General features: G+C 62.1%; 102 protein-coding genes and 2 pseudogenes (1 of these 104 cut by a window edge). 58 read left to right on the forward strand and 46 right to left on the reverse strand.

Annotated elements, in window-relative coordinates; genetic code table 11:
• Positions 1-438: 438 nt before the first annotated feature.
• Positions 439-1,239, reverse strand: coding sequence for an IclR family transcriptional regulator (locus CO655_RS14810; RefSeq protein ID WP_097604111.1), 801 nt, complete (start codon positions 1,237-1,239; stop codon positions 439-441).
• Positions 1,232-1,627: an acyl-CoA thioesterase gene (locus CO655_RS14815; RefSeq protein ID WP_245423820.1), complete on the reverse strand. Its 396-nt coding sequence runs from the start codon at positions 1,625-1,627 to the stop codon at positions 1,232-1,234. The genes CO655_RS14810 and CO655_RS14815 overlap by 8 nt, the downstream gene beginning before the upstream one ends.
• Positions 1,628-1,727: 100 nt before the next feature.
• Between CO655_RS14815 and CO655_RS34330 the strand changes: the two are divergent.
• The 7 genes and pseudogenes from CO655_RS34330 to CO655_RS14845 form a co-directional block, all read left to right on the forward strand.
• Positions 1,728-2,684 (forward strand): annotated as a pseudogene (locus tag CO655_RS34330) (FAD-dependent monooxygenase); the annotation flags it as partial.
• A 147-nt stretch (positions 2,685-2,831) separates the two neighbouring features.
• Positions 2,832-4,481 (forward strand): benzoate-CoA ligase family protein, encoded by a 1,650-nt coding sequence (locus tag CO655_RS34335; RefSeq protein WP_245423834.1) that lies wholly within the window; start codon positions 2,832-2,834, stop codon positions 4,479-4,481.
• A gap of 26 nt (positions 4,482-4,507) precedes the next feature.
• On the forward strand, positions 4,508-5,233 hold the full coding sequence (locus CO655_RS14825) for an alpha/beta hydrolase (protein ID WP_010027696.1): 726 nt from the start codon (positions 4,508-4,510) through the stop codon (positions 5,231-5,233).
• 78 nt (positions 5,234-5,311) lie between these two features.
• Complete coding sequence (locus CO655_RS14830; RefSeq protein ID WP_097604114.1) at positions 5,312-6,007, forward strand: fumarylacetoacetate hydrolase family protein; 696 nt, start codon at positions 5,312-5,314, stop codon at positions 6,005-6,007.
• Between the two features lie 2 nt (positions 6,008-6,009).
• Positions 6,010-6,657 carry a maleylacetoacetate isomerase gene (gene maiA, locus CO655_RS14835; RefSeq protein ID WP_097665270.1) on the forward strand — a complete coding sequence of 216 codons (648 nt, stop codon included), beginning with the start codon at positions 6,010-6,012 and terminating at the stop codon, positions 6,655-6,657.
• An 83-nt stretch (positions 6,658-6,740) separates the two neighbouring features.
• Entirely contained in the window at positions 6,741-7,784 is a 1,044-nt protein-coding gene (locus CO655_RS14840) for a cupin domain-containing protein (protein WP_245423822.1), read from the forward strand.
• The gene (locus CO655_RS14845) at positions 7,781-8,566 is read left to right on the forward strand and encodes a maleylpyruvate isomerase N-terminal domain-containing protein (RefSeq protein ID WP_097665274.1); all 786 of its coding nucleotides are present in this window, start codon (positions 7,781-7,783) and stop codon (positions 8,564-8,566) included. The genes CO655_RS14840 and CO655_RS14845 overlap by 4 nt, the downstream gene beginning before the upstream one ends.
• Positions 8,567-8,938: 372 nt before the next feature.
• On the opposite strand, the gene CO655_RS14860 is transcribed toward CO655_RS14845, so the two are convergent.
• Together CO655_RS14860 and CO655_RS14865 are read right to left on the reverse strand one after the other, a co-directional pair.
• Positions 8,939-9,376 carry a MarR family transcriptional regulator gene (locus CO655_RS14860; RefSeq protein WP_097582091.1) on the reverse strand — a complete coding sequence of 146 codons (438 nt, stop codon included), beginning with the start codon at positions 9,374-9,376 and terminating at the stop codon, positions 8,939-8,941.
• A 132-nt stretch (positions 9,377-9,508) separates the two neighbouring features.
• A complete protein-coding gene (locus CO655_RS14865) occupies positions 9,509-10,807 on the reverse strand; it encodes an aromatic acid/H+ symport family MFS transporter (RefSeq protein WP_097604118.1) in 1,299 nt (432 codons plus the stop codon).
• Between the two features lie 325 nt (positions 10,808-11,132).
• On the opposite strand from CO655_RS14865, the gene CO655_RS14870 reads away from it, so the two are divergent.
• The 8 genes from CO655_RS14870 (at position 11,133) to CO655_RS14905 (ending at position 18,280) form a co-directional block, all read left to right on the forward strand.
• Complete coding sequence (locus CO655_RS14870; protein WP_097604119.1) at positions 11,133-11,636, forward strand: flavin reductase family protein; 504 nt, start codon at positions 11,133-11,135, stop codon at positions 11,634-11,636.
• A gap of 72 nt (positions 11,637-11,708) precedes the next feature.
• A complete protein-coding gene (locus CO655_RS14875) occupies positions 11,709-12,887 on the forward strand; it encodes a flavin-dependent monooxygenase (RefSeq protein WP_097665378.1) in 1,179 nt (392 codons plus the stop codon).
• A gap of 21 nt (positions 12,888-12,908) precedes the next feature.
• Positions 12,909-13,883 carry a gamma-resorcylate decarboxylase gene (gene tsdA, locus CO655_RS14880; protein ID WP_097665276.1) on the forward strand — a complete coding sequence of 325 codons (975 nt, stop codon included), beginning with the start codon at positions 12,909-12,911 and terminating at the stop codon, positions 13,881-13,883.
• An 11-nt stretch (positions 13,884-13,894) separates the two neighbouring features.
• The gene (locus CO655_RS14885; RefSeq protein WP_010029440.1) at positions 13,895-14,779 is read left to right on the forward strand and encodes an intradiol ring-cleavage dioxygenase; all 885 of its coding nucleotides are present in this window, start codon (positions 13,895-13,897) and stop codon (positions 14,777-14,779) included.
• A gap of 1 nt (position 14,780) precedes the next feature.
• The gene (locus tag CO655_RS14890; protein ID WP_097665279.1) at positions 14,781-15,836 is read left to right on the forward strand and encodes a maleylacetate reductase; all 1,056 of its coding nucleotides are present in this window, start codon (positions 14,781-14,783) and stop codon (positions 15,834-15,836) included.
• A 382-nt stretch (positions 15,837-16,218) separates the two neighbouring features.
• Positions 16,219-17,220, forward strand: coding sequence for an NADH-quinone oxidoreductase subunit NuoH (nuoH, locus tag CO655_RS14895; RefSeq protein ID WP_097604123.1), 1,002 nt, complete (start codon positions 16,219-16,221; stop codon positions 17,218-17,220).
• A gap of 10 nt (positions 17,221-17,230) precedes the next feature.
• A complete protein-coding gene (locus tag CO655_RS14900) occupies positions 17,231-17,794 on the forward strand; it encodes an NADH-quinone oxidoreductase subunit I (protein ID WP_097665281.1) in 564 nt (187 codons plus the stop codon).
• Positions 17,795-17,839: 45 nt separating this feature from the next.
• Complete coding sequence (locus CO655_RS14905; RefSeq protein ID WP_097665283.1) at positions 17,840-18,280, forward strand: CBS domain-containing protein; 441 nt, start codon at positions 17,840-17,842, stop codon at positions 18,278-18,280.
• Positions 18,281-18,455: 175 nt separating this feature from the next.
• On the opposite strand, the gene nuoG is transcribed toward CO655_RS14905, so the two are convergent.
• The 20 genes from nuoG to CO655_RS15005 all read right to left on the reverse strand — a co-directional run bounded on the left by nuoG (position 18,456) and on the right by CO655_RS15005 (position 39,169).
• Entirely contained in the window at positions 18,456-21,035 is a 2,580-nt protein-coding gene (nuoG, locus tag CO655_RS14910; protein ID WP_097665286.1) for an NADH-quinone oxidoreductase subunit NuoG, read from the reverse strand.
• 32 nt (positions 21,036-21,067) lie between these two features.
• Positions 21,068-22,333, reverse strand: coding sequence for an NADH-quinone oxidoreductase subunit NuoF (nuoF, locus tag CO655_RS14915; RefSeq protein WP_097665288.1), 1,266 nt, complete (start codon positions 22,331-22,333; stop codon positions 21,068-21,070).
• A 4-nt stretch (positions 22,334-22,337) separates the two neighbouring features.
• Complete coding sequence (gene nuoE, locus CO655_RS14920) at positions 22,338-22,850, reverse strand: NADH-quinone oxidoreductase subunit NuoE (RefSeq protein ID WP_097665290.1); 513 nt, start codon at positions 22,848-22,850, stop codon at positions 22,338-22,340.
• A 17-nt stretch (positions 22,851-22,867) separates the two neighbouring features.
• Positions 22,868-24,082 (reverse strand): NADH dehydrogenase (quinone) subunit D, encoded by a 1,215-nt coding sequence (gene nuoD, locus CO655_RS14925; protein ID WP_097665291.1) that lies wholly within the window; start codon positions 24,080-24,082, stop codon positions 22,868-22,870.
• Between the two features lie 29 nt (positions 24,083-24,111).
• The gene (locus tag CO655_RS14930) at positions 24,112-24,648 is read right to left on the reverse strand and encodes an NADH-quinone oxidoreductase subunit C (RefSeq protein ID WP_097665293.1); all 537 of its coding nucleotides are present in this window, start codon (positions 24,646-24,648) and stop codon (positions 24,112-24,114) included.
• Complete coding sequence (locus CO655_RS14935) at positions 24,645-25,148, reverse strand: NADH-quinone oxidoreductase subunit B (RefSeq protein ID WP_003582024.1); 504 nt, start codon at positions 25,146-25,148, stop codon at positions 24,645-24,647. Before CO655_RS14935 ends, CO655_RS14930 begins: the two co-directional genes overlap by 4 nt.
• A complete protein-coding gene (locus CO655_RS14940; RefSeq protein WP_097665379.1) occupies positions 25,136-25,501 on the reverse strand; it encodes an NADH-quinone oxidoreductase subunit A in 366 nt (121 codons plus the stop codon). The genes CO655_RS14935 and CO655_RS14940 overlap by 13 nt, the downstream gene beginning before the upstream one ends.
• Positions 25,502-25,606: 105 nt before the next feature.
• On the reverse strand, positions 25,607-27,046 hold the full coding sequence (locus CO655_RS14945; RefSeq protein WP_097665295.1) for an NADH-quinone oxidoreductase subunit N: 1,440 nt from the start codon (positions 27,044-27,046) through the stop codon (positions 25,607-25,609).
• Positions 27,043-28,518 (reverse strand): NADH-quinone oxidoreductase subunit M, encoded by a 1,476-nt coding sequence (locus tag CO655_RS14950; protein ID WP_097665297.1) that lies wholly within the window; start codon positions 28,516-28,518, stop codon positions 27,043-27,045. The genes CO655_RS14945 and CO655_RS14950 overlap by 4 nt, the downstream gene beginning before the upstream one ends.
• Positions 28,519-28,526: 8 nt before the next feature.
• Positions 28,527-30,287 carry a Na(+)/H(+) antiporter subunit D gene (locus tag CO655_RS14955; RefSeq protein ID WP_097665299.1) on the reverse strand — a complete coding sequence of 587 codons (1,761 nt, stop codon included), beginning with the start codon at positions 30,285-30,287 and terminating at the stop codon, positions 28,527-28,529.
• On the reverse strand, positions 30,280-30,534 hold the full coding sequence (locus tag CO655_RS14960; RefSeq protein WP_097604133.1) for a hypothetical protein: 255 nt from the start codon (positions 30,532-30,534) through the stop codon (positions 30,280-30,282). Before CO655_RS14960 ends, CO655_RS14955 begins: the two co-directional genes overlap by 8 nt.
• Complete coding sequence (locus CO655_RS14965) at positions 30,531-31,994, reverse strand: monovalent cation/H+ antiporter subunit D family protein (protein ID WP_097665301.1); 1,464 nt, start codon at positions 31,992-31,994, stop codon at positions 30,531-30,533. Before CO655_RS14965 ends, CO655_RS14960 begins: the two co-directional genes overlap by 4 nt.
• Positions 31,995-31,998: 4 nt before the next feature.
• Positions 31,999-32,301, reverse strand: coding sequence for an NADH-quinone oxidoreductase subunit NuoK (gene nuoK, locus CO655_RS14970; RefSeq protein WP_010029941.1), 303 nt, complete (start codon positions 32,299-32,301; stop codon positions 31,999-32,001).
• Positions 32,301-32,801, reverse strand: coding sequence for an NADH-quinone oxidoreductase subunit J (locus CO655_RS14975; protein WP_097665303.1), 501 nt, complete (start codon positions 32,799-32,801; stop codon positions 32,301-32,303). The genes nuoK and CO655_RS14975 overlap by 1 nt, the downstream gene beginning before the upstream one ends.
• A gap of 300 nt (positions 32,802-33,101) precedes the next feature.
• Positions 33,102-34,181 (reverse strand): sn-glycerol-3-phosphate ABC transporter ATP-binding protein UgpC, encoded by a 1,080-nt coding sequence (gene ugpC, locus CO655_RS14980; protein ID WP_097604135.1) that lies wholly within the window; start codon positions 34,179-34,181, stop codon positions 33,102-33,104.
• Entirely contained in the window at positions 34,178-35,107 is a 930-nt protein-coding gene (locus CO655_RS14985; protein WP_097665305.1) for a PfkB family carbohydrate kinase, read from the reverse strand. The genes ugpC and CO655_RS14985 overlap by 4 nt, the downstream gene beginning before the upstream one ends.
• Positions 35,108-36,130: an SIS domain-containing protein gene (locus tag CO655_RS14990; protein WP_097665307.1), complete on the reverse strand. Its 1,023-nt coding sequence runs from the start codon at positions 36,128-36,130 to the stop codon at positions 35,108-35,110.
• Positions 36,127-36,972, reverse strand: a complete 846-nt coding sequence (locus tag CO655_RS14995) for a carbohydrate ABC transporter permease (protein WP_097665310.1) — start codon at positions 36,970-36,972, stop codon at positions 36,127-36,129. The genes CO655_RS14990 and CO655_RS14995 overlap by 4 nt, the downstream gene beginning before the upstream one ends.
• Positions 36,972-37,856 (reverse strand): sugar ABC transporter permease, encoded by an 885-nt coding sequence (locus CO655_RS15000; RefSeq protein WP_097604139.1) that lies wholly within the window; start codon positions 37,854-37,856, stop codon positions 36,972-36,974. Before CO655_RS15000 ends, CO655_RS14995 begins: the two co-directional genes overlap by 1 nt.
• A 74-nt stretch (positions 37,857-37,930) precedes the next feature.
• Positions 37,931-39,169, reverse strand: a complete 1,239-nt coding sequence (locus tag CO655_RS15005; protein WP_097665311.1) for an extracellular solute-binding protein — start codon at positions 39,167-39,169, stop codon at positions 37,931-37,933.
• 228 nt (positions 39,170-39,397) lie between these two features.
• On the opposite strand from CO655_RS15005, the gene CO655_RS15010 reads away from it, so the two are divergent.
• The 5 genes from CO655_RS15010 (at position 39,398) to CO655_RS15030 (ending at position 45,382) form a co-directional block, all read left to right on the forward strand.
• A complete protein-coding gene (locus CO655_RS15010) occupies positions 39,398-40,603 on the forward strand; it encodes an ROK family transcriptional regulator (protein ID WP_097604141.1) in 1,206 nt (401 codons plus the stop codon).
• A gap of 363 nt (positions 40,604-40,966) precedes the next feature.
• Positions 40,967-42,322 carry an extracellular solute-binding protein gene (locus tag CO655_RS15015; RefSeq protein ID WP_097604142.1) on the forward strand — a complete coding sequence of 452 codons (1,356 nt, stop codon included), beginning with the start codon at positions 40,967-40,969 and terminating at the stop codon, positions 42,320-42,322.
• Positions 42,323-42,450: 128 nt separating this feature from the next.
• On the forward strand, positions 42,451-43,335 hold the full coding sequence (locus tag CO655_RS15020; protein ID WP_077994876.1) for a sugar ABC transporter permease: 885 nt from the start codon (positions 42,451-42,453) through the stop codon (positions 43,333-43,335).
• Between the two features lie 10 nt (positions 43,336-43,345).
• Positions 43,346-44,260 (forward strand): ABC transporter permease subunit, encoded by a 915-nt coding sequence (locus CO655_RS15025; RefSeq protein WP_010032994.1) that lies wholly within the window; start codon positions 43,346-43,348, stop codon positions 44,258-44,260.
• 12 nt (positions 44,261-44,272) lie between these two features.
• Positions 44,273-45,382, forward strand: a complete 1,110-nt coding sequence (locus CO655_RS15030) for a sn-glycerol-3-phosphate import ATP-binding protein UgpC (RefSeq protein ID WP_097665313.1) — start codon at positions 44,273-44,275, stop codon at positions 45,380-45,382.
• 21 nt (positions 45,383-45,403) lie between these two features.
• Here the strand turns inward: CO655_RS15030 and CO655_RS15035 are convergent, their stop codons facing one another.
• Positions 45,404-45,877 carry a cupin domain-containing protein gene (locus tag CO655_RS15035; RefSeq protein ID WP_009994847.1) on the reverse strand — a complete coding sequence of 158 codons (474 nt, stop codon included), beginning with the start codon at positions 45,875-45,877 and terminating at the stop codon, positions 45,404-45,406.
• Between the two features lie 92 nt (positions 45,878-45,969).
• On the opposite strand from CO655_RS15035, the gene CO655_RS15040 reads away from it, so the two are divergent.
• Positions 45,970-46,506, forward strand: coding sequence for a hypothetical protein (locus CO655_RS15040; protein ID WP_097665314.1), 537 nt, complete (start codon positions 45,970-45,972; stop codon positions 46,504-46,506).
• A 98-nt stretch (positions 46,507-46,604) separates the two neighbouring features.
• Here CO655_RS15040 and CO655_RS15045 read toward each other — a convergent pair whose 3' ends face one another.
• Entirely contained in the window at positions 46,605-47,375 is a 771-nt protein-coding gene (locus CO655_RS15045) for a TIM barrel protein (RefSeq protein ID WP_097665315.1), read from the reverse strand.
• A 129-nt stretch (positions 47,376-47,504) separates the two neighbouring features.
• Here CO655_RS15045 and CO655_RS15050 point away from each other — a divergent pair, with 129 nt between their 5' ends.
• Complete coding sequence (locus CO655_RS15050) at positions 47,505-48,293, forward strand: SDR family oxidoreductase (protein WP_097665316.1); 789 nt, start codon at positions 47,505-47,507, stop codon at positions 48,291-48,293.
• A gap of 298 nt (positions 48,294-48,591) precedes the next feature.
• Positions 48,592-49,056 carry an Rrf2 family transcriptional regulator gene (locus CO655_RS15055; protein ID WP_097665317.1) on the forward strand — a complete coding sequence of 155 codons (465 nt, stop codon included), beginning with the start codon at positions 48,592-48,594 and terminating at the stop codon, positions 49,054-49,056.
• Between the two features lie 54 nt (positions 49,057-49,110).
• Here the strand turns inward: CO655_RS15055 and CO655_RS15060 are convergent, their stop codons facing one another.
• On the reverse strand, positions 49,111-50,229 hold the full coding sequence (locus CO655_RS15060) for a monooxygenase (protein WP_097665318.1): 1,119 nt from the start codon (positions 50,227-50,229) through the stop codon (positions 49,111-49,113).
• 165 nt (positions 50,230-50,394) lie between these two features.
• On the opposite strand from CO655_RS15060, the gene CO655_RS15065 reads away from it, so the two are divergent.
• Positions 50,395-51,171: a metallophosphoesterase gene (locus CO655_RS15065; RefSeq protein WP_176539256.1), complete on the forward strand. Its 777-nt coding sequence runs from the start codon at positions 50,395-50,397 to the stop codon at positions 51,169-51,171.
• Positions 51,172-51,192: 21 nt separating this feature from the next.
• Here the strand turns inward: CO655_RS15065 and CO655_RS15070 are convergent, their stop codons facing one another.
• From CO655_RS15070 to CO655_RS15080, 3 genes are all read right to left on the reverse strand, one after another.
• Positions 51,193-54,381, reverse strand: a complete 3,189-nt coding sequence (locus tag CO655_RS15070; RefSeq protein ID WP_097665319.1) for a multidrug efflux RND transporter permease subunit — start codon at positions 54,379-54,381, stop codon at positions 51,193-51,195.
• Positions 54,378-55,553: an efflux RND transporter periplasmic adaptor subunit gene (locus CO655_RS15075; RefSeq protein WP_010030311.1), complete on the reverse strand. Its 1,176-nt coding sequence runs from the start codon at positions 55,551-55,553 to the stop codon at positions 54,378-54,380. The genes CO655_RS15070 and CO655_RS15075 overlap by 4 nt, the downstream gene beginning before the upstream one ends.
• 263 nt (positions 55,554-55,816) lie before the next feature.
• Positions 55,817-57,361 carry a cation:proton antiporter gene (locus CO655_RS15080; protein ID WP_097665320.1) on the reverse strand — a complete coding sequence of 515 codons (1,545 nt, stop codon included), beginning with the start codon at positions 57,359-57,361 and terminating at the stop codon, positions 55,817-55,819.
• Positions 57,362-57,575: 214 nt separating this feature from the next.
• Between CO655_RS15080 and CO655_RS15085 the strand changes: the two genes are divergently transcribed.
• The 3 genes from CO655_RS15085 to CO655_RS15095 are packed head-to-tail and all read left to right on the forward strand — an operon-like array spanning position 57,576 to position 60,787.
• Positions 57,576-58,040 carry a MarR family transcriptional regulator gene (locus CO655_RS15085; RefSeq protein WP_010029563.1) on the forward strand — a complete coding sequence of 155 codons (465 nt, stop codon included), beginning with the start codon at positions 57,576-57,578 and terminating at the stop codon, positions 58,038-58,040.
• Positions 58,033-59,253, forward strand: coding sequence for an HlyD family secretion protein (locus CO655_RS15090; protein WP_097604151.1), 1,221 nt, complete (start codon positions 58,033-58,035; stop codon positions 59,251-59,253). Before CO655_RS15085 ends, CO655_RS15090 begins: the two co-directional genes overlap by 8 nt.
• On the forward strand, positions 59,246-60,787 hold the full coding sequence (locus tag CO655_RS15095) for a DHA2 family efflux MFS transporter permease subunit (RefSeq protein WP_097665321.1): 1,542 nt from the start codon (positions 59,246-59,248) through the stop codon (positions 60,785-60,787). The genes CO655_RS15090 and CO655_RS15095 overlap by 8 nt, the downstream gene beginning before the upstream one ends.
• Here the strand turns inward: CO655_RS15095 and CO655_RS15100 are convergent, their stop codons facing one another.
• The 3 genes from CO655_RS15100 to CO655_RS15110 form a co-directional block, all read right to left on the reverse strand.
• Positions 60,788-61,387 (reverse strand): DNA-3-methyladenine glycosylase, encoded by a 600-nt coding sequence (locus CO655_RS15100; protein ID WP_176539260.1) that lies wholly within the window; start codon positions 61,385-61,387, stop codon positions 60,788-60,790. It abuts the gene before it with no gap.
• 67 nt (positions 61,388-61,454) lie between these two features.
• Positions 61,455-61,769 (reverse strand): hypothetical protein, encoded by a 315-nt coding sequence (locus CO655_RS15105; RefSeq protein WP_097665323.1) that lies wholly within the window; start codon positions 61,767-61,769, stop codon positions 61,455-61,457.
• Positions 61,770-61,812: 43 nt separating this feature from the next.
• Positions 61,813-62,721 carry a LysR family transcriptional regulator gene (locus tag CO655_RS15110; protein WP_097665325.1) on the reverse strand — a complete coding sequence of 303 codons (909 nt, stop codon included), beginning with the start codon at positions 62,719-62,721 and terminating at the stop codon, positions 61,813-61,815.
• 118 nt (positions 62,722-62,839) lie between these two features.
• On the opposite strand from CO655_RS15110, the gene CO655_RS15115 reads away from it, so the two are divergent.
• Entirely contained in the window at positions 62,840-63,583 is a 744-nt protein-coding gene (locus tag CO655_RS15115; RefSeq protein WP_097665326.1) for an SDR family oxidoreductase, read from the forward strand.
• Positions 63,584-63,814: 231 nt separating this feature from the next.
• Here the strand turns inward: CO655_RS15115 and CO655_RS15120 are convergent, their stop codons facing one another.
• Entirely contained in the window at positions 63,815-64,726 is a 912-nt protein-coding gene (locus tag CO655_RS15120) for a LysR family transcriptional regulator (RefSeq protein ID WP_097665327.1), read from the reverse strand.
• A gap of 164 nt (positions 64,727-64,890) precedes the next feature.
• Between CO655_RS15120 and CO655_RS15125 the strand changes: the two genes are divergently transcribed.
• The 6 genes from CO655_RS15125 to CO655_RS15150 all read left to right on the forward strand — a co-directional run bounded on the left by CO655_RS15125 (position 64,891) and on the right by CO655_RS15150 (position 75,409).
• A complete protein-coding gene (locus CO655_RS15125; protein ID WP_097604158.1) occupies positions 64,891-65,706 on the forward strand; it encodes an alpha/beta hydrolase fold domain-containing protein in 816 nt (271 codons plus the stop codon).
• Between the two features lie 46 nt (positions 65,707-65,752).
• A complete protein-coding gene (locus CO655_RS15130) occupies positions 65,753-66,943 on the forward strand; it encodes an efflux RND transporter periplasmic adaptor subunit (RefSeq protein ID WP_097604159.1) in 1,191 nt (396 codons plus the stop codon).
• A gap of 138 nt (positions 66,944-67,081) precedes the next feature.
• Positions 67,082-70,282, forward strand: coding sequence for a multidrug efflux RND transporter permease subunit (locus CO655_RS15135; RefSeq protein ID WP_097665328.1), 3,201 nt, complete (start codon positions 67,082-67,084; stop codon positions 70,280-70,282).
• Between the two features lie 285 nt (positions 70,283-70,567).
• Positions 70,568-72,352: an IlvD/Edd family dehydratase gene (locus tag CO655_RS15140; RefSeq protein WP_097665329.1), complete on the forward strand. Its 1,785-nt coding sequence runs from the start codon at positions 70,568-70,570 to the stop codon at positions 72,350-72,352.
• Positions 72,353-72,483: 131 nt separating this feature from the next.
• Entirely contained in the window at positions 72,484-74,301 is a 1,818-nt protein-coding gene (locus CO655_RS15145) for a GGDEF domain-containing phosphodiesterase (RefSeq protein ID WP_097665383.1), read from the forward strand.
• A 259-nt stretch (positions 74,302-74,560) separates the two neighbouring features.
• Positions 74,561-75,409, forward strand: a complete 849-nt coding sequence (locus CO655_RS15150; protein ID WP_097665330.1) for a GNAT family N-acetyltransferase — start codon at positions 74,561-74,563, stop codon at positions 75,407-75,409.
• On the opposite strand, the gene CO655_RS15155 is transcribed toward CO655_RS15150, so the two are convergent.
• Complete coding sequence (locus CO655_RS15155; protein WP_097665331.1) at positions 75,406-76,323, reverse strand: DMT family transporter; 918 nt, start codon at positions 76,321-76,323, stop codon at positions 75,406-75,408. The genes CO655_RS15150 and CO655_RS15155 overlap by 4 nt on opposite strands.
• Positions 76,324-76,516: 193 nt before the next feature.
• Between CO655_RS15155 and CO655_RS15160 the strand changes: the two genes are divergently transcribed.
• Both CO655_RS15160 and CO655_RS15165 read left to right on the forward strand, forming a co-directional pair.
• A complete protein-coding gene (locus tag CO655_RS15160) occupies positions 76,517-77,815 on the forward strand; it encodes an adenylosuccinate synthase (RefSeq protein ID WP_097604164.1) in 1,299 nt (432 codons plus the stop codon).
• 61 nt (positions 77,816-77,876) lie between these two features.
• Positions 77,877-80,381, forward strand: coding sequence for a hypothetical protein (locus tag CO655_RS15165; RefSeq protein ID WP_097665332.1), 2,505 nt, complete (start codon positions 77,877-77,879; stop codon positions 80,379-80,381).
• A 347-nt stretch (positions 80,382-80,728) separates the two neighbouring features.
• Here CO655_RS15165 and rpoH read toward each other — a convergent pair whose 3' ends face one another.
• Both rpoH and CO655_RS15175 read right to left on the reverse strand, forming a co-directional pair.
• The gene (gene rpoH / locus CO655_RS15170) at positions 80,729-81,637 is read right to left on the reverse strand and encodes an RNA polymerase sigma factor RpoH (protein WP_012484996.1); all 909 of its coding nucleotides are present in this window, start codon (positions 81,635-81,637) and stop codon (positions 80,729-80,731) included.
• A gap of 189 nt (positions 81,638-81,826) precedes the next feature.
• Positions 81,827-82,852: an RluA family pseudouridine synthase gene (locus tag CO655_RS15175; RefSeq protein WP_097665333.1), complete on the reverse strand. Its 1,026-nt coding sequence runs from the start codon at positions 82,850-82,852 to the stop codon at positions 81,827-81,829.
• Between the two features lie 41 nt (positions 82,853-82,893).
• On the opposite strand from CO655_RS15175, the gene CO655_RS15180 reads away from it, so the two are divergent.
• Together CO655_RS15180 and CO655_RS15185 are read left to right on the forward strand one after the other, a co-directional pair.
• A complete protein-coding gene (locus CO655_RS15180) occupies positions 82,894-83,277 on the forward strand; it encodes a hypothetical protein (protein ID WP_097665334.1) in 384 nt (127 codons plus the stop codon).
• Positions 83,278-83,284: 7 nt separating this feature from the next.
• Entirely contained in the window at positions 83,285-84,109 is an 825-nt protein-coding gene (locus tag CO655_RS15185) for an RNA methyltransferase (protein WP_097665335.1), read from the forward strand.
• A 107-nt stretch (positions 84,110-84,216) separates the two neighbouring features.
• Here CO655_RS15185 and CO655_RS15190 read toward each other — a convergent pair whose 3' ends face one another.
• Entirely contained in the window at positions 84,217-85,377 is a 1,161-nt protein-coding gene (locus CO655_RS15190) for a hypothetical protein (RefSeq protein WP_097665336.1), read from the reverse strand.
• A 217-nt stretch (positions 85,378-85,594) separates the two neighbouring features.
• Positions 85,595-86,185: an EipA family protein gene (locus CO655_RS15195; RefSeq protein WP_064684799.1), complete on the reverse strand. Its 591-nt coding sequence runs from the start codon at positions 86,183-86,185 to the stop codon at positions 85,595-85,597.
• 194 nt (positions 86,186-86,379) lie between these two features.
• Here CO655_RS15195 and CO655_RS15200 point away from each other — a divergent pair, with 194 nt between their 5' ends.
• Both CO655_RS15200 and CO655_RS15205 read left to right on the forward strand, forming a co-directional pair.
• Complete coding sequence (locus CO655_RS15200; protein ID WP_097665384.1) at positions 86,380-87,027, forward strand: histidine phosphotransferase family protein; 648 nt, start codon at positions 86,380-86,382, stop codon at positions 87,025-87,027.
• A gap of 120 nt (positions 87,028-87,147) precedes the next feature.
• Positions 87,148-87,510, forward strand: a complete 363-nt coding sequence (locus tag CO655_RS15205) for a response regulator (RefSeq protein ID WP_004675721.1) — start codon at positions 87,148-87,150, stop codon at positions 87,508-87,510.
• A gap of 227 nt (positions 87,511-87,737) precedes the next feature.
• Here CO655_RS15205 and ctrA read toward each other — a convergent pair whose 3' ends face one another.
• Positions 87,738-88,439: a cell cycle two-component system response regulator CtrA gene (ctrA, locus tag CO655_RS15210; RefSeq protein WP_007533606.1), complete on the reverse strand. Its 702-nt coding sequence runs from the start codon at positions 88,437-88,439 to the stop codon at positions 87,738-87,740.
• Positions 88,440-88,875: 436 nt separating this feature from the next.
• On the opposite strand from ctrA, the gene CO655_RS15215 reads away from it, so the two are divergent.
• Positions 88,876-89,226, forward strand: coding sequence for a hypothetical protein (locus tag CO655_RS15215; RefSeq protein WP_009991379.1), 351 nt, complete (start codon positions 88,876-88,878; stop codon positions 89,224-89,226).
• Between the two features lie 259 nt (positions 89,227-89,485).
• Here the strand turns inward: CO655_RS15215 and CO655_RS15225 are convergent, their stop codons facing one another.
• Complete coding sequence (locus tag CO655_RS15225) at positions 89,486-89,764, reverse strand: GNAT family N-acetyltransferase (protein WP_010031140.1); 279 nt, start codon at positions 89,762-89,764, stop codon at positions 89,486-89,488.
• A gap of 138 nt (positions 89,765-89,902) precedes the next feature.
• Here CO655_RS15225 and CO655_RS15230 point away from each other — a divergent pair, with 138 nt between their 5' ends.
• Positions 89,903-90,370 carry a paraquat-inducible protein A gene (locus CO655_RS15230; protein WP_038690878.1) on the forward strand — a complete coding sequence of 156 codons (468 nt, stop codon included), beginning with the start codon at positions 89,903-89,905 and terminating at the stop codon, positions 90,368-90,370.
• Positions 90,371-90,394: 24 nt separating this feature from the next.
• Here CO655_RS15230 and CO655_RS15235 read toward each other — a convergent pair whose 3' ends face one another.
• The 3 genes from CO655_RS15235 to cysQ all read right to left on the reverse strand — a co-directional run bounded on the left by CO655_RS15235 (position 90,395) and on the right by cysQ (position 93,568).
• The gene (locus CO655_RS15235) at positions 90,395-90,670 is read right to left on the reverse strand and encodes a DUF1153 domain-containing protein (protein WP_007533628.1); all 276 of its coding nucleotides are present in this window, start codon (positions 90,668-90,670) and stop codon (positions 90,395-90,397) included.
• Between the two features lie 791 nt (positions 90,671-91,461).
• A complete protein-coding gene (locus CO655_RS15245) occupies positions 91,462-92,187 on the reverse strand; it encodes a sugar transferase (protein ID WP_097604169.1) in 726 nt (241 codons plus the stop codon).
• Positions 92,188-92,770: 583 nt separating this feature from the next.
• Positions 92,771-93,568 carry a 3'(2'),5'-bisphosphate nucleotidase CysQ gene (gene cysQ, locus CO655_RS15250; protein ID WP_097604170.1) on the reverse strand — a complete coding sequence of 266 codons (798 nt, stop codon included), beginning with the start codon at positions 93,566-93,568 and terminating at the stop codon, positions 92,771-92,773.
• A 534-nt stretch (positions 93,569-94,102) separates the two neighbouring features.
• Between cysQ and CO655_RS15260 the strand changes: the two genes are divergently transcribed.
• The 6 genes from CO655_RS15260 (at position 94,103) to CO655_RS15285 (ending at position 99,633) form a co-directional block, all read left to right on the forward strand.
• Positions 94,103-95,005, forward strand: coding sequence for a branched-chain amino acid ABC transporter permease (locus tag CO655_RS15260; protein ID WP_010051810.1), 903 nt, complete (start codon positions 94,103-94,105; stop codon positions 95,003-95,005).
• A gap of 4 nt (positions 95,006-95,009) precedes the next feature.
• On the forward strand, positions 95,010-96,401 hold the full coding sequence (gene livM, locus CO655_RS15265) for a high-affinity branched-chain amino acid ABC transporter permease LivM (protein WP_097581978.1): 1,392 nt from the start codon (positions 95,010-95,012) through the stop codon (positions 96,399-96,401).
• Positions 96,401-97,276 carry an ABC transporter ATP-binding protein gene (locus CO655_RS15270; RefSeq protein ID WP_010031239.1) on the forward strand — a complete coding sequence of 292 codons (876 nt, stop codon included), beginning with the start codon at positions 96,401-96,403 and terminating at the stop codon, positions 97,274-97,276. Before livM ends, CO655_RS15270 begins: the two co-directional genes overlap by 1 nt.
• Positions 97,276-98,019, forward strand: a complete 744-nt coding sequence (locus tag CO655_RS15275) for an ABC transporter ATP-binding protein (protein ID WP_010031240.1) — start codon at positions 97,276-97,278, stop codon at positions 98,017-98,019. The genes CO655_RS15270 and CO655_RS15275 overlap by 1 nt, the downstream gene beginning before the upstream one ends.
• Before the next feature lie 18 nt (positions 98,020-98,037).
• The gene (locus CO655_RS15280; protein ID WP_010031241.1) at positions 98,038-98,391 is read left to right on the forward strand and encodes a DUF6867 family protein; all 354 of its coding nucleotides are present in this window, start codon (positions 98,038-98,040) and stop codon (positions 98,389-98,391) included.
• 120 nt (positions 98,392-98,511) lie between these two features.
• Positions 98,512-99,633 carry a branched-chain amino acid ABC transporter substrate-binding protein gene (locus CO655_RS15285; RefSeq protein WP_097581972.1) on the forward strand — a complete coding sequence of 374 codons (1,122 nt, stop codon included), beginning with the start codon at positions 98,512-98,514 and terminating at the stop codon, positions 99,631-99,633.
• A gap of 174 nt (positions 99,634-99,807) precedes the next feature.
• Here CO655_RS15285 and CO655_RS15290 read toward each other — a convergent pair whose 3' ends face one another.
• Complete coding sequence (locus tag CO655_RS15290) at positions 99,808-100,725, reverse strand: response regulator transcription factor (RefSeq protein ID WP_010031318.1); 918 nt, start codon at positions 100,723-100,725, stop codon at positions 99,808-99,810.
• The gene (locus CO655_RS15295; protein ID WP_097604171.1) at positions 100,718-104,101 is read right to left on the reverse strand and encodes an ATP-binding protein; all 3,384 of its coding nucleotides are present in this window, start codon (positions 104,099-104,101) and stop codon (positions 100,718-100,720) included. Before CO655_RS15295 ends, CO655_RS15290 begins: the two co-directional genes overlap by 8 nt.
• Before the next feature lie 177 nt (positions 104,102-104,278).
• Here CO655_RS15295 and CO655_RS15300 point away from each other — a divergent pair, with 177 nt between their 5' ends.
• The 10 genes and pseudogenes from CO655_RS15300 to CO655_RS15345 all read left to right on the forward strand — a co-directional run.
• Positions 104,279-106,183, forward strand: a complete 1,905-nt coding sequence (locus CO655_RS15300) for a phosphatase PAP2 family protein (RefSeq protein ID WP_097604172.1) — start codon at positions 104,279-104,281, stop codon at positions 106,181-106,183.
• A gap of 189 nt (positions 106,184-106,372) precedes the next feature.
• Positions 106,373-107,665, forward strand: coding sequence for an urea ABC transporter substrate-binding protein (gene urtA, locus CO655_RS15305; RefSeq protein ID WP_097604173.1), 1,293 nt, complete (start codon positions 106,373-106,375; stop codon positions 107,663-107,665).
• Positions 107,666-107,778: 113 nt separating this feature from the next.
• The gene (gene urtB, locus CO655_RS15310; RefSeq protein ID WP_097665338.1) at positions 107,779-109,401 is read left to right on the forward strand and encodes an urea ABC transporter permease subunit UrtB; all 1,623 of its coding nucleotides are present in this window, start codon (positions 107,779-107,781) and stop codon (positions 109,399-109,401) included.
• Positions 109,398-110,462 (forward strand): annotated as a pseudogene (gene urtC, locus CO655_RS15315) (urea ABC transporter permease subunit UrtC); the annotation flags it as partial. The gene urtB and the pseudogene urtC, both read left to right, overlap by 4 nt.
• Positions 110,463-110,578: 116 nt before the next feature.
• Positions 110,579-111,334, forward strand: a complete 756-nt coding sequence (urtD, locus tag CO655_RS15320) for an urea ABC transporter ATP-binding protein UrtD (RefSeq protein WP_097605046.1) — start codon at positions 110,579-110,581, stop codon at positions 111,332-111,334.
• 76 nt (positions 111,335-111,410) lie between these two features.
• Complete coding sequence (locus tag CO655_RS15325; protein WP_097604176.1) at positions 111,411-111,929, forward strand: hypothetical protein; 519 nt, start codon at positions 111,411-111,413, stop codon at positions 111,927-111,929.
• Between the two features lie 18 nt (positions 111,930-111,947).
• Positions 111,948-112,643: an urea ABC transporter ATP-binding subunit UrtE gene (gene urtE / locus CO655_RS15330; RefSeq protein WP_064841423.1), complete on the forward strand. Its 696-nt coding sequence runs from the start codon at positions 111,948-111,950 to the stop codon at positions 112,641-112,643.
• A gap of 149 nt (positions 112,644-112,792) precedes the next feature.
• Entirely contained in the window at positions 112,793-113,614 is an 822-nt protein-coding gene (locus CO655_RS15335; RefSeq protein ID WP_097604177.1) for an urease accessory protein UreD, read from the forward strand.
• 28 nt (positions 113,615-113,642) lie between these two features.
• A complete protein-coding gene (locus CO655_RS15340; protein ID WP_003561955.1) occupies positions 113,643-113,945 on the forward strand; it encodes an urease subunit gamma in 303 nt (100 codons plus the stop codon).
• A 9-nt stretch (positions 113,946-113,954) separates the two neighbouring features.
• A protein-coding gene (locus CO655_RS15345) for a DUF1272 domain-containing protein (protein ID WP_010027472.1) crosses the window boundary here: on the forward strand, positions 113,955-114,085 show its 5' portion. It continues 121 nt past the right edge of the window; 131 of the gene's 252 nt are visible here — the first part of the coding sequence; it begins with the start codon at positions 113,955-113,957; the stop codon falls past the right edge of the window.

Consider the following 114,085-nt stretch of genomic DNA (forward strand, 5'->3'; position numbering starts at 1 on the left):
CCGATCAGCAAAAACAGCTCACCGTACGCTCACTTTTGTTTGGTAACGGGTCGAGGAGTTAACGCCTCTTCAGGGGCCTGCAAGGAGGCAAAGCCGACCAAGCGGGACAGAAAACTTCAAATCCTGCCCCCCGCAACCAAACTCTTCAATACACAATACTCAAAAAGCCCGCCTCAAGCGGGCTTTTGTCGTTTTAGCGCGACAGAACAGACAGGCGATGAACTCCTGCGCGTCCTGATCGATTTCCAAACACGGCTATCCCGGCCGGTTATGCCGCCTCTGATTGACGCCTTCGATCTGGCCCCCGCCAGGGTATTTGGAGACTGCGATATAGCCAAGCAGTCGTTCTGTCGGCAGACCGCTTTCGACGATGTGTGCCGGCGCCAGGGGCCTGGATCACGCCGCCGCGGCCCCGGAAGGCGTATTTGGGGCGGCGCGTTAGCCGGTGATGATCGGCGAAAAGGATAGCTTCTCGCAGAATCCTATGAGCTTCCGCACAGCATCGGAACCCGGCTCCGTCACTGCGGGGTCTGTGCCTATGAGGGTGATTACGCATTGGGCTCTACCCTGCCAATCGAGGATGGGTGCGGCAATCGCAACCAGGCCGGGAATGAAGCGCCCTTCCACTGATGAGAATCCACGCATTCGGAACGTCTCGGTCATTCTCTCGATGTCTTGCTCCGTTCGCAATTGGCTGTCCACGGTGGATGATGCCTTGCGTGCGGCGCGTAGTTCCGCTTCGCGGATCGCCTGAAGCGGCGCCGGCGGAGCCCAGGTGAGAAAGGCCCGCCCGGTCGCGGAGTTAAGAAGCGGCAGGATGGTGCCGAGGCCCATCGACGTGACCGTGGGCGTGGCGGCGCGCTCCCAGCGGACGACGGTCGCACCATGCGTGCCCCAGACCGACAGAAGCACGGTCAGGCCGGATTCGAGGCAGAGCTCCGGAAGAGCGTCGGACGCACGATTGACGAAGTCATGCCGGGCGAGCGCCGCAAGACCGAGCGCGATCGCGCCTTCACCGAGATCGTATTTGCCGGACTTGCCAGCCTGAACGACCAGGCCCGCGTTTAGGAATGACGTCAGATAGCGGTGCACCTTGCTCGGTGGCATGCCGCAGTCGCGCGCCAGTTCCGACAGCGACATCGGACGCAGATAGCCGCCCATCGCGCTCAAGAGCTTCAACGCCGCGTCCAGCGACTGGATGCCGCCGGACTGGCGATCGCTTTCGTCGTCCTTATCCATCTTCACCCAGTAATTGGCGCAGTACCTCTATTTCGCTGGCGACAATAGCATCGCCCGCCGGCTTGAACAGGCCCCGGAGCTCGCCGCCCACAGCCGCGACCTCGCCTGCTACCGTGATCTCATAACCGAGCCGCAGGGTTTTGCGGCCCCACTCCTCGATCGACAGCGCGATGCGAAGCCGGTCGCCGTCGCGCATAGGCCTGCGGAACTGTGCCTTTGCTTCCAGGAGGCCGATGCCGACCGCGCCGAGGGTTTGGCAGATCTTTCCATGGCCCCCAAAATTACGCAACCAGTCGTGGAAGGCGCGGTCAAACCAAGCGTAGGTCCGGGGGTAGAAAACGATCCCCGCCGGATCGCAGTCACCAAAACTCACCAGATATTCAAGCACATGTGCGCTTCTCATTTTTCCACCATATGAAACTAGTTGCGCAATGTGGAAAAATATCTATCATCAGGATCGGGAACTGTCGAGTGGCTTGGGAGGAAACATGTCGCAACTGTCCAGCGTGGAGATACTTGGGGGAGGCCCTGCGGGGCTCTACACCGCAATCCTCTTGCGGCGTGCCATGCCGCATCTGCGCCTGCGCGTGACGGAACAGAATCCTAAAGGTGCGACCTTCGGTTTCGGTGTAGTCTTTTCCGATCAGGCGCTGGATTTCCTGAAGGCGGATGATCCGGAAACGCACGATCTCATCACGCCCGCCATGGAGCGCTGGCGCAACATGACCTTGAACCTTCCCGGTGGGCAGGCCGTCCTCGATGGCGTCGGTTTCTCGGCCATCGGGCGGCTGGAACTGATCGAGGTCCTGCGCAAGCGCGCAGAAGCCCTCGGTGTCGAAATCCGTTTTTCACATCTGATCGAATCGCTGGACGAAGTGCAGGCCGACCTGATCATCGGCGCCGACGGGCTGAACTCGTTCGTGCGGCGGTCCAACCAGGCGGACTTTGCGCCGACGATCGAGCATTTCAGCAATCATTTTGCCTGGTTCGGCACGGAACGGCCTTTCGACACCCTGACCCAGACTTTCGTGAAAATGCAGAGGGGCGCGTTCAATGCGCATCACTACCGCTATCAGCCCGATCGCAGTACTTTCATCGTCGAATGCGACGACGCCACATTCCAGGCCTATGGCTTTGCGGCCATGGACGAGGCCGAGAGCGCGCGGGCCTGCGAGTCGATCTTCGCCGATCTTCTTGATGGCGCGCCGCTGATCACCAATAAGTCCACGTGGCGGCAGTTTCCTCGTCTCTGGTGCGAAAACTGGGTAGTCGGCCGTCACGTGCTTCTCGGGGATGCCGCTCATACCGCCCACTTCTCCATCGGCTCCGGCACGCGGCTTGCCATGGAGGATGCCATCGCGCTTGTCCGGGCACTCTCGTCTCACGACGATGTCGAACAGGCATTGGCTGCCTATCAGGCGGAGCGCCAGCCGATCGCCAGGAAGATCGTCGATGCCGCCAACACGTCCGCCACATGGTATGAGAATTTTGCCGCCAAGATGGATCTGTCGCCGGTCGATTTCGGGCTCGACTATCTGATGCGCTCGGGCCGTGTCGATATGGACAGGCTGCGCCGGATGGCTCCCGGCTTCATGGCAAGATACGATGCGGAGAAGGGCGGCGGCAATATCGTCGATCCCGTCGGCCACGACAATGCGGGTGCTACGGAGGTCGGCTTCAGGCGGGAGGACCATCCGAATTGTTCTTCAATCCTCTGGGACAATCTCTTCTGCAGTCCGGATAAGCTTGCGCTGATCGGCCCGGCGGGATCGCTGACCTATGCCCAGTTGGTGACCGAAGCGGCACGCTGGGGGAATGCCTTCATCGCCGCTGGGCTTAAGCGTGGCGACCGGATTCCGTTCTTCCTCGACGACACGCCTGTCTATCCGGCTGCCTTCTTCGGAGCAGTCCGAGCCGGCTTCGTGCCGGTCCTGCTCAACACCCAGACCACGGCCGATGTGCTGAATTTCTTCCTTCAGGACACGGGCGCGAAGATCGCGCTATGCGAAGCAGCGCTTGCGAGGCGCTTTGAAGGCGAGGCGCTACACGGGACGACGCTCGAGCGGGTGGTGATCGTCAATGGCGCGGCGGATGGTGAAGGGCGCATCGCTGCGGCGGACTTTCTTGCTGGGCAGCCCGACACGCTCGATTGCGCCGATACCGGGCCAGAGGACATGGCCTTCTGGATGTATTCCTCGGGCTCGACGGGGCGGCCCAAGGGGATCGTCCACCTCCACCATGACATGGCCTATACGCAGGCCTCCTTTGGCAAGCATGCGCTCAAGCTGACCGAGGATGACATTTGCTTCTCCGTCCCGAAGATTTTCTTTGCCTATGGCTTCGGCAACGCCCTCACATTCCCGTTTTCGATCGGCGCGACGACGCTTCTGATGCCGGGCCAGCCGAGGCCCGACGCGGTGCTGGACATGATCGAAAAATACCGGCCGACGGTGCTCTTCGGATTGCCGACGCTTTATACGGCGCTGGCGCGGACGGAAAATGTCGGGACGCGCGATCTGAGTTCGCTCCGGCAATCGATGTCGGCGGCGGAAATCCTGTCGCAGGATATTTACGACGCCTGGAAAAGTCTGACCGGCCATGGTCCGACCGAGGGACTGGGGTCGACCGAACTGCTTCACATCTACCTCTCGAACAGCCTTTCGGATCACCGCATCGGTTCGGCCGGCGCGCGGGTGCCGGGTTACGAAATCCGGCTCGAGACGCCGGATGGCAGGGTGCCGGAGCCCGGAGAGGAAGGCGTCATGTTCGTGCGAGGCGATTCTTCCGCTCCGTCTTACTGGAATCGGTCCGACAAGACGAAGGAAACGATGCGGGGCGACTGGATCTATACCGGCGACCGCTTCATCGAGGTGGACGGTTACTATTATTTCCAGGGCCGCGCCGACGAGCTTATCAAGGTTTCGGGCCAATGGGTCTGGCCGCTTGAGGTTGAACGCTGTCTCAACGAGCATCCCGATGTCCATGAATGCGCGGTCATGGCCCATCAACTCGAAGACCGCCGAATGACGCTGCGGGCCGTGATCCGGCTGAGGGAGGGGCGCGCCGCGACTGAAGCGCAGTCGGATGCGTTGCGCGCCTATGTGAAGACGCGGCTGCAGCCCTACAAATATCCGCGCATCGTGAATTATGTCGCCGACCTGCCGAAGACCGGAACGGGGAAGATCGATCGCCAGGCACTGGCCGCGATGCCGGTGCGGCAAGATGCTGCAATCGGACTTTGAAGCGCATGACCAGAGGAGGGGAAACCATGGGAACTTATGTACTTGTCCATGGCGCATGTCATGATGGCAGCCATTTTGAAGCTTGCGCCGCGCCCATTCGCGCAGCCGGGCATACCGTCCACTGCCCGACGCTGAAGGGCAACCGGCCGGGAGACGACCGCAAGGCCGTGACACTGGACGATGCGATCGACTCCCTCGTGGCGTTCTTCGAGGAAAACGACATTCAGGACGCGGTTCTGGTCGGCCACAGCTGGGGCGGCATGGCCATCACCGGGGCAGCCGACCGGTTGGGTCCGGGACGTGTGCGTCGTCTCGTCTATTTCAGCGCCTTCGTGCCCAACAATGGCGAAAGCCTGATCGATATGTGCCCGCCGCATTATCAGGCGCTGTTTCCGCAGCTTGCCGGCGAGACCGGCGAAGTTTTGTTTCCCTATCCGATCCTGCGTGAATCCTTCATCAACGACGGAACGGAGGAGCAGGCGCGGTCGCTGTTCAACAGCCTCAACGCCCAGCCCTTCAACACGATGAACGACAGGATCAGGCTCTCGAAGAACCCGGCGGAGTTCATGATCGGCAAGTCCTTCCTGCACTGCACGGAAGATACGTCGCTGCCGCAGTCGCTACCCTTCCATCCGCGTCTTTCGGAAAAGCTCGGGCTCTACCGTCTGATCAGCATGCCCGGCAGTCATTCGACGCATGTAACGGCGCCCGTGCTGCTGGGCGAGAAGATCATGGAAGCCGGGCGGGATTGAAGCCGCAAACTGAGGCGAAAGCCCAAACGCTCCGCGGATCACCGCGGAGCCAGAACTGCAACCAACAAGGAAAGATAGATGACCCTGGTCCTACCCGCTCCTGCCACCCCCACCGTCGCCGTCGCCGGATCGGATGCCAGATTTCCGGTACGCAGGATATTCTGCGTCGGCCGCAATTATGCGGCGCATGCGCGCGAAATGGGCAAGGACCCTGACCGGGAGCCGCCGTTCTTCTTCAGCAAGCCGGCGGATGCCGTGGTCGATTCCGGTGAAACCGTGGCCTATCCGCCCCAGACCGAGAATTTCCACTACGAGGCCGAGCTGGTCGTGGCGATCGGCAAGGGTGGATGCTCCATAGCGGAGGCGGACGCGCTCGATCACATCTGGGGCTATGCTGTGGGCAATGATCTGACGCGGCGCGACCTACAATTGGCCGCGCGTGACGTGGGCCGGCCCTGGGATTTCGGCAAGGCGTTCGACCGCTCCGCCATTATCGGCCCGGTGCATGCGGTATCGGAGACGGGGCATCCCGCGAAGGGGTCGATCCGGCTTGCGGTCAATGGCGTGGTCAAGCAGGATGCGGATCTGGCCGAACTGATATGGTCGGTTCCGGAAGTCATTTCCTATCTCTCGCATTCGATCGCGCTTGCGCCCGGCGATCTCATCATGACGGGAACGCCGGCCGGGGTCGGTCCGCTGGTGCCGGGTGATGTTTGCACCGTGAGCATCAAGGGTCTGGGCGAGATTTCCACCACGATCGGGCCGAGGGACTGAAAATGGTCCTCAAGCTCCACAATTTCTTCCGCTCCTCGACATCGACGCGGCTTCGCGCAGCGCTCAATCTCAAGGGGTTGGCCTATGATTATGTCCCCTATGTCCTGCGCCGTGGCGATACGCGAAAGGCCGAATATCTGGCGATGAACCCTCAGGGTCTCGTGCCTGTTCTGGAGCGGGAAGACGGAAGCTTTCTGACGCAATCGCTCGCCATCATCGAATGGCTGGAGGAGACGCATCCCACCCCCGCGTTGCTCCCCACCGATCCGGATGGGCGGGCACGGGTGCGTGCGCTTGCCTATATGATCGCCTGCGAAATCCACCCGCTGAACAATCTGCGCGTGCTCGGCTATCTCGCCGACCGCTTCGGCGCCAGCGAGGATGGCCAGAAGGAATGGTTCACCCATTGGGTGGCGACGACGTTCGACGCGCTTGAGACGATGCTGGCTTGCGATCCGCGCACCGGCGCCTTCTGCCACGGCGACGTGCCGGGCCTCGCCGACATCTGCCTATATGCGCAGGTCTGGAACAATCAGCGCTTCGGGATCGCTACGTCGGCCTGGCCGACCATTCAACGGATTTTCGCGCGCCTCGACACAATAGCGGCGTTCAGCAACGCCGCGCCGCCCCGGCAACCCGATGCGGCCTGAGACCGTGAAACGGAGGATATGCCATGCATGATGAGATCCACGCCAAGCCGGCCAATGCGATGCAGCCTGATGATACGCCGGAATTGCGCGCGCTGTACGAGGGCTTCGAGGCGATGCATCTGATGCCGCTCTGGACACAACTCGGCGATCTCATGCCGCGTCATCCGAAGCCCAAGGCTGTCCCGCATGTGTGGAAATGGGCCGATCTGCTGCCGCTGGCCCAGACATCGGGGGACCTGGTGCCCGTGGGCCGTGGCGGCGAACGGCGGGCCATCGGCCTTGCCAATCCGGGCCTTGGTGGACATGCTTATGTCAGCCCCACGCTCTGGGCCGCGATCCAGTATCTCGGCCCGCGTGAGACGGCGCCTGAGCATCGCCATGCGCAAAACGCCTTCCGCTTCGTGGTCGAAGGCGAAGGCGTGTGGACGGTGGTGAACGGCGATCCCGTACGCATGAGCCGGGGCGACCTGCTGCTGACGCCCGGCTGGCATTTTCACGGCCATCACAACGATACCGACAAACCGATGGCCTGGATCGACGGGCTCGATATTCCGTTTGCGCAACAGAACGATGTCGGCTTCTTCGAATTCGGTTCCGACCGGGTGACGGACTATGCGACGCCGCGCTTCTCGCGGGGAGAGCGGCTCTGGTGCCATCCGGGCCTTCGCCCGCTGTCGGGCCTGCGGGATACGGTAGCTTCGCCGATTGGCGCCTATCGCTGGGAACATACGGACCGCGCGCTGACAGAGCAGCTGCTTCTTGAGGAGGAAGGCCAGCCCGCGACCGTTGAGCAAGGTCATGCTGCCATCCGCTACGTCAACCCCACAACCGGAGGCGATGTCATGTCGACCATCCGCTGCGAATTCCACCGCTTGCGCGCAGGCACCGACACGCCGCCGCGCCGCGAGGTGGGCTCGACCGTGTTCCAGGTCTTCGACGGTAAGGGCGCGGCCGTGATTGGCGGAGTTACGCATAAGTTGGATATCGGAGATATTTTCGTGATCCCGTCCTGGATTCCCTGGTCGCTTCAAGCCGAAACGCAATTCGACCTGTTCCGCTTTTCCGATGCGCCGATCATGGAGCGACTCAATTTCATGCGTAGCCATGTCGAAATGGCCGAAACATGAGCCAGACGCTGGAGGAGGCCCGGATCGCATTGCGCGAAAGGCAGGGCAGGGGGGCGCGCCATGACGCAGTGCTCGCGCCCTCGCAAGCGCTGGACTGGGCTCGACTCGGCACGGCCTATTTCGCCCGCTTGCTCAACGATCTCTCCGATCGCGCTCTTGATGAACCTAGCGCCGTGGAAGGGTTCAGCCGGCGGCGGCTTGTCGCTTATGCCGGTTACCATGCGCGTCTGCTGAGCGAATTCGTGGCTTGGGGAAGGGCCGGCGAGGCCGGACCTTTTCCGCGCAATCTCGACGTTGCCGCCGACGATCTCGAATTCGGCATTACCCAGCCCTCGCGGGCATTGCGTTATCTCTTCGACCATTCTGCGGTTCATCTCAATGTCGAATGGCGCGGTTTGAGCAATGAAGGCTGGGGCCGCTCGGTGGCCGACACCACAGGACGAAAGACCCAATTGCGCGATACGCCACTGACGCGGGCTCGCAAGCTTTGGCTTCTTGCCATCGATCTGAATTCTGGCGGCCGGTTTGCGGATATGCCGGCGGATTTCGTCGATTTCCTGATCCTCGACCAGGCCTCGCGACGGCTTCCGACCGGGAGGTTCGCGCTGGTCGCGACCGATCGGGTCGCCCCACTGATCATGAGCCAGGCGCCAGCAATGATCGTCAGAGGGACTGCCCGCGACCTCGTGGGTTGGCTCAGCGGAAAGGGCGTAGGCAACCTAAGCGCCGAAGGTGGTGCCCTGCCTGCCCTCGCGCCGCTTCCCGCCATCGGACCGGCCTAGAGCCTTTCCTGGCTAGGAAGCATTCTGCCGGAGCAGGTTTTCGTCAGGGCAGAGGCGATTGGCGATGGGCATACCCGTTGGTACGTCCGAGCCGATCGCCTCTGATCCTGGCGAAAAGATGCCCGGCCCACCGGCCGCACCGCTTCGCCGTGGCGAAGCGATCAGTGCGTCCGGCGTTTTTCAGTCTTGCAGATTTGCCTGGCAAATCTGCGGGAGGGTTGGCTGAACCGGGCCGTCTGATCGACCGGCCGGCTTGGCCGTAGAACTGGGCTACGACACGCGCCGGCCGGTCGACCATCCGACTCCGTTTGAGCCAACAGAATGCTTCAATCTAACCAGGAAAGGCTCTAGGAGAGTTTCCACCTCGGCACATCAGCGTGCTTCGAGCTTGTCCAGGTTGGTATGGATGATCTTCAGCGCCGATTTCAGCCAGGCCACTTCAGCCTCGCTGAATGTCTCGACGCCGACCGCCTCGAACTCTGCTGCGAGCGGCATCAACTTCTGCACGAGCGCATCGCCCGAGGGCGTAAGCATGATCGAAACCGTGCGCCCGTCGTCGGGCCGGGTGCGCGACACCAATCCTTTCTTCTTCATCACTGTGACCAGACGCGACAGGGTGGAGATTTCGACCGTAACCATGGGGCTCAGATCTGTCAGCCTTTGCGGGCCCTCCTGCTTCAGGATGGCCAGGACGCGGTACATGGGCAAGGTAACGTCAAAATCGTGCAGCCGTTCCAAAAAAAGCTCGCCCATGCGCACGCCGACGCGATTTAGAAGATAGGGAAGTGATCCGGTAAATCGATAGGACATTTTCGCTCGCAATTATTGCATCTGCACTGAATAGCCGTAGCCGAGGGCATGTGCAATCAAATGTCGCGTTCGTCCGGGCAAATGAAAGCCGGCCTCATCGAGGCCGGCTATGATGGCGGGTATTCCTGCCGGTCAGTGCGCGATGACACTTCCCTTCTCGGTCGTCACATGCAGGAAGGTGAGGGCCGTCAAAACGCAGCCAACCACTGCCGTTATCGAGAAGATGTAGAAGTTCCACTCCGGCGCGAGCCCTCGCTGCAGCACGGCGCCACCGATCAGTGGCCCGGCGATACCACCCAGCCGGCCGACCGCGAGCGAAAAGCCGAGGCCCGTTCCGCGGATCTGGACAGGATAGAAGCGGCCGACCAGAACATTCGAGAGGATTTGGGTTCCGATCGTACCGGCGCCGGCGAGAGCGACAAGTGCGTACATGAGAACGCCCTGCTTCAGCGTAAGCATGTAGATCGTTGCGGCGCCGATCGCGAACAATATGGCGACAGTCATCTTCACATGGCCCCTATCGGCAATCCGGCCGGCAATGACGATACCGATGGCGGCGCCGACATTGAGCATGATCGCAAACAGCAGCGCCGAACTGATGTCGTAACCCATCTTGTTCATGATGGTTGGCAGCCAGTTCACCATGCCGAAGGTCAGCAGCAGGGAGCAGAAATGAATCCCCCAGGCGTTCAGCGTCAGCGCAAGCCGCCCTTCCGCAAATAGCGCCAGGATACCCTGCTTTCCAGAGGTGGTCGGCTGGTGCAGAACCCGTTCCAGGCCGAAAGTATCGCAGATTGCGTCAGCCTCGGCACGGCGGCCTTTGGCGGCGAGCCAGTCGGGCGACTCGGGCAGTGACTTGATCAGGAACGGCAGTGCCAGCAAAGGCGCGCCGCCGATGATCATTAGGGGACGCCAGCCGTAATGCTGCAGGATCAGCATGCCAAGAATACCCGAGAGAATGCCGCCCAGCAGATAGCCCATAAAGGACAGCGAGTTGGCCAGCGCCTTTCGTTTGGTGGGCGAGAATTCGAGAATGAGTGCGGTCACCGTCGGCAGAAGCGCGCCAAGCCCGAGCCCGCTCAGGAAGCGCGTGCCTGCGAAGACCGGGAAGTTCGGAGCAAGCCCGCTTGCGATCATCATGACGGAAAAGCTGGCGAGGCTACCGAGAACGACTCTCTTCCGGCCAATGCGATCGGCGAGAGTGCCGGCAATTGCAGCACCGAGCAGCATGCCGAACAGGGTCAAGGCGGCGGCGCGGCCGACGAGAGACGGATCCAGGGCCCACTCCACCTGCTTGAGCAGCGCCGGTGCAATGACACCGAAGACCACTAAGTCATAGCCGTCGAACATTATCATGAAGCCGCACATGGCAATGACACTTGCCGTACTTTTGGTTTGCGCCACCATGGCGCTCATTTCCTGCGAAGACATGGCTCCTCCTCCGTGATCTCGCTTTGAAAAAAGGCTGAAGCCCAAAAAATCAAAGACTCCCCTTCGGCATCGGGTTTGTGAACGGCGCGCAAGGCACGCTTGTCCGACAGTCCTCTCCTGCCCGATGCCTACAACAATAAAAGATTGCAAATGCAAATATTGCAAGAGAAAATCTTGCGCCGATTAAAATTATCCTCGGCGGGGGCCTCAAATGGGTCGACCGGTGGTCGGATTGCGGTCTCGTCCATTACGGCTAAGAAAATATTTGCATTGACAATAATTGCAAACGCAAATATTTGGTAAAAATCGGAATGGGAGAGAGATCATGCAGATTTTATCCGATGGAATGGTCGGCGCAAATTTTCGTGCCGCGATGCGAAAATTTCCAGCGACAGTCACCGTGATCACGGCGGTAAAGGACGGTATCGACCATGGCATGACAGTCACGGCAGTCACTTCCGTTTCCATGGATCCGCCGTCGCTGGTGATCTGCCTCAACAACAGGACCCTCCTGCACGAAATGCTGCTGTGTCAGCCGGATTTCGCGGTGAATGTGCTCAGTCACGCTCAGCGGCCGCTGTCTGAGGCATTCGCCGGCAAAGTCGAGCCGCATGCGCGCTTCGGACTGGCGAACTGGCGGCGGCACGAGGCCGGCATGCAGCTTCTCGACGATGCGAACGCCAATGTCGTCTGCCGCCGCATGGCTGCCGTGCCTTATGGCACCCACACGCTTTTCATTGGTCAGGTCGTTCACGCGACCGTGGCCCCCAGCACCATACCGCTGATCTACGAGGACGCCCGCTACTGCGTTTCGCAGCCGGCAGCCTGATCGCGGAAGACGAAGGAGGAGATCATGAAACTCGAATTCATCGAAAGCGGCGGGGAAAACCTGGCCCGCATCATGCGCGGCGGTTCCCTGAAGGACCGGGTCCTGCCGCTTCTGCCGACATTCAGGGACCGGGCATTGGCGACCGAAAGGGCGCGCCGGGTGCCGGCGGAAAATATCGCTGCGCTACGCGAGGCCGGCTATTTCGATGCGGTCAAGCCGGCCGCCTATGGTGGCGTGCCGAAGCCCTTTTCAGAGCTTGTCGACGCCAATATCGAACTTGCCTCGGCCTGCGCCTCGACTGGGTGGGTCGCGGGCCTTCTGTCGGCACATCAATGGCTGCTCGCCATGTTTCCCAAGGGCGCGCAGGATGATGTCTGGGGCGAAAACCCGGATGCGCTTCTCTGCGGTTCCTATGCGCCGACCTCCATGGCTGAGGCCACCGAAGACGGTTATCGGCTGAACGGCCGCTGGGCTTTTGCCAGCGGCTGCGAGAATGCCGACTGGTCGCTCTGCGCCGCCATCCTCCCCGCCGAGGGCGAGCGGAAGCCGGTTCCCGCCTTCCTGCTCGTGCCCGCGACGCAATATGAAATCGAGGACACCTGGGATGTGGCGGGGCTGGCGGGAACGGGGTCCAAGACCCTGATCCTCAGCAATGTTACCGTGCCGAAATATCGCGTACTCACATTCCCGGATGCCACAAGCGGTCGCACGCCGGGCGCCAGCTTCTATGCCCAAAGCGGTCTTTTCAACATGCCGCTTCTGACAGGCATTCCGTCCTGCCTCGCCTCCGCCGCCGTCGGCGCGGCGAAGGGCGCACTGGAGAGCTATGTCGCGTCCACCGGCACCCGAGTCACTCGCGGGGCGGTCGCCGGCGGTAACAGCCGCATGGCGGAATTTGCGACGATACAGCTGCGGGTGGCAGAAGCTGCGGCCAGCGTCGATGCGGCACGCGAGATCCTGCTGCGTGACGTGGCGCGGGCCGAGGAACTGGCAGGTTCAGGCAGCGAATTCATGATCGAGGACAGATTGCTGAGCCGCCGCGGCCAATCCTTTGCCGTCAACCTGGCGCTGCGAGCCGTGGAGGCGCTTAACGCGTCCACCGGCGGACTTGGCCTCAACATGGACAATCCGGTGCAACGGGCCTGGCGGGATGCCAATGCCGTCGGCCGCCATATCAGCATGAACTGGGATGCCGTCGGCACAATGGTCGGCCAGCATATGCTCGGCCTCGAGCCGAAGGGCCAATACTGAAACAAGAACAGGGAGAGAGACATGCAAGGCAAAATCGCGCTCGAGGAACATTTCGCCATTCCGGAAACGCTAATGGATTCGGCCGGGTTCGTACCGGGCGATTACTGGACCGAGCTTCAGTCCCGATTGCTCGACATTCAGGACAAGCGGCTGAAACTGATGGATGCGCATGGGATCGAAACCATGATCCTGTCGCTCAACGCGCCGGCCGTTCAGGCCATCGCCGAGACGGGACGCGCCATCGATATCGCCCGCCGCGCCAATGATGCGCTAGCCGAAGAATGTGCCGAGCGTCCCGACCGCTTTCGTGCCTTTGCTGCCCTGCCGCTGCAGGACCCCGAGGCGGCCGCCCGGGAACTGGAGCGCTGCGTCAAGGAGCTGGGCTTCGTCGGCGCGCTGGTCAACGGCTTCAGCCAGCGCGCGGATACCGATGCGCTTCTCTATTACGACCTGCCGCAATATCGCGGTTTCTGGGCGACGGTCGCCGCCCTCAACGTGCCGTTCTACCTGCATCCGCGCAATCCCCTGCCGCAGGACAGCCGGATCTATGAGGGCCACCCCTGGCTGATGGGCCCGACCTGGGCCTTTGCCCAGGAAACGGCGGTCCATGCATTGCGCCTGATGGGATCGGGCCTGTTCGACGAGCATCCCAATCTCAGGATCATCCTCGGCCATATGGGCGAAGGCCTTCCCTACATGATGTGGCGCATCGACCACCGCAATGCCTGGGTCAAGGTGCCGCCGAAATATCCGGCCAAGCGCCGCATCGCCGACTATTTCAACGAGAATTTCTACATCACGACATCGGGGAATTTTCGTACCCAGACGCTCATCGATGCAATGCTGGAAATCGGCGCCGACCGGATCCTCTTCTCGACCGACTGGCCCTTCGAGAACATCGATCACGCCGCCGATTGGTTCGATACCACGACGATTTCGGAGGCCGATCGGGCGAAAATCGGCCGGACCAATGCCAAGCTACTCTTCGGGATATGAGGGAGGGCAAGATGGTCGCGAACTATCCGCTTTTCACCGAGGAAAACTCGGTCGAGGCCGTCAATACGCGCATGGGCGGGGATATCGATCCCCGCCTGCGTGAGATCATGTCGACGATCGTGCGTCATCTTCATGCCGCGGTGAAGGAGATCGAGCCGACGCATGAGGAATGGCTGGCGGCGATCGAGTTCCTCACCAAGACCGGTCAGATGTGCGATGAGTGGCGGCAGGAGTTCATCCTGCTCTCGGATGTGCTCGGTGTGTCCATGCTGGTCGATGCGATCAACCATCGACGTCCCTCGGGCGCGACGGAGAACACCATTCTCGGTCCGTTCTACGTGCCGGAGGCACCGCGTTATGCGCGGGGGACGAACATCTGTCTCGACGGCAAAGGTGAGCCGCTCGTGGTCGGCGGCTTTGTCAGGGACACCGATGGAAATCCGATCGAAGGCGCGTTGATCGACGTCTGGCAGACCAACGACGACGGCTTCTACGACGTCCAGCAGAAAGGCACGCAGCCGGATTGGAATCTGCGCGGCGTCTTCACTACGGACGGGGAGGGCGGCTATCGGTTTCGTTCCGTCAAACCGCGCTATTATCCGATCCCAGACGACGGGCCGGTGGGTAAGCTGCTGGGGCGCCTCGGCCGGCATCCGAACCGCGCGGCGCATATCCATTTCATCGTCAGCGCCGAGGGTTACGATCCCGTTGTCACCCACATCTTCCCCCCGGATTGCCAATATCTGGATCAGGATGCAGTGTTCGGGGTGAAGGAGAGTCTCATCGCCGATTTCCGGACACGGCAGGAGGACGGCGTGGGTGAGGACGAGGGCCTTAATGCGCCCTATTGGCAGGTCGACTGGGACTTCGTGCTGACAAAAAGGGCTGAGACCTGAGATGAAGGACTTCGTCTACAACGGATTGGCAACGCGCGTGATTTTCGGCACCGACACGCTCAAACAGCTTGCCGATGAGATGAAGCGGCTCGGCATGTCCCGGCCGCTGGTCCTTTCCACGCCTCATCAGAACAGCGAGGCGGAAAGGGTAGCGGACCTGATCGGGACACAGGCCGTGATCTTTTCGGGCGCGGTCATGCATACGCCTGTCGAGGTTACGCAGGAGGCAATGAAGCTTGTCGAGAAAACCGGTGCCGATGGTCTGATCGCAATCGGCGGCGGCTCGACAACCGGCCTTTCGAAGGCAATCGCGCTTCGTACGGATCTGCCGCAGCTCATCGTGCCGACGACTTATGCGGGGTCGGAAATGACGCCCATTCTCGGGCAGACCGAAGATGGCCGCAAAGTCACGCTCCGTGACATGCGCGTTCTGCCGGAAACGGTTATCTACGACGTCTCGCTCACACTGGAACTTCCGGTGCATTTATCAGCGGTCAGCGGCCTCAACGCGATTGCACATGCGGTCGAGGCACTCTACGCCCGCGACCGCAACCCGGTGACCAATCTGATGGCAGAGGACGGGATCCGCGCGCTGGCGCGGGCGCTGCCGCAGATTGTCCGTGATAGCCTGAACGTTGAGGCCCGCTCAGATGCTCTCTACGGTGCATGGCTCTGCGGCATCTGCCTGGGTTGCGTCGGAATGGCGCTTCATCACAAGGTTTGCCACACGCTGGGCGGCATGTTCGACCTGCCGCATGCCGAAACCCACAGCGTGATCCTGCCTTACGCGATGCGTTACAACATGCAAGCTGCACCCGAAGCGGCCGCAAAAGTGGCGCGGGCGCTGAGTGTGGAGAATGCCGCAACCGGACTCCGGAACCTCACCCGGGAGATCGGTGCGCCGCTGTCTCTTGCTGCAATCGGCATGCCGGGCGAGCGTATAGGCGAAGCGGCCGCCCAGGCGGTGTCCAATCCCTATTGGAATCCGGCGCCTGTCACCGAACCGGCCATTCGCGCGCTGTTGACGGATGCATTCGACGGCGGTTGGCGCGACTGAACTGTTTCGATCTGCGCGCCACAGTGCGGGCTTTTTTGATTCCAAGCACATCAGAGAAAATCGCCGGCACGAAGACTTCATCTTCTCGACGAAGGCCAGATCGATGTCCGCAATGGCCAGCGTCAGATGGTTCACAAACAACCACCGTTTTGTCCTGAAGGAGCGCAATACAGAGACGTGCGCATCGAACCAGGCGTCTCGAACGTCCTGAACTCGGACACATCATCGCCAGCGACGACATAACTGTAATACTGTAATGGCGTTGTAAGAGCTGCGTCAGCGTTATACTATGTAGCCTGACAAAGTGCACAAGTGCTCAGCGTATAGCCGGAGCCAAAGTCCGGTTGCGCGTTTCAACCCGATGAATAAGTAGCCGCGGATCATGGAACTTATCGTCGCCCTTGGCCTGATCGTTTTCAAGGTCGCGTTTCTGATTGCGATCTTGCTGCTGCTGCCGTTGCCGCTGACCTGGCTGGAACGCAAGATCGCAGGGCACATGCAGCAGCGGATGGGGCCGATGCGCGTGGGGTGGCACGGGCTCCTGCAGCCGGTGGCGGACGGGATCAAGCTCTTAACCAAAGAGGACCACATCCCGGCCGAGGCCGATCGCTTCCTGTTCAAACTGGCGCCAATACTGGCGCTCGCCCCTCCCTTTGTGGTGTTCGTCGCGATCCCCTTCGGCGAAAGCATCTCGGTCCTCGGCGCCGAGATCACGCTCTACGTCTCCAACATGAATGTGGCATTACTCTTCGTCTTTGCGGTGATCGGGATCGAGGTCTATGGCGTCATCTTCGGTGGCTGGGCCGCTAACAGCAAATACGCGGTCCTCGGCAGCCTCAGGACCTGCGCGCAGATGATCAGCTACGAGATTCCGATGGGGTTCGCGGTGATCGGGGTGGTCATGTTGGCGCAATCCATGAGCCTGCTCGACATCGTGCGGGCCCAAACCGATGTCTGGAACATCGTCTACCAACCGGTCGGCTTTTTCGTGTTCTTCGTCGCCGGATTGGCCGAAGCGCAGCGTATTCCTTTCGATCTTTCGGAAGCGGAAGGCGATCTGGGCGCCGGCTTCCATACAGAATACAGCGGTATCCGCTTTGCGTTTTTCATGGTCAGCGAATATGCCATCGTGTTGCTGGTGTCGGTCCTAGTGGTGATCCTGTTTTTCGGCGGCTGGAACGGTATCCTAATCCCCTTGCCACCACTGCTCTGGTTTGTGCTCAAGGTCGCATTCTTCGTCTATGTGTTTATCTGGTTCCGCTTCACTTTCCCCCGCTACCGCTACGACCAGCTGATGGCGATCGGATGGAAAGTCTTGCTTCCTCTGTCGATGGCGAACATAATTATATCCGGTGTACTTTTAGGGGCCACGGCGGCTCCGTAGCGAGGCGGCGATGTCGCGCGCGCAGGACAAAGTTGGAACATGGATTGGTTGGGCGTTCTTCGCCGATCTGGCGAATGCGTTGGTTCTGACCTTCGGCTACCTGTTCTCCAGAACCGTAACCATGCAATATCCTGACAAGGAAAAATGGCTCCCGTACTCACGCTATCGCGGGCATCACTTCCTGACGCGTGATGAAGCGGGCGAGATCAAGTGCGTGGCCTGCGAACTCTGCGCGCGGATCTGTCCCTGTGACTGTATTGAAGTCGTCCCCTACGAGGACGAGAAGGGCAACCGGCACCCGGCGAAATTCGAGATCGACACGGCTCGCTGCCTGTTCTGCGGGCTGTGCGAGGACGCCTGCCCAGCGGATGCAATCGCGCTTGGCCAGCAGTACGAATTTTCGAGTTTTTCCTCGCGTGACCTGGTGATCGGGCGCGACGACCTGCTCGCCAAGCCGGGCAAGGCGGCAACCGGCGGCGGCGTGGTTACCGCACGCCTGAATAAGAAGGACGTGCTCGTCGAGACGAAAGAGATGCAGGGCTACAACTGGTGGCGGAATATCCGGCGAACGTGAACGCGCGCCATCCGTCAAGCCGGAGCGCGCAGACAGGAGGCTCAGATGCTTGTCGGCGAAATCATGAAGAACAAGGGTGTCGGTGTCATCGCGGTCGCTCCCGATCAGACGATGGTGGAAGTCTTGAGGTTGTTTCGCGACAACAATATCGGCTTCGTTGTCGTCAGCCAATCGAACGACGAATACCTGGGTTCGCTATCGGAGCGGGATTGCTGCAATGCGGTGGCGGAATACGGGGCCGAGGCGGCGACGATGCGGGTCGCGGATGTCATGAACCGCAATGTGGCGACCTGTTCGACACGGGATTTGCTCCCCGTCGTGATGGGGATCATGACCCAGCGGCGTACGCGTCATGTGCTGGTCATGGATGGAGGCGACGTTGTCGGCGTGGTCAGTATCGGTGACGTGGTTAAACATAGGCTCGACGAAGCGCAGCGCACAGAGCAGGATCTGCAGGATTACATCTGCGGGACCAGGTATCACTGACGTCGCCGGCTTGATGTGAGGAAGCTAAAGCGCGTCGCATCAAATTTGATCCATGCGACGCGCTTTAGCCCTTTGTTTTTATGCATGTCGTTATCCCGGAGCCGCTGCACACTTCCGAGCGACACGCATTGGGCAGGGCAGCTTGCGGGCGGCGCGGCGCCCCGACCCCAAATCTTCAGACCCCACGCCAGATCCGGCTCGTGCGGTCGCCCTCAAGAGTGGCATGCACCTTCTGGACCTCCACCGGGCATGGGTATTCACCCCGCCGCATCAAGCCGTTGAGACGCAAGGCTCGATAGTTTTCCGGAACGAAGACGAGGCCCTTGGGAAACCGCCCGTCGACCTTGAGCTGCGCCGTCAGTTCGCCCTGGGCGGAACGCACAATGACCTGATCGCCATCCGAAAGGCCAAGCTGTGCGGTATCCTGCGCGCTCATCGCGACATAGGGATCATTGGCGACCGTGTTCAGGATGTCCGACCGTTCGGAAAGATATCCGTTGTGGAACAGGCAGTCGCCGGTGATCAGCATGAGCCGGTCGGCTGCTGGCGGGACGGGCGGCGGGGCAAAGAACCTGGCCACACGTGCCGTCGGCGCCGCCTTGGTGAATGCGCCGTCGGCGCCAAGTCCATCCTGCGTCAATCCCTGGTAGGCGGGAACAAGCCGTGCGATCTCGTCGAAAATTTCGCCTTGCGTCGACGGCCGCAGTGCCTGGTTGCGAAGCGCCGCGACGAAGTCGAAGATCGCTAGATTGCTCCGCGCCTCGAAGGCGGGTTCGCGGAATTTGCGGACCTTCTGGGTCCGGCCCTCGTTGTTGGTGAACGTGCCGGTTTCCTCGCCGTAACCTGCCGCGGGCAGGACGACCTCGGCAAGGCCCGCCGTATCCGTGAGGAAGGCGTCCTGCACGATCAGGAGATCGGCGGCGCCAAGCGCCCGCGTCACGAAATCCCTGTCGGGATAGGCAATCAGGGGGTCGGTTGCGACGATGTAGAGAGCGCCCATCCGCCCGCCGACGCAGAGTTCCAGAATGGCGTCGAGATCCGCGCCGGGTTCAGACGGGATTTCGGCGCCCCAGTTCCGCGCAAGAGTTGTGCGCGCTACCTCGTCGGTTACCGCCTCCAGCCCCGGCAGCGCCGCCGGCAGAACTCCCATGTCCCAGGCGCCCAACTGGTTGGCACGGTCGAAGAGGAACTGCATCGCCAGGCCCTTGCCGAGCAGGCGCAGAACGTGCAGCAGGTTATTGATCTGCTGCAGCGTCGCGCTCGCTTCGGGGGATCTCAGGAGGTCGACGCTGACAAGCACGGTGACGCTGCGGCCTTCCTTGAGCGCCGCGGCCAGACGATCCGGCCCGTCAATGCCGGTTTCCGCCGCTGGTTTGCCGATTGTTGCGCCGATGCCCGCAAGAACGTTGCCCGGCAAGGCCTCACCAACTGCCGCCACGAGACCGGCCACCACGGCCGCAAGGCTCGCCGCTTCTCCGCCCGGCGGCACGCGAACCACCACCCTGGCATCGGCATCCAGACGGGATGGCCGCGCCGAGAGCATGAGCAATCCGGTCTGCCGCCGCCGCACGCCATCCCGCAGCAGGTATTCGGTGACCGGGTTCTCCTCGGTGACGTTGCCGCCGACGACGAGCACGCAGTCGTTGCCGATCACTTCGTCCAGCGGTGCGCGGCTGTTGAAGGCTGCCATTAGCGGGCCGAGCGTATCGAAGGGCGTGGACCAGCGTGACGAGCAATCAATGCTGTTGGTGTGGAATGCCGCCCGCATCAGCTTCTGAAACTGATAGAGTATCTCGTTGGGTAGGCGAGGCGAGGCCAGCCCGCCGGCAGCCTTGCCCTCGACGGCCGACAGCCGCTGGCGCAGATAGTCCCCCGCTTCGTCCCAGGAAACCGGAACCAGGGCGCCATCACGACGGATCATCGGTCGCTTGATCCGGTCCCGGCTCGCGACGAAATCGAGGCCGAAGCGTCCCCGTACGCAGAGCACTTCGCGGTTAAGCCCCTCGTCCCACTTCGAGCGCACCCGCATGAACTCGCCCTTGCGCGTGCCCACCGTCAACTGACAACCGGTGCCACAATGCGGGCAGACGGTGTCGGTCTCGACCAGATCCCAGGGCCGCGCCTTGTAGCGATAGGGGAAGCTCATCAGCGCGCCGACCGGGCAGACCTCGATGCAATTGCCGCACTGGTCACAGCTTGCGAGACTGCCTTCGAAGCCGGTGACGGCGGTATCCATGCCTTTTTCGACGGTACCCAGAGCGACCGCGCCGACGACCTCCTCACACATCCGGACACAGCGCTGGCACTGGATGCAGCGGTTGACGTTCATGATGATGACCGGGCTGAGGCGGATGTCCTCGGAATGGAATACACGTTTGGGATCGTGAAACTCGCTTTTGCGAGGCCCGTAGGCCATCACCATGTTCTGAAGCTCGCATTCGCCGCCCTTGTCGCAGATCGGACAGTCGAGGGGGTGGTTGGCGAGCAGCATATCGAGCATGGAAGCGCGCGTTTCCTCGATCAGAGCTGTGTTCGCCCGCACCACCATACCTTCGGTGACGGCGGTGGCGCAGGACGGCTGCAGCCGCCGCTGCCCCTCGATCTCCACCAGGCACATGCGGCAGGAGGCCAGCGGCGGCAGACGCTTCAGATAGCAGAAGGTTGGGATATCGATGCCCAAACGCCGGGCGGCCTGCAGCACCGTCGAGCCAGCCTCAACGTCCAGCGTTTGCCCATCGATCGTAATGCTAACCATACTTCCTCGCAGTCCTGTCGCGGTGCAGGCCTTCAGTGAAAGGGGCACCTGTGCTCCTCGATATGGGCGACGAACTCAGCGCGAAAATGCGCGAGTGCCGCCCGCAACCCCATCGCCGCCCCGTCACCCAAAGCACAAAACGTATTGCCGAAAATGCCCTTGCAGAGCATCTCCAGCTGCTCCAGATCGCCGGCAGCACCTTCGCCGGCCTCGATCCGGCGCAGGACCTTCACGACCCAGTTCAATCCTTCCCGGCATGGCGTGCACTTGCCGCAGGACTCATGATGGAAGAATTCGATGATCCGGGTCGCGACCTTGACCATGCAGGTCGAGTCGTCGATCACGATAACGCCAGCCGAACCGAGCATCGAGCCGGCGGCAGCCAGCGAGTCGAAATCCATCCCGACCTCCAGCCCGTGCTCCGGTATAACAGGCGCTGAGACCCCGCCCGGGATTACCGCCTTGATTTTGCGTCCCGGCAGCACGCCGCCGGCGTGGTTCTCGACCAGTTCGCGCAGCGGTATGCCCATCGGCAACTCATAGAGGCCGGGTTTGCGCACCTGCCCACTGAGGCAGTAGAGCTTCGGGCCGGGGCTCTTGTCCGGGCCGATGCCCCGAAACCAGTCCGGCCCCCGCATAACGATATGCGGCACGCAAGCGAGCGTCTCGACATTGTTGATCACTGTCGGGCTGGCGTAGAGCCCAGCCACGGCCGGAAATGGCGGCTTCAATCGCGGCTGCGCCCGTTTGCCCTCGAGCGACTCGAGCATCGCAGTCTCTTCGCCGCAGATATAGGCGCCGGCGCCGCAGTGGATGTGTACGGCGAAATTGAAATCCGAGCCCAGAATGCGTTTTCCGAGATAACCCTTTGCTTGGGCCTCGGCGATCGCCTGCTCCAGACGACGGATCGCCGTCACATATTCTCCGCGAATGTAGACATAGGCGGTTTCGGCCCCAATCGCGTATGCACTTACCGCCAACCCCTCGATCAGTTGATGCGGGTCGCGCTCCATGATGATCCGGTCCTTGAACGTGCCCGGCTCGCCCTCATCGGCGTTGCAGCACAGATATGTCGGCTTGCCGGTCCGCTTCGGCACGAAACCCCATTTCATGCCCGTTGGGAATCCGGCACCGCCGCGACCGCGCAGGTTAGACCGTTTGACGAGGTCGATAACCTCGTCAGGCGTGTTTTCGCGCAGCACCTTGGCCAGAGCCTGGTAGCCTCCGCCGGCCTCGAAGGTGGAGAGCAGATGGCCATCCCGAACATCGACATGCTTGAGGAGGATCGGTTCGAACATGACGCTATTCTCCCGGCGGTGCTGCCGAGGCGAGATCGGCACCAGTCGCTTGCCCCGCCTCCGTTCGCAACCTGTCGAGAAGCGCGTCGATTCGCGCGATATCGAGGTCGCCGTGATAGTCGTCGCCGACCTGCATCACTGGAGCCATCTCGCAGGCGCCGAGGCATTCGACGGTCGAAAGCGTGAACAGCCGGTCTGGGGTGGTTTCGCCCGTCTTGATCCCGAGGACCTCCTCCAGATGCCTCAGCAGGTCCTCGGATCTGCACAGCATGCAGGAGACGTTGTCGCAAAGCTGCAGATGGAACATGCCCACCGGTTCGGTATGGAAGAGCGTGTAGAAGGTCGCCAGCTCGTAGATCCAGATCCGCTCGACTCCGAGAATGTTGGCGACCTCCTCCAGCACCGGACCCGGCAGATGGCCATGCTCCGTCTGCGCGATCCGAAGCGCGGGCATGATCGCCGAGCGCTGGTCGGGATACCGCGCCGCCGCCTCTTCGATCTTTTCGCGCATGGTCATCACGTCCAAATCCTCTGCTACTTGTCCACCTCCGCCATCACGGGGTCGAGGCTGCCGAGCACGGCGATCATGTCCGCCAGATAGCGGGCGTTGGTGACCCCGAAGAGGGCCTGAAGATTGACGAACGAGGGTGCCCGCACCTTCATGCGGAACGGTTTTGGCGACCCGTCACTGATGATGTAAAAGCCAAGTTCGCCCTTTGGCGCCTCGATCGCCGAATAGACCTCGCCCTTCGGCACCTTGAAGCCGTAGGCCGACAGGTCGAAATGCTGGATCAGCGCCTCCATCGAGCAGTGCACCCGATCCTTGTCCATCGGGAAGGCGATTGTCGGCATATCGATCTGGAACGGCCCCTCAGGCATCTGGTCGATGCATTGTTCGATGATTCTCATGCTTTCGCGCATCTCGTCGACGCGGCATCGCCAGCGTGCATAGCAATCGCCCTCGTCACGGGTGATGACGTTGAAATCGAGCCGGTCGTAGATCTCGTAGGGCTCATCGCGCCGGATGTCCCAGTCGACACCGGAAGCACGCAGGTTCGGGCCGCTGAGGCCGAGATCGACGGCATCCTCGGCGGAGATCACGCCGATCCCCTTCGTGCGATTGAGAAACACCCGGTTATCTTCGAGCAGTCGCTCATAGTCGCGGATTCGGTTCGGAAAGATGTCGCAAAACTCCCGGATCTTGGGGAAGAATCCGTCAGGCAGGTCTTCGCGCACTCCGCCGACCCGGCAGAAGGAGGTGTGCATGCGCGCACCACTGATCATTTCCAGGAGGTCCATGATCATTTCACGCTCGCGCATGACGTAAAGCAGCGCGGTCATGGCGCCGAGATCCATCGGCAAAGCGCCCGTGATCAGGAGGTGACCGGAGATCCGTGCCAGCTCGGCCATCATCACGCGGATATATTGCGCCCGGATCGGTGCTTCTATGCCGAGGAGTTTCTCCACCGCCAGCGCGAAGGCGAGGTTGTTCGAGGGCGGACAGAGATAGTCGAGCCGGTCCGTCAGCGGGAATATCTGGGTATAGGTGAAGCTCTCCGCCAGTTTTTCGGTGCCGCGATGGAGGTAGCCGATATGCGGATCGACGCGCTCGACGAACTCGCCGTCCAGTTCGAGGACGAGCCGAAGAACCCCATGGGTGCTGGGGTGCTGCGGACCGAGGTTGAGAAGCACTTCCCTGGTCTTGAGCGCTTCGCCCTCAGGCCTGCTGAGCTCGGTGATTTCAGTCATCTCAACGTTCCGGCGTAGAACGGCCTCCCTTACGGAATGTCCCTGGTGGCAAGGTCGGGCTGCGTTGGCGGCGGACCTTCGGCACCGAAGGGGTTCAACTTGTCCTTATAGCCCCTGAGGGGGAAATCCTTGCGCTGGGGAAAGCCCTCGAAGCCTTCCCACATATAGATCCGGCGCAGATCGGGATGTCCGGCGAACCGGATGCCATACATGTCCCAGGCCTCACGCTCATGCCAGTTGGCGGTGCGCCAGACTCCCGTGACCGAAGGCACTTCAGGAGGATCGCCAAGGCGGCACTTGATGCGGACCCGCCATCTGTTGGGCAGGGAGTAGAGATGGTAGACCGCCTCGAACCGCGGCGTTTCGGGATAATGATCGACCCCGCAAACGTCCGAGAGGAAATTGAATTGCAGCGCCGGATGCTCTTTCAGGAACCGGCAGAACTCGACGATCCTCTCGGGCGGAACGGCAAAGGCGTCGATACCGTGCGCAGTGCCGAGGTCCTCGATTGTTTCTCCGAAGCGCTCCATGATCGGAGCGCGATTGAGGGACGGCTCCGCACTCATGACGCTATAACCCGATCCAGAGGTGTGCCGGCGAGCGCCCGCGACCTCTTGATCTTTTCTTGAAGCAGGAGGAAGCCGTGCATCAGCGCCTCAGGCCGGGGCGGACAGCCAGGCACATGCACATCGACGGGCACGAAGGTTTCCGATCCCTGCACCACGGCATAGGTGTTGTAGACCCCGCCCGAAATAGCGCAGGTGCCCATGGCGATTACCCAGCGTGGCTCCGGCATCTGGTCATAGAGCCGCCGCACGACGGGCGCGAATTTCCGGGTCACGGTGCCGGCGATGATCATGACGTCGGATTGTCTCGGCGAAGGGCGGAAGACCACGCCGAACCGGTCGAGATCGTAGCGGGCGCAACCGGCGGAGATCATCTCGATGGCGCAGCAGGCAATGCCGAAGGTCTCCGGCCACAGCGCCGATCTCCGGCTCCAACTGATGATGCTGTCGGCCGTGGTGAACAGCACGCTGTCGCGGATCGCGTTGTTTACGCCTCCCATTCCAGCGCTCCTTTCAGCCAGGCGTAGGCGAAGCCCACGAGAAGCAGCAATATGAAGACGAACATCTCGATATAGCCGACCAGGCCGATCTCTTTCAGGACGACGGCCCAGGGGAAGAGAAACATCGCTTCGACATCGAAAACGACCAGCAGGATCGCGAGGATAAAGAACGGCACCCTGAAGCGGCCCGCCGCCGCCTCGCCCGCTGCGTCCATGCCGCATTCATAGGGCATGTTCTTGGCGGGATAAGGATTGGATGGGCGCAGCAGCGAGGAGACGAACAACGTCACCCCCGTCACCAGAACGACTCCGGCGACCATGAAAAGAACCGGCAAAAATTCCATTGCAGTCATATCACTGCACCGGTCGCCCATCGACCACGCCGCGGCGCGACTTGGGCAATCCTTCCTCTGCCTTCAAGTTTATTCCGTCGGTGTGATCATTGCAAATCCAATCGCTCACCCGCCAAAGACCGAATCTTGGGCAAGCTTTAGAAACCACGACGGAAATAGGCCGATGCCGATGGTGCCGGCAGCGGTGACGGCGAGTGTCGCGCCCACCAGAGGCGTCAGCGCCGGGGCGAACGCCCTCTTCGGCTCGCGCATGTAGATCACCATCACGATGCGGATGTAGAAATAGGCGGCGACGGCGCTGAGCAGTACTGCGATAACCGCCAGCATGACGAAACCACGCTCGACGAGGGCGACCAGCACGTAAAACTTGGCGAAGAACCCGGCCGTCGGCGGAATGCCGGCCAGCGAGAAGAGATAGAGCAGCATCAAAAGCGCCAGCCCCGGATGTGACTTGGCGAAACCCGCATAGTCGTCGATGACCTCGCCCGAGAAATCGCCGTTCCGCATCATGATGACGATGCCGAAAATGCCGAGATTCATGAACGCGTAGATCAGCAGATAGAGCATCACGCTGGCGATCCCATCGGCGCCGCCAGCGGCCACGCCGAAAATGGCGAAGCCGGCATGGGCGATGCTGGAATAGGCCAGGAGGCGCTTGAAATTATCCTGGACCAGCGCCACGAAGCTGCCGAGCGCCATCGTCACCACCGCAATGACGGCGACGATGATCCAGACGTCCGAGGCTGCGACCAGAGGGTTGAGGAACACCCGCAGGATGACCGCGAACCCTGCCGCCTTGGGGCCGACCGACATGAAGGCGGTGATCGTCGTCGGCGCGCCTTCGTAAACATCCGGAACCCACATATGGAACGGCACCGCGCCGACCTTGAAGACCAGCCCCGCGACGATGAAGACTACCGCTAGCAGCAATCCGGGATCGAGCGGATCTCCGGTCACCGCTGCAGCCATGGCGTCCAGTTGCGTCGTGCCGGTCAGCCCGTAGACCAGCGAAACGCCGTAAAGGAAAATCCCGGTCGAGACCGCGCCAAGGATCACATATTTCAGCGCCGCTTCGTTCGACCGCCGCTCTTGCCGCAGGAAACCGGTCAGCACATAGGTACAGAGCACCATCAGTTCGAGGCCCACATAGATCGACATGAGATCGGTGGCCGAAGCCATGATCATCATTCCCGAAAGCGCAAAGAGCAGCAGGACATAGTATTCGCTGCTGCCGATCCCTTCGATATCGGCATATTTTCGCGAGAGGAGGAATGTCAGAACGGTGGCTAAATAGAACACGAACTTAAAGAAGACCGCGAAGCGGTCGGCGACGAACATGCCCGTGTAGGCCGGCCGCACCTCGCCCGCCAGCATGAGTGTCGCCAAGGCGGCAATCAGCACGATGGCAACAGAAGCCCAGACAAGGAAATGTTCCTGTCTCTTTTGCACAAACTGTCCCAGGATCAGCAGGATGCAGGCCCCCGTGATCACCACGATCTCGGGCAGGCTCGCAAGGGCCGACTGGAGAAGCGCAGCGGCGGTCATTGGCCGCTCTCCCCACCGTGCACCTGCGCCAGCAGATGTTTCGCCGAGGCATCGATGATGTTGAGAAAAGGTTTTGGATAGAGCCCGACCCAGAGTACGAAGATGGTCAGCGGCAGGATTGCAGCGATCTCGCGGCCGTTTACGTCACGTATCTTGAACCGGGCGCTGAGGCTCGCCGGGCCAAGCGCGACTTTCCCATACATGCCAAGCAGATAGGCCGCGCCCAGCAATGCGCCCAGAACGGCGGCCGCGCCGACGGCCAGGTTGGCCGCAAATCCGCCAGACAGCACGAGCAACTCGCCCACGAACGAATTCGTTCCCGGCAGCGCCATCGACGACAGGATGAACAAGGCAAGAAACGCGGTGTAGACGGGTGCTGTCTTCATCAGCCCGCCATAATCGGCGATGCTGCGGGTGTGGGTCCGCTCGTAGATCAGGCCGACGAACAGGAACAACGCGCCCGTCGTCACGCCATGATTGAACATTTGCAGGATGCCGCCCTCGAGCCCGCGGAGGTTCAGCGCGAAAATCCCCATCGTCACGAAGCCCATGTGGCTGATGCTGGAATAGGCCACCAGCTTCTTGAGGTCGTCCTGTGCCAGCGCGAGCAACCCGCCATAGACGATCGCAAGTGCCGAAAGCGAAAGCATCAGGGTTGAATAATACACCGACGCCTCCGGCAGCATCGGCAGCGAGAATCGCAGGAAGCCGTAGGCGCCCATCTTCAGCAGCACGCCGGCGAGGATGATGCTGCCCGCTGTCGGCGCCTGCACATGGGCGTCCGGCAGCCAGGTGTGGACCGGGACCATCGGCACCTTGACCGCGAAGGCGACCAGGAAAGCGAAGAACAGCCACGACTGGACCCGGAACGGCAAATCCTGTGCTGTCAGAGCGAGAATATTGAAGGTCTCACCACCGTTGAAATAGAGCACGATGACGCCGACGAGGAACAGGACGCTGCCTGCCAGCGTGTAAAGGAAGAACTTGAAAGCCGCATAGACCCGGCCGTCGCCGCCCCAGACGCCGATGATCAGGTACATCGGGATCAGCATCGCCTCCCAGAAGACGTAAAACAAGAACAGGTCGAGTGCGCAGAAAACCCCGAGCATCAGCGCCTCCATGGCCAGCAGACTGACCATGAATTCCTTCACCTTGCGGTCGATCGCGACCCACGAGGCGAGCACGCAGGTCGAGCCCAGCAGCGCGGTCAGGAAAACGAAGAGCGCACTGATTCCGTCGACGCCAAGCGTATAGGTGATCCCGAGCGCAGGAACCCACGGGCGCGTCTCGGTGAACTGCATCGCGTGGGTCGTGGTGTCAAAACCGACCAACATGGCGATGCAGAGAGCGAGGTCGAGGACGGTGACTGCCAGCGCCATCCACCGCACCGCAGCGTCGCTGCGCAGAAACATCAGAACCGCTGCCCCGGCGGCGGGTGTGAATACGATGAGGCTGAGCAGCGGTAACCCCATGGGACCCCCTACCGCCACGCCACGGCGAAGATGGCGGTGGCCGCGATCACACCGACGATCATCGCCAGCACGTAATGGGTCACGACGCCGGTCTGGAGTTGCCGGAGCCGCCCGCCGCCGCGCAGGATCGAGCGGGCAACGCCGTTCACGACAGCGTCCACCCCGGTCAGATCGATCCGCAATCCCGCCCGTGCCGCCCCATACAACAGGGGCAGCGCCGCGGTTTCGGACACATCGCTCACCGCCTTCTCGTATCGCGCCAGCGGTCGTTCGGCGAGCCACATGAAGACCCGCGCGCCCTTGCGATAGAACCAGTCGGTGTCGATGCTGATGGTCTTTTCTGGGTCGAGCGCCCGCAGGAACAGCACGAACCCGAAGGCAGTGAACATCAGCACGCCGAGGCTCTCCGTGACATGGAGGCCAGTGTAAGGTTCGAAGTCGACCGGATAGGGCAGAAGCGCATAAAGCGGCTGCGGGAACACTCCGATCGCAATGCAAAGCACCGCCGCCATTCCCATGGCGACCAGCATGTTGCGCGGCGGCTCCCGCGCCTCCAGTTTCCGGTCGGTGCCGAAAAACATGTAATACGGCAGCTTCAAGCCCGTGTGCAGGAAGGTCCCCGACGATGCCATTGTCAGCGCCAGCACCACCAACGCCCGATGATCCTGTCCGGCAGCGGCGATCACCATCGATTTGGTGACGAAGCCCGAGAAGAAGGGAAATGCCGAGATCGCGAAGGCGCCGACCATGTAGAGCGCCACGGTCAGTGGCATGGTCTTGTAGAGCCCGCCAAGCTCGGTGAGCTTGCGACGGCCGGTGACGTAGATCACCGCCCCGGCACCCATAAACAGAAGCGCCTTGTAGAGGATATGCGCGAAGGCATGGCTGGTGGCGCCGTTGACAGCCATCTCGGTCCCGATACCGACGCCCGCCACCATATAACCCACCTGGCTGACGATGTGATAGGCCAACAGGCGTCGGCAGTCGTTCTCCAGTACTGCATAGATGACGCCGTAAAGCGCCATCGCGATGCCGAGCCAAACGAGAAGCTCGGTTCCCGGAAACGCGCGCGCCAGCACATAAACGGCGGTCTTGGTGGTGAAGGCGCTCATGAATACCGCCCCGGTGACGGTTGCCTCAGGGTAAGCGTCGGTCAGCCAGGCGTTGAGCGGCGGCACGGCGGCGTTCAGAAGGAACCCGGCAAGGATCAGGTAGGCGCCGGCGCCCATCCCCCCCTCGATCGGGCCTAGGAGTAGCGAGCCTGTTGAAAGCCCGTAGAGAATGATGCCGCCTAGCAGGACGACGCCGCCGGTGATATGGACCATGAGATACCGGAACCCGGCGCTGATCGCTTGCCGGCCGCCCTGTGCGAAGACGAGATAGGCAGAGGCAAACGCCATGCCTTCCCAGAACAGGTACAGCGTCAGGTAGTCGCCGGCGAATACCACGCCGAGCGCGCTCCCGACGTAGACGAACGCAGCGACGTGCTGGCCGGGGCGAGGCAAGTGCAGCGCGTAGACCGTTCCGATCAGAGCCATGATGGTGAACACCGTGGCAAAGACCCTGCTCAGCTTGTCGACCTTCGCGATCTGGATTTGCTGCCCGACGAACGACGCGGCGCCGTAGTTGTCCGGCTGCATCGTAACCACGGCGAGGATCGCCAACACCGGGATCAGCAGCAGATAAGCCTTGCGGATCGATCCTCCGAGGAATGGGATCGGCAGAGCGCCGAGAATGAAGAGCAGGGCCGGATGGATGAAGTCAGTCATAGTAATCCTCGCGCCGCATCAGCCCAGCCCGATGGCCGAGAAACTTGGAAACGAAGATGAGCAGCACGCAGGAGCCGAAGCCGTAGACGGCCGACCAGCCCGGCAGGCGGTCCCACAGGTATTCGGCGTGTTCGCGGGGAACTAGAAAGTCGGCGATGACGATAAGAACGAGCGCCAGATAGAACAGCCGGCGCCGCTGCTGCGCATATTCTTCGGCACCAAAGAAATCGACCACGCGCTTGATCATCTGACCACTCCGTCCGCCAAGGTGAGGAAATAGCCGGGGAAGATGCCCATCAGCACCGACAGGATGGCGGTCGCGACCAGCGGGATCGTGACCATCGGAATTTCCCGAACCGTCGCGGGGCTCTCCTGTGCCTCCGTCCCGAAAAAGGCGAGATAGCTGATTGGCAGGAAATAGGCGGCGTTCAGGACCGAACTTATGAGGAGCACGATCAGGAATGGGATCTCCCCCGCCTCCACCGAACCCCGTGCCAGATACCACTTGCTGACGAAGCCCGCGGTCAGCGGCACGCCGATCATGCCGAGCGAGCCGACGAAGAACGCCCCCATCGTCCAGGGCAGCCTGCGGCCGATCCCAGCCATATCGCTGATGTTGCGCTTGCCAGATGCGCAATAGATTGAACCTGCGCAGAAAAAGAGCGTGATCTTGGAGAACGCATGCGCTGCGATGTGAACGATCCCGCCGACCATCGCAACCGGCGACAACAGAACCGCGCCCAGCACGATGTAGGAGAGTTGGCTGACGGTCGAATAGGCGAGCCTCGCCTTCAGGTCGTCCCGCGTGAGGGCGTAGACCGACGCTATGAGGATCGTGAACGAAACCAGATAGGCCGTGGCGATGCCGAGGCCCAGCTTCCCCACCAGCTCGACGCCGAAGACATGGAAGACCACTCGCAGCACGCAGAACACGCCCATCTTGACCACGGCCACCGCATGCAGGAGCGCGCTGACCGGTGTCGGAGCCACCATCGCGGCAGGCAGCCAGGCGTGCATCGGCATCACCGCGGCCTTGGCGAAGCCAAAGAGATAGCAGAAATAAACGACCGTCAGCAGCAGCGCGGAGGCATCAGCTCCCGCCAGCAGCCCGCCCGTCACAAAGTCGAGCGACCCCGCAATGTGGTAGGTCAGCGCCAGCGCGGCGAGCAGCACGCTTTTCGACGCGCCCATCAGATAGACGAGGTACTTGCGGCTGCCCGTCCATCCTTGCTCGTCCTCGTGGTGGTAGACGAGGGGATAGGTAACGAGACTGAGCACCTCGTAGAAGATCACCAGCGTAAACAGATTGGCGGCGAAGGCACCCCCGGCCGCGGCCGCCAGACTGCTGGCGAAGCAGGCGAAGAACCGGGTCTGCGCGTGCTCGTTCAAGTGCCGCATGTAGCCGATGGAATAGATCGCAGCCATGATCCACAGCAGCGACGAGACGGTGGCAAACACCATGCCGAGCGCATCGACCCGGAAAGCGAAGTCAATCCCCGGCAGGATCTCGAACAGGCGCAAATCGATCGTCCCGCCCGCCAGCACGGTGGGCGCCATCGAGGCGACAATCGCGAACATGGCGATCGCGGCCACCGGCGAGACGACATCGCGGAGTTTCTCGCGGTTGTTCAGAAGGAGAATCGCAACGGCCGCCAGACCTGCGACGGCAACGGCAAGCAGCGGCCGGATCGATATCACCGGGTCCAAACCGCTATCCTTTCATCATGGTCACGTCGTCGACCTTGAGGGTGGACTTGTTCCTCACGAGGGCGACCAGGATACCGAGGGCGACGGCAACCTCCGCCGCGGTGATTGCGATGACGAAGATCGCGAAGATCTGCCCGCGGAAATCGTCGTAGTAATGCCCGAAAGCGATGAAGTTGATGTTGACCGAGTTGAGCAAAAGCTCCAGCGACATGAGCACCACGAGAATATTGCGCCTGATCAGTACGCCCGCTGCTCCGATCACGAACAGGACCACTCCAAGCACAATATACCACCAGAGCGGAACCATCACTCCTGCTCCTTTCGCGCCAGCACAATGGCGCCGATCAGGGCCGCCAAAAGGATCACGGAGGCGATTTCAAACGGCAGGAGATAGTCGGCGAAAAGTGTCGTGCTGAGCTGCCTGATCTGATCGCCGCCGCGCATGGCGACAGGTTCGATGACCGAAAAGCGGTTACTCCAGAGCACCAGCACAAGCATCTCGACCCCAAGCAGGGCGACCAGCACCAGAGCCGACAGGTTGCCGCCCGGCAAGAACCGCTGCAACACCGCTTCGCGCACATCGATCATCATGATCACGAACAGGAACAGGACCATGATCGCGCCGACATAGACAAAGATCTGGATGACCGCGAGGAACGGCGCCTCGAGCAAGACGAAGATGGCCGAGATATTGAGGAAACACGCCATCAACGCCAATGCGCTGTGAACCGGATTCCGCGCCAGGACCACCGTCAGGGCGGTGATCACGGACACCGCAGCGAACAGAAGAAAGAACCCCTGATCCATCGACGCCGACCCTCCGACGCGAACTGTCACTCGGCGCGAGATAGCCGGCTCTGAGATCGCGCCGCAACTTCAGATGCGTTCGCAAATTGTGCCTTAGTATCGGATTTTTCACAAGGTTATTGTCGAGCCTGTCGGTACCGAGTTTGGTTACGGTGTAGTGAGAAACTACTTCCAATAACACCGGTTACTCGCCCGAAATTACAAGTCTCCGTGGTTTCACGCCCCCGCAACCAAGAAATAGTCCGCAGTGCGGGTCTCTGGCACAAAGACTTCATTTTCTCGAGGAAGGACGCATCGTCCTTATCCCTCGCGAAAACAGCTGAGACCGGTTTGCGGATCGAAGAGATGCATCGCCTCCTCGTCGAAGAAGAGGGTGAGCGTTTCGTTGTCCCGGATCGGCGTGCGCGGCGGCAAACAGGCCATCAGCCGCTGATTTCCGGCAAGGGCGGTGACGACGAGTTCCGGGCCGGTCAGCTCGGCGACCTCCAGGCTTGCCTCGAGCGACGGGCCGGGGCCGTCCGTGCGAAGGGCCTCGGGGCGGATGCCGAGGATGAGTTCGCGGCCATTGACGGCGGCTTCGGCGAAGCGGGTCGGCAGGGGCAGGCTGGCATCGGAACCTGCAATCGCTAGCCGGCCATCGCGCACTGTCGCTTTCAGCAGGTTCATCGGCGGCGCGCCGACGAAGGTGGCGACATAGAGCGTTGCCGGATGATTGTAGATTTCCTCAGGTGTGCCCAGCTGCTCGATGCGGCCGTCGCGCATGACGGCGATGCGGCTTGCCAGCGTCATCGCCTCGATCTGGTCATGGGTGACATAGACCACCGTGGTCTTCAGCATCTGATGCAGCCGCTTGATCTCGGTGCGCATCTCCATGCGCAGCTTGGCGTCGAGATTGGAGAGCGGTTCGTCGAACAGGAAGACCTCGGGCTTGCGCACCAGCGCGCGGCCGATCGCCACGCGCTGGCGCTGACCGCCGGAGAGCTGGCTCGGTTTGCGGTCGAGGAGGTTTTCGATCTGCAGGAGCTTGGCGGCATCGCGCACGGCCTTGTCGCGCTCGGGCGCCGGGACCTTCCGCATTTCCAAGCCGAAGCCGATGTTCCGGTGCACCGTCAGATTGGGATAGAGCGCGTAGGATTGAAAGACCATGGCGATGTCGCGGTCTTTCGGGTGCACGCCAAGCACCGAACGCCTGCCGATCCTGACGTCGCCGCTCGTCGCCTCGGCAAGGCCGGCAATGATGTTGAGCAGGGTGGACTTGCCGCAGCCGGAGGAGCCGAGCAGCACGAGGAACTCGCCGCTCTCCAGCGAAATGTCGATGCCTTTCAGCGTCTCCACCTCGCCATAGGTCTTGCGGATGTTTTCGATGTCGAGCGCGCTCATGACACGGCCTCCTGAGGAGACGATGGCTCACCATAGCTGCGGGGAAGGGTGGAAATGGCGCGCGAGGCGACTTGTGTCCCAGCCGCCAGGCAAGAAGCCAGCGGCTTGCTATCCGCCAATGCTGCCAGGAAGCCGGCGTTGAAGACATCGCCGGCGCCGATCGTATCGACGACCTTGACGACGGGTGCAGGCACCGACGCCGGCAGGCCGTCCGGCCCGATGGCGATGGCGCCGTCCGGGCCGCGCTTGACGACGACGATAGCGCCCCCCGGCATATGCGCCCTGATCTCACGGGCGGCTTCGATAGGATCGGCGATGCCGGCAAGCGTCGTCGTCTCGACCTCGTTCAGCAGCGCAATGCCGCTGCGCGAAAGCCAGGCGCGGGCGGCGGCGCAATTTTCTTGCGTCCAGCCGTCCAGCGGCCAGCCGGTATCGAGTGCGACGATGATGTCGTGGCTGTCGGCCCAGTCGAAGAAAGCGTCATATTCGCTCGCCAGGTCGTCGGTCAGAAAGCCGCCGCAGAGAAGCGCGTAACCGCCGCGCAGTCTTTCGCCGTCGATGACGGCGAAGACGTCGGCGAGGCTGAAGCGCGGCAGGTGGCCGGTCGTCGTGAAGAAAGTACGCTCGCCGTCCGGATGGGTGATGCCGACGGAAAGCGTGGTCTTCTCGGGGCGCACCGGCCACTTCTCGGAACGCCGGCCGAAGGCTTCCGCCAGCCAGCGGCCGAACTGGTCGCTGCCGATATTGGCGGCGATCTCGAATTCGATGCCGAGCGCCTGCCAGGCGAGCGCGGTGTTGCCTGCCGATCCACCGACCCTCAGCTCGTCATGATCGACGATGATTTCCGTGCCGGCCTTCGGCCAGGGGGCGGCCGGTCCGAGGATGAGATCGACATTGACGTTGCCGATGACTGCAAGCGGCCGCATTCATTCACTCCGGGTAATCTTGGTGGAACGGACCGGCGTTCCGGCATTGTCCACGCGGGTTTCGGCAAAGGCGATCATTAGCCGTTGGGCAACCGGCAGCATGGCGAAGATCGCGGCAAGGCCCGTCGCCGGTGCAAAACGGATCGTCGCCGCCCCGGTGACGGGGGCTTCGCTCGAGGCGTCGAACAGGATGACAGGCGCGCCGGTCTCGACGGCGGACACCGCCATGGCGGTGACGAGGCCGGCCGTCTCGTCGAGGCCGCGGAACAGCACGACGCCGATCTCCGGCCCCAGCATCTCCATCGGGCCATGGCGCAGCTGGCCGCCTTCGAGCGAGAAGCAGGGGCGGCGCGAAAGCTCCGTCAGCCCGAGGGCTAATGCCTCGGCGACACCTTGCAGGCGGCGGCCCGAGGTAACGACGGTCACGACGTTTTCCAGGGCGGAGAGTGCCGCTGAGATGTCATGGTCTTCGGGCGCCTTGAGGACGGCAAGTGCGGCCGCGGGATCCTCGCCGAGGGCAGCCAAGATCGCGAGATGCAGGGCGAAGGTCACTGTCAGGCTGCGGGTTGCGGCAAAGGCAAGCTCTGTGCCGCCGCTGCCGACCAGCGGCGGGGCGGTTTTGGCAAGGAAAGAGCTGCCTTCAAGTGTCAGGCCGAAGGTTTCCTCCGTGCCGCCGGTCTCGTCGAACCAGCGCAGGACTTCGGCGCTTTCGCCGGATTGTGAGGTGACGAAGATTGTCCTGCCGGCGATCGGCAGCGGCTGGCCGAGCTGTTCGGAGAGCGGCAAAGCGACGGCATCGACGCCGAGCGCACGGTAGAGCGGCTCGACGGCGCGGTTGACCGCATGCGAGCCGCCCATGCCGATCAAAAGCAGCCTGCCGGTTTTCTCAAGCGAGGCGGCGGCTCTTGCCGCCATCGGTGCAGCGGCTTCATAAGAGACGAGCGCATCGGCGTGCTGGCGCGCCATTTCGCGGTCGATCGCCGCAAGTCCGGCGGGCCGGTTTCTTTCTGTTGTCATGTTCATCCCTTGACGCCGCCGCTGGTGAGCCCTGAAATCAGGGCGCGTTGCATGACGAGACCGATCAGCACCGGGGGCAGGGCGGCGAGCACGCCTGCCGTGGCGATCAGTCCGTAATCGGAAACGCGCCCGCCCGCGAGATCGGCAATGGCGACGGTCAGCGTCTTGGCGCGCTGGTCCGAGGTGAAGAGCAGCGCATAGAAGAATTCATCCCAGGCCAGCAGGAATGCGAAGAGGCTCGATGTCGCGACTACGGGGGCTGCGAGCGGCAGCGTGATGATCCTCAGCGTCTGGAACAGGCCGGCACCGTCGATCATCGCGGCGGATTCGATCTCGCGCGGGATGGAATCGAAGCCCGATTTCATCAGCCAGGTGGTGAAGGGCGCCAGGATGGTGAGATAAACGAGGGCGAGGCCGAAGACGTTGTTCAGCATGCCGAGATGGGAGAGACCCATATAGAGCGGTACGGCGAGCGCCACCGGCGGCAGCATGTAGGTGGCGATCACCATCGATAGCGACCAGCCGACCGAAGGCGTGCGCGACACCGCCCAGCCGGCCGGAATGGCGAGCGCGATTGCGGCGATGGTCGCCATGCCGGCCACCTCGATGCTGTTGCGCAGCGACGCGGTGAAGGCGGCGCCGGCGCTGTTTTCCAGTGTCGACAGGAGGAGCTGGTATCGCGAGAAATCCGCCGCCTGCGGCCACCAGCGCAGCGGCTTTGCCGCAAGATCGGCGGCCGGCGAGATGCTCATGATGAAGAGCCAGAGGATCGGCGCCAGGATGACGGCGGCAAGCAGCAGCGCTGAGAGATGAATGAAAGCGGAAAAGAGGGGGCTTTGACGTTCCATCAGGCGGCACTCCCGGCGGTCTTGCGCACAAGGGCGGCGTAGCCGACGGCGAGCAGCGTCACCAGCAGCGTGACGATCAAGGCCAGCGACGCGCCCGAACCTGCCCGCTGGAAGGAGAAGGCTTCCTGGTAGACGAGGATCGACAGCGTGCGGGTGCTGTTGGCCGGGCCGCCGCGGGTCATGACCCAGATGATGTCGAAAACCTTGAAAGCTTCGATCGTGCGCAGCACCAGCGCCACCATCAGTGGGCCGGCGAGATAGGGCAGGATGACGAAGCGGAAGCGGGCGAAGGGGCCGGCGCCGTCAACGAGGGAGGCGGCGGTGATATCGCGCGGCACGGCTTGGAGTGCGGCAAGCGCGATCAGCGCCACCAGCGGAAAATTCTTCCAGCAGTCGGCGACGATGAGGGAGGCGAGCGCCGTGCCGGGCTCGCCGAGCCAGGAGCGATAGGCATCGAGCAGGCCGAGCTGCGTCAGCGCGGCGTTGAGCGCACCGTATTCCGGATTGTAGATCAGCCGCCAGAGTGTGGCGTTGACCACGGTCGGCAGCGCCCAGGGCAGGATCATCAGGGCGCGCAGTGCGGTGCGGCCGCGGAACTGCTGGTTCAGTAGCAGCGCGGCAAGCACGCCGATCACCATTTCGGCGGCGACCGAGACGATCGCAAACCAGGCTGTCGTGACGAGCGTGCGCTGGAAACTCGAGCCGGAGAGCATCTTCACGTAATTGTCGATGCCGACGAAATTGCCGCCGGTGCCGACGAGCTTGGCATCGGTGAAGGAGAGGCCGACGGTATCGATGAGCGGCCAGCCGATGACTGAGATCATGACCACGAGAAGCGGCAGCATCAAAAGCCACGCCCGGGTTGTCAGCCATGTGCCCGACATCGAGGCGACCCTTCTTCATTCACAGGTTTGGGAGGCCGGGCGACGGCAGGCGCCGCCCGGGGTTCATGCCGGGCTCAGAGGCCGCTGTTTTCGGCGGCCGACTTCAGCGCGTCCTCAGGCGTGGATTGGCCGAGCAGCGATTCCTGGATCGCCTGCTGCAGCGCCGTCGAAAGCTCCTGATATTTCGGCGTCGTCGGGCGCGGATACATGGCGGCAAGACCGATTTTTGCAGCGGAAATCAGCTCTTCCTGGCCCTTGGTGACACCAGCATCCTCATAGGAGGAGGCCCAGATCGGCAGGCTGAGCTTGGCGTAGGCGTTCTGTGTGGCCTGCGAGGTCATGAAGGTGATGTATTTCCAGGCCTCGTCGGGATGCTCGCTGGCCGAGGTGATGCCGAGGCCCATCGAGCCGTTGACGGCCGAAGCCTCGCTCTTGCCGGCGACGCCCGGCGCCGGCACGACGCCGACCTTGCCCGCGACCTTGCTGTCCTTCGGATCGTTGGCCATGTTGTACATGTAGGTCCAGTTGAGCGCGAAGGCGGCATCGCCGTTCTGGAAGACCTTGCGGACGTCCTCTTCCAGGAACTCCTTGGAGTTCGGATTGGTCAGGCCTGACGTATAGCTGGCCACCATATATTTCAGGGCATCAAGGCCGCCACCGCTCTGGAAGGCAGGTTTGCCGTCCTTCAGAAAATCGCCGCCATAGGCGCTGACCAGCGTGGTGTAGTCGCAGATTGCCGCTTCGGCCTGCGACCAGCTCCAGGCGATCGGGGTGGCAAGCAGGCCCTTGTCCTTGATCGCCTTTGCCTGCTCGGCCAGCTCGTCCCAGGTCTTCGGCGGCGCCTTGATGCCGGCCTTCTCCAGGATTTCCTTGTTGTAGAACAGATATTTGGTGTCGAGGATCCAGGGCATGCCGTAATATTTGCCGTCATACTGCACGGTGGTCCAGGCGCCCGGCAGCACGCCCTTCTTCATCTCGTCGGTGATGCGGGAGGAGACGTCGACCAGCACCTTGTTGGTGGCGTATTCGGCCGGCCAGATGACGTCGAAAAGGACGACGTCGTAACCGCCACCGGAACCTTGCGCCAGCACGGTCTTGTCGTGCAACCCCTCATAGGGAACGAATTCGAGATTGACCTTGATGTCGGGGTTCGCCTTGGCGAAAGCGTCGGTCATGGCGCGCACATCGGCCTCGCTGTAAGCGGCCTGCGCCATGAACAGCGCGTTCAGCGTCGTCTCGGCGAAAGCATGCGGGGCAAGGGATGCGCCGATCAAGGCCGCACCCAAAAGCGTCTTGTTCAAGGATTTCAGCATTGCAGCCTCCAGTTTTTGACATTTACGCATGGCCGAGGGCGGTTTTTCCGCCATCGGTTTCGAGAAGGCACGCGTGACATAAAACCGTGCCGGTCCGTTATCTCGGAGCGTCGTTGGAGGCCCTGGGCGGGCTCCTGCGTTCCCTGGAACTCTACGGTCCCTTATTAAGTCAAATGTCTTGACTTATTACTTCGCCAACATTCTACTGGAGTCAAGAGGCAATTGCACATGAATGACGTCAGGCCGATCCGGGCCAAGAGCGGCACCAATCACGAAGGCACCAGCGCGCATAACAGGCGTGTGATGATCGATGCCTTGAGGATCAACGGTGCGCTCTCGCGCGCCGATCTGGCGCGGGCGACGCGGCTGACCAAGCAGACAGTGTCCAATATCATCGAGGAGCTGGAGCGCGACGGTCTCGTCAGTTCGCAGGAGGCGGTGCGGAAGGGCAGGGGCCAGCCCTCGACGCCTTATCGGCTTGTTCCCGAGGGCGCCTTCGCGATCGGCCTGCAGATCGACCGGCATGTGACGCGGGCGGTTGCCGTCGATCTCGTCGGCAATGTTCTCGTGCGCGATGAGGCCGGCCTCCCGGCCGGAGGCCCGTCGGAAGGGACGAAGGTCATCCTCGATCTCGTTGCCGGCGTGCGTGCAGAACTTGCCGGGATCGTCCAGCAATCGGAAAAGCGGCTGGTCGGCCTCGGCGCCGCCATGCCCGGACCCTTCGGCGTCGCCGGCAGCGGCGACGATCCCTGGATGATGGAGGCCTGGCAGAAGTTTCCGCTGCTGGAAACGCTGACCGCCGGCACCGGGCTCGATGTCGGCCTGCAGAACGATGCGGCGGCGGCCGCGACTGCCGAGCGTATGGTGGGGGCCGCCCATGGTCTCGACCATGCCGTTTGCCTGTTCGTCGGCTACGGCATCGGCGCCGGCCTCATTCTGAACGGCGAACTCTATCGCGGCGCCAACGGCAATGCCGGCGAGATCGGCATGGCGCTGCTCTTTGCCGACGGCAAATCAACGCCGCTCGAACATCGCGCTTCGCTCGCCTCGCTCTACCAGCACCTGTCGATCGATCCCGCCGATCCCGATCTGCATGCGCACATCAACGACCTCGCCTCGAGGGGCGATCCAGGCATCGATACCTGGATCGAAGCGGCGGCGGCGGACCTGCGCTGGAGCATCCATCTCGTCGAAACGGTCTTCGATCCGCAGACGGTGATCCTCTGCGGCAGCGCCCCCGAAGCGCTGGTGAACCGGTTGATTGCCGCCATCGGCCCGCTGCTGCCCTCGATCGCCGAACGGCGCGGCCGGACGCTGCCGCGCCTGCAGCCCGGCATGGCCGATCCATGGTCAGTGGCGCTCGGTGCTGCCGCCGGACCGATCAGCCGCGCATTCGACCCCCATTTTGCAGCAATTTTGAAGGATTCCCTCTAATTTAGGGGCTGAAACCGGGCGTTGCACAGCAGTGCAACGGCAAAACGAGGACGTTTTTTGCAAGTTTCGATATGACGGAGCAATGAATAGGTGAGCTATTCCAAAATATTAGTAAATATTAAATACTCTTTGAAATTGTACTCTCCTGAATATAGATGCGTGCATCTGTAAATATATTTGCAGACCGCTCGGCGCTGATCTAAATATTTCCTCTAGGAGTTGTGAACAACAACCGTGTGACGATTTTGTGACGACTGGATTTCGGTCATTTCATGTCATGTAATATTCATTGGCCGCGGCAATTTGAACCAGCTAATAGGGCGTGCGCTGAAAGTGCGCGTCCCTTTTACGTTCGAGGTTCTCATGCAAGCCAAGCTTCTCGGCGCCGTTGGCGCCCTTCTCGCTACAGCGTTTCTTGCTGGCCCCGCTGCCGCCGCCGAAAAGACCAAGATTGACTTCTGGTTCGGTAATTCCGGTGACATCGCAAAGCGTGTCCAGGAACAGTGCGATCGCTTCAACCAGTCGCAGGCCGACTACGAAGTCGTCTGCACCAGCCAGGGCAGCTACGACGCTTCCCTGCAGAACACCATCGCCGCCTTCCGCGCCGGCAAGCAGCCGACCATCGCCCAGGTTTCCGACGCCGGCACGCTCGACATCATGCTTTCCGGCGCCTACTACCCGGCAAACAAGCTGATGGCCGACATGGGCTACACCGTCGACTGGAACGATTATTTCTCGGGTATATCAGGCTACTACGCCACGTCGAAGGGCGAGATGTATTCCTTCCCCTTCAACTCCTCGACCGCTTTGCTCTACTGGAACAAGGACGCCTTCGCCAAGATCGGCAAGGACCACGCTCCGGCGACCTGGAAGGAAGCCGGTGAGGACTTCAAGGCTCTGAAGGACGCCGGCTATGCATGCCCGCTCGCCTTCGACATCTCCAGCAACGAAGTCTGGCAGTACATCGAGCAGTTCGAAGCCGTCAACGGCGAGCCGATCGCCACGAAGAAGAACGGTTTCGAAGGCCTCGACGCCGAGCTGGTCTTCAACAAGAACCCGCTTCTCGTCAGCTACATCAAGGACCTCAAGTCCTGGTACGACAACAAGCTCGCCGTCATCAAGAACAAGGCCGTCGGCCAGACCTTCGTCGAAGCCTTCGCAGCCGGCGATTGCCAGGTCATCCTGACCTCGGTCGGCGACCACGGCAATGTCGGCCGCACCGCCAAGCAGGGCATGAACTGGGGCGTTGCCATGCTCCCGACCTATGGTGACGCAACCCGTCACAGCTCCTATGTCGGCGGCGCTTCGCTCTGGGTTCTGAAGGGTCATTCGGACGCCGAGTACAAGGCTGCCGCTGCCTTCTTCAATTTCATCGCGAAGCCGGAAGAAGCTCTGACCTGGTCGACCGTTACCGGCTACATCCCGGTTCGCAACTCCGGCTTCGAATATCTGAAGAAGCAGGGCTTCTACGACAAGGCGCCTTACTCCGGCCGTGAACTCGCCATTCAGAGCCTGACCGCTTCCCCGGCTGGCGACGCAGCCGCCAAGGGCATCCGTCTCGGCGGCCTGCTACAGGTCCGCACCGAGATCGCCAACGGCCTACAGGCGATCTTCGTCAACAATGCCGACGTCCAGGCCTCGCTCGACTCTGCTGCCGAACGCGGCAACCAGCTCCTGCGCCGCTTCCAGCAGACCTACAAGAACGTTCAGCTCCCCTGATCGCCTGATTGAGCCGCACCCGGCCCGCCTTGCGCGTGCCGGGTGCGTCTTTGTAAGTTCTCCCAACCAGTCGCGGATGCGCGCTGCCGCCCGCGCCTGAAGTCAAACCAGGGCGAAAACGACCACCCATGGAAAAGCGCGTCACTTTCTCCTCGACGACGATCGGCCTCCTCTTCGCATTCCCGATGCTGTTGCTGATCTTCGTCTTCTTCTACTGGCCAAGCGCGCAGGCGCTTTATTGGGCTTTCACGCTCGAACAGCCATGGGGCGGCGGCAATGCCTGGGTCGGCTTCGACAATTTCAAACTGCTGCTCAGCGATCCGATCTATTGGGAATCGATCACCCGCAGTATGGTTTTCGGCTTCAGCTCGACGATTATTGCCATGGGGCTGGCGCTCATCCTGGCGCTTTTGACGGATCGTGAACTGCGCGGCCACAAGATCTACCGGTCGGTTTTCATCTGGCCCTACGCGATCGCCGCGCCCGCTCTCGGGCTGGCCTTCCGCTTCATCCTGGCGCCGGAGGCCGGCCTTCTCTCGGTCATCAACCATGTCTGGCCCGGCCTCTGGAATCCCGCGCTCGACGGCAAGGACGCGATGATCGCCGTCATCGTCGCCTTCTCCTGGAAATATATCGGCTATAACTTCATCTTCTTCCTCTCGGCTCTGCAGGGCATTCCACGCTCGCTGATCGAAGCGGCGGCCATGGATGGGTCCGGGCCGCTGCGCCGCATGTGGGACCTCCAGCTGCCGCTGCTGACGCCGACATTGTTCTTCCTGCTCGTCATCAACATCACCGAGAGCTTCCAGGATTCCTTCGGCATCGTCGACGTCATGACGCAGGGCGGCCCGGCCCGAGCGACGGAGCTCATGGTCTACAAGATCTATTTCGACGGCTTCCGGGGCCTCGATTATTCGGGCGCTGCGGCGCAATCGATCATCCTGATGCTGCTCGTCGTCATGCTCACCATCTTCCAGTTCCGCTTCATCGAGCGGCGCGTGCACTACAAGTGAGGTCGCGGACATGATCGAACGCACGCCGATATTCAACTTCATCTGCTACACGCTTCTGGCGCTCGGCATGGTGATCGCGCTTCTGCCTTTCGTCATCGTCATCATCGCATCGACGCTCGATCTGGAGACGGTCAATCGCGTGCCGCTGCCGCTGACGCCGGGTTCGCATTTCTGGGAAAACGCCCGGGAGGCCTGGGTGCGCGCCGATCTCGGCACCAAACTGCTGCACAGCATCATCTTCGCGACGTCGGTCGCTGCCGGCAAGGTCATCCTTTCCGCCATGGCAGGCTTCTCGATCGTCTATTTCCGCTTTCGCGGCCGCTATGTGATTTTCTGGATCATCTTCATCACGCTGATGCTGCCGCTCGAAGTCCGCATCGTTCCGACCTATTCGATTGCGGCCAACGCACTGCAGCCTTTCCAGACGATCCTCGATGTCACCGGCATCAGCTGGCTCGTGGCCCAGATCACCGGTATCCAGATCAAGCTCGAATGGGGTCTGCTGAATTCCTATCCCGGCCTGGTTCTGCCGTTGGTCGCAACCGCGACCGGCACCTTCCTTTATCGGCAATTCTACCTGACGGTTCCGGACGAACTTGCCGAGGCCTCGAAGATGGACGGATCGGGTCCGGTCCGGTTCTTCTGGGACATTCTGGTGCCGCTGTCGCGGCCAAACATGATCGCACTGTTCACGATCATGTTCGTCTGGGCCTGGAACCAATATCTCTGGCCGCTGCTGATCACCACCGATCCGAATTTCGGCATTGCGGTGACGCAGCTCAAGACGCTGATCCCGTCCGAATTCGGTCTGCCCGATTGGAACGTCGCCATGGCGGGTACTCTGATCATCATGTCGCCGCCGCTGGTGCTCGTCATCCTGATGCAGCGCTGGTTCGTGCGCGGCCTTATCTCCACCGAGAAGTGAAGGAACAGTCCTGTGGCACCGATCTCAATCCGTGATGTGAAGAAGAGTTACGGCAAACATCCCGTGGTTCACGGCGTCGATCTGGAGATTAAATCCGGTGAATTCGTTGTCATCCTCGGCCCGTCCGGCTGCGGCAAGTCCACGCTCTTACGCATGATCGCCGGCCTCGAGGAAATCAGCGGCGGTGAAATCGCCATTGACGGTCGCGTCGTCAACCAGCTGGAGCCGCGCGAGCGCGGCTGCGCGATGGTGTTCCAGAACTATGCGCTCTATCCGCATATGACCGTTGCCGAGAATATCGGTTATGCCTTGAAGGTGGCGGGTGTGGCGAAGACGGAGCGTCAGCGACGCATTACCGAGGTCGCCAAGGCGCTCAGCCTCGAACCTTTCCTCGACCGCCGCCCGGCCGCTCTTTCCGGCGGCCAGCGCCAGCGCGTCGCCATGGGCCGCGCGATGATCCGCGAGCCGAAAGTGTTCCTCTTCGATGAGCCGCTGTCGAACCTCGACGCCAAGCTGCGCATCGCCATGCGCGCCGAAATCCGCCGGCTGCACCGCCGCCTCGGCGCCACCTCGATCTTCGTTACGCATGACCAGACGGAGGCGATGACGCTGGCCGACCGGCTGGTGGTGATGAACGGCGGCAGGGTCGAGCAGGTCGGCACGCCGGAAGAGGTCTATCATCATCCGGTCTCGCGCTTCGTCGCCGGTTTCGTCGGCACGCCGGCGATGAACCTGCTCGAAGGCACGATCAACGACGAGGGCGTCTTCATCTACGATCAGAGCCGCAAGATCGCGCTGCCGCGCGAACGCGCCGCGAGCCTGAAGGGCAAGCGGGTCGTGCTCGGCATGCGCGCCGAGGCCGCCCGGCTGGTGGCGCCGGATGCGCCCGGCGCCTTGATCGCGACGGCCGATTTCATCGAAGAGCTCGGCGCGAGCCGCGTCGTTCATGCCGATTTCGACGGGCTGCCTTTTGCCGTGGCGCTGACGGACGCCGTGAGCGTGAAATCGGGCGATCCGATCGGCATCGCGATCGACCACAACGCGATCCACCTCTATGCCGCCGACACCGGCCGGATCATCGAGAACCCTGCCATGAGCAGCGCCGGCGCCGTCCCCGCCTGACGAATTGATCGCCGGTCGGCGTCAGCGATGGATCGGATCGATCCAGGGGACGTCTTCCGGCTTCTCGACCGGCTCGATATCGAGATTGACGACGACGGGCTCCTGGCCTGAGCGGACGAGCACGCATTCCAGCGTCTCGTCGCGGCTGGCGTTGATCTCCTGATGCGGCACGTAGGGCGGGACATAGATGAAATCGCCGGGGCCGGCCTCGGCGGTAAATTCCAGATGCTCGCCCCAGCGCATGCGGGCCTTGCCCTTGACGACATAGATAATGCTTTCGAGATCGCCGTGATGATGGGCGCCGGTCTTGGCATTGGCATGGATCGTCACCGTGCCGGCCCAGATCTTCTCGGCGCCGGCGCGCGCATTGTTGATCGCCGTGGCGCGGTTCATGCCCGGCGTCTGCGCCGTGTTGGGATCGAGCGAATTGCCGGGAATGACCTTGACGCCATGTTCCCGCCAGTCGATGTGAGAATGCTCGTGGTCGCCGCTCATGCCTTGCCTCCGCCTTCGATATAGCCAATCTAGGTGGGCGCGGCGCGGCGGCCAAGCGGATTATCTTCTTGCATCAGGAAAGGGTTCACCCGATGAGCCACCTCCCGCAGATCGATTACGACACCGCTTCGCAAGAGGTTCGCGCGGCGCATGACGAGGAAATCAGGCTGCGCGCGCGCATGACCAACATGAAGCGGACGCTCCTCCATTCGCCTGTCGCCCATCGCATCTATGCCGAGTGGTTCACGCTGCGGGCCGAACTCGATCCTGTGGTCAGCGACCGGGAGATCTGGATCTTCTCGCATGCGATCTCGAAAGCGGCGAAATCGAAGATCGCCATCACCTTCTTTCGCCGGGCGCTGATAAACAAGGGTTCCGACCCCGATGCACTGGCGCTTTCCGAAGCGGAGGCCCTGCTCGATGCCTTCGGCAGGGCGATCGTCGCCGATTCCAACGCCGTTCCGGCCGAGCTCTGGGCGAGGTTGAAAAAGCGTTACGAGACCAAGGCGCTGGTCGATCTCGTCGCCTTTGCCGGTATCATGCTGGCGACCGCCGTGTTCAACAATGTCGTCGAGGTCGAGTTCGATCCTGAACTTGAAGCCTTCGCAGAGGGCGCCGGCCCGGCCTGAAGCGCGTCGCAATCTTTCGGATCGCTCCTCTCGCTTTAGGTCTTTGTCTTACGCATGTCGTTGCCGCAAAACCGCTGCACACTTTTGCGCGACATGCTTTAGCCGCCGAGCGAGGCGATCGCGGCTTTGACTGCGTCCGCGCCGGATCGGGTCGGCCGGTATTCCAGGCCGACGGCGCCATCATACCCATTGGCGAAGATCCAGTTGAGGCGGTGGGCGAGGTCGATGCCGCCGGAGCCCGGTTCGTTGCGGCCGGGATGATCGGCGACATGAACGTGAAAGACGCGGTCGAGACGGCCCTGCAGCACCTCATCGGTGCGTTCGTCCATCACGGCGGAATGGTAGATGTCGTAGACGATGCCGATCTCGGGGCGGGCGACGTCATCGACGATATCGAGCCCTTCGCGGGTCGAAGCGAGGAAATAGCCGATATGGTCGATGCGGGTGTTGAGCGGCTCGACGCCGAGGCGCACGCCGCTGCCGGCGAGAACATCGGCGCCGGCTCTCAGCGTTTCGGTCAGGGCCTGGCGCTGTTCTTCGCGGCTCAAATCCGGGAGATCGTCGCCGGCCTGGGCGATCAGCACCGGCGCGCCGAGACGCCTCGCGACGGCAGCGGATTCGGCAAGGCCCTCGAGCCAAGCCTGCCGGTTGGCGGCGTCGGTCAGGGCGATCATCGGTTCGGCGACGAGGCTGGTCACGGCAAGGCCGGTTTCCTTTAGCGCCGCCTCGATCGCATCCAGGTCCTTGTCGGTCCAGCGCCAGAATTCGATCGCCGTCAGGCCGCCGGCATGGGCGCGGCGGATGCGGTCGGGAAAAAAGTCGCCCTCTTCGGCAAACAGCCACTCTATGCAGGCCGAATAACGTCGCATGAAAACTCCTCCCCTGTGCGGGACGCAGGCTGCGCCAGATCGGAGCCTGCCGCAAGGCTTGACGCCCGGATTCATTGGCGGAACACTCGCTAGATCGAGCCGGGATCGCCGGCGCTGCTGGAGGAAGATATGGATCTGGGATTGAAGGGAAAGACCGCGGTGATAACGGGCGCGTCGGTCGGCATCGGGCTGGCGGTCGCCGAGGGGCTGGCGGCAGAGGGCACCGATCTCGTGCTGGCGGCGCGCGGCGGCGAGCGGCTGGAGGCGGAGGCCGCCCGGATTGCCGAGAAGCATGGCGTCAACGCCACCGCCGTTGTCGCCGACGTCGCGACGGCAGCGGGAACGGAGGCGATCATTGCGGCCGCCGCAGAGAAGGGGGGCGCCGACATCCTCATCAACAATGCCGGCACCGGATCGAACGAGACGGTAATGGAGGCGCCGGACGAGAAGTGGCAGGCCTATTGGGACCTGCATGTCATGGCCGCCGTGCGGCTAGCGCGCGGGATCGCGCCGCAGATGAAGAGGCGCGGCGGCGGCGTCATCCTGCACAATGCCTCGATCTGCGCCGTTCAGCCGCTCTGGTACGAGCCGATCTACAATGTCAGCAAATCGGCGCTGATGATGTTTTCCAAGACGCTCTCGACCGAGCTCATCCAGGACAATATCCGCGTCAACTGCATCAATGCCGGCCTGATCCTGACGCCGGACTGGATCAAGACCGCCAAGCAGCTGACGGCCGAAACCGGCGGCAACTGGGAAGGCTATCTGCAGAGCGTCGCCAATGAGCACGCTTCTTCCAAACGTTTCGGCACGCCGGAAGAGCTCGCAAACATGTTCGTCTTCCTGAGTTCGGAACGGGCGAGCTACTGCATCGGATCGACCTATTTCGTCGATGGCGGCATGCTGAAGACGATCTGACGGCAAAGCGCGGGCGGCAGGCAGTGAGTGGCGCCAGCCACTAAAGCGCGTCGCATCAAATTTGACTCATGCGACGCGCTTTAGCTCTTTGTTTTGATGCATGTCGTTGTCCCGGAACCGCTGCACACTTCCGGGCGACATGCATTGGTACGTCGGATGACGCTTTGCTGCCCTGCAGCCCGCAAGTGTTGCCGAGATAAGCTATAAATAATAGCTATTTTATTGTATCTTCACGCTTTCGACGCTATTTGCCTGCTATTGGCGGGATAAATATTGCGTTTTCGACAGGACAAAGACAATGCTGACGAAAAAGGGAAAATACGGCCTGAAGGCGTTGGTCGACCTGGCGCGGCTGCCGCCTGGCGAGACCGCCTTCATCAACGACGTCGCCGCCCGCAACAATATCCCGAAGAAGTTTCTCGATACGATCCTGCTGGAGCTGCGCAATGTCGGCATCCTGCGTTCGAAGAAGGGACCCGGCGGCGGCTATTCCCTCTCGCGGCCGGCTTCCGAAATCCGCATCGGCCATGTCATCCGCACGCTCGACGGGCCCTTAGCGCCGATCCGCTGCGCCAGCCGCACGGCCTATGAGGCCTGCGACGATTGCGCCGATCCGGAAACCTGTCAGGTGCGGCGTTCGATGACCGATGTTCGGGATGCGATCGCCGCCATCCTCGACAATATGACCCTCGATCAATTCGTTGCGGCCGGCGGCCATGTCGAGGGCGCCACGGAAGAATTTCCGATCTCTGCCGCCAGCTGAGATCTCTTCGTTTCCACATCGTCCCGCACAACGACGGTGCCTTGTGGCAGTCGTTCAGGCTTGCTTCGACATATACTCGCCTGCGCTGGCCAGCAGCCTATCCCGTGGCAGCGAAAGCGCGTGAATGCGGGCATTGCGCCAATGGCGGTCGAGATTGAGCCCGATGCCGGCCGATGCCTGCCCGGCGAGTTCGAACAGCGCATTGGCGGTGGCGAGCGCCGTATCGCCGGCTGTGATCGCGGCGGCAGAAGCGGAAAAATGCGCGTCCGCCATCGCCGCCTCCACGGGATTGACCTGGGCAAAGTCGAGTTTTCGGCCAGCCCGTTCCAAGGCCGCCGCCGTCGCTTCGATGCCGACGGCGTGTTTGCCGAGGTGAGAGAGGACGGCGGCGCGATCGCCGATCGCTGTCATCAGGTCGGCCCACGCGGCTCGCGCGATACCGAGGCTTACCCCGGCCTTGAGCAGCAGGCGGAGCGACATGCCGGTCGAATATCCAAACGAAGACGCCGGCGCGATGGCCGCGGCATTGACATGGAGTGCGCCGGCGATCGTCGTTGCCGATCCATTGGTGCGCTGGCCGAAGCCGTCCCAATTATCGACCACCTGCAGGTCTTCATCGCTGCCGGTGAGGTAGAGCGTCGCCGGGCGGTCGGGCGGAAGTGTGAGGGCGGCGGCGATCCAGTCGGCATAGAGGATACCGGCGGCCTGCCGAGTGCGGCCGCTGAGGCGATAGCCCGGGCCTTCGTCCGTCACCTCGTATCCCTCGGCGAAAGTGGCGGCCGCGAAGCGGTCGCCGAGCAGCGCACGGGCAAACAGCGAGGCCTTCAGATCCTCTCCGGCCTGAATGCGGAGTGTTTCCAGCGCGGAAAAATGATTCTCCAGAGTCTCGCCGATCGAGGCATCGGCCTCGGCAATGATCGCAACGATTTCGGCAAGCAGGGCATTCGGCACGTCGAGCCCTTCATGGTCGGGCGGAACAGTGATTGCGGTCAGTCCCGATATCGACAGCGCGTCGAGCTCGGCAAACGGTAGAATGCGGTTGATATCGCGTTCGCTCGCCTCGCGCCGGAATGCGGTGGCGAGGTCACGGGCCGTGGATATTGCCGCCTCCTCGCTCTCGATGCGCTGCGCTGGCGGTCTCAAGCGGTCACGAAACTGCGATACGGTTCCCATTGATCACTCTTTCCTCGACGGACAACAGGAGTGAGGGATTTCGCTCCGGATGATAAGAACGGTTTTTCCAGAAAAAACCGATGCTTCGAATTTTCTCACCAACTTGATCGGCTTGCCCTCGACGCTACTTATGGTTAACCGGGGCTTCCTTGATTGAGAAACATGATGAGCGACTCTCTTGCTCGCCGCAGCGAGGTTTCGAAAATGGCACGCGAGCCGAGACCGCGTCCGACGCTGGATATCGCCGATATTCCAACCTATGCCATCGGCGACATTCACGGCCGGTGCGATCTGCTCGTGAAGGCCGAACAGGCTATCCTGCGCGATGCGGCACGGCTGCCCGGGCGCAAGCTGATCGTGACGCTCGGCGACTATATCGACCGCGGCCCGGAATCGGCGCAGGTCATCGCTCACCTCATGGATCCGCCGCCGGAAGGTTTCGATCGGATCTGCCTTGCCGGCAACCACGAGATCGCCATGCTCGATTATATCGACGGCTGGCTTTCCTATGACGACTGGATGCGGATGGGATCGGCGCACTCGCTGAAGTCCTATGGGCTCGATCCGGAGCATCTGCCGCTGGTCTTCCCCTCCGGCGCACAGCTCGACGCCTTCCTCCGTCATTCGCTGCCGCACACGCATATCGATTTCATGCGGGCGATGCCGATCATGCTGGACACGCCGAGCGTATTGTTCGTCCATGCCGGCATCGATCCGACGCGGCCAATCGCGGCGCAAACCGACGAGGATCTAGTGCTCATCCGCCACCGATTTCTCGAAAGCAGGATCCCTCTGCCGAAACTCGTCGTCCATGGTCATACGCCGAACGACGAGCCGGAGGTTCGCGCGAGGCGGCTCAATCTCGATACGCGCGCCTATCGCAGCGGCAGGCTGACCGTCGCCCGGCTGTGGCAGGGCCAGGTGCATCTGTTTTCCACCTGACAGGCATTGTCACTGGAGTGATCAAACCGTCTCCCTTTCGGTGGGGACCGCTTCGACCGGCCTTTCAGCTGAGCGATTACGACGCCGGCCGCGCAGCACGACGTAGAAAACCGGCGTCAGGAACAGGCCGAAGATCGTCACGCCGAGCATGCCCGAGAAGACGGCAGTGCCGAGCGACTGGCGCATTTCGGCGCCGGGGCCGGTGGCGATGGCAAGCGGCAGCACGCCGAAGATGAAGGCGAAAGCCGTCATCAAGATCGGGCGCAGGCGAAGATGGCTGGCCTCGATCGCCGCGTCGACCGGCGATTTGCCTTCTTCTTCCGCTTGTCTGGCAAACTCGACGATCAGAATGGCGTTCTTGGCCGCCAGGCCGATCAGCACGATCAGGCCGATCTGCGTCAGGACATTGTTGTCCATGCCGCGAAGCGAAACCCCGATCAGCGCCGCCAGCACCGCCAGCGGCACGATGAGGATGATCGTCGGCCGCAGAACCCAGCTTTCATATTGCGCCGCCAGCGCCAGGAAGACGAAGATCACCGACAGGGCGAAGATGTAGACGGCGGTGTTGCCGGTATGGGTCTCCTGATAGGCGAGTTCCGTCCATTCGAAGGTCGTTCCCTGCGGCAGGATCTTCGCCGCCAGCGCTTCCATCTTCGCGATGGCGTCGCCCGTCGACGTGCCTGGCGTCGGATTACCCTGAAGCGGCACCGAGACATACATGTTGTAGCGTTGGACGAGCGCCGGGCCGCTGGCATCCTGGATATCCATCAAGGTTCCAAGCGGAACCAGCGCGCCGGTCGCCGATCGAACCTTCAGGGCTAGGATATCTTCCCTATCCATGCGGTACTGCCGGTCGGCCTGGGCGCGAACCTGATAGACGCGGCCGAACGCGTTGAAATCGTTGACGTAAGCGACGCCAAGATTGATGGAGAGCGCGTTGAAGATATTGGGGATCGGCACATTCAGGAAGCGCGCCTTGTCGCGGTCGATCGCCAGGAAATATTGCGGGCTTGCATCGGAGAATGTCGTAAAGACGCCGGTCAGCCCCTCCGTCGTTGCTGCCGCACCCATCATCTGGCGGGCGAGGGCGAGCACCCGCGTCATATCCGCGTTTTCAAGATCGGAAATCTGCATCTTGAAGCCGCCAGAATTGCCGACACCTCGCACGGATGGCGGCGGTATGGCGATGATGAAGGCTTCCTGGATGCTTTGCAGCTTGCCGAAAAGCTCGCCGATGATCTTGTTGGCGTTGTCCCCGCCTTCTTCGCGTTCGGCGAAGGATTTGAACGGGACGAAGACGACGCCGGCATTCGAGGCATTGGTGAATGTCGCCCCGCTGAAGCCGGCAAACTGCACGGCGTTGCCGACACCCGGCACGGTGCGGGCAATATCGCCCACCTGCTTGACGACGGCGTCGGTACGCGCGAGCGAGGCGCCGTCAGGAAGCTGTATGACGATGATCGCGTAACCCTGGTCCATGGTCGGGATGAAACCCGAGGGTACGCGCGTGCCCATGTACCAGGTTGCCCCCAGCAGGCAGACGAAGGCGAGCATTGCCGCACTCAAGCCGACCCAGCTGCTGACCAGGTGCCGAACGGTCCATGAATAGCCGGAACTCATCCGGTCGAAACCGCGGTTGAAGCCATCGGCAAGGCTGCGTCCCAGGCGTGTGGCCACATTGATACGCCTGGTTTCGTGGTCATCATGGGGCTTGAGCAATATGCCTGCCAGGGCGGGAGAAAGCGTCAGCGAGTTCAACGCAGATATCGCGGTGGTGACGGCGATGGTGACGGCGAACTGCCGGTAGAACTGTCCCGAAATGCCCGGAATGAAGGCTGTCGGCACGAAGACGGCGATCAACACCAGCGAGATGGCGATGACGGCGGTTCCGACTTCGTCCATCGTCACGTGGGAGGCCTGTTTCGGCGTCATGCCGCGGGCGAGATTGCGCTCGACATTTTCCACCACCACGATCGCGTCGTCGACGACGATGCCGATCGCCAGCACCAGGCCGAACAGGGTGAGCATGTTGAGCGAGAAGCCGAAGGCCAAGAGGACGGCGAAGGTGCCGATCAGCGAGACGGGGATGGCAATGATCGGAATGATCGCGGTGCGCCAGGATTGCAGGAAGACGAGAACGACGATCGCCACCAGGATCGCCGCCTCGACGATGGTTCGATACACTTCGGAGATCGAATCCGAGATGAATTCGGTGGTGTCGTAGACGATGCGATACTCCAGCCCTTGCGGGAAATTCTGCGACAGGTCCTTCATGATCGTCTGGACCTGATGGGCGGTGTCGAGGGCATTGGTCCCCGGCCGGGCGAAGATGCCGAGTGCGACCGCGGGATCGTTGTTGAGATAGCTGTTGGTGACGTAGTCCTGCGCGCCGAGCTCGATGCGGGCTACATCCTGCAACTGCACGAGCCGGCCGCTATCCGTCGATTTGACGATGACATAGCGGAACTCGCGCACGTCGGAGAAGCGGCCGTCCGTCCGCACCGTATATTCGAACGCGTTCTTGCCGGTGACCGGCGGCGCGCCGATCTTGCCGCCCGACACCTGGACGTTCTGGTCTCTGAGGGCGGCGACGACGTCATCGGATGTCATGCCGTAGGCAGAGAGCTTTTCCGGGTCCAGCCAGACTCGCATCGAATACTGGCGCTCGCCGAACAGCTGCACGTCGCCGACGCCATCGAGGCGAACGAGAACGTCGCGGATGCGGTTGCGGGCGTAGTTGGAGACGTAAAGCTGGTCATAACGATGCGTCGGCGACAGCAGGTGCACGACCATCATCAGATCCGGCGAACTTTTGTCGGTTGTCACGCCGAGCCGCTGGACTTCCTCGGGAAGGCGGGGGAGGGCGATGGAGACGCGGTTCTGGACAAGCACCTGGACCTTGTCGAGGTCGGTGCCGAGCTTGAAGGTGATCGTCAGCGACATGGCGCCGTCGGCGCTCGAGTAGGAAGACATGTAGAGCATGTCTTCGACGCCGTTGATCTGCTGCTCGAGCGGCGTCGAAACCGTATCGGCGATGGTCTGCGGATCAGCGCCCGGATAGGAGGTGCGCACGACGATGGTCGGCGGCGCGATCTCCGGATATTGCGAGACCGGCAGCTGCGTATAGGCGATGCCGCCGACGACGAGAAGGACGATCGAAATCACGGCCGCAAAGATCGGCCGGTCCACGAAAAAATGAGCGAATCTCATTGTCCGCTCTCCGCGCCGGCGGTTTCGGGCGCCGTGTCCTGCCGCTCCTTCGGCAGCTCGGTCGTCTGAGGTGTGATCTTCGAGCCGGGACGGGCGCGGATCACGCCGTTGACGATGATCGTCTCGGTGCCGTCGAGACCCTCGCGTATCACCCGGTAGCCGTAGAGCCGCGGTCCAGGCCTGACGGGCTTGGTCGAAACCGTGCCGTCGTCGGCGACGACATAGACGACGCGCTCGTTCTGATCCGAGCCGATTGCCTCGTCGGGGACAAGAATGGCCTGATAGGTGTTGGAGGCTTCGACCTGTATGCGGCCGAAGAGGCCGGGCTGCAGGACAAGGTCAGGGTTGGGAAAACGGGCCCGCAGACGAATGGTGCCACTCTGGTTATCGACCCGGTTCTCGGCGAAATCGAGCTTTCCCTTGAAAGGTTTGGCATTGGGATCCGAGATCGTGACGGAGACATCCAGTCCGCCGCCGCCCTGCTGGAGATCCTTGCCCAATTTGCGGGCCGTGTCGGCAAAATTCAGCAGGCGGCGTTCGTCGACGTCGAAATAGAAATCGATCGGGTCGAGAGAAACGATCGTCGTGAGCACGGTCTGGTCGGTCTGCACGAGATTGCCGGCCGAAATCAGCCGGCGGTCGATACGGCCGCTGAGCGGCGCCTTGATTTCCGTATATTCCATGTCGAGCGACGCACGGTCGGCTGCGGCCTGCGCGCCGCGGACATTGGCCTCGGCCGAATCGAATTCGCGGCGGCGATCATCCAACGTCTGCGCCGACTGACTGCCGCTGGAGGCAAGCGACTGGGCGCGCTTGTACTGCGCGTCGGCAAAGACCAGGGTGGATTGCGACGCTTCAAGTGTCGCCTTTGCCTGGCTGAGGGCCGTTATGAAGGGTCTCTGGTCGATGACGAAGAGTAGATCGCCCTGCTTGACCAGGGCGCCGTCCTGGAAATGGATTTCCTGCAGATAACCGCCGACGCGCGAGCGAACGGAGACTTCGTCGACCGGTTCGAAGCGACCGATGAACTCGTCGCTGTCGACGACGTCGCGAACGACCGGCTTGGCGACGGTGACAGGCGGGGGCGGCGGCGCGTTCTGGGCCAGCGCGGCCAGCGGCATCAACGCCGCCATGCAGCCAAACACCGCGATCTGTCGAAGCGCGTAAGTCATACCGGTCCTCCAATCTCGGCGGCCGCTTTTTGCTGCCGCCAAACCTAAGATGAAGTGATGTCGTTCTTGTCTTGCTGCTTGATCGGAGGCGTCCGCCCCCTTGAATTCTCCGGCGTCCAATCTCCTGGAAAGGAAGGCCGGCAGGCAATGCAGATCGGAAAAATCGTAACCCTATGGAATTGGACTATAAGCGGCAGCGGCGAAAAATTGCAAATGCCAATTGGCGGCGGTTCCTGAATCCATCGAGACGTCGCGGAAGAGCGTCAGCTCTCGACGATCTCGTCCCTGCTGGGTGGAAGCGCGCCGAGTTCGGCCCAGTCAAGTTCTTGTTCCAGCATATGAAAGACATCGTCGTCGATCTCATCGGAGCGGCGCATCGCTGCCAGCTTGGCGCGTTTTGCGACGATGACATTGCGGCGCTGTTTATCGAGCCTGCTGACCTCGCGTGGATGTTTCCCATCCGCGGCGATCTTGCGCTCCGAGGTGTAGACGTCGCGCAGGATGCGGGTGGAATCGTCCTCGCCGCCTGTAAGCTCGGCCAGCGCCGCATCGATCAACGCCACGCGGGCTCTGGCGAGATCGCGCTCCAGGGACGTGTCCGGATCGAATTTCAGAAAACGGATCAGCGGTCCGAGCGTCAGTCCCTGGACGATGAGCGTGCCGAGGACGACGGCGAGCGCGCTGAGCAGGATGATGTCGCGATCGGGAAAGTCGATCGGCAGGGCGAGCGCGGTCGCCAGGGTGACGAGGCCGCGCATGCCGCACCAGCCGGCAAGCAGGCTGGCCGCAAACGTCGGAGCGGCCTGTGTCGTGCGTCCGCGCGCTGCGAGAAAGTTGATCGCCCGGTTGTAGAAGAGCACCCAGGCGAGACGGACGACGACGACGGTGCCAAAGACCGCGGTGGCGAAGCCGATCGCGAAACTCAGTCGGCCGGGATCGAGGTCGAGGACGATCTGGCGGGCCTGCAGGCCCATCAGCAGAAAAGCGAGCACATTGAGCAGGAAGACCGCAGCCTCCCACACAGAATAGGAGTGGATGCGGTGGCGGGCCGTCTGCCGTTCCGGCATGTAGCGGGCAATCACCATCGCGTAGACGACGATGGCCAGAATCGCCGAAAGATGCAGCCGCTCGGCGATGATCCACGTGCCGAAGGTGGCGACGAATTCGAGCAGGGTGCCGCCGAGCGTGCCGGCGAGCCTCAGGCCGACGACCATGTAGAGACGGCCCATGAGATAGCCGAAGACGAGGCCACCGGGGACTGCGAGAGCCAGTTCCGCCAGAGCGCCGGAAAAGAAGGCCGGACTGGCTGCGGCCGAAACCGCAGCGCTGAAGATCAGAAGTGCGACGGCATCGTTCAAAAGGCTCTCGCCCTTCAGGACGACATAGGTCTGGCGCGGCAGGGCGAAGCGATCGAGCATGGCGGTGGCGGCGGCGGCATCCGGCGGCGCGACGATGGCGCCGAGCGCGACGGCCGCGGCCAGCGGCAGGCCGGCCATCGTCACCCCGACGACGGCGACGGCTGCAGCTGTCAGGATCACGGCGATCGCGGCGAGCGAGAAGAGGGGCAGCCAGTTGCGCCTCAATGTCCTCGGCGGCAGATCATAAGCGGCGTCGAAGAGCACGGGCGCGACCAGCAGCGCCAATGCAAGGTCGGGATCAATGGCAACCTCGGGAGCCCAGGGCACAGCCGCGACGATGACGCCGGCGATCGACAGCATTGTCGGATAGGGGATCCGGAACTTCCTGGAGAATTGCAGAAAGACGATCGCCACCAGCAGCAGGGTGAGCATGCTTTCGAAGAACGCCATCAAGCTCCCCCAACATGCGCCTCCTGCGGAGGCGTTCCTGCCGCAGAATTAGGGCGGCGCAGGGCCGCGGCCACTGTCAAACGGGCCCGAGCCCAAGCTGCGGCATTTCAGCCGACATTGCTGAATCTGCCGTCTGCGTCCTTGTTCTGGCGGCAAGCTCAATATATCTACCGATATTATAAGTATGCTTATAAATTAACGGTCACAGGTTTTCATGAGCGCTACGCCCACACTCGGCTTCCTACTCCATGACGTCGCGCGACTGCTGCGCAAGCGGTTCGAGCAGCGCGCGAAGTGCCTTGGGCTGACCCGGTCGCAATGGCAGACGCTTGCCTATCTCTCCAACAATGAAGGCATCCATCAGAGCGGCCTGGCCGAAATCCTTGAAATCGAGCCGATCACTTTGGTGCGCATTCTCGACAAGCTCGCCGAACGCGGGCTGATCGAACGCCGCCAGCACCCGACCGACCGGCGCATCTGGCTGCTCTACATGCGCGAAGAAGCCCATCCGCTGCTCGCCGAAATGCGCGAGCTCGGCGATGTAACCCGCGCCGAGGCGCTCGAAGGCGTTTCGGCCGAGCAGCGCGAGCTGCTTTACCAGATCCTATCCGCAATGAAGACGAACCTGGTGCAGGCTTGCCGAACACCAGTTGAAGAAAATGAGATGAACGATGGCTGATCAACCCAACCTCCGCGTCGTTGCTGACGCCAATGCCAAGACATCTGACGAAAACCAAGTCAAACAGCAGGAAACGGTAGCCGAAGCGCCTTCATCCAGTTCAGCGCCGGCTGCCGCCGTGGCTGCGCCTGGCGGCAACAAGGTCCGCCGCCGGCGCAGTCTCACACGGCCCGTCCTTTTCGCCCTGCTGCCGGTGGCGCTCGTCGTCGGCGGTTATTATTACGTCAATGGCGGCCAGGTGATGTCGACCGACAACGCCTATATCCAGGCCGATATGGTCGGGGTCACCACCGATGTCTCGGGCATCGTCGAGCAAATCAACGTGCACGAGAACGAGGCGGTCAAGGCGGGACAGGTGCTCTTCAGCCTGAAATCGGATTCCTTCAAGATTGCGCTCGATGGCGCCAAGGCGCAGCTCGGCGCGCAGCGCAACCAGATCATGAACCTCAAGGCGAGCTATCAGCAGTCGCTCGCCGAGATCACGCAGGCGCAGGCCGATCTGCCTTATTACAAGGAGCAGTTCGACCGGCAGCAGAGCCTTGTCAACAACGGCAGCGCGACGCAATCCGCCTATGACGAGGCCAAGCACAATCTCGAGGCCGCCAGCCAGAAGGTTGCCGTCGCCAAGGCGGAAGCGGCAACGACGCTTGCCCAGCTCGGCGGCTCTGCCGACCAGCCGGTCGAGGAAAACCCGCTCTATCTGCAGGCCAGGTCGAATGTCGACAATGCCCAGCGTGAACTCGACCACAGCATCGTCAAGGCGCCTTTCGACGGCATCGTCACCAATGTCAACGCCTTGCAGGTGGGCTCCTACCTGCAGGCTTCGCAGCAGGCCTTCTCGCTTGTCGCCACCGACCATCTGTGGATTGCCGCCAGCCCGAAGGAGACCGAGCTTACCTATGTCAAACCCGGCCAGACGGCAGAGATCTACGTCGATAGCTATCCCGGCGTGACGTGGAAAGGCAAGGTCGAGAGCATCAGCCCGGCCTCCGGCTCCAGTTTCTCGCTGCTGCCGGCGCAGAACACCACCGGCAACTGGGTGAAAGTCGTCCAGCGCATTCCGATGCGCGTCAGCATCGAGGATACCGAGGGCAAGCCGCCGCTTCGCGTCGGCATGAGCACGGTGGTCGATGTCGAAACCGGCCATGCCCGCGGACTGCCCGACTTCGTCAACAAGCTTCTGGGCCGGCCTCAGGGCAAGGATCATGAGTAACGCTCCCGCATCTCCGGCGACCCCTGTTGCCAATCGCGGCGCGATCACCGCCTGCGTCATTCTCGCCGTCATCATGCAGGCGCTGGATACGACGATCGCCAACGTGGCGCTGCCCTATATTCAGGGCAGCGTGTCGGCCTCCGCCGACCAGATCAACTGGGTGCTGACATCCTACATCGTCGCGGCGGCGATCATGACGCCGCCGTCGGGCTTCCTTGCCGCCAAGTTCGGCCGCAAGCGCGTGCTGCTCGTCGCCATATCAGGCTTCGTCGGCGCCTCGGTGCTCTGCGGCCTGGCGCAATCGCTGAACCAGATCGTCACCTTCCGCCTGCTGCAGGGCCTGTTCGGTGCATCGCTGGTGCCGCTTTCCCAGGGCATCCTGCTCGACATCTATACGGTCGAGGAGCGCGGTTCGGCCATGGCGCTTTTCGGCGTCTCGGTCATGGTCGGGCCGGTCCTCGGCCCGGTCATCGGTGGCTGGCTGACCGACAATATCAGCTGGCGCTGGGTGTTCTACATCAACGTGCCGATCGGCGCGCTTGCCTTTGCCGGTATCGTCATCTTCGTATCGGAAACGAAGAGGGATGCGCTCGCCAAGCTCGACTGGTTCGGTTTCGGCATGATGAGCCTGTTCATCGCCTCGCTGCAGCTCTTCCTCGACCGCGGTGAGCAGCTCGACTGGTTCTCCTCCGGCGAGATCATGCTCGAAGCCATCATCTGCGCCGCCGCCTTCTATCTGCTGCTGGTGCACACGCTGACGGCGGAGAAATCCTTCGTCAATCCGAAGCTGTTCCTCGACCAGAATTTCACGATCAGCATGATCTTCATCTTCGTGATCGGCATCACCTATCTCGCCTCGCTGGCGCTGATGACACCCTATCTGCAGACGCTGATGGGCTATCCCGTCATCACCGCCGGCATCGTCATGGGGCCGCGCGGACTTGGCACCATGCTCTGCATGTTCATCGTCGGGCGGCTGATCGGCAAGGTCGATACACGCTGGCTGCTGGTGCTCGGCCTCGGCCTGACTGCCTGGGCGATGTACGACATGACCGGCTGGACGCCCGACGTCTCGCAATGGACGATCGTCTCGGTCGGTTTCATCCAGGGCGCCGGTCTCGGTTTCCTGTTCGTGCCGCTGACGACGATCGCATTCGCCACGCTGCCCGCCCATATGCGGGGCGACGGCACCGGCCTTTACAATCTGTCGCGCAATATCGGCTCGTCGGTCGGCATTTCGATCGTCTCGGCGCTGATCGTCGAAAACACGCAGAGCAATCATGAATCGATCGCAGCCTATGTGACGCCGTTCAACCACGCCTTCAACGCGGTGGCGGCGCAGGGGCTCAGTCCCGTGACGGCGGCCGGGCGCGCCGCGCTCAACGAGATCATCACGCTGCAATCGACGATCATCGCCTATATGGACGACTTCAAGCTGCTGATGCTGATGTCGCTTGCCGTCATTCCGCTGGTTCTGCTGCTGCGCAAGCCGAAAGCGGCGCCCGCCGTCAATCATAGTGCCGTCATGGAATAGTCAGCGAAACGGCTTGCTGAGATAACGCGATCCCTGGATGCCGAAACGCCATGGCACGTCGGCATTTTTGGTGATGCCGATGCGTTTTCCCGAAACGATCGGCACCGGAACGGAGGGCGTCAGCGCATAGGGCGGGCGGTCGAGCAGCCGGTCGTTGATCTCGATCTCGATGCCGAGCGCCTGGCAGAGTTTGCCGGGGCCGCTGCAAAGCGCCGTCAGCATGTCGGTGCCGCGCCGCTGCATCATCAGAGGGATTCCTGTTTCCGGCTCAAGCGCCCGGATGAGCACGGCCGAACCCGGATGGCAGACGAAGTTCAGGCACCAGTACATGCCGTAGATGCGGTAGATGTAGACATTGCCCGGGCGGCCGAACATGGCGCCATTGCGTCTGGTCGGGCCGCGGAAGCTGTGCGAGGCCTCGTCATCGGGGAAATAGGCTTCGGTCTCGGTGATGCGGCCGCCGGCCCCATCGACTGTGAGATGGCAGCCGAGCAGAGCGCGGGCAACAGTGATCGCGTCGCGCTCGAAAAACGCCTTGAGGCTTTCGCCGGCAAGCGCGCCGGCGCCGATCGCGCCGCTTGTCATTCCACCATCGGTCATGGCCGAGGCAGATACCATTCGACGTGGCGGCCGTCATCCCAAAACCATCACAGCGGAGGGGCAGGCATCAGTGGCCGGCATTCGGATCGCGCATTGGGATCGAGGAGACGGTGACCGAGACCGGGTCGCTTGCCGGGAAGGAATCTTCCAGGCCCTCTTCCAGTTCTTCTTCGAGCAGGGCGGGATCCTTGCTGCGCGGGCCGTCGCCATGGGCGGGTTCGATGGCTGTCGCAAGCAGGGTCTTGGCGCGCGAGACGGCATTTTCCTGGGTCAGTCCGGGCGTGCTGCGCAGCGTCACGGCAATGCTGTCTTCGCCCTCGCCGCCGAATTCGACGACGAAGCCGTCTTCCGTCTGGTAGACAGTGATGTCGCTGAGTGCCATGGCCTTCCCCCGAAAAAAAGCGGTTGCATGCGCAAGGCGCGTCTTAATGATGCGCGCTTTCCGGATTTTGTCGAGCGAAGACCTTCACCAGCCAGTCGATGAAGACGCGCACGCGCGGTGAAAGCTGGCGGTTGCGGGGGTAGAGCAGGGATACCGGCGTCGGGGTCAGCGGAAAATCCTCTAGCACGCGAACCAGCCTTCCCTCCGTGAGATCTTTTTCAGCGTGATAGCGCGGGATCTGGATCAGGCCGAGGCCCATCCTTGCCGCGGAAATATAGCTTTCGGCGGCGTTGACGGCGACGGTCGCGGGAAGGGTGATGTTGCGCACGGCGCCGTCGACGATGAATTCGAGCGGCAGCAGAGTGCCGGTGCTGCTGGAGCGGAAGCCGACCATGCGGTGGCCGGTCAGCCGGTCCGGATGCTGCGGCAGGCCGTGGGCGGCGATGTAGGCGGGGGAGGCGAGGGTGATCTCGTCGAGCATGGCGAGACGGCGGGCGACCATGTCGCTATCCCCGGGCGTACCGACGCGCAACACGCAATCGATGCCTTCGCGAACCAGATCGACCAGCCGATCGCCCTCGCTCATATGGAATTCGATCTCCGGATAGGCATCGAGAAAGGACGGCAGGCTCGGCAACACGAAGTGGCGGGCGAGCGTTCCGTGCACATCGACGCGCAGCAGCCCCTTCGGTCTGGCGCCGGCAAAGGCGCCTTCGGCATCCTCGATGTCGGCGAGGATCGACAGGCAGCGCTGGTAATAGGCCTCGCCGTCGAGCGTCGGGCTGACATGGCGCGTGGTGCGCTGGAGCAGGCGTACGCCGAGGCGGGCTTCGAGCTGTTTGACCGCATCGGTGACGGTCGAGCGCGGCAGGCCGGTGTCTTCCGCGGCAAGGGTGAAGCTGCGGCGTTCAACAACACGGCAGAACACACGCATGGCATCGAACCTGTCCATCTGTTTGTTCGCCTTTCCCGGATAGTGATGCCGAAGAATGCACGATTATCCGCGCCGGCAAAAGGCGCATCTTCATTCCATCGAAAACGCGCTGTGGCGCCGATGAAGGAGAAGAACAATGGCTTCCAACCAAAGCAGCAAGGTCGCACTGGTCACCGGCGCTTCCCGCGGTATCGGCGCGGCGGTCGCGAGACGCCTCGCCAGAGACGGTTTCACCGTCGTCATCAATTACTCCGGCAATGCCACCCCGGCCGAAGAACTGGCCCGCGAGATCGGGCAGGCCGGCGGCAAGGCGCTGACCGAGAAAGCCGATGTCAGCGATGCGGACGCCGTGCGCCGCATGTTCGATGCTGCGGAAACCGCCTTCGGCGGCATCGACGTGCTCGTCAACAATGCCGGCATCATGAGGCTCTCCCCGCTTGCCGAGGCTGGCGACGAAAGCTTCGACCGCCAGATCGGCGTCAATCTCAGGGGCACCTTCAACACGCTGAGGGAAGCGGCCAGGCGCTTGCGCGGCGGCGGCCGGGTCATCAACGTCTCGACCTCGGTCGTCGGCCTGAAGCTTGAAACCTACGGCGTCTACGCCGCGACCAAGGCGGCCGTCGAAACGCTGACGGCGATCATGGCCAAGGAAATGCGCGGCCGCAATATCACCGTCAATGCGATTGCGCCCGGTCCTGTCGCCACCGATCTTTTCCTCAACGGCAAACCAGAGGAACTCGTCATCCGCATGGCGAAGATGAACCCGCTGGAGCGCCTCGGCACGCCCGAGGACATCGCGTCGGCGGTCGCCTTCCTCGCCGGCCCGGACGGCGGCTGGATCAACGGCCAGACGCTACGCGCCAATGGCGGCATGATCTGACGAAGGCGACCTCATCGCGATTATGTGAACGACGCTTGTGGGTTTTCCCTCTTACAATCTTATGGAGAGTGCTTATAACTGCTTTATCGCGAGAGAGTGGCGTTCCCTGACGCTCTCTTACGAACCTCCAGAGCCTGCCGCGCCCGCTCTGTGGCGCGACAGGCCCGATGTTCAAAATATTGCGGCCCGTCGAAGGTAACCCCTCCTTCCGGGCCGTATCTGTTTTGCCGCTCAATAGTCGTTCAGCTTGGCCTCGACCAGAAGCTTCACCAGCCAGTCGACGAAGACGCGGACCTTGTTGCTGAGGTGGCGGTTCGGCGGATAGACGACATAGAGCGGGATCGGATCGCGGCGCCATTCCGGCAGCACGCGGACGAGTTCGCCCCGCCGCATCGGCTCGCGCGCCATGAAGGTCGGTACCTGCGCGACGCCGAGCCCCGTCAGCGCCGCGGTCAGATAGGTGCGGCTGTCGTTGACGGAGGCGATATAGCGCGGGTTGGTCTCAATCGTCTCGTTGTCCCTGCGAAATTCGAAGGGCAGCGTCCGGTTGTTCTGAGCGCGGAAATAGTTGACCGAGTAATGTGCGGCCTCCAGATCCTCGGGGCGTTCGGGCATGCCGAATTTCTGGATGTAACTTGGCGAAGCACAGGTGATGAGTTCCATCTCCGAAACGCGCCGGGCGATCAGCGACTGGTCGGCGGGCGTGCCGGCCCGCAACGCGCAATCGACATTTTCGACCAGATAATCCACCGTGCGGTCGCTGACGCCGAGGTCCAGACGGATGTCGGGATAGCGCTGATAAAAGTCGCAAAGGGCCGGGACGACGATTGCGTCAGCAAAGGCGCCGCTCATTTCGACGCGCAGCCGCCCGCTCGGCAGGCTCTGCGAGTTGGAGAGGCTGCCGTCGAGTTCCTCCAGTTCGGAGATAAGCTGGGCGGCGCGTTCGTAATAAAGCGCGCCGTCCGTGGTCACCATCACCCGGCGCGTGGTACGGTTCAGAAGCTTGGTGCGCAGATGCGCCTCCAGGCCCTGGATAAGATTGGTCACCGTCGCCTTGGGCATGGCGAGCATGTCGGCGGCGCGGGTGAAATTGCCCGTCTCCACTACGCGGATGAAGACGCGCATTGCCGAAAGCTGATCCATCGGTTTCAAGTCCGCAGTTTGCGTTGCACCATTATTCGAGAATTGGAACAGTGTAATCGCGATATCGCTTCTTATTCCCTGTTCTGAATAACAATATCTTTTTTATGCAAAATGCAAGCGACGGGCGTTGTCTGTTTGTCGCGATGCGCACAGAGGCCGGAACCATGACGGTGGAATGGAAAGATATGATGCTGGACAAGGTGGCCATCGGCCCCGTTTCCGCACGCATCTACCAGGGCGCCGATTACGGCAAAGGGCCGCCGATCGTGCTTTACCTGCATGGCGGCGCGTTTCTCGATCAGGAGACAAATGTCGACCGGCCGGTGGCGATCAGCCTCGCCAAGGCCGGCGCCATCGTCGCCGCCGTCGATTACAGCAGCCTGTCCGGCAATCTGTTTCCGAAGGCGCTGGAAGTTTCCTTTTCCGTTTTCACCTACCTCGCCAACAAGCGCGCTGCCGGTCTTGGTGACCGCAAGTCGCTGCTGTTCGTGGCCGGTGAGGAGGCCGGCGGCAATGTCGCCGCCGGTGTGGCGCTGAAGGCGCGCGACCAGCTGCCCGACGCGCTCGACGGTCAGGTTTTGATTTCGCCGCTGCTTGATCCCTTCATGGGCACCTCTTCGATCCGCAAGGCGGAGGCCATCGGCATGCGCCAGCGCTGGACGGAGGGCTGGAGCCATTACTTGAGCGGCGGCGGCTGCCACCCTTACGCAGCGCCTTGCCTCTGTTCGCGTCTTGCAGGCGTTGCGCCGGCGCTGATCTTCACCGCCGAGGACGATCCTCTGCACGACGAAACAATTGGTTACGGCGCCCGCCTGAAGAAGGCGGGTGTCGGTGTGCGCCAGCATGTCATTCCCGCCGGGACGGGCTGGCCCTCGATTTATGGTGGGAAATCCGGGGAAGTGCCCGATTGGCAGGAACACGTCAGCCGCCATTTCGGAGATTTCCTTCAGGACGTAAGCGTCCAACCGCAATTGCATTGAAGAAGATCTGATATTTCGGCGGCTTGGGGCCGCAAGGAGAGTACTGATGACGTCCAGAAGCAAGCGCTGGGCCCTGGTGGGCGCCGGCATGGGCCTTATTGCGTCGGTTTCCGGCGCTGCATTGTTTTTCGAACTGCCGATGAGCACGACCGCCACGGCCGCTTCCGCCCCGGCGCAGCCTCCCGCTGTGCCGGTGACGGTTGCCGTCGTCGCGGCGCGCGACGTGACGGCCTGGGAGAGTTTCTCCGGCCGCCTCGAAGCCGTCGACCGTGTCCAGGTTCGTTCCCGCGTCGCCGGCGCCATCCTGTCGGTGGCGTTCCGCGAAGGTGCGCTGGTCAAGCAGGGCGACCTGCTGTTCACCATCGACCCGGCTCCCTATCAGGCGAGCGTGGCGCAGGCGCAGGGCCAGGTCGCCTCGGCCGAAGCGAAGGTCAGCCTGGCGCAGACCGAACTCGATCGCGGCCGCCGGCTTTCCGACAACCGCACCATCTCCCAGAGCGATCTCGATCAGCGCCAAAGCGCGCTGGCCGAGGCGCAGGCAGGACTGCGTTCGGCGCAGGCCGCATTGCAGTCGGCCCAGCTCGATCTCGATTATACTGAGGTGCGGGCGCCGGTGTCGGGCCGCATCGGCAAGATCGAGGTGACCGCCGGCAACCTGGTTGCGGCCGGCTCGGCTTCGCCTGAACTGACGACGCTCGTTTCGGTCGATCCGATCTATGCGAGCTTCAATGCCAGCGAAGAGATGGTGACGCGTGCCCTTGCCCAGCTGCCGCAGACGGACAGCGCCCTGCCGCCGGTCGAACAAATCCCCGTCGAGGTCGGCACCCTGGCCGACAGCGGCACTCCGATCAAGGGCAAGCTGCAGCTGATCGACAACGAGGTCGATGCATCAAGCGGCACAATCAGCGTGCGCGCCGTCTTCGACAATCCGGGCGGGCGCCTGATCCCTGGCCAGTTCGTGCGGGTGCGCATGGGCCAGCCGAAGGCCGAGAACAAGATCGTCATCAGCGATCGTGCCGTCGGCACCGATCAGGACAAGAAGTTCGTCTTCGTCGTCGACGGCGAGAACAAGGTGGCCTATCGGCAGGTGCAGCTCGGCACGCTGTCTGACGGTCAACGGGTGGTCGAAAGCGGCCTAAATGCCGGCGAAAAGATCGTCGTCAACGGTCTGCAGCGCATCCGTCCGGGCGCCGTTGTCGTGCCGCAGATGGAAGAGAAGGTCGCGACCGCTCAGTAAGACTTCACCCTCCCCGGCGGAGCAAGGCGATGCCTCGCCCGGGGAGGGCCCATGCTCGAATTGATATGACCCGCCGGTGGCTCCCAAGCCGCCGGAGAGGGACTTTGCATCCATGTTCACCCCGGAGAGGGCTTTGATATGAACATCTCCAGATTCTTTGTCGATCGCCCGGTTTTTGCCGGCGTTCTTTCGGTCCTCATCGTGGTTGCCGGCCTGATCGGCCTCAGGGCGCTGCCGATTTCCGAATATCCTGAAGTCGTGCCGCCATCGGTTGTCGTGCGCGCCACCTATCCCGGCGCCAACCCGTCGGTCATCGCCGAAACGGTGGCGACACCGCTCGAGGAGCAGATCAACGGCGTCGAGGGCATGCTCTACATGTCGAGCCAGGCGACGTCGGACGGCGTGCTCAACGTGACCGTCACCTTCAAGCTCGGCATCGATCCCGACAAGGCGCAGCAGCTCGTGCAGAACCGCGTTTCGCAAGCCGAGCCGCGCCTGCCAGCGGAAGTCCGTGCGCTGGGCATCACCACGGTCAAGAGCTCGCCCGACTTCATCATGGTCGTCAATCTCGTCTCCGATGGCGACAGTCACGACATCACCTATCTGCGCAACTACGCGACCCTCAACGTCAAGGATCGGCTCGCCCGCATTCCGGGCGTCGGCCAGGTGCAGGTTTTCGGCGCCGGCGACTATTCGATGCGCGTCTGGATCGATCCGCAGAAGGCCGCCGAGCACGATCTCGCTGCCAGCGATATCAGCAACGCCATCAGCTCGCAGAACGTCCAGGCCGCCGCCGGCATCATCGGCGCGTCGCCCAGCCAGCCGGGCGTCGACCTGCAGCTCAACGTCAACGCTCAGGGCCGCCTGCGCACGCCCGAAGAGTTCGGCAACATTATCGTGAAGACGGGCGCCAACGGCGAGATCACCCGCCTTCGCGACGTCGCCCGCATCGAGCTCGGCGCCGCCGACTATACACTGCGCTCGCTGCTCGACGGCAAGCCGGCTGTTGCCGTCGCCGTTCTTCAGGCGCCCGGTTCGAACGCGATCGAGATCGCCGACAATGTGCGCGCGACCATGGACCAGCTGCAGCTGGCCATGCCCGAAGGCGTCAAATACGAGATCGTCTACGATACGACGAAGTTCGTGCGCGCCTCGATCGAGAAGGTCATCGATACGCTGCTCGAAGCCGTCGCACTCGTCGTCCTCGTCGTCATCCTGTTCCTGCAGACATGGCGCGCTTCGATCATCCCGCTGATCGCGGTTCCGGTCTCGATCATCGGCACCTTCGCGGTCATGTATGTCTTCGGCTTCTCGATCAACGCGCTCAGTCTGTTCGGGCTGGTGCTCGCGATCGGCATCGTTGTCGACGACGCAATCGTCGTGGTCGAAAACGTCGAGCGCAACATCGAGCACGGCCTGTCGCCGCGGGCGGCGACCTACAAAGCGATGAAGGAGGTCTCCGGTCCGATCGTGGCGATCGCGCTAGTGTTGGTCGCGGTCTTCGTGCCGCTCGCCTTCATCTCCGGCCTGTCGGGTCAGTTCTATCGCCAGTTCGCGCTGACGATCGCGATCTCGACCGTCATCTCGGCCTTCAACTCGCTCACCCTGTCTCCGGCGCTCGCAGCTCTTCTCTTGAAGGGGCACCACGCGCCGAAGGATTGGCTGACGCGGTTCATGGACGCCATCTTCGGCTGGTTCTTCCGCGGCTTCAACCGTGTCTTCGGCGCCGGCTCGAACGCCTACGGCAAGGGTGTGGGCGGGCTGGTGTCGCGCAAGAGCATCGTCATGGTGGTCTATCTGGCGCTGGTCGGTGCGACCTACAGCATGTTCACCACCGTCCCGGGCGGCTTCGTGCCGTCGCAGGACAAGCAGTATCTGATCGGCTTTGCCCAGCTGCCGGATGCCGCAAGCCTCGACCGTACGGAAAACGTCATCAAACGGATGACCGACATCGCGCTCGCCCAGCCGGGCGTCGCCAATGCGATCGCCTTCCCGGGTCTGTCGATCAACGGCTTCACCAATTCCTCCAATGCCGGCATCGTCTTCGTGACGCTGAAGGACTTCGAGGAGCGCAAGACGCCCGATCTCTCGGGTGGCGCCATCGCCATGGCGCTGAACCAGAAGTTCGGCGCCATCCAGGATGCCTTCATCGCCATGTTCCCGCCGCCGCCGGTCAACGGTCTCGGCACGACGGGCGGTTTCAAGCTGCAGATCGAGGATCGCGCCGGTCTCGGCAACCAGGCGCTCGACGAGGCAACCAAGGCGGTGCTCGCCAAAGCCTATCAGACGCCTGAACTTGCCGGGCTGTTCTCGAGCTTCCAGATCAACGTGCCGCAACTCTATGCTGACCTCGACCGCGCCAAGGCCGAGCAGCTCGGAGTTTCCGTCACCGACGTCTTCCAGACGCTGCAGATCTATCTCGGTTCGCTCTATGTGAACGACTTCAACGCCTTCGGCCGCACCTACAGCGTCCGGGTGCAGGCCGATGCGAAATTCCGCGCCCAGCCGGAAGATATCGGCCAGTTGAAGGTTCGTTCGGCATCGGGTGAGATGATCCCGCTTTCGGCCCTCCTGAAGGTGGAGCCGAGCACCGGTCCTGAGCGCGCCAACCGCTATAATGGCTTCCTTGCCGCCGACATCAACGGCGGTCCGGCGCCGGGCTTCTCCTCCGGCCAGGCGCAGGCGGCAATCGAGAAGATCCTTCGCGAGACACTGCCTGCGGGCATCGACTTCGAGTGGACGGATCTGACCTATCAGCAGATCCTGGCCGGCAACTCGAGCGTGGTCGTCTTCCCGCTGGCGCTGCTGCTCGTCTTCCTGGTGCTGGCCGCCCAGTATGAAAGCCTGACGCTGCCGCTTGCGATCATCATGATCGTGCCGATGGGCGTGCTGGCCGCGCTGACGGGTGTCTGGCTCACCGGTGGAGACAACAATATCTTCACCCAGATCGGCCTCGTCGTGCTTGTCGGTCTATCGGCGAAGAACGCGATCCTCATCGTCGAGTTCGCCCGTGAACTGGAGTTCGAGGGCAGAACGCCGCGGGAGGCCGCGGTCGAAGCCAGCCGGCTGCGCCTTCGCCCGATCCTCATGACCTCCATGGCCTTCATCATGGGCGTCGTGCCGCTCGTCGTCTCGACCGGCGCCGGTGCGGAAATGCGTGCCGCCATGGGTGTCGCGGTCTTCTCCGGCATGATCGGGGTGACGTTGTTCGGCATCTTCATGACGCCGGTGTTCTACGTGCTGCTGCGCCGGATGACGGGCAACCGCCCGCTCGTTCAGCACAAGCCGGACGAGCACAAGGAGGAAGAGGCCGAGGTCATCAGGCTCGCGGCCGAATAACGGAATTCAACCTTCCTTTGTCGAGTAAATCGGGCGGGAACTGCGGTTCTCGCCCGTATCGTTTTCGGACGTCCGACAAAAATGCGTTACGTTCATCAAAACGGTTGCAACCATGGGCGAGGGGACTATCAAAGACGGAGAGCAGCTGGGAGGATCGGCGCGGGCCTTACCTCTGCCATCTGGATAGGCAATGCCGGCAAAGCCGGATCGCTTGCGGGAGATGGTGGGATGGGCTGAACCCGCTTCTCGACTTCGAAGAGAGTATGGCCGATCGGGAGGATGGTAATGACGGACAGCCAAACCAGGAAACGCCGCCTGCGTTCGCAGGATTGGTTCGACAATCCCGATCACATCGACATGGCGGCGCTCTACCTCGAGCGTTTCATGAATTACGGCATCACGCCGGAGGAGTTGCGCTCCGGCAGGCCGATCATCGGGATTGCCCAGAGCGGCAGCGACCTTACACCCTGCAATCGGGTGCATATCGAACTCGCCAAGCGCGTGCGCGACGGCATTCGCGATGCCGGCGGCATTCCGATGGAATTTCCCACACATCCAATCTTCGAGAACTGCAAGCGCCCGACGGCTGCGCTCGACCGCAATCTCGCCTATCTCGGACTCGTCGAAATCCTTTACGGCTATCCGCTCGACGGCGTGGTGCTGACCACCGGCTGCGACAAGACCACGCCTTCAGCGATCATGGCGGCCTCGACGGTCGATATTCCGGCTATCGTGCTCTCCGGCGGGCCGATGCTCGACGGCTGGCATGAGGGGGAACTGGCGGGCTCCGGCACGGTGATCTGGCGGATGCGGCGGAAATATGCGGCGGGCGAAATCGACCGGGAGGAGTTTCTGCAGGCAGCGCTCGATTCGGCTCCATCCGTCGGCCATTGCAATACGATGGGCACCGCTTCGACGATGAATGCGCTGGCCGAGGCGCTCGGCCTGTCGCTGACCGGGTGCGGCGCCATTCCGGCCGCTTACCGAGAGCGCGGCCAGATGGCCTACCGCACCGGACGGCGGGCCGTCGAGATCGTGTTCGAGGATCTGAAGCCGTCGGATATCCTGACGCGGGCGGCCTTTCTCAATGCGATCCGTACCAATTCGGCGATCGGCGGCTCGACCAATGCACAGCCGCATCTGGCTGCGATGGCCAAGCATGCCGGCGTCGAACTCTATCCCGACGACTGGCAGGTGCATGGCTTCGATATCCCGCTGCTGGCCAATGTCCAACCGGCCGGCGCCTATCTCGGCGAGCGTTATCATCGCGCCGGCGGTACGCCGGCGATCATGTGGGAGCTGCTGCAGGCGGGAAAACTCGACGGCGACTGTCGCACGGTGACGGGCAGGACGATGGCCGAGAACCTGAAGGGGCGGGAGGCCAGCGACCGCGAGGTCATCCGGCCGTTCGACGACCCGCTGAAGGAGCGCGCCGGTTTCCTCGTTCTCAAGGGCAATCTCTTCGACTTCGCCATTATGAAGATGAGCGTGGTTTCAGAGGATTTCCGCCGGCGCTATCTTCAGGAGCCGGGGCGAGAAGGCATCTTTGAGGGCAAGGTGGTCGTCTTCGACGGGTCGGAAGATTATCATCGTCGCATCAACGATCCCGCCCTCGGCATCGACGAGAATACCATCCTGGTGATCCGCGGCGCCGGGCCGCTCGGCTGGCCGGGCTCGGCCGAGGTTGTGAACATGCAGCCGCCGGACCATCTTCTGAAGCGCGGCATCCGCAGCCTGCCGACGATCGGCGACGGCCGTCAATCGGGCACGGCGGACAGTCCCTCGATCCTCAACGCTTCGCCGGAGAGCGCTGCCGGCGGCGGCCTCGCCTGGCTTCGCAGCGGCGACACGATCCGCATCGACTTCAACCACGGGCGCTGCGACATGCTGGTGGATGACGCCGAGATCGAACGGCGCAAGGGCGAGGGCATTCCGCCGGTGCCGGCGGATGCGACGCCGTGGCAGCAAATCTACCGCCGTTCCGTCACGCAGCTGTCGGACGGCGCCGTTCTGGAAGGGGCAGCGGACTTCCGCCAGATCGCGAAAAAACCACCGAGACATAATCACTGATCCTTTCGTTGCGGCAGATCGCAAGTCCGTTGATCCAAAAGGGGAAAGCCGTAACGAAGATTTCACCTCGTCATTTGTTCGGTCCATAGGACAAGGCTTCCTTAATGCCGGCCGAAGACCATATTGCAATTATGCAAGCTTCGAAGGCTGAGGCCGTGTTGCCAGAAAATAAAGCCACACGATCCGAACAAGAGTTTCAGGATCTTCTGCGCCGGCTCGAACTCGCTCTCGATGCATCCCGGATTGGTGTCTGGGAGCACAGCATCGCCAAGGACGGGATCTTATGGGACGCACAGATGCACCGGCTCTACGAGACCGGCGAGACATGCCGGCAAGTGCCGGTATGGTTCTGGTCGAATGCGATCCATCCCGACGATCGCGAGCGGGCCGAACGTGATTTCGACCAGGCCATCGCTGCGCGCGGTGCCTATGACTCGCAATTCCGGATCGTGCTGCCGAGCGGCGAAATCCGGCATCTTCGCTCGCGGGCGCATTTTTATGTGGATGCGGAGGGCGCGCCCTCCTTCATCGGCGCCGAGTGGGATGTGACGGCCGACGTGCAGCTCAACGCCGAGCTTGCACGGCAAAAGCTGATGGCAGAGGCGAGGGCGCTGGCGCTCGAGGAAAGCAACGCGCGTATCGAGCATGTCGCCGATCACGATTATCTCACCGGCTTGCCGAACCGGCGCCTTCTCGACAAGCGGCTGGCGGAGCTGCCGGCTGACAGGAGCGTTGCGACGCTTGGCGTGCTGCATCTCGATATCGACCAGTTCAAGCAGATCAACGACAGCCACGGCCATGCGGCCGGCGACGCCGTGCTCAAGGCTGCAGCCCTTCGCATCGCCGCCGCCATTCCTGCAAACGGCATGGTCGCCCGCGTCGGCGGTGACGAATTCGTCGTCGTGCTGGTCAATTTCACCGATCTGGCCGAGCTGAAACTGATCACAGAGGATGTTCAGCGGCGGCTGCGGAAAAAGATCCGCTTTGGCCAGGAGATGCTGCAATCCGGGGCGTCGATCGGCGTATCGTGGAGCGGTGATCGGCGGGCGCGCAACCTGCTGGCCGAATCCGACCTGGCGCTCTACCAAGCCAAGCAGCTCGGGCGGAACCGCATCGAATTCTTCACGCGGCAACTGCAGGAGGATCTGCGATCCAAGCGTCGGCTGGTCGAAGAGCTGAAGCTCGGGCTCGAGCGCGGCGAGATTATTCCCTATTATCAGGTGCAGCTCTGCGCCACAACGCGGCAGGTTATTGGCTTCGAGGCGTTGGCGCGCTGGAAACATCCTGACAAGGGCGTGCTCGCCCCGGGCATATTTCTGAAGATTGCCGACGAGCACGGGCTTGCGGCGGAGATCGATGCGGCGATCTTGAAACGTGTTCTCGAGGATCGGCAGTTCTGGCAGTTGCACGGCCTTGCGGTTCCGCGCATCGCCGTCAACATTTCGGCGTCGCGTCTTGCCGACCCGGCGCTGCTCGGCAAGCTGAAAAAACTCGACATTCCGCCCGGCGCAATCGTCTTCGAGCTGGTCGAGACGATTTTCCTCGATGACAGCGACGAGACGCTGCTCGCTCATATCAATGATATCAAACAGCTGGGCATCGACATCGAAATCGACGATTTCGGATCGGGCCACGCCTCGCTCATCGGTCTCGTCAAGCTGCGGCCGAAGCGGCTGAAGATCGACCGGCAACTCGTTGCCGAGGTCGTCAGCTCGGAGGAGCAGCGGCGCGTGGTCGGGTCGATCGTCGAAATCGCCAAGGCGCTCGATGTCGAGGTGATCGCCGAGGGCATCGAGACCGAGGCCCATGCCACCGTGCTGGCGCAGCTCGGCTGCGACGGCCTGCAGGGCTATGTCTTTGGCTATCCCGCGCCGGCAACCGAGACGGACCTGCTGTTCTCGTCGGCGGCGGGCGGGGCCGGAAAACACAAGGCAGCGATAGGCGGCTAATGTCGGTGAAATTGCTTGCTCGTCACCGGAAGGACGATAATCGGGCGGCAAGTAATTTTCTTGAGCTTGCAACGGCATTGTTTCATGGTAATGCGGAAACAAAGCTTACTGCATTGCATCGAAAATGATTATACGCGTCGTCAAGACCATCAGCGCGGCTTCTCCATCATTCGCAGCCGCGATCGGGGGAGCGGTGACCTGACAATTGCTTTGCCGTTGGCGGGATGGACTTGCGGGACATTCAATCTGGGAAGGTCGCATGAATTCGGAATTTGCCGTTCGTTCGATGCGGCCCGGCGAATTGGAGCTCGTGCTCGAATGGGCGCGTCAGGAGGGATGGAATCCCGGCCTCGACGATTCGCTGGCATTCCTCGAAGCTGATCCGACGGGTTTTTTCGTCGGCGCCATCGGCGAAGTCCCTGTCGGCTCGATCTCGGTCGTCAAATATGGCGACAGCTTTGCCTTTCTCGGCCTCTACATCGTCCACCCCGATTTCCGCGGCAAGGGGTACGGCAAGGCGATCTGGCAAACGGGGATCGCCACGGCGGAAGGCCGGACGATCGGTCTCGACGGCGTTGCCGCCCAGCAGCAGAACTACCGCAGGGCCGGCTTCGAACCGGCTTATCTCACCATTCGCTATGGCGGCGTCGCCAGCGCGCTGCCGGCTTCGACGCTCGTTGCGCATCCGGTGCTGGATTCGCGCCTGGAAGGGCTGCTGCGTTATGATTCGGCGATCTTTCCGCAGCCGCGGGAAGCCTTCCTTGCCGCCTGGTGCACCGGCCGCAAGGGACGGCGTACCGCCGTCGTACGGAAGAGCCACAAAATCCGTGGCTACGGCACGATCCGCCGCTGCTACGAGGGCTACAAGATCGGCCCGCTCTTTGCCAATGATGCCGATAGCGCCGCAGCATTGCTTGCCGAACTGGTCCCGGAGGCGAAAGGGGCAACGGTTTTCATCGATATTCCCGCCGAGAACCGCGAGGCGATCGCGCTTGCCGAAGGCATGGGCCTTCAGCCGGTGTTCGAGACCATGCGCATGTATCGCGGGCCAGCGCCAGCCACGCCATTGAAGCACGTCTTCGGCGTGACGACGCTGGAGCTTGGCTAATCCACCGGTGAGGCGGGCACCGTTGGAGCCGAAGCTTTCGGACGACCTTTTTCGGCGATGGCGATGCCGCCGAGCGTCAGGGCCAGCGCGACCATGTGGAAGGACTGCAGCGTCTCGCCGACCAGAGCGACGGAGAGCAGGGTTCCGAATACCGGCACGAGATTGATGAACAGGCCGGCCCGGTTGGCGCCGATTGCCTCGACGCCCTTGATGTAAAGAATCTGCGCCAGCAGCGAGGGGAAGATCGCCGTGTAGAGAGTGATGCCCCAGCCGGCCTGATCGGGCCATTGCGCCGCGTCCCGGCCGGCCTCCCAGAGGAGCAGCGGCAGCGATGTCAGCATGGCGGCAAAGGCCGGGAAGGCCATCAGCGTTCGCCAGTCGACCCGCGGTTTCCAGCGCAGGAAGATCGTGTAGAGCGAATAGGCGACGATGGCGATCAGCATCAGCCCGTCGCCCCGGTTGAGCTGCAGCTGCAGCAGCGAGGCGAGGTCGCCATGGGCCGCTGTCAGCGCCACGCCGACCAGCGTCATTCCGAAGCCGAGGCATTGCGCCAGCGAAATGCCGGTGCGGAAGAAGACGAAATTCAGCAGGAAGATCAGCATGGGAATGCCGGCCTGCTCGATGGCGACATTGATCGCCGTCGTATACTGTACCGCCGAGTAAAGCATGGCGTTGAAGAGCGTGTAGCCGATGGCGCCGTAGCACAGCAGCAGCGGCAGGTTTTTCCTGGCGACCGGCCAGTCCTTTTTGAGTTGCGGCACCGAGATCAGGGCGATCAGCGCGACGGCAAGGAACCAGCGCAGGAAGGTCAGCATCATCGGGCTGACATGGCCGACCGCGAGCTTGCCGGCGACGGAATTGCCGCCCCAGCAGAGGGTGGCGATGACGAGGCAAATATAGGCCGTGGCTTGCAACAGCGTTTCTTCCTCGTCTTTTGATGATCAACAAGCGGCGTTTTCCCAGGGGAAATAGCCTGCCGACTGCTGATTTGTCACGTAAAAAGCCCAATCGCCTGTGACAACAGGGTCGCTTTCCCAAAAACAAAGCTTTATAGATGCGCGGGTTTGAGCAGGTGCGCGGTTCCGCGCCGGTAACAGGAAGAGTTAGATGACGAACGTAGTCGTGGTCGGTTCGCAATGGGGTGACGAAGGCAAAGGCAAGATTGTCGACTGGCTTTCGGAACGCGCGGATATCGTCGTGCGCTATCAGGGCGGACACAATGCCGGCCATACGCTCGTCATCGACGGCACGAGCTACAAGCTTTCGCTGCTGCCGTCCGGCGTCGTGCGCCCGGGCAAGATGGCGGTGATCGGCAACGGCGTCGTCGTCGACCCGCATGCGCTGATCGCCGAGATCGAAAAGCTCGCCGGCCAGGGTGTGACGATCACCCCCGACAATCTGCGCGTGGCCGACAACGCGACGCTCATCCTGTCGCTGCACCGGGAGCTGGACGCGATGCGCGAGGACGCGGCATCCAACAGCGGCACCAAGATCGGTACGACGCGCCGCGGCATCGGTCCGGCCTATGAAGACAAGGTCGGCCGCCGCGCGATCCGCGTGATGGATCTTGCCGATCTCGACAGCCTTCCCGGCAAGGTCGATCGGATCCTCACCCATCACAATGCCCTTCGCCGCGGCCTCGGTGTCGCCGAAGTCAGCCACCAGACGATCATGGACGAACTGACCTCGGTCGCCGAACGGGTACTGCCGTTCCGCGATACCGTCTGGCTTTTCCTCGACAAGGAGCGCCGCAAGGGCGCCCGCATCCTCTTCGAAGGTGCACAGGGCAGCCTGCTCGATATCGACCACGGCACCTATCCTTTCGTCACCTCCTCGAACACCGTGGCTGGCCAGGCAGCGGCCGGCTCCGGCATGGGGCCGGGTTCGCTGGGTTATATTCTCGGCATCACGAAGGCCTATACGACACGCGTCGGCGAAGGCCCGTTCCCGACGGAACTGAAGGATGAGATCGGAGAGTTTCTCGGCCAAAAGGGTCATGAGTTCGGCGTCGTGACAGGGCGCAAGCGCCGCTGCGGCTGGTTCGACGCCGCGCTGGTGCGCCAGTCGGTCGCCACCAACGGCATCACCGGCATCGCGCTCACCAAGCTCGACGTGCTCGACGGCCTCGAGGAACTGAAGATCTGCGTCGGCTATATGCTCGACGGCGAACAGATTGATCACCTTCCCGCAAGCCAGGGAGCGCAAGCTAGGGTCGAACCGATCTATATCACGCTGGAGGGCTGGAAGGAATCGACCGTCGGCGCCCGCAGTTGGGCAGATCTTCCGGCGCAGGCGATCAAATATGTTCGCCAGGTCGAAGAGCTGATCGGGGCGCCTGTCGCGCTCCTGTCCACCAGCCCGGAGCGGGACGACACCATACTTGTGACCGATCCGTTTGAGGATTAAGGTCACCGGTCACTGCGGAGGATAGGTTCGGGAGAGTGCCGGACTTCTTGAGAAAGTACTGATGGCGGATTTTATTGCAGTTATTCGGCGGGCCGTCGACGGCCTGGCCGAAAATACCCCCGAGATGCGGGTAAAGGTCTACGAACGTGCTCGCGGCGCGGTGCAGCGGCAGCTCGAGAACATGAAGCCGCGTCCGCCGGAAGCCATGCTGCAACGCCAGCTCGAAAAGCTCGAGGCCGCCATCCGCGAGGTGGAGGGTGAACACTCCGAGGCGCTGTCGCTCGATGAGGCGGCTGTGGCCGTCACTGTGCCGGAGCTCGTCGAGGAATACGCGGCTCACGGTGAAAGCGAACCGGCGCCTGTGTCAGAGCCGGCCGTCGACGAGCCGGCCGAGGAAGCCGATGCAGAACCGCCGGCGGCAGAGGCCGTCGACGAGTCCGATCAGGTCGAAGCTGCCGCGCCGCAGGAAACTCAGGAAGAGGTCGTAGTAGAGGAAGCCGAGCCTGCGGAACCCCAGCCTGCAGAGCCCGAGCTCGTGGAAACACCTGTTTCCAACGAGACGGAAGCGCCCGTTGAATCATACTGGCATCCCTCCCATGAGGAGGAGGCGCCGGCCGAGGAATGGCATGCCGGCGAGGCGCGTGAGGTCGCTGGCGAAGAGGTGGCGTCTGACCATGACGGCTTCGAATCGCCGCCTGCCGGGCATGGCTACGAGCAAGCCGACGACGATCGTGCCGATGAGCAGCCTCCCGCGGAAGCCGAAGAGGTCGCGGCCGAACCGGCGACTGTTGAAAGCGATGAGCCGAAGGCCGAGGCGGCTTACGAGCCCATAGAATCTTTCCAGCCGGTCACACGCGGCCTGGAGCATGCATCCAATCGGCTGGTCGAGCCGGTCGCCGATTTCGATCGTGCGCAGGAATTCGTCGAACATAGCCGCGAGGAGCCGCTGCAGGCGGATGCGGCGGCGCATTTCGACCCCGTCTGGACCGAACCCGCCGCCGAAACACCGGCTCCGGCGCCGAAGGATGCCGAGACCGAATGGGCGGAAGAGGAGCTCCGGCAATATTCGGAAACCGCTCCGGCCGCCGCCGACACCTCGGCGCGCGCCTTCGAAGAGGTGATATCGAGCCTCGAAAAGATAGCACCCGCGGCCGTCATGCCGGCTGCCAAGGAAAGTTTCTCCTGGGAAACGGCCGCCTTCGACGATCTGCCGCCGATCGAGGCCGGCAGCAACAAGAAGACGCCGGTTTCCTCGCATTTCGACGATGTCGATATCTTTGCTGAAGTGCATGACGGCAAGGCGGCGCCCGCTGCCGGCGTGCCGGGCGAGGGATGGCGCGAAGCCAAGGCACTGCGTGGTTATGACCGGCGCGGCTCGGTCGCCGCCGACGATGACGACGCCAATCCGGCGATGGATATCGATCAGATCGTCGCCGCCAAACTGCAGGGCAAGAATTTCCGCATGGAGCCGAAGCGCCGCCGCTTCGGCATCGGCACGCTGATCACCCTGATCTTCGCGCTTATCCTGATCGGCGGCGGCGTCTATGCCGGCTGGACGAACAGAGAGGCGCTGGTGGCGATGGTCGATGGGCTTGTCAGCTCGGCACCATCGCAGTCCACCAGGAACGAGGCGGCAACGACGCCGGCGGAACCCGAGACGCCTGCTCAGCCGAGCACGCCGACGCCAGCCGAGCTAGCTACCCCGGAAGCGCAGAATACGCCGCCGGCATCGGCAGAGCCGAACCAGCAACTGGCGTCATTGAACAATGACGGTGCGGCGGCCAATTCCAAATTCACCCAGCGGCTGCTTTCCGATGGAAGCGAAGTCGACAGCGGCCCGGCGGCTGTGCCGGGAACGCCGACCGCCGAAGGGAAATCGGTGGCCGAGCAGAATGTCGCGGCTGCGGATACGCCGGCTGCCAGCGCCCAAGGTGATACGGCCCGGCCGGAAACGCTGACGCCGAACGGTCCTGCGGCATCGCCGCAGCAGGCCGCCCCGGTTGGGTCGTCGGAAAAGATGTTCCTCTACGAGGAGCGTATCGGCCAGAGCTCGCCGACGGCGATCGAGGGAACGGTCGTCTGGAGCGTGCAGCACGAGGCCGGCCAGGGTGGCCGGCAGGAAGCGACAGTCCAGGGCAACATCACCGTTCCCGAGCGTAATCTCTCGGCTCTCGTCACCTTCAAGCGCAACTCCGATCCGTCGCTGCCGGCAAGCCATCTTGTCGAGATCGTCTTCTCGGTGCCGCCCAATTTTGAAGGCGGCAGTATCGACAGCGTCCAGCGCATCTCGATGAAGCGCACGGAGCAGGATCGCGGCGACGCGCTGATTGCGGTTCCGGCCAAGATCACCGACGATTTCCACATGATCGCGCTCAACGATTATCCCGATGCGCGCAAGGCCAATCTCGACCTTATGTCGACCCGCAACTGGATCGATATCCCGATCACCTACCGCAACGGTCGCCGCGCGCTGCTGACGATGGAGAAGGGCGGCACGGGAACGGACGCCTTCAATACCGCCATCAAGGAATGGACCGCGCTCGGGGATGTCTCGACGAGCCAGTGAGGAGGTTCGCAGCTGCCACTGGCCGTGGCAGCGTCTCGTCCTTGTTGAAAGCATCATTTTCGGAAATCAAGGAAAGCGGCTTGGCTCCCTCACTTCTCCCCAGCGGGGAGAAGGTGGTCCGAAGGGTCGGATGAGGGGGCCGCATGGCACGCCCTTCATGTTGCCCTCCGCTTCCGCTACGTGCATTCGCGGCTTTGCCGCTCATCCCCCTCATCTGCCTGCTGGCATCTTCTCCCCGCTGGGGAGAAGAGGACGTGCCGCAACGTCCTTCCCCAAGCACTCTCCGTAGAAACAAAAAACGCCACCTCCGATCGGGAGGTGGCGCTGCAGTTCTCAAATCAACCGTATCAGGCCGTGGCTTCGACGACGCGGACGGCTTTGGCGCGTTCCAGGGCTTCCTTGCGGACAGCGTCCTGCACCTTCTCGAAGGCGCGAACCTCGATCTGGCGGACGCGTTCGCGGCTGATGTCGAATTCGGCCGACAGGTCTTCCAGCGTCACCGGCTCCTCGGCGAGGCGGCGGGCCTCGAAGATGCGGCGCTCGCGTTCGTTCAGCACGCTCATCGCCTTGCTCAGCATACGCCGGCGGGTTTCGAGTTCGTCCTGTTCGATCAGCACGTCTTCCTGGCTGTCGTGATCGTCCACAAGCCAGTCCTGCCATTGGCCGCTGTCGCCTTCGGCCGCCTTGATCGGCGCGTTCAGCGAGGCGTCGCCGGAGAGACGGCGGTTCATCGAAATGACCTCCTCCTCCGAGACGTTCAGCTTGGTGGCGATTTCCGATACGTGCTCCGGCTTCAAGTCGCCGTCGTCGATCGCCTGAATGCGGCCCTTCAGCCGGCGCAGGTTGAAGAACAGGCGCTTCTGGTTTGCGGTCGTACCCATCTTCACCAGCGACCACGACCGCAGGATATATTCCTGTATCGAGGCCTTGATCCACCACATGGCATAGGTCGCGAGGCGGAAGCCGCGCTCCGGATCGAATTTCTTGACAGCCTGCATCAAGCCGACATTGCCTTCGGAGACGACTTCGCCGATCGGCAGGCCGTAGCCGCGATAACCCATGGCGATCTTCGCAACGAGGCGCAGATGGCTGGTGACGAGCTTGTGGGCGGCGTCGCGGTCGCCGTGCTCGGCATAACGCTTGGCCAGCATATATTCCTGCTGCGGTTCGAGCATCGGGAATTTGCGGATTTCGTCGAGATAACGATTGAGGCCGGCTTCGCCGGCGGTAATGGACGGCAAGGTATTTCGGGCCATAGTGCACCCTCCTAAAGTGAATTCCGGTTCCCGATGAAAACGCGTCCCCGCGTCGAAAGGCAAACCGGGACGTGCGGCTTTCTACCAAGCCCGCACTAAGTCCATATACAGATAAGTATGGCGAAACGGCGGTTCAAGGCGCCGCTCACGCAGGTGTGAGACGGGGAAGGCGGAATTCCGCAGTCCTTTCTAACTCCGCAGTGCCTCGACAAGTTCCACCATATCCTCGGGCAGCGGTACCTCGAAATGCATGAGTTCGCCGGTGCGGGGATGCTCGAATTGCAGCATGAAGGCATGCAGCGCCTGGCGGTCGAACCCGTTTACCACCTTGCGGATCTCTTCGGGCAGCAGATTGGCCTTGGTTCTGAAGCCAGCCCCGTAGACCGTGTCGCCGAGCAGCGGGTGGCCGATATGAGCCATGTGCACACGGATCTGATGGGTGCGGCCGGTTTCGAGGCGGCACTCGACCAGCGAGGCGAGCGCCGTCGCGTCCGGGGTTTCATGAAAGCGCTCGATCACCTCGTAATGGGTGATCGCCTCGTCGGCGTCATGGCTGTCAGGGCGCTTGACGGCGCGCCGGGTGCGATCGCCGGTGGCGCGGCCGAGCGGCGCGTCGACCGTGCCTGTCAGTGACCGGGGCCGGCCCCAGACGATTGCCTGATAGGCCCGCTCCAGCGGCATGGTGCGGCCATGATCGGCAAACTGGAGCGAGAGATGGCGATGGGCAATGTCGTTCTTGGCGACGACCATGACGCCCGTCGTGTCCTTGTCGAGACGGTGGACGATGCCGGGGCGGCGCACACCGCCGATGCCGGAGAGTGTCGCGCCGCAATGATGGATCAGCGCGTTGACCAGCGTTCCCGTCCAGTTGCCGGAGGCGGGATGGACGACCAGGCCGGCCGGTTTCGATATGACGATGAGGTCATCGTCCTCATAGAGGATATCGAGCGGAATATCCTCGCCCCGGGGCGTCGGGTCTTCCGGCTCGGGCAGGGTGATCTCGAAACTGTCGCCGACGCGCACCTTGCGCTGCGGATCGGTGACGGGCTCGCCGCGCATCGAAACCTGGCCGTCCTTGATCAGCGCCTTGATGCGGCTGCGGGAAAAATCCTCGCCGACCTGTGCCGTCAGCCAGGCGTCGAGCCGGCCTTCCGCGGTTTCATCGGCGGTCAGGACTTTTCTAATGCCCACTGCTTGTTTAAAGGGGTCGCTCAAGACGCTTCTTCTCCGACGTATTTTTAGAACGGGACGCACAGATGACAGCAATCGAGCCAGACGACCAGGAAGAGAAGCCCCTTGATCCGGCGATGGAAAGTGTCCGGCGCAAGATGGTCCGCCTGCAGATCGTTTCCGGCGCCATCATGTTCGTGAGCCTTATGGCGGTCTTCGGTGCGGTTGTCTACAAGACGATGCGCGAGCCGAAGGACACGGCTGCCGCTGCCCCCGCCTCTGGTGTGCCCTCGGAGGCGCCGCTCGCGGCGACCGTTTCCCTGCCGCTGGGTTTCAAGGTGCAGTCGACCTCGTTTTCGGCGGGGCAGATCCTGTTTTACGGCGAGACCGTCGAGGGCAAGGGCAAGGCGCTGATCTTTGATCTCCGGAGCGGGCGCACCGTCGCTGACCTGACAGTCACGGGCAATTGAGGCCGGCATGGCCGCTCCCCCGATCGCCATCGCGAATGCCGACGATCCGCGCGTTGCGGAATTCCGCGACATCCGCGAGCGCGATCTGACCGGACGGGAAAACCGCTTCATCGCCGAGGGTACTGTCGTGCTTAGAATGCTCGCCGAGGCGCATGCGCAAGGCCGCGGCTTTCGCGCCGAGAAGATCCTGCTGCTGCGCAATCGCGTCGAGGGCATCCTGCCGATCCTGGAGCGGTTTCCCGCCGACGTGCCGGTCTATGTCGCCGAGGCTGACGCCCTCGAGGGCATTGTCGGTTTCCACCTGCATCGCGGTGTTCTCGCGCTTGGCCGGCGGGAGGAGCGTGACGAGGCAGCGCTTCTTGACGCCCTGCCGGAACGGGCGCTGGTCCTCGTCGGCTGCGGCATTTCCAATCACGACAATGCCGGCTCGATGTTCCGTAACGCCTCCGCCTTCCGGGCAGATGCCGTGCTGCTCGACGAAACCTCCTGTGATCCTCTTTATCGCAAGGCGCTGCGTGTTTCGGTCGGGTCGGTGCTGAGCGTTCCACACCGGCGCGGCGGCAAGGCACTGGACCTGCTCCTTGCACTCGCCGAACGGGGTTTTGCCATCTGGACGCTTTCGCCCCATGGGAAAACGGACATTCGCGCCATTCCGGCGGCGGCACGCATGGCGCTCGTCGTCGGCACGGAGGGGGAGGGCTTGCCGGCGGCGCTGCTGGCCCGCTTTCAGAGCGCGCGCATCTCGCAATCGGACGAGCTCGACAGCCTCAATGCGGCGACGGCGACGGGGATCGCGTTGTTTTCCATGGCCTCGGCCATGGGGCGCATCTGACCCCTAAAGCACGTCGCGATCTTTCAGATTCGCTCCCCGCCCTTTAGGACTTTATATTCTCGCATGTCGTTGACGCAAAACCGCTGCCCACTTTTGCGCGACATGCTTTAACGCACCGGATTGGCGATGATGGCGGCGGCCCTGTCGGCAAGGCTGACGCGGTCGTTCGGGTTCTTGGTCCCGGCATCCGCCAGCAGCGTGCGGATCGGCGAGGAAGGGCCTTCGTTGAGTGCTGTCAGCGCCACCATATTGGCGGCGATCGAGGCGATCTCCTCGCGGATCGCACCATCACGTCCGGCGACGGACTTTGCCTTCTGCAAGCGCTCGGCAAGGGCGGCGCTGCGCTTGCGGACATCCTCGCCCATCTCAGCCGTTACCGCGGCTGTATCGAACATGGACGCGGCTGTGTCTTCGGCTGTCAGTTCCGCCGGCAGGTCCGCCGCCATTTTGGCCAGGCCGGCGTCGCGCAGCACCCGGTTGATCCTGCGGATCTCGGCATTGGCGGCTTTCAACTGCTCCTTCAGCTTGGCGATTTCCTGCTGACGGCGAGCGAGCAGGGTTTCCTTCTCGGCGGCGGATGCGCTCTCACGTGCGGCCTTATCTTCCAGGCGGATCACCATATGCTGCTGCTGCGTCAGTTTCTGCTCGGCATCCTTGGCCCGCTTCTGCAGCAGGGTGACGTCCTGGCGCAACGTGTCGCGTTCGTCGCGCAGCGCGTTGGTGCGGAATTTCAGGCTTTCCGCCTCTGTTTCACGCGCGGCCAGATCAATCCTCAGCCCGTCGGTTTGTTCGCTGAGCTTGCTCAGCCGCGTCCGCATCGCCGCCAGTTCGCTCTCCTTGTTGGCAGCGGATTGCTCGGCGATATGCAGATTGGTCTTCAACTGGCTGATATAGTTCTCGTCCTTGCGCAGGTGCGAGCGCTGCTCGGCCGCCTCGACATGCATCTCGCCGATCTGGGCCTGCAATTCACCGATATCGGCGGCAAGCCTGCCGGCATCGACGGCAAGGGCATCGTGCCGCAGCTGAAGCGAGAGGGATTTTTCGCGTTCACGCAGAAGGTCCTGGGTGGTGCGCGCGTTTTCGGCGGCATAAAGGGCGCGCACCATATCTTTCTGGGCGCGGACCTCCTGCGGGCTCAGCGGCATCGTCGCTTTCAGCCGATTTTCGGTATACCAGACGATGCGGCGGTGTACGGCCGGCGAAATCAGAAAGACGAGGAAGGCCGCGGTCAGGAAGCCCAGTCCGAACAAGAGAGCGTATTCGATCACGGCGGGGCCATCGATTCGACGTTGATACTAAAACAGGATGTCAGCCCAGTCGGCCTAAGGTCTGAATCCCGTTCTCCGTTGGCCGGAACTTGACATCCGAAAACCGATTACGCTTTCGGCGTCCTATTCCGGGTCATCCGTGATGATTAAGCACGCATGGCGCATCGGGGCAAGTCCGCCGACGCGGGTGGCGGCAGTTTCCAACGGTCCTGCGGCCTCAGAAGGGGTTCCAGGTCGGCGCCTGGGTGATCTTGAGGTAGCCGACATTGACGCCGAGTCGGGCGCCGACGCCGGTGCGGATCGGCACGACCAGCACGTCATTGTTCTTCAGCACCGTCATGCCGAAGCCGGCAATCACATAGGCCGAGCCGCTGACGCCGCCGAAGCGGGCATAGATGCCGTCGATGGAGGGCAGATCGTAGACCAGCATCATGACGCGCGAGCCCTGTCCGCCGTAATCGATGCCGAGGGAGGGGCCTTGCCAGTAGAGCGGATGCTCGCCGGCATTCTTGGTGTTCAGCTGGCCTTCGCCATAGGTGAGGCCGGCGATAAAGGCGCCGCCGCCTTCCTGTCCGAGAATATAACCGTTCGGCAGGCCGTATTTCTGGAAGGCGCTTTCCACCACCTTGGCAAGACCGCCGCTGGCGGAGCCGAAGAAGGAGTGGCCGGTATCGATGATTTCCTGCATCGTATACTGACCGTTGTTGTTCTGAGCGGCGGCCGGCCCGGCAACCATCATCGAGGAGAAGACGAGGGCCGAGAGCAACCTGCAGAAGCCGATGAATCGGTGCGGAAATCGAGGGCGCATGGTGTCATCCGTTCGTCGTTGGTCGGGAGCGGACAACCGCTCGCGTCAATTGCTGCATTTTGCGCCGATGATCTTAACAATCGGTTTACCAAATATGGTGTCATTATGGCACCGAATACGATCGCAAACTTCGCGCAATTCAGATGACGCATATTACCGGGCGCGATGAGATTGCCGCCCCTCAGGAGACGATGATGTCCAAGAACCCGAACCTTACCCTGTCCGGCCCGGATCTGGCCGCGCTCCTCTGCAGCCGCGTTTGCCACGACGTCATCTCGCCCGTCGGCGCGATCAACAACGGTCTGGAACTTCTCGATGAAGGCGGCGCCGATTCCGATGCGATGGACCTGATCCGCACCAGTGCGCTCAATGCTTCCGTCCGACTGAAATTCGCGCGTCTCGCCTTCGGCGCGTCCGGTTCCGTTGGCGCCTCGATCGACACCGGTGAGGCCGAGCGGGCCGCCAAGGATTTTGCGCTGGCGGAGAAGAAAACCGAGGTGATCTGGAACGGGCCGCGCGCCATCGTTGCCAAGAACCGGGTCAAGCTGCTGCTTAATCTCTTCCTCGTCGCCTATTCCTCCATTCCACGCGGCGGCGTGCTCGAGGTGACGCTCGAAAATCCCGAATTCGACGCCAAGTTCACGCTCACGGCCAAGGGCAAGATGATGCGCTTGCCGCCAAAATTCGTTGAAATATCGACCGGCGCGATCGAGGAGGCAATCGATGCCCATTCGATACAGCCCTATTACGCCGTGCTATTGGCTGAAGAGTGCGGAATGACGCTCGATCATAGCGCCAGCACCGATGAATTGGTGTTCACGGCGGTGGTCGCTGCTGCTTGATTTCGGAGCCCGGACGGGTGTCGGCGCCCGTCCGGTAACGATTCCTTAGCCTGATGGACCTATCCTCCAGGGTTGTAAGAGGCCTCTTGTTGCGACGAATGCGGGGGCAAAGGAGCAGTCATGCAAAGGTTCATGATCACCGATAATTCGGACATCGTCCGCAAGGTCGGCAAGCGCATTCTCTCCGAACTCGACTTTCTCGTCAGCGAGGCTTCCAATGCCAGCGAGGCGCTGCAGCGCTGCCAGGCGGAACTGCCGGAATATCTGATCGTCGATTCCGGCATGGAAGGCGCCCTCGACCTCATTGCCGCCATCCGCGCCATGGACGGGGGCAAGGACGTCAAAATCTATTATTGCGTCATCGAAGCGGATCTGAAGAAACTGATGGCGGGCAAACGGGCCGGCGCCACGGATTTCCTGCTGAAACCGTTCGATCGCAAGATCCTGACCGCCGTTTTCGGAAACCGCGCGATCGCTGCCTGACGGCAGGCGCATGCCGCCGGCATCATCCATTCCCGGAGCGTTCCGCCAAAAAATGCGGACGCCGGTTGATGCTGCGGCTCTCCTTCTCCTTCCCTTACCGAGATTGAAGGACTTCAGGTCGATCAGGGCCTCAGGCCATCTCACTCTCATTGTCAGCCAAAAACGAAAAATCCCGCCGGAAGGGCGGGATTTCGTCATCCGATAAGGGGGATCGGAAGATGGGAAGCTCAGGCGGTTTCCGCATATTCGGTGCCATCCGGCTCGCGAAGAACGTAACCACGGCCCCAGACGGTCTCGATATAGTTGGCGCCGCCGGCGGCGTTGGCGAGTTTCTTGCGCAACTTGCAGATGAAGACGTCGATGATCTTCAGTTCCGGTTCGTCCATGCCGCCGTACAGGTGGTTGAGGAACATTTCCTTGGTGAGCGTCGTGCCCTTGCGGAGCGAAAGCAGCTCCAGCATCTGGTATTCCTTGCCCGTCAGATGGACGCGCTGGCCGCCGACTTCAACGGTCTTGGCATCGAGATTGACGATCAGTTCGCCGGTCATGATCACCGACTGGGCGTGGCCCTTGGAGCGGCGGACGATGGCGTGGATGCGGGCGACGAGCTCGTCCTTGTGGAACGGCTTGGTCATGTAGTCGTCGGCGCCGAAGCCGAGGCCGCGAACCTTGTCTTCGATGCCGGCCATGCCCGACAGAATGAGGATCGGTGTCTTGACCTTCGACAGCCGGAGAGTGCGGAGCACTTCATATCCGGACATGTCGGGCAGGTTCAGATCGAGAAGGATGATATCGTAATCATACAGCTTGCCCAGATCGACGCCTTCTTCACCGAGATCGGTGGTATAAACATTAAAACTCTCTGATTTCAGCATCAACTCGATGCTCTGCGCCGTAGCGCTGTCGTCCTCGATGAGAAGTACCCGCATAATTATCCCCTTTACCGCCGCCGAAAGGTGGTCTGGCCCCCTACACGCTACCGAACAAGCTACGTGATTTGGAAGCTGCCACGAAATGGTTAACAAATTCTGATTCACTCTGGCAAGGAGTATCGAATTTATTAAATAATTTTTCCATTTCTCTGTTTTCCAATAGGAATCTCAAAAAGGCTTTCCTCAATTTTAACATTAGGAAACAGCGCTAAGTGATTCATCCGACTCGCCAATGAAAAGGTTCGAATTTCATGCCGCGGCATTTACCGACCCTTAAATCATCGGGCCTATCATTAACGATGCCCGTAAACGAAAGGTTACCAGCGGTAGGTTTTTGTTAATATCGCAGGAAATTTTTTAGCAAACCGTGTCAAAGCGGCGCGCAGGGCGGTTTCAAGTTGAGCCGGGGTCTCGCATCACGGGAGTAATGCGTATGAAGTCGCGAGAAAGTCTCGTTCGCCTGAAAGAGTTTCAGGTGAACGAAAAACGACGTCAATTGCAGCAATTGCAGATGATGATGTCCGAATTCGAACGGATGACGAAGGATCTGGAGAGCCAGATCGTCGTCGAGGAAAAGAAGTCCGGTATATCAGACCCGAATCACTTTGCTTATCCGACCTTCGCCAAGGCCGCGCGTCAGCGGGCGGACAACCTGCAGGTTTCGATCAAGGAACTGAAGATGCAGGAAGAGGCGCTGGAATTGGCGCTTGAGGAGATGCAGGCGGAATATGCAAGGGCGTCGGCGCTGGAAGAACGTGACAGCGGCGCCCGAGCACGGGCGTAAGTGAAAACGACGGGCGCCGGCTTCGGCGCCCCGGGGATCGCCACAGAGAAGCCATGTATGACGGGCGCGCTGGTCCGTCATACATGGCTTTTGGTGTTTGCCGTTTTCCATCTCCATGTCGCCCGCTTGGCGCATCGGCCCGAAAAATCGGAATCGCTTTTCGGAAACGCGATGCACGGAAGTGTTGCAGCATCCTCCGCGCGTCTGAAAAGACGCGCGGAACTTTAGAAATCGCAGCCGGGCGGCCAAGCCACGGGAATCAGTCCACGACGTCGTGCCATTCCGGGTGGCGCTGCGCCTGCGCCTTGAAAAAAGGGCAGAGCGGAATGATCTTCCAGCCGCCGGCGCGAGCGGCCTCCACCGCATGCAGCGCCAGTGCCTGGCCGACGCCCTTGCCGCGCAGGGCATCGGGAACGGCGGTGTGATCGATGATGACGAGTTTCGGTGAGGTGCGCGAATAGGTCATCTCCGCCTCGTGCCCTTCGACCGCGGCCGCATAACGGCCGCCGGAGGCGCCTTCCTCGTTTCGAATGTCCATGGTCTTTCCTCGCAGAGGGATGGGGATATTGTCGCCGGCGACGGTGACACGGCGCCGCGATCATGCCAAGCCGGCGAGGCAATTCCTCGAGGAGACGGAGTGTTCATGAAAAAGATCGGATCGGTGCAAGGTTCGCGAATGAGGGCGCTTTCGATGATCCGCCCGGTACTGCTCGTGGCGGCGCCGTTCCTTCTGGCGCTCGGCCTCATCTTGCCGCTGGTCCGTTTCGAGACTTTGTATTTCTTCGATCAGACCCCGTCGCTTGTCGAAATCGTCGCCTCGCTCTGGCAGGGTGGGGATGGGCTGCTGGCGGCGATCGTCGCGCTGGTGTCGATCGTGCTTCCGATTCTGAAGATGGTTGGGATCGCAGCGGAAGCGACAGGTGCCGGCGGCGGGGCCGGCAGTCTATTTTATCGTCGCGTCGTGCCGCATCTGTCCAAGTGGTCAATGATGGACGTGCTGCTGGTCGCGATCGTCATTGCGGCGGCGAAGACGACGGGGTTGGCGGATGCATTCACTCAGCCTGGCCTGTGGTGCTATGCGGCCTCGTCAATGATTTCGGGCCTTCTGCACTCCCTGACGGGAGATGCGTCCGGCCCGAAATAAATCGTCGTCGATGCTGGCGTGCGATCAGTGGCGATACTGCTGAATGCGCGTGGTGCGCAGGCCGGCGAGGCCATGGCTATTGATCGACGACTGCCAGGACAGGAACTCTTCGACCGTGAGCGTGTAACGCTCGCAGGCCTCTTCCAAGCTCAACAGGCCACCGCGAACAGCCGCGACAACCTCTGCCTTCCGGCGGATCACCCAGCGCCGCGTATTGGGCGGCGGAAGGTCCGCGATGGTCAGGGGGCTGCCATCGGGGCCGATGACATATTTTACTCGGGGACGTATCATTTCGGTCATTGGACTCTCTACACAACGCAAGACCACGAGCGCCACTCTAGCCTGCCACATTTAAAAATTGCCTAAGCCCAACGTAAGACTTTGATAACAAATTTAGACGCCCCGGAGTGGCCGATGAATGGGCGTCTGCTCGCAAGACTTCGTCGCCGATCTCCCCCGTATCGGCCCAATTCGTATGATTTGATGCCTCCTGTCCTTGCTTGCGCAGCCAAACGGTCTTCGTCGACACTCCGGTGTGAGCTTTTCGTCGCCGGTATCGAAAACCGTTGATCAGCAATCGGCAGCAAAGCCTCGTCAGCTTTTATCAGGCCGACGACCTCTTTTATTGCTGCAGACCGGTGACGGCGATGGCGCGGACGATCCTGACGATCTTCCGTGCGGAAGGGGCGTTTGCGAGGAGGGCCGCCAATCAGGAAATCGTCATCTGGACACGCTCTTCCAGGATGCGGCGAGAAATACCGTCGCCTTCGGATTGCATGGCGCTGACCTGAAACAATACATTTTCGCGATTGTTAGGCAGCGGCCCATGCCGACAGGGAAGCAGGCAATGGGATGCCTGAACTTATCCAAAGTGCTGCAGCGTCCTTTGCGCCTCAGAGAAGCGGCGCTGGGTCGGCTGACGGCAGGAGCAGGGACGAGAGGCGATTCTTCTCGATCTCTCGTCGTATATGATCGTGGGGGTATCTGAGGAGTGCGATGGCAAGCGCGATTCGCTCAACCGCATGCGGGCAGTCGCCCGAGCATTCCGGTACCGGCTGCTCCGAGCAGCCGGCCCGTTCTCAACAAAAAGCTTAGAAGCCTTTTCCGCCGGCCAGTTCCGATGCGACGGTTCCGACGATGATGCGCATATCCATCCAGATCGAGAAATTCCCGACGTAATAGAGATCGCTGGCGATGCGGGCGCGCGCCTTGGCCGGACGATCGGTCGGGCCGCGCAGGCCGCGCATCTGGGCGAGACCGGTCATGCCCGGACGCATTGCGTGGCGCTGGTGGTATTCCGGCACAAGCTCTTCGTAGAGCATGCCGCCGGCGCGCATGCCGATCGCGTGGCAGCGCGGACCGACAACCGACATGTCGCCCAACAGCACGTTCAACAGTTGCGGCAACTCGTCGATGTTCGTGCGGCGCAGGATGGCGCCGATGCGGGTGACGCGCGGGTCGTTCTTCACCGTCTGAGCAACGCCCGAGACATCGCAGAGATCGGTGCGCATGGAGCGGAACTTGTAGACTTTGATGGCCTTGCAGTTCCTACCCCAGCGGGTCTGCTTGAACAGCACCGGTCCGGGGCTGTCCAGCTTGATCAAAAGGGCGACGAGGAGAAGTAAGGGCGCGAGGACGAGGAGGGCGCTCAACGACGAAACAATGTCGAACGCCCGCTTCAGGACGAGATCCACCCACGGCGCCTGCGGCGCATCGCTGTGGATTACAGGGGTCTGGATCTTCAGGCTCGGCTGCTGGTGGCGGCTCGGCCGGAAGGACTCTGTCGAAATGGTGTTGTTTAGTTCCGTGATGCTCAAGGATCGTACTCTGTTGTCTTCGAGGGGCGCGGCGGCAATAGGCGATCAATGGTTTACCCTGTCACCAGGGCTGCACTCAGGTGTTGGTAACCCTACTAAAACGGAAAAATGCGACAATTGTGTAATGGTGTCCAGAGAAATATCGCATCGCAATAAATCTTTCGCACTTGCGTTAAGTTGAGGCAAACTCATGATATTTCGTTAAGAATTGGAATTTCGTCAAGGTTTTTAGGCCCTTGGCAGGGGCTTCCGGGGTGCCTCGGACGTGCCTTTTCGGCACGTACCGCATTGCCCACAAGCGCCATTTCTTAACAGAAACCGGGGCGAAATTTTTTCGCGAGAACGGTCGGCTTGTTATCTAACAGTGCCAAAATGTGACAAAACCAAGGCGGGATCGACGCGCTTTTGCAGGTAGAAGGTGTGGAGACACGGGGCTATCCCGCAGAATCACCTCTCTCGCCCGGCCATGCGAATCAGTCCATGACCGGCGGAGCTGAGATAATCGGCACGGAGGAGGGGCCTGACGGAAGGCGCGGAGCGGCGAAGAAGCACGCCCGCGGCCTTCAGCGATCCTTACGAGCGGTCAGGCGGGTTCGAGAACGCGTTTCCTGCCGCCCCAGGAAATGAAGTTCGGGTTGGCGAAATCGAAATCGGCCGCCGTTCCGGTCTTGCCGTAGGTCAGCGGCGCTCCGTCGAGCGTCACGGTCGAACCGCCGGCGGCGCGAAGCACTGCGTCGCCGGCCGCGGTGTCCCATTCCATCGTGCGGGTGAAACGGGGATAGACGTCGGCCTTGCCTTCGGCCAGCAGGCAGAATTTCAGCGACGAGCCGATGTTGGTGCACTTGGAAATCGCATGGTCGGCGAGGAAGGTTCCGGTCTCCGGGCTGTTGTGGCGAAGGCTCGCGAGCGCCAGCCTGTCGGCCGGCTGTTCGCGCACGGTGATTGCACTGCGTGCGCCGACAGTGAAATCCTCCGTAACCACGAGCCTTTCGGCATGGCCGCGTTCTCCCGAGAAGGCAAGCCCGAGCGCCGGCGCGTAGACGATCCCGGCCACCGGAGCGCCGTTCTCGATATAAGCGATGTTGACGGTAAATTCCTGCCGCCCGTCGACGAATTCACGCGTGCCGTCGAGAGGGTCGACCAGGAAGAAGCCTCGACCGCTGATGTCGGGCACCCTGCCGGCCGCGACCGACTCTTCAGCCACGACCGGTATTTCGGGATAGTCTCGGGCAAGATGCGCGAGGATGATCCGTTCGGCCTCCTCGTCGGCGACCGTGACCGGACTTGCGTCCGCCTTCATGGCGACGGGAAAGCCTTCGCGCAGGACCGTTATGATGGCCCTGCCGGCTTCGAGCGCCGCCTTTTCGAATGTCCTCAGCATTGTCCTTTGCCGTTCGCCGCGCGGCGAGCACCCCGTTGTCGCTCGTCCGCAAACCATCCCTGCCACCATAGTCAATCTTATATGGTGTTTCGCCCCGCGCTCCGCACCCCGATAACGCAGTCTGCGATGCTACCATAAGCTTTCGGTCTTGTCAGACGAAGATGGCAGTCATTCGCTGGAATGGGATTCGCCAAAGTGCTGCGCTGCGGGTCTGAATTTGCTCCATCTTCCAATTCTGTGGAATAGGTTACGCCGCAAGAGGTTCATGAAATTGAAGGCGAAATCGCCGGATGGTTAATTCGACGCCAGTTTTTGGCTAAAAACAGGACGTGCTTCGCTGATTTTCTGTGGATTTTGGTGCAAAATGCGCCATTTAGCCCTGTTCGAACAAGAATCTGCCGGAGTAAATCCTTTTTGTCTTCACATTTGCAACGAAACCGCTATGCATGCGGTCATGAGGTTGCCTGAAACGGGTGACCGAAGAACCAAAAAGAGATGCAGCATATTCGGCTCGCATCCAGGGGAAAACGACATATGGAGTATTTCGTCCAGCAGCTCTTCAACGGGCTGACGCTCGGATCCATCTATGGCCTTGTGGCTATCGGCTATACGATGGTTTATGGCATTATCGGCATGATCAACTTCGCCCATGGCGACATTTTCATGCTCGGTGGTTTCGCCGCTCTTATCGTCTTCCTCGTCCTCACATCCATCTTCGCAGGTCTCCCCGTGGCAATTCTGCTGCTGGCGATGCTTGTCGTCGCGATGCTGATGACGAGTTTGTGGAATTGGACGATCGAGCGCGTCGCATACCGTCCTTTGCGCGGTTCATTCCGCCTGGCGCCGTTGATCACCGCGATCGGCATGTCGATCGTGCTGTCCAACTTCATTCAGGTGACGCAGGGTCCGCGCAACAAGCCGATCCCGCCGATGGTGAGCTCGGTCTATCAGTTCGGCAATATCTCGGTGTCGCTGAAGCAGATCATCATCATCGTGATCACGGCGGTGCTGCTTGCGGCCTTCTGGTATATCGTCAATCGTACGGCGCTTGGCCGCGCCCAGCGCGCCACCGAGCAGGACCGCAAGATGGCGGCGCTGCTCGGCGTCAATGTCGACCAGACGATCTCGATCACCTTCGTCATGGGTGCGGCACTGGCTGCCGTCGCCGGCACGATGTATCTGATGTATTATGGCGTTGCCTCGTTCGCCGACGGCTTTACGCCGGGTGTGAAGGCATTCACCGCAGCCGTTCTCGGCGGCATCGGCTCATTGCCGGGCGCCGTTCTCGGCGGGCTGATGATCGGTCTGATCGAATCGCTGTGGTCGGCCTATTTCACCATCGCGTACAAGGATGTGGCGACCTTCGCCATCCTCGCTTTCGTGCTGATCTTCAAGCCGACGGGTATCCTCGGGCGGCCGGAAGTCGAGAAGGTATAACGTCATGGCAAACATCGAGAATTCTGCAGGCAAGCCCGATGCCGGACTTGTCCGCAAAGGCCTTACCGAAGCCCTTTTCGCCGCCGTCCTGTCACTCGGCATGTTCGTTCTCTATGTTGGTCTGAAGACCGACCAGAACATCAACAACGAGCTGATCATCGTCCAGCGCTGGGGATTGCTTGCGATCTTCGTCGCTGTCGCCGCGATCGGCCGTTTCCTCATGGTCGTTTTCATCAAGCCGAACATCGACCGCCGCAAGCTCAGAAAGGCACGGCAAGGCGATCTCGACATTTCGACCGAGAAGAACTTCTTCCATCGGCATTTCCTGAAGATCGCGCTGCTCGCGCTCGTGCTCTATCCTGTCGTGATCGTGGCGCTCGTCGGTGCCCAGGGTTCGCTGAAATGGGTCGACAATTTCGGCATCCAGATCCTGATCTACGTGATGCTCGCCTGGGGACTGAACATCGTCGTCGGACTCGCCGGCCTGCTCGATCTCGGCTACGTCGCCTTCTACGCGGTCGGCGCCTATTCCTACGCGCTGCTGTCGAGCTATTTCGGCCTGTCCTTCTGGGTGCTGCTGCCGCTTTCCGGCATCCTGGCCGCACTCTGGGGCGTTATCCTCGGCTTCCCGGTGCTGCGCCTGCGCGGTGACTATCTTGCCATCGTCACGCTTGCCTTCGGGGAAATCATCCGTCTTGTCCTCATCAACTGGACCGAGGTGACCAAGGGGACGTTCGGTATCTCGAGCATTCCGAAGGCGACGCTGTTCGGCATCCCCTTCGATGCGACGGCCGGCGGCTTTGCCAAGCTCTTCCAGCTGCCGATGTCTTCCGCCTACTACAAGATCTTCCTCTTCTATCTCATCCTGATGCTCTGCATGCTGACGGCCTACGTCACCATCCGGCTGCGCCGCATGCCGATCGGGCGTGCCTGGGAAGCGCTGCGCGAAGACGAGATCGCCTGCCGTTCGCTCGGTATCAACACGGTGACGACCAAGCTCACGGCCTTCGCGACGGGTGCAATGTTCGGCGGCTTCGCCGGTTCGTTCTTCGCAGCGCGGCAGGGCTTCGTCTCGCCGGAATCCTTCATCTTCCTGGAATCGGCGGTCGTTCTTGCCATCGTCGTTCTCGGTGGCATGGGCTCGCTGACCGGCATCGCGATCGCTGCGATCGTCATGGTCGGCGGCACCGAGGCGCTGCGCGAAATGGACTTCCTGAAAGCGGTCTTCGGGCCGGACTTCACGCCGGAACTCTACCGCATGCTGCTCTTCGGCCTTGCCATGGTCGTCGTCATGCTGTTCAAGCCGCGCGGTTTCGTCGGCTCACGTGAACCGACCGCCTTCCTCAAGGAGCGCAAGGCAATATCCGGAAGCTTTACCAAGGAGGGCCATGGTTGATGAGCCCCGTGACCAACACGATGTCGAGCGATACGCTGCTCAAGGTCGAGCACCTGTCGATGAAGTTCGGCGGCCTGATGGCCATCAACGACTTCTCCTTCGAAGCCAAGCGCGGTGACATTACCGCGCTGATCGGCCCGAACGGCGCCGGCAAGACCACTGTCTTCAACTGCATCACCGGCTTCTATAAGCCGACGATGGGGATGATCACGCTTAACCAGAGGAACGGCAAACAGTACCTGCTGGAGCGTCTGCCGGACTTTCGCATCACCAAAGAAGCGAAGGTGGCGCGCACCTTCCAGAACATCCGGCTGTTCTCCGGCCTGACCGTTCTCGAAAATCTGCTGGTTGCCCAGCACAACAAGCTGATGCAGGCATCAGGTTATACGATCCTCGGCCTCATCGGCATCGGTCCCTATCGGCGGGAGGCGACGGCTGCGGTCGAGCTTGCACGGCACTGGCTTGAGAAGGCCGATCTGATCGACCGCGCCGACGATCCTGCCGGCGATCTGCCCTATGGCGCCCAACGGCGTCTCGAGATTGCGCGCGCTATGTGCACCGGCCCGGAGCTGCTTTGCCTGGACGAGCCGGCGGCCGGTCTCAACCCGCGGGAATCGGCAACGCTGAATGCGCTGTTGCAGAACATCCGCGCCGAAACCGGAACCTCCATTCTGCTCATCGAGCACGACATGTCGGTTGTCATGGAAATCTCCGACCACGTCGTCGTCCTCGAATACGGCCAGAAGATTTCCGATGGCACGCCGGATCACGTGAAGCACGATCCGAAGGTCATCGCGGCCTATCTCGGCGTCGAGGATGAGGAAGTGGAAGAGGTGATCGCAACCGTCGAGCAGCTCGAAGGAGGCGCAAACTGATGGGCGATGAAGTAATGACCGGTCAACCGCTTCTTCAGGTGCATGGCGTCGAAACCTATTACGGCAATATCCGGGCGCTGGCCGGCGTCGATGTTCAGGTCAACAAGGGCGAGATCGTCAGTCTGATCGGCGCCAACGGCGCCGGCAAATCGACGCTAATGATGACGATCTGCGGCAGCCCGCAGGCACGCACCGGCTCGGTCGTCTTCGAGGGGCGCGAGATTACCCGCATGCCGACCCATGAAATCGCCCGGCTGCGGATCGCGCAATCGCCTGAGGGACGCCGCATCTTTCCGCGCATGACGGTTCTGGAAAATCTCCAGATGGGCGCTGGCCTCGACAATCTCAAATACTTCGCCGAAGACGTCGAGAAGATCTTCACGCTCTTCCCGCGTCTCAAGGAACGCCACGCCCAGCGCGGCGGCACGCTTTCGGGCGGCGAGCAGCAGATGCTGTCGATCGGCCGCGCCCTGATGGCGCGTCCGAAGCTGCTGCTGCTCGACGAACCCTCGCTCGGCCTTGCGCCGCTGATCGTCAAGGGCATCTTCGAGGCGATCCGCAAGCTCAACGAACAGGAAGGGCTGACCGTGTTCCTGGTCGAGCAGAACGCATTCGCGGCGCTGAGGCTTTCGCACCGCGCATACGTGATGGTGAACGGCAAGGTGACGATGAGCGGCTCCGGCAAGGAACTGCTCGCCAATCCCGAGGTTCGCGCCGCCTATCTCGAAGGCGGAAGACACTAGTCGAAGGGAGAGTTTGATATGCAGGGTCTTTTCTTCGAAAGCGATATCGGTGTTCGGATTGTCATCCGTACGCTCGTCGTGCTGATCGGCTTCTGGACGGCCTGGCGGGCCGGCAAGGCGGTTGCGGACGGCTGGAACAACTATCCGCTGGCGGTCGTCTATACCTTTCTGCTTGCCTGGGCGATGCAGTTTCTCCACCACGCCCTGTTCAATGGGCCGATGCTCAGCGCCCTCTATTATGGCCTCGACTTCGTGACGTTGCTGGTCTTCTCGACCGCCGGCTTCCGGTTTCGCCGCACCAACCAGATGGTCAACAACTATTACTGGCTGTACGAAAAAACTTCCGCGTTTTCGTGGAAGGACAAACATTGACAGTCCGTTGAAACTAGGCATGAATTGCCTTCAGAGTGGAACAGCTTTCCTGGCGCAGTCAATGGTGGGTAATGCGCCGGGCCTTGGACCGGAACCCGCCCAAAAATTGGGAGTAACAATATGAAGAAGTCTCTTCTGTCGGCAGTGGCTCTGACGGCGATGGTCGCCTTCAGCGGCAACGCCTGGGCCGACGTCCTCATCGCTGTCGCTGGTCCGCTGACCGGCCCGAACGCCGCTTTCGGCGCGCAGCTTCAGAAGGGCGCCGAGCAGGCGGCCGCCGACATCAACGCTGCTGGCGGCATCAACGGCGAGCAGATCAAGATCGAGCTTGGCGACGACGTCTCCGATCCGAAGCAGGGCATTTCGGTCGCCAACAAATTCGTTGCTGACGGCGTCAAGTTCGTCATCGGCCACTTCAACTCGGGCGTTTCGATCCCGGCTTCGGAAGTTTATGCCGAAAACGGCATTCTCGAAATCACCCCGGCCGCTACGAACCCGAAGTTCACCGAGCGCGGTCTCTGGAACACGTTCCGCACCTGCGGCCGTGACGACCAGCAGGGCGCCATCGCCGGCAAGTATCTTGCCGACCACTTCAAGGACGCCAAGATCGCCGTCGTTCACGACAAGACCCCCTACGGTCAGGGCCTTGCAGACGAAACCAAGAAGGCGATGAATGCCGCCGGCGTGACCGAAGCCATGTACGAAGGCATCAACGTCGGCGACAAGGACTTTTCGGCCCTCATCGCCAAGATGAAGGAAGCCGGCGTCTCGATCATCTATTGGGGCGGCCTGCACACCGAAGCCGGTCTGATCATCCGTCAGGCTGCCGACCAGGGCCTGAAGGCAACGCTGGTTTCGGGCGATGGTATCGTTTCGAACGAACTGGCCTCGATCGCCGGTGACGCCGTTGCCGGTACGCTCAACACCTTCGGTCCTGATCCGACGCTGAACCCGGCCAACAAGGAACTCGTCGAAAAGTTCAAGGCTGCCGGTTTCAACCCTGAAGCCTATACGCTCTATTCCTACGCTGCGATGCAGGCGATCGCCGGTGCGGCCAAGGCTGCCGGTTCGGTGGATCCTGAAGCCGTCGCCACGGCCATGAAGGAAAAGGGTCCGTTCCCGACGGTTCTCGGCGACATTTCGTTCGACGAAAAGGGCGACCCGAAGATTCCGGGTTACATCATGTACGAATGGAAGAAGGGCGCGGACGGCAAGTACACCTACGTCCCGCAGGGCATGTAAGCATAACTTCCCTTTTTGGGATGTGAGATTGAAGCCCGGTTCCGACCGGGCTTCTTTGTTTGACGGAGGCTTCAATTTCCGTCCGCTGCAAACGGTCCCGCCGATTCCGGCCGGCGCGAAGATCCTCGGCAGTTTCGGCGGCGGCAGCGGCGATGCCGTGCCGCCCGACATCTCTCACATCTCGTGCAGCACATGGGTCGCCTTCACGGCGGCCGATGCGCGGTTTTCGACGCCGAGCTTCACGTAGATCTGTTCGAGATGCTTGTTCACCGTGCGCGCCGACAATCCCAATATTTCACCGATGTCGCGGTTGGCCTTGCCCTTGGCGATCCAGAGCAGCACTTCGGACTCGCGCTGGGTGAGCGAGAAGCGCTGGCGCAGCGCCTCGTCGTCGCTGCGCCGATTGGCAGCGGTGAGGCGAAAGAGATATTCGTCGGGGCCGATCGCGCCGAGGAAGGCGAGCTGCAGCGCCGCCTGGCCGGCATGGGCGATCGAGATGATGCCGTCGCGCGCAGCACTTGCGCGGTCGCGCATCCAGCCGGCGATATGGCGGACGACGATTTCCATGCCGTTGTCGCTGCCAATGGCGGCATCGACAAGACGCGTTGCCTGCGGCGTCGACCAATGGATCGCGCCGTCGCCTTTGACTGCCAGCAGATGGCGCCCGGCGGCGTCGAGGGCGACGCGGGCGCTCTGGGTCGAGCGGGCATTTCTGAGATGGACGCGAATGCGGGCGCGCAGCTCGTCGATATTGATCGGTTTGCTGAGGTAATCGACACCGCCGGATTCCAGCGCATGCACGACATGTTCGGTCTCGGTCAGACCGGTCATGAAGATAACGGGCACCTGCGCCACAGCTGCATTCGCCTTCAGCCTGCGGCAGGTCTCGAAGCCATCCATGGCGGGCATGACGGCGTCGAGCAGGATGAGATCGGGCGTGATGCGCTCGACGATGCCAAGGGCTGCCGTGCCGGAGGTGGCGATCAGCACGGAGAAGCCGGATTGTTCGAGCGCATCGGTCAGGAAGCCGAGCGCTTCGGGCGAGTCATCGACAAGCAGAACGATGTCGCGGGGGAGGGCCGGCTCAGCCAATGGATTCCACCTTTTCGTCGAAGTCGTGCAGGAAGGTCATGAAGCCGGCCATATCGAAGGCGGCGACATAGGCGCGAAGCTCCTCCGTGAATGGCCGATTTGCCTCCAGCTTGGCAAGGTCCGAAAGCTTGGCTTCGATGCCCCTGATATAGCCGATCTCCCCGAGCCGCAGCAATTCCTGCACATGGGCCGGGCCCGGACTGAGCATCGGCGCTTCGGTCTTTTCCACAATGGCGTGGGCGTCGTCGGCATAGATCCATTTCAGGCCGAGATGCAAAGCGAGTTTGTCGCGCAGCTGGCGGATATCGACCGGCTTGCCGATCGCATCATTGTGGCTGTCGTCGCTGTCGCTCAGAACGGCGGCATCGCCGATATTGGCCGACAGCATTACCATCGGCGCCGTCTGGCCGGCCTCGCGCAGGCGCGAGACGAGCTGCCAGCCGTTCATGCCGGGCATCAGGATATCGACGAGGAAGAGATCCGGCATGATGCCGTCGATCAGCGTCAGGCATTCGGTGCCGCCTGCCGCGGTCAGGACGATGAAATCGAGAGGCGCCAGGATTTCGCGCATCATCTCGCGGTGATCCTCATTGTCGTCGACGACAACCACGGTGCGGCGCGAACCGTCATAACCGATGATGCGCTTTTCCTGCGGTGGGGCGGCCGCGCGCATGACGGCCGACAGCATCAGCCGCACGCGAAAGGTCGAACCCTCGTCCCTCACGCTCGAGACCGAAATCTCGCCGCCGAGCGTGTTGGTCAGAAGCCGGGTGATGGTGAGACCGAGCCCGAGACCCGGCATCGGCCGCACGCTTTCGGCCTCGCCGCGCTGGAAGGGTTCGTAGATGCGAGGCAGGTCTTTCTCGGTGATGCCGCGGCCGGTATCGGCAACGGTGAAGGTCGCCACCTGGCTGCGATAGCCGACATCGAAGGTGACGCTGCCTTCGTCGGTGAACTTGATGGCATTGGAGAGAAGGTTGACGAGGATCTGGCGCAGCCGTTTTTCGTCGGTGCGGACGAATTGCGGCAGGGCCGGCGAGCGATCGTGAGCGAAGGCAAGCCCCTTTGCCTGCGCCTGCGGCCGGAACATCTCGACGATCTGGTCGAGGAAATCCTGGATGTTGATCTCGTTCGAGTAGACCTGCAGGCGGCCGGCCTCGATCTTGGAGATATCGAGCAGGCCGTCGATCAACCCGGAAAGATGTTCGGCGCTGCGACGGATGACCTTGATCGAGGATTGGCGCGGCGCAGGAATGGTTTCGTCGCGCTCGAGGATCTGGGCATAGCCGAGCACGGCATTCAGCGGCGTGCGAAGCTCATGGCTGAGGCCGACGACATAGCGGCTCTTGGCGCGGTTGGCGGCCTCGGCCATCTCCTTGGCGTTCTGCAAGGCGGCGTCGGTTTTCTTGTGGGCGGCGATTTCCTTGAGCAGCAGGGTGTTCTGGCGCGAGGATTCCTCCTCGGCGACGACGCGGCTGTCATGGGCGAGCACGTAGAACCAGCAGACGACGCCCGATATCACCGAAAAGACGAAGAAGACGACCAGGATGGTGCGGTTGACCACCTCGGCCGTCTCGGGGGAGGCGGCGGCGACCTGATGGGCGATCATCGCCAGGATCGCACCGATGGCGGCCAGGGCCAGAACAACGGCGATGCCGTAGCGGCCGAGGCGCGTCGTCAGTTTGCCCAGAACGGTTTCCGGCAGCAGGACCTTGGCGACGGTGCCGACCTGCGCATTGAAACGGGCGGCCGGCTTGCACATGTCGTGACAGCGGCTGTCGAGCGAACAGCAGAGCGAACAGATCGGCGCGGCATAGGCCGGGCACCATGCCATATCCTCCGGCTCGAAAGGGTGCTCGCAGACGGAGCAGGTGATGTTCGTCAGGTTCTTCCAGCTCTGGCGCGGCTTGCGGGCGAGATAGAACTTGCCTTTCGTCAGAAAGGCGAGTGCCGGCGAGGCGATGAGCGCGACAACGAGGCTGATATAGGGAGCAAGCGAGGCGGCGAGCGGGCCGAAGGCGCCGAAATGAGCGATCAGCGACACCGTTGCCGACAGTGCCATGGCGCCGAGGCCGACCGGATTGATGTCGTAGAGGTGAGCACGCTTGAATTCGATACCGGGGGGAGCGAGCCCCAGCGGCTTGTTGACGAAGAGATCGGCGAAGATCGTGCAGAGCCAGGCCATGGCGACGATCGAGAAGATGCCGAGCGTCTCCTCCAGCAGCCGGTAGATGCCGAGTTCCATCAGCAAAAGGGCGATTGCGACGTTGAAGACCAGCCAGATGACGCGGCCGGGATGGCTGTGGGTGAGCCGCGAGAAGAAGTTCGACCAGGCGAGCGAGCCGGCATAGGCGTTCATCACGTTGATCTTCAGCTGCGAGACGACGACGAAGGCCGCCATCAGCAACAGCGCGGCATTATGCCAGGGGATCATATAGCCGAAGGCGGTCAGATACATCTGCGCCGGGTCGGCGGCGCGATCGACCGGCACGCCCGAGGCCAACGTCAGCACGACCAGGAAGGAACCGGCAAGCAGCTTCGGCGCGCCAATGACAACCCAGCCGGGTCCGGCAAGGAAGACGGCGAGGCGATGGCGCCACTTGCGCCGCGGCTCCGGCGGCAGGAAGCGCAGGAAGTCGGCCTGTTCGCCGATCTGCGACATCAGGGCGAGGATGACGGCGGAAGCGGCGCCGAACTCCACCAGATCGAAATCGGCGACGGTGCCGGGCGGGCCTGAGACATGGCGGATGCCGGCAAAGGCGCGCCAGAGATCGAATTTCTCCCAGTCCATGAAGGCGATGAAGAGGAAGGGCAGGATATTCAGCACGATCCAGAAGGGCTGGGTCATCAGCTGGAACTTGCTGATCAGCCGCACGCCGTGCGTCACCAGCGGGATCACCATGACGGCGCTGACGATATAGCCGATCCAGAGGGGAATGCCGAGCGCCAGTTCCAACGCGCCGGACATGATCGAGGCCTCGATCGCAAACAGCATGAAGGTGAAGCTCGCATAGATCAACGAGGTGATGGTCGAGCCGATGTAGCCGAAACCGGCGCCGCGCGTCAGCAGATCGATATCGACGCCGTGGCGGACGGCGTATCGGCTGATCGGCAGACCGATCGCCAGCATGGCGAGCGAGGCGACGATGATGGCGTAGAAGGCGTTGGTGGTGCCATAGGAGAGGGTGATGGCGCCGCCGATCGCCTCGAGCGCCAGGAAGGAGATCGCGCCGATCGCCGTCTGGGCGATGCGCTGGGAGGAGAAATGGCGGGCGCTCTTTGCGGTAAAGCGCAGCGCGTAATCTTCCAGCGTCTGGTTGGCGACCCAGCGATTATACTCGCGTCTTACCGGAATGATGCGTTGGCGCGCTGCCATGTCTTCCTTTCGGCATTCCGGTTGGCCTATCGTCTCGAAACAGTTTTGGCGGGATGGGTGAGAAAGGCAAGGGCGGAGCACTGGCAGATTCACTGAACTGCCATATTTTTGAAGCCGCTCTGTCACACTAGCCCTCTAACTCTCCCGCCGTTCCTTCAACCATTTCAGGTATCACCCATGACTGTTTCAAGCCTTTTCCGCCTGAGCACCGCTCTCGTCTGCCTCGTTTCGATCGTGCCCTCGCTTGCCGGCGCCGAGCAGGCAACGGCGGCGAAATCGCCTTATGTCGAGGCCGGAAACACCAACAAGCGCGGTGATGCCTGCTTCTCGACGGTGGACACCAATGCCGCCGTTCACCTTCTCTCCGGCTTCCTGGAAGTCTGGACCCCGCGCACACCTTTTGTCGACGCGGGCGTCGAAGCGCCGGCCAAGGACAATTGCCCGGCGGTCGCCAAGACGGATTGGGACGGCATTCCCCTCAGCAAAACCGATGGCCAGATCGTCAACAAGCTCGTCCATGACGCCAACATCGCCTATGCCGTCAAGGTGACCAAGGCGCGGACGGCCGAGCAGGCGGTTGCCGCCTATCTCGACGACCGGCGCGGCAAGAATGCCAGCATCGTCGACGGCCTCGGCCCTCTGACGGATGCCTGGAAGGCCGGCTCCAAGCAGACCACCACAATCACCGAGGTGGCGGCCGATGCGACGACGGTCAAATATGACGACAAGGGCAACAACCGCGGCGCCGGCAGCAAGCCGGACACCGAAAACAAGACCGACGCCAACCCGGACATGGGGCTTGCGATCGACTTCATCAACGCCGCAAGCGCTGACGGCTCGACGGAACCCGCCAAGCGCTATTTCAAATATGGCCGCCCCTACCGCTGGAGCCAGGACGTGTCGGTTGTCCCGACCCTGGTGCCCGCCAAGAGCGGCAAGCCGGTCGAGGATGGCGGTTTCCCGAGCGGGCATACGGCGGAAGCCTGGCGCGATGCGCTCGCCATGGCCTATCTCGTACCGCAGCGCTTTCAGGAAATGATCACGCGCGCCAGCGAACTGGGCGAGGATCGCATCCTTTCCGGCATGCATTCTCCGCTCGACGTGATGGGTGGCCGCATGCTCGGCACCGCGACAGTCGTCTACAATCTGAACAAGGCCGATAATGCTGCGCTGAAGAGCGATGCTTACGCCCAGGCGCAGTCCTGGCTCATCGGCAAATCAGGCGTTGCCGATGCGGGTGCGCTCGAAGTCGCTGCCCATGCCGCACCGCTCGCCGCGGACCGTTTCGCCGATCACGACGCCAATCGCGCTTACGTGCTGCAGCGCCTGAGCTACGGCCTGCCGACCATCCATGCGACCGATCAGCCGGCACGCGTGCCGCAGGGCGCCGAAGCGCTGCTCGAAACGCGTCTGCCTTATCTTAACGGCGAACAGCGCCGCGAGGTTCTGAAGACGACGGAAATCGCTTCCGGCTATCCGCTCCTCGACGACGCGGAAGGTTACGGCCGCCTCAACCTGTTTGCTGCCGCCGACGGTTATGGTGCATTCGACCAGGACGTGACCGTGACGATGGATGCGGCCAAGGGCGGCTTCAGTGCAATCGACACCTGGCGCAACGACATCGGCGGCAAGGGCAGGCTGGTGAAGAGCGGCAGCGGCATCCTCGGTCTGTCAGGCGCCAACAGCTATGCGGGCGGCACCGTTCTGGATGAAGGCGTTCTGGTCGCCGGCTCGTCTTCGGCTTTCGGCACCGGCGGGCTGACGGTGAACGGCGGTTCGCTGGTGGTGGCGGCCGACAAGCCGCTGACCGTGGGCGGTGATTATCAGCAGACCTCCAATGCTGTCGCGAAGCTTGCACTCGGCGCGGACGGCGCCGGCACCCTTGTTGTCAACGGCAAGGCACAGCTCGCCGGCAATCTCGACGTGACGCTTGCCGACGGCTTCACCCCGACGCCCGGAACGAAAATCGAGATCCTGAAGGCGGGCAGCGTCACTGGCACCTTCGGCAAGTTCACCATCTCCGGCCATAAGGCGAGCCTCTCCTATGGTCCGACATCAGTCACCCTGACGATCGGCGGCTGATTTCCGTCTTACAGATTGAGAGCATCCCCGGCTGCGGGGATGCCCTTTGCTTCCGACTTGCCCGTTTACCCCCTGCGCCTACGTCATTTTGCGTATGTGTTTTCGCACGGCGGCACCCGATAGTCCCCTCGGCAACAGCTGATTTCCGTTTCCGGCCTGTTGCGGAACAAAAGAGGGGAGTTCAATCAGATGAATCTCAGAACCACTATTACAGGCGCCGCGCTCGGCGCCGTCATGGCGGCCTCGGCCGCCTTCAGCGGCGCGGTTGCCGCCGACGATACGATCAAGGTCGGCGTATTGCATTCGCTCTCCGGCACGATGGCGATTTCCGAAACCACGCTGAAAGACGCCATGCTGATGCTCATCGACGAGCAGAACAAGAAGGGCGGTCTTCTCGGCAAGAAACTCGAGGCCGTCGTCGTCGACCCGGCCTCCGACTGGCCGCTGTTTGCCGAAAAGGCGCGCGAGCTGATCGAAAAGGACAAGGTCGCCGCCGTCTTCGGCTGCTGGACCTCGTCCTCGCGCAAGTCCGTCCTGCCGGTTTTCGAAGAGCTGAACTCGCTGCTCTTCTACCCCGTGCAGTATGAAGGCGAAGAATCCTCGCGCAACATCTTCTACACCGGTGCTGCGCCGAACCAGCAGGCGATCCCGGCCGTCGACTACCTGATGAACACCGAGGGCGTGAAGCGCTTCGTGCTCGAAGGCACCGACTACGTCTATCCCCGCACGACCAACAAGATCCTCGAGGCCTATCTCGAAGCCAAGGGCATTCCGAAGGAAGACATTCTCGTCAACTACACGCCGTTCGGCTTCTCCGACTGGCAGACGGAAGTCGCCAAGATCAAGGAATTCGGCTCGGCCGGCAAGAAGACCGCCGTCGTTTCCACCATCAACGGTGATGCCAACGTGCCGTTCTACAAGGAACTCGGCAACCAGGGCATCAAGGCAACCGATATCCCTGTTGTCGCTTTCTCGGTCGGCGAAGAAGAGCTTGCCGGTCTCGACACCAAGCCGCTCGTCGGCCATCTCGCCGCCTGGAACTACTTCGAGTCGGTCGAAAGCCCGGCCAACAAGAAGTTCATCAAGGAATGGCATGCGTTCACCAAGAACGACAAGCGCGTGACCAACGACCCGATGGAAGCTGCCTATATCGGCTTCAACGCCTGGGTGAAGGCCGTGCAGGCCGCCGGCACCACCAACACCGATGCCGTTCTCGACAACATCATCGGCGTCACCGTTCCGAACCTCTCCGGCGGTTATGCCACCGTCATGCCGAACCACCACATCACCAAGCCGGTGCTGATCGGTGAAATCCAGGCCGACGGCCAGTTCGAAATCGTCCAGCAGACGCCTGCCGTCGTCGGCGACGAATGGTCGGATTACCTGCCCGACTCCAAGGACCTGATCTCCGATTGGCGCAAGCCCCTCAACTGCGGCAACTTCAACGTCGCGACCGGCAAGTGCGGCGGCAAGGGCTCCTGAGGAAGACCCGATCCGTTGACAGCCTGAAGACTTCCGTCCGGAGCTGATCCGGGCGGAAGCTCCGTCCTTACCGCTGCGCCTCCAGGTCAGCGACAATCGAGGCGAGAGAGAAGATGTTTCGCGCCATCAAGATTTTTCTTCTGACATTGTGCCTGCTTTCGGGGCTGACGCTTCCGGTGACCGGCCTTCGCGCCCAGGACGATGTGCATGCGCTTGTCGATGCACTCGGCGTCGGCGGCTTTCCCGAGCGCGATGCGGCGATCCGGGCGCTCGTCGCTTCCGGGGATTCGCATGTCAGTCAGATCCTGCAGCGCTTGAGCGACGGCCAGCTCTACGTCAATCCGGAAGGCGGGCCCGTTCTCGTGCAGGGCGGCACGGAGGACGAGCCGACTTATTCCGATCCGATCACAGGCGAGGCGGCGGCCGATGTCGATCCCGACATGATGTCGAAGGTCAAGATCAACAATGCGCTGCGCACCACGATTACGACCATGATGAGCCAGCTGACTCTGCTGAGCCCGGATCGCTCCGCGCGGCTCGCAGCGGCCGAGGGTATGCTCAAGGACGCCGATCCCGCCAATCTCGATCTGCTGAATTCGGCCCTGTCTGCCGAAAAGGACGGTGAGATCAAAAACACGATGGAAGCGGCGCGCGCCGTGATGGTGCTGAAGAGCGACGCCGGCATCGAGCAGAAGAAGGCCGCGATCGATACGATCGCCGCCCGCGGCGGCCGGAATGCGCTGACGATCCTGTCGATGGCGATGGCGACCGCGCCCGACGATCTGAAGCCGGCAATCCAGGCCGAGATCGACTCGATCAAGCGCGATCTGGCGCTTTGGGATGTCGTCCAGAACGTCTGGTACGGCCTGTCGCTCGGCTCGGTGCTGCTGCTTGCTGCGATCGGCCTTGCCATCACCTTCGGCGTCATGGGCGTCATCAACATGGCGCATGGCGAAATGGTGATGATCGGCGCCTATACGACCTATGTCGTGCAGGAAACGATTGCCTCTGCCTTTCCTTCGCTTGCCGATTATTCGCTGGCCTTCGCAGTACCGGCCGCCTTCCTCTTCACCGGCCTCGTCGGCTTGGTGATTGAACGGTCGGTGATCCGCTATCTCTACGGCCGGCCGCTGGAGACGCTGCTTGCCACCTGGGGCGTTTCGCTGATCCTGCAGCAGGCAATCCGCAGCTATTTCGGCCCGACCAACCGCGAGGTTCGCAATCCGAGCTGGATGTCCGGCGCTTTCGACTTCGGCGGGCTCGTCATCACCTGGAACCGGCTCTGGATCATCGTCTTCTCGATGATGGTGTTCCTGACATTGCTGATGCTGCTCAAGCGTTCGGCCTTTGGTCTGCAGATGCGGGCCGTCACGCAGAACCGGCGCATGGCTTCTTCGATGGGAATCCGCACCGGCTGGGTCGACGCCTTCACCTTCGCGCTCGGCTCGGGCATTGCCGGCATGGCGGGCGTGGCGCTCTCGCAGATCGACAACGTCTCGCCGAACCTCGGCCAGAACTACATCATCGACAGCTTCATGGTCGTCGTCTTCGGCGGCGTCGGCAATCTCTGGGGCACCCTGGTCGGCGCCTTGTCGCTCGGCGTCGTCAACAAGTTCCTCGAGCCCTTCGCCGGCGCCGTGCTCGGTAAGATCCTGGTGCTCGTCCTCATTATTCTCTTCATCCAGAAGCGTCCGCGCGGACTCTTCGCACTCAAAGGAAGGGCGGTGGAAGCATGATAACGGCCTTCCTTCTCCGGTCTCTCGATCGCAGGATCTCTGTCGCCGTCGCGCTGTTGCTGGCGGTCGCCATTCTGGTGCCGGTCTTGAACCTTGCGACCGGCCCGACCCATCCGCTGCACATTCCGACCTATATCATGGCGCTGTTCGGCAAATATCTGACCTATGCGCTGCTGGCGCTGGCGCTTGATCTCGTCTGGGGTTTCTGCGGCATCCTCTCGCTCGGCCACGGCGCTTTCTTCGCGCTTGGCGGTTACGCGATGGGCATGTACCTGATGCGCCAGATCGGCTCGCGCGGCGTCTATGGCGATCCTGTTCTGCCCGACTTCATGGTGTTCCTCAACTGGAAGGAGCTGCCCTGGTTCTGGTACGGTTTCGACCAGTTCTGGTTCGCGGCGCTGATGGTGCTCGCCGTGCCGGGACTGCTCGCCTTCGTCTTCGGCTGGTTCGCCTTCCGCTCGCGCGTCAACGGCGTTTACCTCTCGATCATCACCCAGGCGATGACCTATGCGCTGCTGCTTGCCTTCTTCCGCAACGACATGGGGTTCGGCGGCAATAACGGCATGACCGACTTCAAGGATATCCTCGGCTTCAACATCCAGGCGGACGGGACGCGCGCCAGCCTCTTTGCCGCGACCGCGATTTTCCTGGCGCTGTCGCTGACGATCGCCTCGGCAATCGTGCGCTCGAAGTTCGGCAAGGTGCTGGTCGGCGTGCGCGATGCGGAAAGCCGCACGCGCTTCCTCGGCTACAGGGTCGAGCATTTCAAGCTCTTCACCTTCGTCGTCTCGGCGATGATGGCGGGCATAGCCGGCGCGCTCTACGTGCCGCAGGTCGGCATCATCAATCCCGGCGAATTCGCGCCGGCCAATTCCATCGAAGTCGTCATCTGGACGGCTGTCGGCGGGCGGGGGACGCTGATCGGGCCGATCATCGGCGCGATCCTGGTCAATGGCGGCAAGACGATCTTCACCGGCCTCTTTCCGGAGTTCTGGCTGTTTGCGCTCGGCGGTCTTTTCGTCGCCGTCACGCTGTTCCTGCCAAGGGGCGTCGTCGGCACGGTCTCGCATTATTTCGCCAAGCGGAAAGTCGTCAACAAGCCTGTGCCGCCGGCTGCGCCGCCTGCGGCGCGGGAAGACGGCATCGAGCCGAAAATCCAGGCAGCGGAGTGAAGGTCATGATCCCCGACGTCAAACCCACCAGCGTGCTTTATCTCAGCGGCGTCTCCGTTTCCTTCGACGGCTTCAAGGCGCTGAATTCGCTGTCGATCGTCATCGAACCGGGCGAACTCCGCGCCATCATCGGCCCGAACGGCGCCGGCAAGACGACGATGATGGACATCATCACCGGCAAGACCCGGCCCGACGAGGGTGAGGTTTTCTTCAACGGCACCATCGACCTCACCAAGAAGGACGAAGCCGATATCGCCCAGCTTGGCATCGGCCGCAAATTCCAGAAGCCGACGGTCTTCGAAAGCCATACGGTCTGGGACAATCTCGAACTGGCGCTGAACCGCCGCCGCTCGGTGTTCTCGACGCTGTTCTATCGGCTTTCGGGGGAGGATAAGGCACGCATCGAGGAGATCCTCGAAACGGTGCGGCTGGCGCACCGGCGCGACGAACTGGCCGCCAACCTCTCGCACGGGCAGAAGCAGTGGCTGGAGATCGGCATGCTGCTTGCGCAGGAGCCGAAGCTGCTGCTCGTCGACGAGCCGGTGGCCGGCATGACCGATGCGGAGACGGCGGAGACGGCGATCCTGCTCAAGGATATTGCCAGGACCCGCTCGGTCGTCGTCGTCGAACACGATATGGGCTTCATCCGCGACCTCGGCGTCAAGGTGACCTGCCTTGCAGAAGGCTCGGTGTTGGCGGAAGGCTCGATCGACTTCGTCAGCGCCGATCCGAAGGTGATCGAGAACTATCTGGGGCGGTGATGAATGCAACTTAAAGGCTTGAACCCGACAAAAGAAAACGCTCTAAAACGGGCGGGTTTTATCGTGGGGTTTCATCATGGCTTTTCTCGGTATTCTGGTCGCGGCGATCAGCGGCGCGGTCATCTGGTATTGGCGTTTTAAAATGGTGCGTGAGGCAGGAAACGAGATCATCGATTCCGTCGAGCGCATGCGGGGTGCCTATAAGCGCGGAAAGCTTCGCAAGCAGGCGGAGGCAGCGCCGCTGGCCTCGATCGCCGATCCGGCGATTGCGGCAGTGGCCTTCTTCTTCTGCCTTGGCAACGAGAAGCCGATGTATCTCGACGCGGCGAAGGATGTCGTCCGCAACCGCATGAAGGGCATCATCCGGCCGGGCGATATGGAAGAGGTGCTGGTTTTCGGCGAGTGGGCGTCCAAGAACGTGACCAGCCCCGAAGATCCGATTCGCCGCTTCCGGGATCTCTGGCTAAAGGCGCTCGACATGCAGGAGCGTCAGCAGCTGATCGGCATTGCCGAGGACGTGGCCGCAGTTGGTGGCGAGAGAACGAAAGAACAGGAGTACGCTTTGCAGATGCTGAGGCGTACGCTGATGAACTGATGGGGAACGGGTGAACGGATGCTGACAGTCGAAAACGCAAATCTGCATTATGGCGCGGCGCAGGCGCTGCGCGGCATCTCCATCAGAGCGGAGATGGGCAAGATTACCTGCGTGCTGGGACGCAACGGCGTCGGCAAGAGTTCGCTCCTGCGCGCGGTGACCGGCCAGCATCCGCTGTCGGCCGGCACCGTTACCTTCAACGATACCAGGCTGAACGGCCTGCCGCCCTTTGCCCGCGCCAAGCAGGGCATCGGCTATGTGCCGCAGGGGCGGGAGATTTTCCCGCTGCTGACGGTCAAGGAAAATCTCGAAACCGGCTTTGCTCCGCTCGGCCGCCGCGACCGCAACATCCCCGACGATATCTTCAGCCTCTTCCCGGTGCTGAAGTCGATGCTGTCGCGTCGCGGCGGCGATCTTTCCGGAGGGCAGCAGCAGCAGCTGGCGATCGGCCGCGCCATGGTGACGCGGCCGAGGATCCTCGTGCTCGACGAGCCGACCGAGGGCATTCAGCCGTCGATCATCAAGGATATCGGCCGGGCGATCCGTTACCTGCGCGATTCCACCGGCATGGCGATCCTGCTCGTCGAACAATATCTCGATTTCTGCCGGGAGCTTGCCGACTACGTCTACATCATGGATCGCGGCGAGATCGTGCATGAAGGACTTGCCGAGACGCTGGATACGCCGGAGGCTCGCCGTCATCTGACCGTTTGACCGGCAGATGCCGTATTTTGCAGCAGCGGGCACGACGCTTCGAGACCTTCGCCCGCCGCCAAAAGGTCTGTTCGGGACGGCATGGGAATTGCTTTGCATCCGCCACCCGCGCGATCGAATGAACCGGTAGCGCGACCGAAAGGGACGTTATGATGATTGCGGCGGCAGGCACGAGACCGCAAAGAGCGGAGGGGCGCGGACATCTGGCGGCAAAGCTGCTCGGCGACCGCACGCGTCTCCGCGAACTCTATCAGGAGGGCGCGGCGAAAATCCGCCTGCCGGATACGTTCGATGCCTCGATGGAAGCCGTCATCATCAACACCGCCGGCGGGCTGACCGGCGGCGACCGGATGGACTGGAGCGTCGTTGCCGGCGCCGGCACGAAGATCGACGTCACCACCCAGGCCTGCGAAAAGATCTACAAGGCATCGGCCGGCGTCGCAGAGGTGGTGACCCGTATCGAGGTGGGGGCGGGGGCGCGCGTCGACTGGCTGCCGCAGGAAACGATCCTTTTCGACCGGGCAGCACTCTTCCGCCGGCTCGATGTGAATCTCGACGAGAGCGCCGAATTCCTGGCCGTCGAAGCGGTGCTGCTCGGCCGCAAGGCGATGGGCGAGACGGTGGACACGGGTCTCTTTCGCGACCGCTGGCGCATCCGCCGCGCGGGCCGGCTGATCCATGCCGAGGAGCTCAGGCTTTCCGAAGGTGTTGCGGCGCTGGCGGCGCGCCAGGCGGTGCTCGGCGGGCAGGTTGCCTTTGCGACGCTGCTTTATGCCGGGCCGCTGGCCGAGGCCTATCTCGGCAGGGTCCGTCCGCTCGTCGAGGGAATGATGGGCGGTGCAAGCGCCTGGAGCGACAAGCTGGTCGTTCGCCTTGCGGCGGCCGACGGCTTCACGCTGAGAAAAATCCTGATCCCTGTCATTTCCGTCTTGCGCAACGGTGCGCCTGTGCCGAAAGTCTGGAATCTCTAAAGCTAAGCATCAAGCAGATGGGCAAGCAATGAACCTCACTCCGAGAGAAAAAGACAAGCTGCTGATTTCAATGGCGGCGATGGTGGCGCGGCGGCGGCTCGAGCGCGGCGTCAAGCTGAACTATCCCGAGGCAATCGCGCTGATCAGCGACTTCGTCGTCGAGGGCGCCCGCGATGGCCGTCCGGTCGCCGAGCTGATGGAAGCCGGCGCCCATGTGATCGGCCGCGACCAGGTGATGGAGGGCATTGCCGAGATGATCCATGACGTGCAGGTGGAGGCGACGTTCCCCGATGGCACCAAGCTCGTCACCGTCCACGAACCGATCCGGTGAGGAAGTAGAATGCTGGAGCTCAGACCCAATTGCGAGTGCTGCGACAAGGATTTGCCGCCGGAGAGCGCCGAGGCGCGGATCTGCACCTATGAATGCACCTTCTGCGCCGATTGCGCAGACGATGTGCTGAAGGGTGCCTG

The organism is Rhizobium sp. M1, from assembly GCF_002531805.1.
In the GTDB taxonomy this organism is placed as follows: Bacteria; Pseudomonadota; Alphaproteobacteria; order Rhizobiales; family Rhizobiaceae; genus Rhizobium; species Rhizobium etli_C.

Coding starts and splice junctions, on each gene's coding strand:
- CO655_RS14810 (WP_097604111.1), bottom strand. CDS start 1,239: ATGGATAAGGACGACGAAAGCGATCGCCAGTCCGGCGGCATCCAGTCG.
- CO655_RS34335 (WP_245423834.1), top strand. CDS start 2,832: ATGGCAAGATACGATGCGGAGAAGGGCGGCGGCAATATCGTCGATCCC.
- CO655_RS14825 (WP_010027696.1), top strand. CDS start 4,508: ATGGGAACTTATGTACTTGTCCATGGCGCATGTCATGATGGCAGCCAT.
- CO655_RS14830 (WP_097604114.1), top strand. CDS start 5,312: ATGACCCTGGTCCTACCCGCTCCTGCCACCCCCACCGTCGCCGTCGCC.
- maiA (WP_097665270.1), top strand. CDS start 6,010: ATGGTCCTCAAGCTCCACAATTTCTTCCGCTCCTCGACATCGACGCGG.
- CO655_RS14845 (WP_097665274.1), top strand. CDS start 7,781: ATGAGCCAGACGCTGGAGGAGGCCCGGATCGCATTGCGCGAAAGGCAG.
- CO655_RS14860 (WP_097582091.1), bottom strand. CDS start 9,376: ATGTCCTATCGATTTACCGGATCACTTCCCTATCTTCTAAATCGCGTC.
- CO655_RS14865 (WP_097604118.1), bottom strand. CDS start 10,807: ATGTCTTCGCAGGAAATGAGCGCCATGGTGGCGCAAACCAAAAGTACG.
- CO655_RS14870 (WP_097604119.1), top strand. CDS start 11,133: ATGCAGATTTTATCCGATGGAATGGTCGGCGCAAATTTTCGTGCCGCG.
- CO655_RS14875 (WP_097665378.1), top strand. CDS start 11,709: ATGCGCGGCGGTTCCCTGAAGGACCGGGTCCTGCCGCTTCTGCCGACA.
- tsdA (WP_097665276.1), top strand. CDS start 12,909: ATGCAAGGCAAAATCGCGCTCGAGGAACATTTCGCCATTCCGGAAACG.
- CO655_RS14885 (WP_010029440.1), top strand. CDS start 13,895: ATGGTCGCGAACTATCCGCTTTTCACCGAGGAAAACTCGGTCGAGGCC.
- CO655_RS14890 (WP_097665279.1), top strand. CDS start 14,781: ATGAAGGACTTCGTCTACAACGGATTGGCAACGCGCGTGATTTTCGGC.
- nuoH (WP_097604123.1), top strand. CDS start 16,219: ATGGAACTTATCGTCGCCCTTGGCCTGATCGTTTTCAAGGTCGCGTTT.
- CO655_RS14900 (WP_097665281.1), top strand. CDS start 17,231: ATGTCGCGCGCGCAGGACAAAGTTGGAACATGGATTGGTTGGGCGTTC.
- CO655_RS14905 (WP_097665283.1), top strand. CDS start 17,840: ATGCTTGTCGGCGAAATCATGAAGAACAAGGGTGTCGGTGTCATCGCG.
- nuoG (WP_097665286.1), bottom strand. CDS start 21,035: ATGGTTAGCATTACGATCGATGGGCAAACGCTGGACGTTGAGGCTGGC.
- nuoF (WP_097665288.1), bottom strand. CDS start 22,333: ATGTTCGAACCGATCCTCCTCAAGCATGTCGATGTTCGGGATGGCCAT.
- nuoE (WP_097665290.1), bottom strand. CDS start 22,850: ATGACCATGCGCGAAAAGATCGAAGAGGCGGCGGCGCGGTATCCCGAC.
- nuoD (WP_097665291.1), bottom strand. CDS start 24,082: ATGACTGAAATCACCGAGCTCAGCAGGCCTGAGGGCGAAGCGCTCAAG.
- CO655_RS14930 (WP_097665293.1), bottom strand. CDS start 24,648: ATGAGTGCGGAGCCGTCCCTCAATCGCGCTCCGATCATGGAGCGCTTC.
- CO655_RS14935 (WP_003582024.1), bottom strand. CDS start 25,148: ATGGGAGGCGTAAACAACGCGATCCGCGACAGCGTGCTGTTCACCACG.
- CO655_RS14940 (WP_097665379.1), bottom strand. CDS start 25,501: ATGACTGCAATGGAATTTTTGCCGGTTCTTTTCATGGTCGCCGGAGTC.
- CO655_RS14945 (WP_097665295.1), bottom strand. CDS start 27,046: ATGACCGCCGCTGCGCTTCTCCAGTCGGCCCTTGCGAGCCTGCCCGAG.
- CO655_RS14950 (WP_097665297.1), bottom strand. CDS start 28,518: ATGGGGTTACCGCTGCTCAGCCTCATCGTATTCACACCCGCCGCCGGG.
- CO655_RS14955 (WP_097665299.1), bottom strand. CDS start 30,287: ATGACTGACTTCATCCATCCGGCCCTGCTCTTCATTCTCGGCGCTCTG.
- CO655_RS14960 (WP_097604133.1), bottom strand. CDS start 30,534: ATGATCAAGCGCGTGGTCGATTTCTTTGGTGCCGAAGAATATGCGCAG.
- nuoK (WP_010029941.1), bottom strand. CDS start 32,301: ATGGTTCCGCTCTGGTGGTATATTGTGCTTGGAGTGGTCCTGTTCGTG.
- CO655_RS14975 (WP_097665303.1), bottom strand. CDS start 32,801: ATGGATCAGGGGTTCTTTCTTCTGTTCGCTGCGGTGTCCGTGATCACC.
- ugpC (WP_097604135.1), bottom strand. CDS start 34,181: ATGAGCGCGCTCGACATCGAAAACATCCGCAAGACCTATGGCGAGGTG.
- CO655_RS14985 (WP_097665305.1), bottom strand. CDS start 35,107: ATGCGGCCGCTTGCAGTCATCGGCAACGTCAATGTCGATCTCATCCTC.
- CO655_RS14990 (WP_097665307.1), bottom strand. CDS start 36,130: ATGAACATGACAACAGAAAGAAACCGGCCCGCCGGACTTGCGGCGATC.
- CO655_RS14995 (WP_097665310.1), bottom strand. CDS start 36,972: ATGGAACGTCAAAGCCCCCTCTTTTCCGCTTTCATTCATCTCTCAGCG.
- CO655_RS15000 (WP_097604139.1), bottom strand. CDS start 37,856: ATGTCGGGCACATGGCTGACAACCCGGGCGTGGCTTTTGATGCTGCCG.
- CO655_RS15005 (WP_097665311.1), bottom strand. CDS start 39,169: ATGCTGAAATCCTTGAACAAGACGCTTTTGGGTGCGGCCTTGATCGGC.
- CO655_RS15010 (WP_097604141.1), top strand. CDS start 39,398: ATGAATGACGTCAGGCCGATCCGGGCCAAGAGCGGCACCAATCACGAA.
- CO655_RS15015 (WP_097604142.1), top strand. CDS start 40,967: ATGCAAGCCAAGCTTCTCGGCGCCGTTGGCGCCCTTCTCGCTACAGCG.
- CO655_RS15020 (WP_077994876.1), top strand. CDS start 42,451: ATGGAAAAGCGCGTCACTTTCTCCTCGACGACGATCGGCCTCCTCTTC.
- CO655_RS15025 (WP_010032994.1), top strand. CDS start 43,346: ATGATCGAACGCACGCCGATATTCAACTTCATCTGCTACACGCTTCTG.
- CO655_RS15035 (WP_009994847.1), bottom strand. CDS start 45,877: ATGAGCGGCGACCACGAGCATTCTCACATCGACTGGCGGGAACATGGC.
- CO655_RS15040 (WP_097665314.1), top strand. CDS start 45,970: ATGAGCCACCTCCCGCAGATCGATTACGACACCGCTTCGCAAGAGGTT.
- CO655_RS15045 (WP_097665315.1), bottom strand. CDS start 47,375: ATGCGACGTTATTCGGCCTGCATAGAGTGGCTGTTTGCCGAAGAGGGC.
- CO655_RS15050 (WP_097665316.1), top strand. CDS start 47,505: ATGGATCTGGGATTGAAGGGAAAGACCGCGGTGATAACGGGCGCGTCG.
- CO655_RS15055 (WP_097665317.1), top strand. CDS start 48,592: ATGCTGACGAAAAAGGGAAAATACGGCCTGAAGGCGTTGGTCGACCTG.
- CO655_RS15060 (WP_097665318.1), bottom strand. CDS start 50,229: ATGGGAACCGTATCGCAGTTTCGTGACCGCTTGAGACCGCCAGCGCAG.
- CO655_RS15065 (WP_176539256.1), top strand. CDS start 50,395: ATGAGCGACTCTCTTGCTCGCCGCAGCGAGGTTTCGAAAATGGCACGC.
- CO655_RS15070 (WP_097665319.1), bottom strand. CDS start 54,381: ATGAGATTCGCTCATTTTTTCGTGGACCGGCCGATCTTTGCGGCCGTG.
- CO655_RS15075 (WP_010030311.1), bottom strand. CDS start 55,553: ATGACTTACGCGCTTCGACAGATCGCGGTGTTTGGCTGCATGGCGGCG.
- CO655_RS15080 (WP_097665320.1), bottom strand. CDS start 57,361: ATGGCGTTCTTCGAAAGCATGCTCACCCTGCTGCTGGTGGCGATCGTC.
- CO655_RS15085 (WP_010029563.1), top strand. CDS start 57,576: ATGAGCGCTACGCCCACACTCGGCTTCCTACTCCATGACGTCGCGCGA.
- CO655_RS15090 (WP_097604151.1), top strand. CDS start 58,033: ATGGCTGATCAACCCAACCTCCGCGTCGTTGCTGACGCCAATGCCAAG.
- CO655_RS15095 (WP_097665321.1), top strand. CDS start 59,246: ATGAGTAACGCTCCCGCATCTCCGGCGACCCCTGTTGCCAATCGCGGC.
- CO655_RS15100 (WP_176539260.1), bottom strand. CDS start 61,387: ATGACCGATGGTGGAATGACAAGCGGCGCGATCGGCGCCGGCGCGCTT.
- CO655_RS15105 (WP_097665323.1), bottom strand. CDS start 61,769: ATGGCACTCAGCGACATCACTGTCTACCAGACGGAAGACGGCTTCGTC.
- CO655_RS15110 (WP_097665325.1), bottom strand. CDS start 62,721: ATGGACAGGTTCGATGCCATGCGTGTGTTCTGCCGTGTTGTTGAACGC.
- CO655_RS15115 (WP_097665326.1), top strand. CDS start 62,840: ATGGCTTCCAACCAAAGCAGCAAGGTCGCACTGGTCACCGGCGCTTCC.
- CO655_RS15120 (WP_097665327.1), bottom strand. CDS start 64,726: ATGGATCAGCTTTCGGCAATGCGCGTCTTCATCCGCGTAGTGGAGACG.
- CO655_RS15125 (WP_097604158.1), top strand. CDS start 64,891: ATGACGGTGGAATGGAAAGATATGATGCTGGACAAGGTGGCCATCGGC.
- CO655_RS15130 (WP_097604159.1), top strand. CDS start 65,753: ATGACGTCCAGAAGCAAGCGCTGGGCCCTGGTGGGCGCCGGCATGGGC.
- CO655_RS15135 (WP_097665328.1), top strand. CDS start 67,082: ATGAACATCTCCAGATTCTTTGTCGATCGCCCGGTTTTTGCCGGCGTT.
- CO655_RS15140 (WP_097665329.1), top strand. CDS start 70,568: ATGACGGACAGCCAAACCAGGAAACGCCGCCTGCGTTCGCAGGATTGG.
- CO655_RS15145 (WP_097665383.1), top strand. CDS start 72,484: ATGCAAGCTTCGAAGGCTGAGGCCGTGTTGCCAGAAAATAAAGCCACA.
- CO655_RS15150 (WP_097665330.1), top strand. CDS start 74,561: ATGAATTCGGAATTTGCCGTTCGTTCGATGCGGCCCGGCGAATTGGAG.
- CO655_RS15160 (WP_097604164.1), top strand. CDS start 76,517: ATGACGAACGTAGTCGTGGTCGGTTCGCAATGGGGTGACGAAGGCAAA.
- CO655_RS15165 (WP_097665332.1), top strand. CDS start 77,877: ATGGCGGATTTTATTGCAGTTATTCGGCGGGCCGTCGACGGCCTGGCC.
- rpoH (WP_012484996.1), bottom strand. CDS start 81,637: ATGGCCCGAAATACCTTGCCGTCCATTACCGCCGGCGAAGCCGGCCTC.
- CO655_RS15180 (WP_097665334.1), top strand. CDS start 82,894: ATGACAGCAATCGAGCCAGACGACCAGGAAGAGAAGCCCCTTGATCCG.
- CO655_RS15185 (WP_097665335.1), top strand. CDS start 83,285: ATGGCCGCTCCCCCGATCGCCATCGCGAATGCCGACGATCCGCGCGTT.
- CO655_RS15195 (WP_064684799.1), bottom strand. CDS start 86,185: ATGCGCCCTCGATTTCCGCACCGATTCATCGGCTTCTGCAGGTTGCTC.
- CO655_RS15200 (WP_097665384.1), top strand. CDS start 86,380: ATGTCCAAGAACCCGAACCTTACCCTGTCCGGCCCGGATCTGGCCGCG.
- CO655_RS15205 (WP_004675721.1), top strand. CDS start 87,148: ATGCAAAGGTTCATGATCACCGATAATTCGGACATCGTCCGCAAGGTC.
- ctrA (WP_007533606.1), bottom strand. CDS start 88,439: ATGCGGGTACTTCTCATCGAGGACGACAGCGCTACGGCGCAGAGCATC.
- CO655_RS15215 (WP_009991379.1), top strand. CDS start 88,876: ATGAAGTCGCGAGAAAGTCTCGTTCGCCTGAAAGAGTTTCAGGTGAAC.
- CO655_RS15225 (WP_010031140.1), bottom strand. CDS start 89,764: ATGGACATTCGAAACGAGGAAGGCGCCTCCGGCGGCCGTTATGCGGCC.
- CO655_RS15230 (WP_038690878.1), top strand. CDS start 89,903: ATGAGGGCGCTTTCGATGATCCGCCCGGTACTGCTCGTGGCGGCGCCG.
- CO655_RS15235 (WP_007533628.1), bottom strand. CDS start 90,670: ATGACCGAAATGATACGTCCCCGAGTAAAATATGTCATCGGCCCCGAT.
- cysQ (WP_097604170.1), bottom strand. CDS start 93,568: ATGCTGAGGACATTCGAAAAGGCGGCGCTCGAAGCCGGCAGGGCCATC.
- CO655_RS15260 (WP_010051810.1), top strand. CDS start 94,103: ATGGAGTATTTCGTCCAGCAGCTCTTCAACGGGCTGACGCTCGGATCC.
- livM (WP_097581978.1), top strand. CDS start 95,010: ATGGCAAACATCGAGAATTCTGCAGGCAAGCCCGATGCCGGACTTGTC.
- CO655_RS15270 (WP_010031239.1), top strand. CDS start 96,401: ATGAGCCCCGTGACCAACACGATGTCGAGCGATACGCTGCTCAAGGTC.
- CO655_RS15275 (WP_010031240.1), top strand. CDS start 97,276: ATGGGCGATGAAGTAATGACCGGTCAACCGCTTCTTCAGGTGCATGGC.
- CO655_RS15280 (WP_010031241.1), top strand. CDS start 98,038: ATGCAGGGTCTTTTCTTCGAAAGCGATATCGGTGTTCGGATTGTCATC.
- CO655_RS15285 (WP_097581972.1), top strand. CDS start 98,512: ATGAAGAAGTCTCTTCTGTCGGCAGTGGCTCTGACGGCGATGGTCGCC.
- CO655_RS15295 (WP_097604171.1), bottom strand. CDS start 104,101: ATGGCAGCGCGCCAACGCATCATTCCGGTAAGACGCGAGTATAATCGC.
- CO655_RS15300 (WP_097604172.1), top strand. CDS start 104,279: ATGACTGTTTCAAGCCTTTTCCGCCTGAGCACCGCTCTCGTCTGCCTC.
- urtA (WP_097604173.1), top strand. CDS start 106,373: ATGAATCTCAGAACCACTATTACAGGCGCCGCGCTCGGCGCCGTCATG.
- urtB (WP_097665338.1), top strand. CDS start 107,779: ATGTTTCGCGCCATCAAGATTTTTCTTCTGACATTGTGCCTGCTTTCG.
- urtD (WP_097605046.1), top strand. CDS start 110,579: ATGATCCCCGACGTCAAACCCACCAGCGTGCTTTATCTCAGCGGCGTC.
- CO655_RS15325 (WP_097604176.1), top strand. CDS start 111,411: ATGGCTTTTCTCGGTATTCTGGTCGCGGCGATCAGCGGCGCGGTCATC.
- urtE (WP_064841423.1), top strand. CDS start 111,948: ATGCTGACAGTCGAAAACGCAAATCTGCATTATGGCGCGGCGCAGGCG.
- CO655_RS15335 (WP_097604177.1), top strand. CDS start 112,793: ATGATGATTGCGGCGGCAGGCACGAGACCGCAAAGAGCGGAGGGGCGC.
- CO655_RS15340 (WP_003561955.1), top strand. CDS start 113,643: ATGAACCTCACTCCGAGAGAAAAAGACAAGCTGCTGATTTCAATGGCG.